This is a genomic window from Cupriavidus sp. 2TAF22 (assembly GCF_052115045.1).
Lineage (GTDB): Bacteria > Pseudomonadota > Gammaproteobacteria > Burkholderiales > Burkholderiaceae > Cupriavidus.
Genome location: NZ_JBFRFX010000014.1, coordinates 55758 through 165711, shown reverse-complemented (window position 1 = coordinate 165711; position 109954 = coordinate 55758). Strand labels below are relative to the sequence as shown.

Here is a 109954-nt window from a genome sequence, read left to right as displayed (position 1 = left end):
CAGCGCCGCGGCCAAGGCCGTATCCGTCGCCGGATAAGCGAGCGCCGCTTGTGATGCGGCGTGCTCCCGGCTTGCCGCAGGATAGCTGCGGCGCACCTGCATGCCGCCCCGCCGCGCCAAAGTTTGCCGCTTTGGCACAAGGCCGGCTACGATGCCGCCTCTGCACAGACCGGCGACACCGCCTTCGTCACGCCGGCACAGGAGACAACCCCCAAAATGGATTCACATATCGCCATCGGCGCGGCCCACTGGGTCTACCTCGCCGGCGTGTTCGCCATCGTGCTCACCATGGTGTTCCGCGCCAACGTGGTGGTGCCCTCGATCATCGCCACCTTCCTGGTGACCCTGGCCTGGACCCATAGCCCGGTCAGCGCGCTGGCCAGCATCTTCAACGCCAGCTTCGTGGCGGCGCGCGAACTGTTCAACATCTTCCTGGTGATCGCGCTGATGACAGCGCTGCTCAACGCGCTCAAGGCCCTGCGTTCCGACGTGCGCATGGTGGAGCCCTTCCGTTCGGTGATGAAGAACGGCCACACGGCTTACTTCATGCTGGCCGCCATCACCTATGCCATCTCGCTGTTCTTCTGGCCCACCCCGGCGATCCCGCTGGTGTCCGCCATCCTGCTGCCGGCCGCCATCGCCGCCGGGCTGCCGCCGCTGGCCGGCGCCATGGCCATTGCCATCGCAGGCCAGGGCACCGCGCTGTCGTCCGACTACGTGATCGGCGTGGCGCCGGGCATCAGCGCCAAGGCGGCCGGCGCCGCGGTCAGCGCCGCCATGGTGGCGGACCGCGCGCTGGTGCTGTCGCTGATCACCGGCGGCATCGCGCTGACGCTGGCCTATCTTTCCATCCGCGGCCATATCCGCCCCGCCAGCACCAGCCTGCTGGAGCGCTGGCAGGGCCGCGCGGAAACCGGGATGGACCCCGCCGGTGGCGCCGGCAGCTTCGACAAGAGCGAACTGGCGCGCGGCACCGCGCATGGCGAGCCGCTGGGCACCGACGCCAATATCGCGCGCAGCCTGTCGATGGTGGAGCAGCGCCGCATCAAGTGGTCCAAGGCATTTGCCGTGCTCACGCCGCTGGCCTTCGCGGCGGTGATCGCGCTGATGGTCTCGCCCAAGCTCGGCCTCGGCGTGGCCGAGCTCAAGGGGGGCGAAGCCGCGGCCATGGTGGGGGGCACCGCGGCGCTGCTGATGATCCTTTGCACGCTGGCTGCCGAAGGGCCGCGCAAGATGCTGGACATGAGCGCAGAGCACATCACCGACGGCTTCGTCTTTGCCTTCAAGGCCATGGGCTCCGTGCTGCCGATCGCGGGATTCTTCTTTATCGGCGCGAGCGACACGGCCGGCGCCATCCTGCACGTTGGCACCGGCCACGCGCCCAGCCTGCTGTTCGAGCTGATCCAGGGCGCCGAGCAATGGATTCCAAACAATCACGTACTGGTGGCCTTCGGCGTACTGCTGGTGGGCATGATCACCGGCATCGACGGCTCCGGCTTTGCCGGCCTGCCGCTGACCGGCACGCTGGCCGGCGCGCTGGGGCCCACGGTCGGGCTGGACGCGGCCACGCTGTGCGCGGTGGGCCAGATGGGCGCGGTATGGACCGGCGGCGGGACGCTGATCGCGTGGTCGTCGCTGGTGGCCATTACCGGCTTTGCGCGCGTGCCGGTGCTCGATGCCGTGCGCGCGCTGCTGGTGCCGGTGCTGGCGGGCCTGACCGTCTCGACGATGTGCGCCGTGGTCCTGTGGCGCTGAAACACCGAACCTCAAACCCCTGACAAGCAAGGAGCGACCCGCATGACAACCGCAACCCCGGCCGAAGGCGTGCGCGCCGCGCACTGCATGGTCGCCACCGGCCACCCGCTCGCCGCGCAGGCAGCGCTGCGGGTATTGCGCGAAGGCGGCAGCGCTGTCGACGCGGCGCTCGCGGCCGACGCTATCCTGGGCGTGGTGGAGCCGATGGCCACCGGCATCGGCGGCGACATGCTGGCCATGATCGTCGAGCCCGACGGGCATGCGGTCAGCTACAACGGCACCGGCCGCGCGCCTGCGGCCTTTCCGATGGCGGCACTGGCGGGCCTCCCCGGGCAGCGCATCCCCGAGCGCCACGCGCTTTCGCTGACCACGCCCGGCGCGGTGCGCGGCTGGGAGGATCTGCACCGCCGCTATGGCCGCATGGAGTGGAAGCAATTGTTCGCCCCGGCGATCGCGCTGGCGCGCGACGGCTTCCCGGTCGCACCGGTAGCCGCGCGCGAATGGGCCGTGTTCGATCGCGTGCTGCACCAGGACCCGGTCTGCGCCGCGCTCTATCGCGCCGGCCGCCCGCCGGTCGCCGGCGAGACCTTCAGCAATCCGGAACTGGCGAAGGTGCTGGGCGCCATCGCGGCGGAAGGCGCCGATGCCTATTACCTGGGCGCCCCCGCGCAGGCGGCCGCGACAGCCAGCCGCAATGCCGGCGGCGCGCTGGCGGCCGCGGATTTCGCCGCCCATCGCGGGAATTTCTGCACGCCGGTTTCCACGACCTTCCGCGGCCTGACCGTGCTCGAGTGCCCGCCCAATACGCATGGCGTGGCGATCCTGCACGCGCTGGACGAACTGGGCCGGCTCGACCCTGCCCTGCTGGCGCAGGACGATCCCGCCGCCGTGCTGCGCACCGTGCAAGCCATGGGCCGCGCCATGCAATACGCCAAGCAAACCGTGGCGGACCCGGCCGGCAACACAGTCTGCACCGTGGTGGTGGATCGCGACGGGCTGGCCGTCACGCTGATGACCAGCATCTTCAAGCGCTTCGGCTCCGGCATAGCGGTGCCGGGTTGCGGCTTCGTGCTGCAGAACCGCGGCTTCGGCTTTGCCGGCCCCGGCCATATCAACAGCCCCGCGCCCGGCAAGCGGCCGTACCACACGGTCGTGCCCGGCGCGGCGCTGCGCGACGGCCGCTTCCATGCGGGCTTCGGCGTGGTCGGCGGCCTTATGCAGCCGCAAGGACAATTGCAGTTGCTGGTGCGGCTGGCGGCCTGGCAGCAGCCGCTGCAAGCCGCGCTCGATGCGCCGCGCTGGCGGCTGGAGTCCGACACCGCGCTCGCCATCGAAGCCGGCATGCCGCCGGCCATCGCGCAAGCCCTGCGCGACGCCGGCTACACCGACCCCGCCGGCCTTGGCGAGCTGGGCGACCGCAGCGATTTCGGCGGCGCGCAGATCGTCATGCGCGATGCCTCAGGCGGCCTGCTGGGCGCATCGGACAAACGCAAGGACGGCATCGCGCTGGGCGATTGAAGCGCGCCCCGATTGCCGACACCCATTTCCAACCGCCGGAACCCCACCCGTGACCCTGAAGATCTACGGCATCGCCGCCTCGCGCGCCATCCGCCCCCTGTGGGCGGCGGAAGAACTTGGCCTGGCCTACGAGAACATCCCGCTGCACTACGCCTCGGCGCAAGCCAAGGCACCCGCCTACCTGGCGATCAACCCCAACGGCACCGTGCCCGCCATCGACGACGATGGCCTGGTCATCTATGAGTCGCTGGCCATCACGCTCTACCTGGCGCGCAAGCATGCGGGCCAGGTGCTGTGCGACGGCACCGCCGGACAGGACGCCGGGATCCTGCAATGGACGCTGTGGGCCGCCACCATGGTCGAGCCGCACCTGACGCAGTGGAGCCAGCACACCCGGCTGTTGCCACAGGCGCAACGCGACCCCGCCCAGGCCGCCGCGGCGCTGGCGGCGCTGGCGGCGCTGCGCAAGCCGCTGGCCGTGCTGGACGCGCATTGCGCGCGCCAGCCCTACTTGCTGGGCGACACCTTCACCGTGGCGGATCTGAACGTGGCATCGGTGCTGCACCGTCTGGCCGACATCGATGCCTGCGCCTTCACCAGCTTGACTGCCTGGCACCAGCGCTGCGTGACGCGGCCGGCGGCGCAGCGGGCCTTCGCCTTGCGCCAGCAGGCGGCCTGAGCCAGCGCCACCAGCAGGCCGATGCACGCATCGGCCGCCGCCTGCCCCTGGCGGCAAGGACGCCGCGACGCACCGCAAGGCGGCATGCGGCTAGCGCTTGCCGCCCGCCAGCTTGACGGCATCCGGGTGCCGCCGCAGCCGCCACATGGCGACGCAGCCCAGCGCCGGCCCGATGGCCAGCATGCCGAAGCCCCCGCGCCAGCCGAGATACGCCACGACATCCGGCACCAGGTGGATGCTGACCAGCGTCAGCAGGAAGCCCGCGCAGGTCTGCGCCGTCAGCAGCGTGCCCACCGAGGACGGATCGGCCAGCTCGGTCACGCTGGCGGAGAACTGCGCGGAGTCCGCGATCACGGACAGACCCCACAGCAAGGCCACGGCCACCAGCAGCGCCATCGGCGCGGTGGACAGCCAGCCCATCAGCGCCGCGCACGAGGCGCTGATGCCCATGGCACCGATGGTCACGGCGGTGCGGCCCACGCGGTCGGCCAGCCAGCCGCCCAGCCACGCGCCGAGCGCGCCCACGGCCACCACCACGAAGGTCATCCATTCGGCCCGCGAGCGCGCTTCGGCCACGCCGCGCGCGACCAGCGTCTGCTGCAGGAACAGCGCCAGCCAGGCCCACATCGCGTACAGCTCCCACATATGGCCGAGATAGCCCAGGTTGGCCAGGCGCACTGCCGGGCTGCGCCAGGCCTGCGCCACCTTGCCGATATCGATGCGCGTGGCGCGCCTGATGTTGGGACCGACGCTGGCGAAGCCGATCAGCACCGCCGCTGCCGCGGCACAGGCCGCGGCCACGCCGTAGATGGTGCGCCAGTCCAGCCCGCCGGTGGCGGCCAGCAGGTGCGGGCTGGCCGAGCCGAGCGTGAGCGCGCCCACCAGCAGGCCGATCAGCAGGCCCAGGTCGCGCTGCGCCCAGGTGGCGGCCATCCGCATGCCCACGGGATAGACTCCCGCCATGCACATGCCGGTGACAAAGCGCAGCAGCACCACCACGCCGCCGGTGGGCGGCAGGAACGCCAGCGCGCCGGTGGCCAGCGCCGCCACCAGCGCGGAACCCATGAACAGGCGCCGCAGATCGTAGCGGTCCGGCAGCGACAGCAAGGCCGAGGTAATGGTGCCGGCGACAAAGCCGAACTGCACCGCGCTGGTCAGCAGGGCTTCGTCGAAGGCCGCGATCGCGTGCGCCTGCTTGATAACGGCGATCACCGTGCTCGACGAGAACCACACGCCCATCGCCGCCACCTGTGACAACAGCAGGATGACTAGCGAGGCGGTCTTGCCGGGCAGGTGGGCGGCGGCGGGCATTGCGGGCGTGGAGGACATGACGGGCGCGGCCTGGGCGCGAGCCATCGCGTCAGGTCCCGGCGTCGGCTGGCGCCGCCGCGCCGACCCGGTGGAAATCGCGGCCGAAATAGATCAGCCCGTCGCGGTCGTCCTGCGCGCGCGCGGCCCGGACCGCGCAGAAGAACACCGTGTGCGTGCCGACCTCGGTCACCGATTCGATCTCGCAATCGAGCGCGCTGACCGCGCCGCGCAGCACCGGCGCGCCGGTCTCCATGCGCTCCCACTCTGCACTGGCAAAGCGCTCGCCGATCGAGACGTCCTTGCTGGAAAAGCGCATCGCCACGTCGCGCTGTTCCGCGCTGAGCACATTGACGCACAGCCGGCCGTTCTCGCGCATGGCGGCATTGTTGCGGCTGGCGCGGTTGATGCACACCAGCAGCATGGGCGGCTCGTCGGTCACGCCGCATACGGCGGAAGCGGTGCAGCCGGCCAGGCCCGCCACGCCGTCGGTGGTGATGACGTTGACGGCGGCGCCCAGCCCTGCCATCGCGTCTCGGAAAGTCGTCTTGTCTACCATGCCCTTGTCCGGTGCCTGCGCAGAATGATGATCTCAGGCCTGCGCGCCTGCAACCGCGGCGGCGCCGCGGTAACGGGCGGCAGCGTGCGTGGCCGGCAGGCGGGCGTGGCCGAACAGCTTGTCGCGGTAGGTGCCGTCGCGGTACGCGGTCTTGTAGACGCCGCGCTCCTGCAGGATCGGCACCAGCAGCCCGATCACATCGTCGAAGCACTCCGGCATCACGGTGCGCGAGAGATTGAAGCCGTCCACGCCGGTGTCCTGGCTCCAGCCCTGCATCAGGTCCGCGATGCGCCCGGCGCTGCCCACCCAAGGCGCCTGTCGGCTGCCCAGCACCATCTGCTCGAGCAGCTTGCGGCGGGTCCATTGCGGGCCGGCGCTGCGCGTCATGGCCTCCACATTGGATACGATGGCCTGGCTCTTGCTGGCCTGGATGGGCTCGTCGATGTCATAGCGCGCGAAGTCGATGCCCATCGACGCGGCCGCGTGCACCAGTGCCGCCTCGGAACTGACATAGCGGCGGTATTCCTCGTACTTTTCCTGCGCCTCGGCATCGGTCCTGCCGGTGACGATGGTGGCGCCCATGAACACCTTGACGTCTTCCGCGCGGCGGCCCTGCCGCACCGCCTGGGCGCGGATGTCGCCGACGATCTCCTGCACCCCCTCCTTCTTCTGCCCGTTCACGAACACGCATTCGGCGTGCGTGGCCGCGAACCGGCGCCCGCGCGCGGACGATCCCGCCTGGTACAGCACCGGGGTGCGCTGCGGCGACGGCGCGCACAGGTGCACGGCGTCGACCTTGTACTGCGGGCCGCGATGGTGGACGGCGCGCACCTTGGACGGATCGGCATAGACGCCGCCGGCGCGGTCGTGGACCACGGCGTCGTCGTCCCAGCTGCCTTCCCAGAGCTTGTAGACCAGCGCCATGTATTCGTCGGCGAGGTCGTAGCGGTCGTCGTGCGCCGCCTGCCCTTCGATGCCGATGGCGCGTGCCGCACTGTCGAGATAGCCGGTCACGATATTCCAGCCGATGCGCCCGCCGGTCAGGTGGTCGAGCGTGGACATGCGGCGCGCGAACAGGAACGGCTGCTCGTAGGTCAGGTTGCAGGTCACGCCGAAGCCGAGATGGCGCGTGACCGCCGCCATGGCCGGGATGATCAGCGTCGGGTCGTTCACCGGCACCTGCACCGCGCCGCGCAGCGCGGCGTCCGGACTGCCGCCGTAGACGTCGTACACGCCCACCACGTCGGCGAGGAAGATGCCGTCGAACAGGCCGGCTTCGAGCGTCTTCGCGTAGTCGGTCCAGTACTGCAATTCGCCGAAGCGACTGGATTGATCGCGCGGGTGGGTCCACAGCCCCTGCTGGATGTGGCCCACGCAGTTCATGTCAAAGGCGTTCAGACGAATTTCACGGGGCATGCCGGCTCCAGGTCAGCCATTGGTCCGCCGGGGCCGCTGCTTCGCCGCAAACCGGCCAATGTCTGCCACCCCGCTCATTGCGTTTAATATAGTGGACGGATGACTACCGATAAAAGCGAAATTCGATAAGGGTTAACGCGAGCATGTGAGGCAGCCCGGCGCAATGCCAGATGCCAGATGCCAGATGCCAGATGCCAGATGCGGGAAGCGGGGAAGCGGGAAACAGCGCCGACGCCGGCGCCCGTCAGATGGCCGCCGCCACCGGGCGGTTCGCCTGGCGGCCACGGCGACGCAAGTCAGTCCTCGCCGTCGACCTGGCAAAGTATCCGGTGGGCCAGGCGCAGATGCGGCCGGTCGATCATCGTGTCCCCGAGGCGCACCACGCCGGACGCGCCCACGGTAGAGAACGCGGCCACCACCTGCCTTGCCCAGACCACTTCTTCCTCATTGGGAAGGAAGGCCTGGTTGATCGCGGCGATATGTGCCGGATGCCCCGCCGCCTTGGCTACGAATCCATCGCGGCGCGCCTGCAAGGCCTCTGCCACGATCTGCGCTTCGTCGCCGAGTTTGGTGCTGACGGCATCGATCGCGTCGACGCCCGCCTGGGCGGCCGCAAGCAGGCACATGGTCCGCGCCACGGAGAAGGGCGATGTGAGCTCCCGGCCGGCATGCGACGAGAAAGCGCCCAGATCCGCGGCCAGATCGTCGACGCCCCACATCAGCGCGCGCAGACGCATGGGGGCGTTGCGGTACGACGAGAGACCGAACACGCCCTCCGACGTCTCCGTCGCCATGGCGATGATGCCGGTCTGCTGCTTGCCGCCGAGCAGGATGTGCTCGAACGCGGAAAGAAAATCGCCTAGCCGGTGCACATCGTCGACACTCCGGCATTTTGGTAACACGATGGCATCGGGACGGTGACGCACGACGGTTGCGAGGTCTTCAAGGACGTGCGCCGTGGACAGGCCATTGATCCGCACGAAGAAGCAGGCGGGCATCGATTCCCGGTGCACATCGAGGAAGGCCGAAAGCCGCTTCCTCGCCTCGCCCTTCCCTTCCTCGGGCACGGCATCCTCGAGGTCGAAAACCAGCGCATCGGCGCCGGACCGCAAGGATGCTTCGAGCTTCCTGTCGCTGTCGGCGGGTACGAAAAGCAGAGAGCGCAGATGGCCCGGCGTTCCAATACTCATGGTCTTCTCCTGCCTTGCGGCCATCCAGGCCTGCGATTCCGGTACGCGAGACTCGCGCCCGGGTTCCCGGCGTCCCTGTTGYGACAGGATTCGTCCTGAACCACCGGGTCATTGTCCTGCACGATGCCTGCACCGGGCAACTTCGTCAAACCGCATTCCCGGAAGACCCCTTTAGCCAATTTCGAATACACTGGCCCGGCCACGCCGGCGATACGCGATACGCAATACGCATCGGCATGGGCGGCCGGGAAAAACATGCAGATATCGTCATAGATGGAATGGCCGGCGATGCTCGGGCCGATGGACCGCAAGGACCCCGGCTACAGGCGGCAGGCGCGGGGCGGCACCAGGACGGCGCCTCGTATAATGCGGCGACCATCGCCACGGCCCCGCGCCCGGATTCCAGTCCCATGCAAAACCAGCCTTCCGCCGATCCTACCGTCGCCATCTCCGCCCGCATCAGGACCGAGCGCGAATCGCGCGGCTGGTCGCTGTCGGACCTGGCCGATCGCTCGGGGGTGTCCAAAGCCATGATCAGCAAGATCGAGCGCGGCGAGGCCAGCCCCACCGCCACCGTGCTCGGTCGCCTGTCCGGCGCGTTCGGCCTGCAGCTGTCGATGCTGCTGGCGCTGGCCGAACAGGCTGGCGAGCGCCTCAGCCGGCATGACGACCAGGCGGTCTGGCAGGATCCGGAAACCGGCTACACGCGCCGCGCGGTCTCGCCGCGCAACGGCGGCATGCTGGAATTGCTCGAAGTCATGCTGCCGGCCGGGACCCGCGTCTCCTATCCGCCCGCCGCGTTCACCTTCCAGCACCAGCAGATCTGGATGCGCGAAGGCACGCTGGTCTTCGAGGAAGGCGATCTGGTGCACACGCTGAACGCCGGAGACTGCCTCCAGCTCGGCCCCCCGGTGGCCTGCACGTTCTTCAATCCCGGCGATACGCCGTGCGTGTACGCGATTGCGCTGGTACGCCGCTGACAGGAGCGGGAGCGCCCGGGCCTTGCAACCCGGCCGCGCCACCCGGCGCAGCTAGGCTGCGCAGCTAGGCGGCAGCGGCCTTGCGTTCTTCCTTGCGCCGCCCCCACCAGCCGCCGATCACCAGCAGCAGTGCCACCGCGACGATATCGCCGCCCAGCGCGATGGGCCGCGACGGCCGCCCACCGGCGATGCCATAGGTAAAGCCCTCGATCACCACCGACACCACCGCGCCGAAGACAAAGCAGAACAGGCTATGGCGGCCGATCTGCACCACCGGCCCCATCACCGAGGCCAGCCGCGCCACCCAGCCCGCGCGCACCGCCAGGTAGGCCAGCCATGCCAGGCCCAGGAAGCTCGCCACGCGCAGCGCCGCCAGGCTCTTCTTGGGCAGCGGGAACACCATGGTCGGCAGCCACGCCGGCAGCCACGGCTCATAGACGTGCGGACGCATCCACAGGTAGGCCAGCAACACGCCGGCCAGCGTCATCGCCACCGCCAGCACCGTCACCACCCAGCGCACCAGTTGCTGGCGCGGCAGGATCACGTCAGGCCGCAGGCGCGCCATCAGCCCCAGGCCGAACATCAGTTGCCAGGCAAAGGGATTGAAACTCCAGCCATTGCCGTCGCTGCTCGGCAGCAGCGGCGTGAGCATCGGCGCCATCAGCCACAGCAGCGCGCTGGCGCCGACGAAGGTCAACGGCCGCGCGCGCGCCATGCGGATGCCCAGCGGCGCGAACAGGATGAACACCGCATACATCGGCAGCACGTCCGAGACGAAGGGCTGGCGCGCCACGCTGAACACCTCGACCAGCGTGCTGAACGGATGCGCCATGAAGATCGGCGCCTCGGTGGATACCACCGCCGGTGCCGGCACGCGTGCCAGCGCCAGCAGCAGACCGAACACCAGCATCAGCACGCCGGTCAGCACGAACGCCTTGTAGATCTCCCAGCTGCGCCGCACCAGGCGGCTCTGCGCGGCAGCCGCGCCGTGGCGCGCCTCCATGGCCAGGAAGGCCGAGCTGGCCGAATAGCCGGCCAGGAAGACAAAGATCTCCGCCGCGTCGAAGAACGCGAAATTGCGGATCGTATAGTCAGCCAGCACGCTGCCATTCACGTGGTCGACCACGATGAAGATCAGCGCGACGCCGCGAATCAGGTCAACCTCAGTTCTGCGCTGGGTTTCGTTTGTTGCCAAAAGCATCTCCTGCATTACCCGGCACCGGACGCCCCGACAAAGCGCCCGCGTGCCCCCGGGATCTCCTCGAGCGGAGAACCCGTACCTGTTCAATGTGTAAAAACCAGCACGTTGGACAGGACAGATGCGCAAATGTGCCGCGCCCGAGACGCAACCATGCCCTGGCGACGAACGCGCAGGGCGAGATGATACGGCATACTGGGGATTACCCTAGGATCCTGGGGCGGAGTCTTGCCAGAGGGCGGAAAACAAGAAGGCCGGCGAGCACGGCAAGGAGGCCGAGCCCGCCGGCCCGTGCCGGTTCAGGGGATGTCTTCGCAGCCTTAAGACTGCAATGGCTGGATCTTCGCGCGATGCACGATCGCGCGCCATTTCAGCGTTTCGGCGGAGATCGTCCGTGCGAATGCCTCCGGCGTGCTCGCCACCGGCTCGAGCCCAAGCCCCAGCATCTTCTCGCGCACCTCCGGCTGGCGCAACACCGCGGCCGCATCCGCCTGCCACTTGCGCACCACCGCGTCCGGCGTCCCCTTCGGCGCCACCAGCCCGTACCACGAGGTCACGTCGAAGCCCGGATAGCCCGACTCCGCTACCGTCGGCACGCCCGGCAACTGCGCCAGGCGCTGCGGCCCGGCCACGGCAATCGCCACCAGCTTGCCTGAACGGATATGCTGCAGCACGGTCGACACGCCTGCGAACACCATCTGTACCTGCCCGCCAAGCACATCATTGAGCGCGCTCGCGGTGCCGTTGTAAGGTACGTGCACGGTCTGGATGCCCGCCTCCAGGTTCAGCAGCTCGCCCGCCAGGTGCGCCCCGCTGCCGCTGCCCGGCGAGGCAAAATTCAGTTCACCCGGATGGGCGCGCGCGTAGGCCACCAGCGCCTTGAGCGAATGCGCGGGAAAGCCCGGGCTGACCACCAGCACGTTGGGCGACCTCGCCAGCATCGTCACGGGGACCAGGTCGCGCGTGTCGAAGCCAAGCTTCGGGAAAAGAATCGGGTTCACCGTGAGGTTGCCTGCCGGCGCCAGCGCCAGCGTATAGCCGTCCGCGGGTGCCCGCGCCGCGGCCTCCATGCCGATATTGCCTGCCGCGCCGGGCTTGTTGTCGATCACCACGGCACGGCCCCACTGCTCTGCCAGCTTCTGCCCCACCAGTCGCGGCAAGGCATCGGACACGCCGCCCGGCGCGAACGGCACGATCACCCTCACCGGCTTTGCCGGGAAACCCTCGCCTGCGGCGGGGCCGGCAGCGAACGACGGCAGGCTTGCGCAGGCCAGCACGGCTGCCCCCGCAAAGCGAACGACAGTGGAACTGGCAAGCTGGCGGACAAGACGATTCACCTCGGACTCCGAAAAACGTGGAAAGACAACAAGCGCGCCGGGCATGCGCGCGCTTGTTGTTCAGATCGATGTTATCGAGCCGCCGGTTACTTGTATAGACAACTTTTCAGCTATGGAAAGGCAGTTTTTGCATATGGAACAGGCGCCATATGGGACAGGCGCCGCCGGCCTGGGGCGAAACGGATCTCGACTACCCAATCACCTCACCCGCCAGTTCGCTCTCCAGCCAGGCGCGGAACTGCCGCACGCCGGGCCGCTCCACGCTTGACGTGACGATCTGGTAGGTCAGCCCGTCGGCGGTGTACTCCGGCACCACCACCTGCAACTGGCCGCTCTTGAGCATCGGCAGCACCATGGGCGTGCGCCCGATGGCAATGCCCGCCTGCTGGACGGCGGCGTTGAGCACGTGCGCGTATTGCGAGAAATACAGGCAGGCCTGCTTGGGCGAGCGCAGCAAGCCCAGGCGCTGGTACCACTGCGTCCACGACATCCAGGCAAAGCGGGCGCCGGGGTCGTGGAAGACCAGCAGGGGCGCATCGAGTATGTGGCGCGGCTCGGTGATGCGCGCGGCGATGGCGGGGGCGGCCACCAGCATCAGGCGTTCCTGCAGCAGCGGGCGGGGACCGCCGGGACCGGGGGCTTGCGCATTGAGGCGGATGGCCAGGTCGATGCCTTCGCGCTCGAGATTGAGCATGGGTTCGGAGGCATCGATGCGGACGTCGATGCCGGGTTCGGCGGCCTGGAAGCGGGCAAGCTTGGGCACCAGCCAGAGGGCGGCGAAGGATGGCGTGGTGGTGACGGCGATGGAAACGCGGTCCACGGCGAGCAGGCGGTCGATGGCGGCGCCGAGCTGGCCGATGGCTTCGCGCGCGGCTTCATAGAGCTGGCGGCCTTCCGGGGTCAAGCTCAGGCCTTTGCCGCCGCGCCGGAACAGCGCGACGCCGAGCACGTCTTCCAGGCTCTTGACCTGCTTGCTGATGGCGGACTGGGTGAGGCAGAGCTCTTCGGCGGCTGCCGTGAAGCTGAGATGGCGCGCGGCGGATTCGAAGCCGCGCAGGGCCTCGAGCGACATGGTGCGCAGCGCGCTGGTGGAGGCTCGGCTCAGGATCGTCATGACGCCCAGGCATACCGCTGATGAAAATCCTTCCGGCCGCTGCGGCCGGTTCCCGGCAAGAATGCAGTCAAGGTTCCCGGCGCCCATCTGGCGCTATCCGACGCTCACCCGATGCATTCGGACGCAAGCCCATGCGGCGGATACAGGGGAAGCGCTTTGCCCGGAGGCTGACATGCGCGCGACGACCACGACCCAGAGCGTTAATCCATCGGCCACGCCAGCTGCCGCGCAAGGCCTCTGGCTGCTCGGCCCGGCCGCGCTGCGGATCCCGCTTGGCTCTGGATCTTACCTGATCTGCACGCAGGGCATGGCATGGCTCACCCAGCAATCGGCCGCGCTCGACGCCGCGCGCCGCGACACCGTGCTGGCCTGCGGCGAGCGCTTCGTCGCGGCCGAGGAGACCGTGGTGTTTGTCTCCGGCTTTCGGGGGCGGCCGGCGTGCATTGCCGTGCGGGACCCCGCCTGAAGAACGCCAGGAAAAAACGTCACGACAAAGGAGAACGACCATGAACGATGCACTCCACGGGCACGCTGCGCAGGACGACGGACACGGCGCCCCCGCCGGTCAAGCCGGTCACGCCAATCAAGCCGATCAAGCCGATATGCTCGTGCAATATGAAGCGCTGGGCGCGCACGCGCTGCTGGTACTGAACCGTCCGGCCAAGCTCAATGCGCTGAGCTATGCGCTGATCGATGCCTTGATGGCAAGGCTGGATGCCATCGAGGCGGATCCGGCCGTGCGCTGCGTGATCCTGACCGGCAGCGGCACGCGCGCGTTCAGCGCGGGCGCAGACATCGCCGGCTTCGCGCCGGATATCGCGGCGTCGCCGGAGCAGGCGCTGCGCCGCTTCCTGCAGCGCGGGCAGGCCATGACGCGGCGCATCGAGTCGTTTCCCAAGCCGGTCATCGCGGCGGTCAACGGCCTGGCCTACGGCGGCGGATGCGAGACCGTGGAAGCATGCAGCCTGGCCATCGCGGCAAGCCATGCCACCTTTGCCAAGCCGGAGATCAAGCTGGGCTTTCCGCCCACCTTCGGCGGCACGCAGCGGCTGCCGCGCCACGTCGGGCGAAAGCGCGCCAACCAGATGATCCTCACCGGCGAGCCGATCGACGCGGCCGGCGCGCTGCGCTTCGGGCTGGTCAACGAGGTGGTGCAGGCGCAAGACCTGATTCCCGCGTGCGTGCGACTGGCCGACAGCATCGCCCGCCATTCCGCGGTGGCGGTAGCGGCCTCGCTGCGCGCGGTGACGCGTGGCATCAACCTGCCGATCGACGAGGGCCTGCCGGTGGAGGCCATGCAGTTCATGGTGGCGGCGGGCTCGCACGATGCGCGTGAAGGCACGCGCGCTTTCGTGGAGAAACGCCCCGCCGTGTTCCGCCACGCCTGAGCCGGCGGCATGGCCGCGCCGGCGCATGGGCGGCGTGTGCGAGTCCCGCGGGCGCCTTCCACGCAGAACTGGCGCTGGCGACTTGCACGGCATATATTGACCTCCACACGCGTGACCGGCACACGCGCGGCCGCCGGGCCGGTCTCTTGCGGGAGGGCGGCGGATGCGCCGCACGCGGTGCCCAAGGAGACTGGCGATGCAAGCGCAAATGGCGGGGACGGCCCTACCCGGGTCCTCGAAGCTCGGTGCCGTACTTCGTGTCACCAGCGGCAATTTCCTCGAGCAGTTCGATTTCTTCCTGTTCGGCTTCTACGCCACCTATATCGCCCAGACATTCTTCCCGGCCAACAGTGAATTCGCCTCGCTGATGCTGACCTTCGCCGTGTTCGGCGCGGGCTTCCTGATGCGCCCCCTGGGCGCCATCATGCTGGGCGCGTATATCGACAAGGTGGGACGGCGCAAGGGCCTGATCGTGACGCTCGCGCTGATGGCCAGCGGCACCATCCTGATCGCCCTGGTGCCAGGCTATGCCACCATCGGCCTGCTGGCCCCCCTGCTGGTGCTGGTCGGCCGCCTGCTACAGGGCTTCTCGGCCGGCGCCGAGCTCGGCGGGGTATCGGTCTATCTGTCGGAAATGGCCACGCCGGGCCACAAGGGCTTCTATACGGCGTGGCAGTCGGCCAGCCAGCAGATCGCCATCGTGGTGGCGGCGGGCCTGGGCTTCGCGCTGAACCAGTGGCTGACGGCCGACGCGCTGCACAGCTGGGGCTGGCGCATCCCGTTCTTCATCGGCTGCCTGATCGTGCCTTTCCTGTTTGTCCTGCGCCGTTCACTACAGGAAACCGAAGCGTTCCGCACGCGGCGCCACCATCCGAGCACGCGCGAGGTGTTCGACTCCATGCTGCGCAACTGGCGCACCGTGCTGGCCGGCATGCTGCTGGTGGCCATGACCACCACCACCTTCTACCTGATCACCGTCTATACCCCCACCTTCGGCAAGACCGTGCTCAAGCTGAGTACGGCCGACAGCCTGGGGGTGACGCTGTGCGTGGGCATCTCGAACTTTATCTGGCTGCCCATCGGCGGCGCGCTGTCCGACCGCATCGGCCGCCGCCCCATCCTGCTGGCGATCTCGCTGATTGCACTGGTCACCGCCTACCCCGCCCTGTCGTGGCTGGCGGCTGCGCCCAGTTTCGAGCGCATGCTGCTGGTGCTGCTGTGGCTGTCCTACCTGTTCGGCATGTACAACGGCGCCATGGTGGTGGCCCTGACCGAGGTGATGCCGGTCGAGGTGCGGGTGGCGGGCTTCTCGCTGGCATACAGCCTGGCTACCGCGCTCTTCGGCGGCTTTACGCCAGCCATTTCCACGTATCTGATCGAGGCCACCAAGGACAAGGCCGCGCCGGGATACTGGATGGCCTTCGCCGCCGCATGCGGGCTGATCGCCACACTCATCCTCTACCGCAAGAACCGCGTCGAGGCGACCGCGTAGCCTGCGCCCGGCCGGCCTGGCAGTGCCGGTGCGGAGGGCATCACAAGCCTCGCTGGGCGCCCGGGCCTGGCTCCCGGGGTGCCCGTGCGCATTTGTGCAACGCACAAAACCTTCCCGCAAGGCTCACTTTCAAAATTCCAAATTGTCGAACCGGCCGGCACGCGCGACACTTTGTCCACTGCGGCTGGCGCCCCCCGGCGCCCCGGACAAAGCATTCCATACAAGTTCGTTGCGGCCCCAATGACAGCTACCGAATTCATTCCCCTTGCCGCCCTGGTCGATGCGCACGGCACACAGCGGCCGCACCATCCCGCCGTGGTGCTGGATGACCGCAGCATCGATTACGCCGGGCTGAACCGGCTGGCCGACCGCGTCGCGGCGGCGCTGCAGCGCGACGGTGTGCCGGCGCAAGGCACGGTCGCCATCTGCGCAGCCACGTCCATCGAATACGTCGCCGCCTTCCTTGGCAGCCTGCGCGCAGGGGTGGCGGTGGCGCCGCTGTCGCCGGCACTGAATCCGGCAACGCTGCGGGGGATGGTGCAGGATTCAGGCGCGTGCCGCTTGTTCATCGACGCCACCACGCGCGAAGCGCTGTCCGGCCTGGGGACGGATCCGGGCGTGCCATGCATCGCGCTGGACGACAGCCATGCCGGGCAGCCGTTCAGCCAGTGGCTGGCCGCCGGGAACGCGCGGCCGGCACCGCCCGCGATCGGGCCGGACTGGGCCTTCAACCTGATCTATTCGTCCGGCACCACCGGTGTGCCCAAGGGCATCATCCAGCCGTTCGGCATGCGCGCCTCGCACGTGCAGCGCGCCGCGCAGGGCGGCTACGGCCCGGACAGCGTCACGCTGCTGTCTACCCCGCTGTATTCCAACACCACGCTGGTCAGCCTGTTCCCCACCCTGGCACTGGGCGGCACCGTGGTGCTGATGCGCAAGTTCGATGCCGGCCAGTACCTGGCGCTGGCCGCCCGCCACCGCGCCACCCATACCATCCTGGTGCCGGTGCAGTACCAGCGCATCCTGGCCCACGCGGACTTCGACGCCACCGACCTGTCCTCCTTCCGCGTCAAGTTCTGCACCAGCGCACCGTTCTCCGCCGCGCTCAAGGCCGAAGCGCTGCAACGCTGGCCGGGCATGCTGATCGAGTACTACGGCATGACCGAAGGCGGCGGGCGCTGCGAACTGCGCGCGCATGAGCATCCCGACAAGCTGCACACGGTGGGACGCCCGTCGGCGGACACCGACATGCGCCTGCTCGACAACCACGGCCGCGAGCTGCCGCCCGACGCGCCGCCCGGCACCCCGGGCGAGATCGTGGGGCATTCGTCGGGGATGATGTCCGGCTACCACAACCAGCCGGCCAAGACCGCCGAGGTGGAGTGGTTCGACGCCGGCGGCAAGCGTTTTATCCGCACCGGCGATGTCGGCTACTTCGACGCCGATGGTTTCCTGGTCCTGATGGACCGCAAGAAGGACATGGTGATTTCCGGCGGCTTCAATCTCTACCCGAGCGATATCGAAGCCGTGCTGATGACGCACGCCGACGTTGCCGACGCGGCCGTGGTGGGCGTGCCGTCCGAGCGCTGGGGCGAGACGCCGGTGGCCTATGTGGTGCTGCGCGCGGGCGCCGCGGCGGGCACGCAAGCATTGCTGGACTGGGCCAACGGCCGGCTGGAGAAGATGCAGCGCCTGGCCGCGCTCGAGTTCACGGACGAACTGCCGCGCAACGCCATCGGCAAGGTGCTCAAGCGCGACCTGCGCGAGCGCTTCGGCCGCGCGCCGTGAGACCGGGGCTCGATCCGGGCACGATCCGGGCGACGCAAGAGCAAGCAATAGACAGGCACATGCAGCCTGCGCGGCCGCAGACAGTACAACTGGTACTTGCCGTGGCCGCGCAACGACACCAGGGTCTTTTGAAACGCCCTCTTAGAGACAGATCCATTCATTCCACGACAAGTACCCGGGACAAACAGGGAGACCTATGAGCATCAACGGCAAGGCATATATCGTCGGGGCCTACGAGCACCCGACCCGCAAGGCTCCGGACAAGAGCGTCGCGCAACTGCACGCGGAGTGCGCACGTGGCGCGCTGGAAGACGCCGGACTCAGCCTGCAGGACGTCGACGGCTACTTCTGCGCGGGTGACGCGCCCGGCCTCGGCATGATCAACATGGTGGACTACCTTGGCCTCAAGGTGCGTCATGTGGACTCCACCGACACCGGCGGCTCGGCCTATATCGCCCACGTCTCGCACGCCGCGCAGGCCATCGCCGCCGGCAAGTGCAACGTGGCGCTGATCACGCTGGCGGGCCGTCCGCGCTCGGAAGGCTCGAGCGGCACGCAGGCGCGCAACTGGGGCGCCAACCTGCCCGACCAGCCCTTCGAGGCGCCCTACAGCGCCGTCACGGTGAACCTGTACGCCATGGTCGCGATGCGGCATATGTTCCAGTACGGCACCACCAGCGAGCAGCTCGCCTGGATCAAGGTGGCGGCCTCGCACCACGCCCAGCACAACCCCAACGCCATGCTGCGCGAGGTGGTGACCGTGGACGACGTGCTGAATTCCCCCATGATCTCCGACCCGCTGCACAAGCTGGACTGCTGCGTGGTCAGCGACGGCGGCGGCGCGCTGATCGTGGCGCGCCCGGAAATCGCGGCCCGGCTCAAGCGCCCCAAGGTCAAGATCATCGGCGCCGGCGAAGCGGTCAAGGGCCAGCTCGGCGGCGAAGTGGACCTGAGCTGGTCCGGCGCGGCCATCTCGGGCCCGATCGCCTTCGAGGAAGCGCGCATCCGCCCGTCCGACATCAAGTACGCCTCGATCTACGACAGCTTCACCATCACGGTGCTGATGCAGCTCGAAGACCTGGGCTTCTGCAAGAAGGGCGAAGGCGGCCGGTTCGTGGCCGACGGCAACCTGATCTCCGGCGTGGGCAAGCTGCCCTTCAATACCGACGGCGGCGGCCTGTGCAACAACCACCCGGCCAATCGCGGCGGCATCACCAAGGTGATCGAGGCGGTGCGCCAGCTGCGCGGCGAAGCGCATCCCGCCGTGCAGGTCAAGAACTGCGACCTGGCCCTGGCCCAGGGCACGGGCGGCTATCTCGGCTCGCGCCACGGCAGCGCCACTGTGATTCTGGAACGGGAGTAACAAGATGAGCACACCTTACACGGCCACGCCGCTCAAGTCGCCGCAGGTGGCACCGGACAACACCGAGTTCTGGGAAGCCGCGCGCGAAGGCCGCCTGCTGGTCAGGCACTGCAAGTCCTGCGGCAAGCCGCACTGGTATCCGCGCACGTTGTGCCCCTTCTGCATGGGCGACACGGAATGGAAGCAGGCTTCGGGCCGCGGCACCATCTATTCGTTCAGCGTCACGCGCCGCGCCGGCCCCACGCCGTTCTGCATCGCTTACGTGAAGCTGGAAGAAGGCGTGACCATGATGACCCATATCGTGGATTGCGACCTGGATACGGTGCGTATCGGGCAGGAAGTGAAGCTCACCTTCACGCCGACCGAGGACGGCCCGCCGGTGCCGACGTTCGCGCCGGTCGGCGCGGGCTGAGCTGACGAGGCAAGGGGGAAGCGGCGCGCCGGCGGCGCCCGCGGTACCCCGGGGGCTTTGCGCCCTTTCCCCTCATGGGGAGAGGGTCTGGGCAAGCGGGGACGACAGCCGGCAAGGCATGGCTGGCTGCGTCAGCCAACCAGATTGCGCAACGCCTCCCCGGCCACCCAGCGCCGCAGGTTGTCCAGGAAGATGCCCGCCACGCGCGCGGCATTGCCGTCGGAAAAACCCGCGCTGTGCGGCGTGGCGATGACGTTGGGCAGGCTCCACAGCGGCGAATCCGCCGGCAGTGGCTCATGCGCAAACACGTCCAGGTAGGCGCCGGCAAGGCGGCCGGACCTCAGCGCTTCGATCAGCGCGCCCTCTTCCACCACTTCGCCGCGCGCCACGTTGACGAGCCTGGCGCCGGCAGGCAGCAAGGCCAGCGCGGCGCCGTCCACCAGCCCGTGCGTCTGCGCGGTCAGCGGACATGCGAGCACCAGCCAGTCGGTACGCGGCAACACCCCGCTCACTGAGTCGAAGCTCACCGTCTCGTAGCCGGCGCCGGCCGGCAAGGCGCGCTGCCGCACCACGATCACGTTCATGCCCAGCGTCTGCAGCAGCTTGCCGAGCAACTGCCCGATCGGGCCCCAGCCCACGATGGTCGCAGTCTGCCCGGCAATGTCGCGCGGCAGGCCAGAGCCGATCAGCGGCGCCCACCGGCGCTCGCGCTGCGCTGCCACCATCTGCGGGAAATGCCGCGCCAGCGCCAGCAGCCCGGCCAGCGCGGTCTGCGCCACCACGCCTGCGTTGGCGCCCGACGAGGTGGTCACCGCCACGCCGCGCGCGCGCAGTTCGCCGAATACCGCGCGGTCCGCGCCGGCCGAATGCGTATGTGCCCAGCGCAGCGCGGTGCTGGCCAGCATGGCATCGTAGAAACGCCGCGTGGCCGGCAGGATCTCATGCTTGGTGGACAGCCCGGTGACGTCGCGCGAGACAAAGGCGATGTCGGCATCCAGCCCGGCAGGCAGGCCGCCCTCCCCGGCCGCCGGCACGACCGGCACGAAGCTGCCGCCCAGTGCGGCCCCGATCTGCGCACCGTACTGCCGTAGCGCCTGTTCCGACAACAGGATGCGCGGGCCCAGCCCGCCGGACGGATGATTCATTGCAGCCTGCATATCGTTCAATCCACCGAAGCGCCCGAATCGCGCACCACCACTTTCCACTTGTCGTACTCCTTGTGCGTGAACTTGCCGAACTGCTCCGGCGAGCCGCCCACCGGATCGGCGCCTTCGCGCACCATCTGCGCCTGCAGCGACGGCAGCGCCTCGTTGATCGCCTGGTTCAGCTTGTCGATGACCGGCTTGGGCGTGCCCCTGGGCGCAAACACGCCGAACCAGGAGCCGGCCTCGAAACCGGGAAAGCCCTTCTCCGCCACCGTCGGCACCTCGGGCAGCGACTGCGAGCGGTGCGCGCTGCTCACTGCAAGCGCCCGCAGCTTGCCGGCCTTGATATGGGCGATGACCGACGGGATGGTGGCAAACATGAACTGTACCCGGCCCGAGAGCAGATCGTTGAGCGCGTCGGCACCCTTGTACGGAATATGGGTGGCCTCGGTGCCGACGCGCTGCGTCAGCATGAAGCTCGACAGCTGGGAGGACGTGCCCACCCCGGTGGAACTGTAGTTGAGCTTGCCCGGATTGGCCTTGGCGTAGGCCACGAACTCCTCGAAGCTCTTCGCCGGCAGCGAGGGATGCACCACCAGCACATTGGGCACGTCGGCGATCTGCACCACCGGCACCAGGTCGGCCAGCGGATCGTAGTTCAGCCGTTTGTACAGCGTCTGGTTGATGGAAATGGGCCCGACCGAATCGACCAGCAGCGTATAGCCGTCCGCCGGTGCGCGCACCACCGCCTCGGTGCCGATATTGCCCCCGGCCCCGGGCCGGTTGTCCACCACGAAGGACTGCCTGAAGCGCTGGGCCAGTACCTGGCTGACGCTGCGCGCCAGGATATCGGTGGTGCCGCCGGCGGTGAAGGCCACCACCACGCGCACCGGCCGGGCCGGGTAGTCGTCGCCGGCGGCGTGGGCGGGGGCCCCGCCGGCGCAGGCCAGCCCGAAGGCAAGGGCGGCCAGCGCCCGGCGCGGCGCATGCATGGGGTGGAACGAGGATAAAGCGGGGGCGAACTTCGGCATGACGGTCTCCTTGGGACGGCCGGCATCGGAACGCGCCCGCGTCCGCCGTTCCCTGTCTGTTTTATGTTCTGGTGTTCGTCGGTGCGGCTTGCGGTACTGCGGCGGGGCTTTCGGGCGCCCGCGCGAGCGCGCCCGGATGTTCGCGCTCCCGGGGCGCCGCGCTCAGTCGCGGAAACCCGGGTCCAGGCGGTCGAGCTTGCGCAGCAGCGCCGGCCACTCCATCACGCCATAGGGCCTGCGCGTGCCGGGCTGGTAGTTGTTCCAGGTCTCCTGCAGCACCTCGGCGCCCACCTCGCGCAGCGGCGTGTTGCAGGACATCGCGCCGATCTGGGCGCGGCAGGCCAGCTCCAGCCGGTGCATCCAGTTGAAGGCCTCACCCACGGTATTGCCCACCGTAAGCGCGCCATGGTTGCGCAGGATCAGCGCCTCGCCGCGGCCCAGGTCTTCGATCAGCGAGGCCTGCTCGGCAGTGTCCAGCACCACGCCCTGGTAGTCGTGGTAGCCGATCTTGAGAAAGCGCATGGCGGTCTGCGTAAGCGGCAGCAGCCCGCAGTCCAGCGACGATACCGCCATCGAGGCCCAGCTATGCGTATGGATCACGCAGGCCACTTCGGGGCGCGCTTCGTGCACGGCGCTGTGGATCACGTAGCCGGCCTTGTTGATGCCGTAGTTGAGCGCGCCGAAATCCGGCTTGGAGAGGAGATTGCCGGCATGGTCCACCTTGATCAGGCTGGAGGCGGTGATTTCCTCGTACATCATGCCGTAGGCATTGATGAGGAAGGCGCCATCCTCGTCCGGCACGCGCGCCGAGATATGGTTGGCCATCATGTCCGCCATGCCGTACAGCTCCACCAGGCGGTAGCAGGCGGCCAGGTCCACGCGCGCCTGCCACTCGGCTTCGCTGCACTGGTCCCGCATCGAGGAAATGGCGAGCACGCCGGGCTTGGTCATGTGGAGTCTCCTTGGGTACGGTGTTCTTGTTCGGGTGTCTGCGGGACCGGTTGCCGCTCAGTCCGAGCCGAGCGCCAGGCCGGCGGGCCGGCGTTTCTCGATATTCCACTTCAGCAGTGCCGCGCTGCGATAGATGCCGTGCGCGAACTTGCCGTAAGGCAGGGTCAGGAACAGCGCCATCACCACGCCCAGGTGCAGGGCCAGCAGCAATGCCATGGCGGCGGAATCGCGCCAGGCCAGCAGCGCCAGGCCGCTCAGGCTGGTGAGGAACAGCAGCGCGATAAAGCCGCGGTCCATCGGCTTCTGGGCGGCGTCGCCCGTGCGCGGGTCACGCTTGAGGTTAAGCCAGAACAGCCCCGCGGTGCCGATCAGCAGCCCGATGCCGCCCGCCGTGCCCAGCAGGACAGGCAGGCTGCCCAGCGCATAGGGCGCGTGCAGATCCAGCAGGTAGTGATACAGGGTGGCAACCGCCGTGGCGGCGAAGCACAACATGAAGCCATAGAACGTGAAATGGTGGAAGCGGCGGCGCCACAGCGTGAAGGCGTCGTCGGCATTGTTGCAGCCCTGGCCGTGGCCGCCGTCGAGGTAGCGCAGGCGTAGCGCATCGTGCGCCGCGCCACCGATGGCCGGGCCTCGGGCCTCGCCTGCCAGCTCGCCCGGGGTGACCTTGCGCCAGAAGCGCATCACGCCCACGCCCAGCGCCACGATGGCAAGGCCGAATACCAGCCCGAACATCGCCGCCAGCAGGTTGTGCGGGAAGATGGCGTAGAAGTTGCCGGCCAGCGGCGCATGCAGCAGGCTGCCCTGCATGGCCAGCGCCATCACCAGGAACAGCGCCAGGCCGCCCGCCAGCGCCAGCGCGGTGGCCAGGCCGGCGCGGCGGTAGAGGCCGCCGAACGCGGCCGGCCAGGCGTAGTCCGAATAGGTTTGCGCCCGTACCTTGGCCATGGCCTGCGGCACGTTCACCGCGAACTCGTGCGGCGGCGCGTACTGGCAGGCGTGGTAGCAGGCGCCGCAGTTGTGGCACAGGTTGGCCAGGTAGTGGATATCTGCCTTGCCGAATTCCAGCCGGCGCGTCATGGCCGGGAACACGGCGCAGAAGCCTTCGCAATAGCGGCAGGCGTTGCAGATCTGCATGACGCGGCCGACCTCGGCCTCGTCGCCGGTCAGCGGCAGCACGCCCTGGGCCAGCGCCGCCGCTTCGCGCGTCAGCGCTTCAAGATGTTGCATGCTGCTCTTCCTGGAGTTCGTTGTGACGGGTCCGCCCGAACGCGGCGGCGGCGGCCCGCGTGCCGGCGATGCGGCCGAAGGCGGTGCCGATGGCCATGCCCACGCCCGCGGTGTAGCCCTTGCCCAGCACGTTGCCGGCCATCATCTCGCCGGCCACGAACAGGTTGGCGCTGGGCTTGCCGCCGAAGTGCACGGCGGCGTGCTCGTCCACCTTCAGGCCGAGATAGGTGAAGGTGATGCCGGGCCGCAGCGCATAGCCGTAGAACGGCGCGGTATCGAGCGGGCGCGCCCAGTGGGTCTTGGCCGGCGCGATGCCTTCGGTATGGCAGTCGTCCAGCACGGTGTGGTCGAAGGTGCCGACGCGGCAGGCCGCGTTGTAGTCCTCGATGGTGCGCACGAAGGTGGCTTCGTCCAGCCCGAGCTGGCGCGCCAGTTCCGGCAGCGTATCGGCGCGCACGCCGGGGAACACCGGCGGCATGAAGCGCCCGACCGCCTTGGCGTCGATGATCGAGTAACCGATCTGCCCAGGCTGCTGGGCCACCAGGCGGCCCCAGATGGCGTAGCGTTTGGGCCAGAAATCCTCGCCTTCGTCATAGAAGCGCTCGGCATTGCGGTTGAGCATCACGCCCAGCGAGACGCAGTCCACGCGGGTGCAGATGCCACCGTCGTACAGCGGCGCGCGCGCGTCGATGGCCACGCAGTGCGATTGCGACGGGTCGCCGATGGCGTCAGCCCCGGCCTCGATCATGTGCTTGAGCAGCACGCCCATATTAAAGCGCGTGCCGCGGATCAGGAAGTTGTCGGCCGGCCATTCGCCGTCGGCGTTCTGGCCCCAGGCCTCGCGCAGCCACTCGCGGTTGGACTCGAAGCCGCCGGCGGCCAGCACGCAGCTGCGCGCCTCGATGCGCTCGCTGCCGATGCGGGCGGCCACGAAGCGGTCGCCGTCGAGCTCGATGGCGTCCACCGGCGCGTCGTAGCGCACCTGCACGCCGAGCGCCTCGGCGCTGCGGAAGTAGGCATTGACCAGGGCCTTGCCGCCGCCCATGAAGAAGGCATTGGTGCGCGCCACGTGCAGCGCGCCGGACAGCGGCGGCTGGAAGTGCACGCCGTGCTTGCGCATCCAGTCGCGGCAGGTGGACGAAGCGCGGATCACCAGGCGGGCCAGGCGTTCGTCGGTCAGGCCGCCGGTGACCTTGAGCAGGTCCTGCCAGTACTCTTCTTCGGGGTAGGCCTCGACCAGCACGTCCTGCGGGGCGTCGTGCATGCAGCGCAGGTTGCGGGTGTGCTGGGAGTTGCCGCCGCGCCACTCGCGCGGTGCCGCTTCGAGCAGCAGCACGCTGGCGCCGGCTTCACGCGCCATCAGGGCGGCGCACAGGGCGGCGTTGCCGCCGCCGATGACCAGGACGTCGATCATGGGCGGGCGCCTCCGGCGAGGCGGTGGGGAGTCGGCGCGAGGCGCTCCCGGATTGGATTGATGAGGAACACGATGCGGCTTCCGGTGGGGTAGACCGCACTGTAGCGGGCTGGCGCCCTCCTGCTAAGCCCGCGGATCGCATGGGGGCATCACGAATCGTGATGCCCCCCCGGGGCGCCTGTCTTCTAGTCGACCAGCAGGCGCGCGCCGCGCCATGCGCCGGAACGTACCAGCTCGCGCGCGCAATCGGCCAGCACCACGCGCAGGGCCAGCGCCGCCGGGGACAATTCGTCGTCGGACAGGCTGCACAGGACATTCTGGCGCCGCACCTTGGGGTCGGCAATCTCGGCCAGGTGGAAGCGCTCCTGCGCGTCCGCATAGCGCCCCACCGCCGCCCACGGCTGCAACGTGGCGCCGAAACCCAGGTCCACGGCGTCCATCAGCATGGCCAGCGAGTCCACCTCCTGCACCACCTGCGGCACGATCTTGACCCGCGCGAAGGCCGCATCGAGCGTGCTGCGCAGGCCGTGCAGGCCGGTCGGCATGATCAGCGGCACGTCCTGCAACTGCGCCATGCGCAGGCGCGCGGGCGCGCCCGCCTCCGAGCCGGCCGGCAGGCTCTTGCGCGAACGGATCAGGAACAGGGTTTCCTCGAGCAGCGGCGTGACGCTCCAGCGGCGCGCCACGTGGGTGTCGAACAGCACCGCCAGGTCGAGCTGGCGCGCGTTGAGCATGGCGCCCAGATGGCCGGACAGGCTTTCCACCATATGCAGGCGCACGTCGGGATAGCGCTCGCGCATGGCGCGCATCAGCGGCACGCCGATCACCGATGCGGTGGTCGGCGCCAGCCCCACGCTGACCGTGCCGGACAGCCGCGCATGCTGGGCTGCGCGCTTGGCCTGCTCGGCATGGCGCAGCGCCAGCTGGGCTTCGCGGAAGAAGGCCAGGCCGGCCTCGGTCGGGGTGACGCCGCGCGTGGTCCGGCGCAGCAGGCGGGTGGACAGCTCGCTCTCCAGCCGGCTGATCTGCTGGCTCATGGCCGACTGCACCATGTCCAGGTCGAGCGCGGCGCGGCTCATGCTGCCGAGCTCGACCACCCGCACGAAGTATTGAAGCTGGCGCAGTTCCATCTGGCTCCCCCGACGCCCGGAAAATTGTCTGGGTTGCTTATACCAGAATCGCGGGCGCCCCCTCCCCAACTGCTGGCAGGGGGCCGCCCGGCGGTTGAAACGCGCGCTCAGGCTTCGTCGAAGCCGCTGTACCAGTCCACGGCCTGGTCGGAGTAGGCCAGGCCCTTCGCCGCGAGCGCCTCGCGCATGCGGTACATGTCCAGGCCCAGCACGCCCGAGGCCAGCGTGGCCCGCTTGGCCAGCTCCGCGGCTTCGCGCTCGGCGGCGAGCCGCGCGGTCTCGGCGGCCCGCGGCCGCGGCACCACCACCACGCCGTCGCCATCGGCCACGATCACGTCGCCGGGGCGCACCTGGGCGCCGGCGCACACCACCGGCACATTGACCGCGCCCACGGTTTCCTTGACCGCGCCCTGCGCGCTGACCGCCCGCGACCAGACCGGGAAGGCCATGGCGTTCAGCGTGGCAACGTCGCGCACGCCGGCGTCGATGACCAGGCCGCGCGCGCCGCGCGCCTTGAGCGACGTGGCCAGCAGGTCGCCGAACAGGCCGTCGGTGCAGTCGCTGACCAGCGCCACCACCAGCACGTCGCCGGGCTGCACCATCTCCACGGCGACGTGGATCATCCAGTTGTCGCCGGGATGCATCAGCACCGTCACCGCGCTGCCGGCAATGGCGGCGCCGGACTGGATCGGCCGCAGATAAGGCTTCATCAGCCCGGTGCGGCGCTGCGCCTCATGCACCGTGGCCACGCCGGCCGCGCCGAGCGCATCGATGGCGGCGGCGTCGGCACGCAGGATGTTGCGATAGGCGATGGTCTTCATGCCAGGCTCTCCACTACTTGCGGGAACACGCGCGCATAGCCTTCGCCGTGCCTGACCTTGCGCTCCGAGTTGCGCGTGGCCTGGGCGCCGCGCTGCAGCGCCACGCGCGTGTAGTACTCCCACAGGTGCTCCTGCGCCGCCATGGTGGCGAAGGCACGCTGCTTCTTTTCCCACACGGACGAAATATCGAGCAGCACGTCGGGCTTCCAGTTGCATTGCTCGGGCTGGTGCGGCTCGAACAGGAACACCGGCGGCGCGCCGATCACCGGCACCTCGGGCTTGTAGCCGTGCGCCTGGGCGATGACGCGCGCTTCCTGCGCCACGTGGGTGGCAAGCGGGTGGTCGAAGTTGTAGATGTCCTCGCGCGAATGGCTCAGGACCAGTTCGGGGCGCAGTTCGCGGTAGATGTCGGCCAGGCGCAGCAGCGCCTCGTCGCTCACCCGCAGGGGATAGTCGCCCAGGTCGAAGCACTCGAGCGTGGCACCGAGGATATCGGCGGCCTGCTGCGCTTCCTCGCGCCGCGCGGCCTTGACCCGCTCCATCGTCATGCCCGGCTGGCGCCACATCTTGGCAGACTCGCCGCGCTCGCCGAACGACAGGCAGACGATCTTCACGTTGTAGCCGCGCTCGGCGTACAGCGCAATGGCGCCGCCGGCGCGCCAGACGAAGTCGGCTGCGTGCGCGCTGACCACCAGCATGGCAGGACGGTCGGTTGCGGCTTGTGCCCCGCTGGGGGCCTGGGCTTGGATTTCGGTCATGGGTGTTACCGTGTGAGATCGATGGCATGGCCACGCCGTGCCGGGCCCCGGGCCCCGCGCGGCGCGGCACGGAAGTCAGTCGGCGGTGATGCCCGCCTTGCGGATCACGCCGTTCCAGGTCGTGGTTTCATTGCGCACGAACTGGCCGAAGGCCTCGGGCGTGCCCGGCAGGATCGTCACGCCCAGCTGGGCGAGCTGCTTGCGCACATCGGCATCGGCAAGCGCGGCGTTGGCGGCGGCGTTGAGTTCGTGGATCACCGCCGGCGGCGTCCTGGCCGGCGCGATCAGGCCCCACCACACCGAGGCGGTAAAGCCAGGCACGCCCTCTTCGCGCGAGGTCGGTACCGCGGGCAGCAGCGGCGTGCGCTGGTCGCTCGCCACCGCGATGGCGCGCAGGGTACCGGCACGGATATGCGTGATGACTTCGAGCGGATTGATCGGCATGTAGGAAATGCGCTCGCCCAGCAGGTCGGTGATGGCCGGTGCGCCACCCTTGTAGGGCACGTGCAGCACATCGATATGCGCCGCTTCCTTGAACAGCTCGCCGGCGAGGTGGCCGGAGCTGCCGTTGCCGGCAGAGGCGTAGCTGAGCTTGCCGGGCTGGGCCTGGGCCTGGGAGATCAGCCCCTTGAGCGAGGTCACGCTGGATTTCGCCGGTACCACCAGCACCAGCGAGGCCTGCCCGATGCGGGCCACCGGCGCGAAGTCCCGGGCCGGGTCGAAGGGCAGCTTGGCGAACAGCGCGGCATTGGTGGCCAGGCTGTTGGAGGCCATCATGATGGTGTAGCCGTCGGGCGCGGCCTTGGCCACGGTGTCCATGCCGATGTTGGTGCTGGCGCCCGGGCGGTTGTCGACGATGACCGGCTGCTTGAGCTGCACGCTCATGCGCTGGCCGACCGCGCGCGCCACGATATCTACGGCGCCGCCCGCCGCGTAAGGCACGACCAGCCGGATCGGCCTGGCCGGATAGGGCTCGGCCCCGCCCGCCGCGGCAACCACGCCCAGTGACAAGGTGGCCGCCAGCAAGGCGGCAAGGTGGGATCGACGCAGCATTCTTGTCTCCGGACAGGTTATCGGTTGTATCGTTTGCGTGCATTCTGCGCAGCGGCCGTGATACTGTCCAATATGTTTTAGACCAGCTTGTTATCTCTGATTGCTATAACCAAACCAGAGCCAAAGCCCCTCACCCTCACCGCAAGCCCATGGATTTCCGGCAACTCCGCTATTTCGTCGCCGTGGCCGAAGCACTGAGCTTCAGCGAAGCCGCGCGCAAGCTGCATATCAGCCAGCCTCCGCTGAGCACCCAGATCAAGGCCCTGGAAGACGAACTCGGCAGCCCCCTGCTCGACCGCTCGCGCCACCACGTGGCGCTGACCCCGGCCGGCAGCCTGTTCCTGGACAAGGCCCGGGCGGCCCTGGGCAACCTGGAGCAGGCCCGCGAAGTGGTCAGGCAGGTCGCCGCGGGCGAGGCCGGCGAGATCCGGGTGGGCTTCACCGCCTCGGTGCCGATGCAGGACGTCTTTCCGCGCGCAGTGCAGCAGTTCCGTCTTGGCCACCGCCGCGCGATGCTGGAGCTGGTGCACATGTCCACCGGCCAGCAATTGCAGGCGCTGGAAAAAAGCGAGATCGACATCGGTTTCCTGCGGCCCTCGCCGCAGTTCCACCCGCCCGCCAGCATCACGGTGCATGAAGTGCTCGCCGACCGGCTGGTCGCCGTGCTGCCGGCCACGCATGCACTGGCCGGGCCGGAGGACGGGGGCACCGCCACGACAGGCGCGCCGCCGCTCGAGATCGGCGCGCTCTCCGGCCAGCCTTTCCTGCTGTTCCCGCGCGGCCTGGGCTGCGGCCTGTTCGACCACGTGACCACGCTCTGCAACCGGGCTGGCTTTGCCCCGCGCATTGCCCAGGAGGCACGCGAGGCCACCACCATCATCGGACTGGTGGCAAGCGGCGCGGGCGTCTCGGTGCTGCCGGAGATCTATGCGCGCACCGGCATCCCCGGCGTGGCCTACCGGCCGCTGGCGGGCCCGGACGCGGCCAGCCGCGTGCTGGTGGCGCATCGCACGGGCGCGCTCTCGCCCATCATGCGCAGGTTCCTGGGGTTTTTCGATGCCGGCGAGGCGGCGACGCTGGCCTGACGAGCACTCGGCCTGCGCGGCCCGCCATGAACGATGGCCTCGTTGATGCGTCAAAAGACGCACATTGCAGTGCATCGCGCACAATGGAGGCTCGCAACGACTCGCGACGACCCGCAACGGCAGAGACTCAGGAGGATTCCACCGCATGACCGTATTCCAGGGGACCGGCGCCCTTTTCACCCTCATCGCCATCTTCGGCGTCATCAACTACCGCTTCATCAAGCTGCCCGACACGCTGGGCATCACCGCCGTGGGCCTGGTGACCTGCCTGAGCGTATCCGTGCTCGGCTTCAATCACCCTGAAATGGTGGCCCAGGCCCGCAAGCTGGTGGCCCAGATCGATTTCTCCGACCTGGTCTTCCACGGCCTGCTCAGCCTGCTGCTGTTCGCCGGCGCGCTGCACGTGGACCTGTCGCGCATGCGTCGCCAGCGGCGCGCCGTGTTGCTGCTCGCCACGGTCGGCGTGGTGATCTCCACGGCCGCGGTGGGCCTCGGTTTCTTCTACGTGGCGCAATGGCTGGGCCATCCCGTCAGCCTGCTGTGGTGCCTGGTGTTCGGCGCACTGATCTCGCCGACCGATCCCATCGCGGTACTCAGCGTGCTCAAGAACGCCGGTGCGCCAGAAAGCCTGGAAACCAAGATCGCCGGCGAATCGCTGTTCAACGACGGCACCGCCGTGGTGGCCTTCCTCACGCTGGTCGGCCTGGCCACCGGCGCCACCGAGTTCTCGGCTTCGCACGTGGCCATGGCGCTGGTGCGCGAGGTACTGGGCGCGCTGGTGCTGGGCGCGGTGCTGGGCTACGGTGCGTCGCTGCTGTTGCGCGGCATCGAGAGCTATCCGGTGGAGATCCTCATCACGCTGGCGCTGGCCACGGGTGGCTACAGCCTGGCCGAACTGGTGCATGTCTCGGCGCCACTGTCGGTGGTCATCATGGGGCTGGTGATCGGCAACCACGGCGCGGCCACTTCGATGTCAGAGAAGACGCGCGAGCATCTGTTCAATTTCTGGGGCTTGCTCGACGAACTGCTCAACCTGGTGCTGTTCGGCCTGATCGGGCTGGAGATCATCGCGCTGTCGCTGCACCTGCATATCGTGTGGCTGGGGCTGGCGGCGATTCCCGTGGTGCTGCTGGCGCGCTGCATCAGCGTGGCGATCCCGCTGCTGGCGCTGCAGAACTTCCGCCGGCTCAACCCGCACTCGGCCACCATCATGACCTGGGGCGGGCTGCGCGGCGGCATTTCGATCGCGCTGGCGCTGTCGCTGCCGGAGTTCCACGGGCGCGAGATGCTGATCGGCGTGACCTACCTGGTGGTGGTGTTCAGCCTGCTGATCCAGGCCACCACGCTGGGACGGCTGGTCAGGCACCTGAACGGGCGCAACGGGCTGAACGCCACGCGCTGATCCCGATAGCAGAAAGGCCCGGAAGCGCTACGCCACCGGGCCTCGCCGGAAACCGGCAGCGGGAGGGCATGCGCGCCCTCCCGCCCTGCTCACGCCACCTTCGGGAAATCCACCACCGTATCGTTGACGCGGTTGACCATATTGGTGAACAGGATCGCGCTGACGGCCTGGATGCTCTCAATGATCTGGCGGTCGCTGTAGCCGGCTTCGCGCACATCGGCCACGGCGCTGGCGGGCAGCGTGCCGCTGGTCTTGACGAGGGTCAGCGCAAAGCGGACCAGCGCGTCGATCTTGCCGTCCTCGGCGTAGGCGCCGGCGCGCAGCGCGCGGGTCTGCTCGGTGCTGTAGCCGGCCATCTTGCCGGTCATGGTGTGCGCGGCCACGCAATAGTCACAACCCGAGGCTTCGCTGACGGCGAGGTTGATGGCTTCGACTTCGCGCGCGCTCAGCGTGGAATTCTTCTGCAGCAGCGCACCAGTCTGCAGCGCGTTGGCCAGCACGGCCGGGGCATTGCTGCCGATGGTCAGGTAGGCGTTGGGTACCTTGCCGATGGCCTTCTTGATGGCGCCGAACAATTCGGCGGTCTGGCCAGTGGCTTCGTCGAGGGCGATGGTGTGAAGACGGGACATGACGGACTCCTTTGCGTTGGTTGATGGACCGCGCGGTGTTTGTTGCGCGGCTTCCATGGACTGAAGTCTAGGCGCCCAAACTGCGCGTTACCGCATATAATGATCGCAATATCTTGCCCAAACGTCTCAAGCAAGCTCACCTCGCCCGGACCCTCTACCCTCCCGAAGCCATGGACAGCCTGACCGAACTCGTCCGCATGCTGGCGCCCGCCGGAACCGTCGACCTGCATTGCCACTTTGCCGGCGTCTGGCGGGTGGACCATGTGCTGGCGCCGCCGGGACACCTGCCCTATCACATCATCCTCGAAGGGCAGGCGATCGCCGAGGCCGGAAAGAAGGAAATGACGCTGGATGCCGGCGATGTGCTGCTGTTTCCGCACGGCAGCGCGCATACGCTGCGCAGCCTGCGGGCCAATACCGGCAAGGGCGGGGACCAGGCCGCCCCGGGCGAGCGGCAGACACACTTCAACGGCATGCTGACCGAGGTGAGGATCCCGGGCGAAGGGCCTGAGCTGGACCTGCTGTGCGGCACCTTCGTGCTGGGCCTGCCGGGCACCATGCTGCTGCGCCACCTGCCGCCGGTGCTGCGCATATCCACCGCGGGGCGCGCCGACTGCGCGTGGCTGGATGCCATGATCGGCATGATGCGCAACGAGGCGCAGGCACCCGAGCCGGGCGGCACCGCGGTGATCGGGCAGCTCTCCACGGCGCTGCTGACCTTGCTGCTGCGCGCCCTGATCGCGCAGGGCGGCGTGACCCACAGCGTGCTGGCGCTGATGGCGGACGCGCGCATGGCGCGGGCCGTGGACGCGGTGCTGAAGGCGCCAGCCGAGCCGTGGTCGGTGGAATCGCTGGCACAGGTGTGCAATGTGTCGCGCGCCACGTTCGCACGGCGCTTCACGCAGCTCAGCGGCGAGACGCCGCTGCAGTTCGTCACCACCTTGCGCATGGAATTGGCGGCCCGCCTGCTGACCCAGGACCGCGAGTCCGCGGCCAATATCGGCGAACAATGCGGCTACGCTTCCGAGGCGGCCTTCGGGCGCGCCTTCAAGGCGTATTTCGGCGTGGGCCCGGGCGCGTTCAGGCTGGCCGCGCGCGAGCGGCGCAGCGCCGCCGTCGCGCAGGCGGCGGCTGCAGCGGGATAGCGGCGCCTCAGGCGGCGGCGTGGGGGGCCTGCCGGGCCTCGTAGACCTGCAGGTGGGCGTAGGCAGTGCGCACCAGCGGCACGGCGTGCCCGAAGCGCTCGGCGCGGCTGGCCATGTCGCCAACGATGTCGCGCGCTTCCAGGCGCGGCGCACCCTGGGCGATATCGCGCATCATCGAGGCCGCCCACGGCGAGTTGGCGTCCAGCAGCCGCTCGACCATCGCCTTGTGCACCGGCTCGGGCAGCGCATGGCCCGACAGCCGCGCCACTGTGGCGCATTCGTCCATGGCCTGCTGCATCAGTGCGCGGCCGTCGTCGGTCTTCACGATCTCGCCCACCGTGCCGCGCATCAGGCAGGTCATCAGCGCGCCCGACGCGATCATCACCCACTTGTTCCACAGCGCCTGGTCGACGTTGGCCGACAGCTCGCGCGTGCCGGGCGTGGCCGCGGCCAGTTCATGGAAAGCGCGGGCCAGGGGCTGCGCGGCCTCGGCGCGCGCGCCCACCACCAGTCTGTCGCCGGCGCCCTGGTGCACCACCGCGCCCCCAGCTTCGAGCGTGGTGGCGATGTAGGAAACGCCGCCCAGCACGCGTTCGCGGCCATAGCGCGCGTCCAGCGTTTCGTAGGCGCGCAGGCCGTTGACCAGCGGCAGTATGGCCGTGCCGTTGCCGCGCTCGTCCAGCGCCGGACCGAGCGCCTGCATGGCGCTTTCGAGGTCGTAGGTCTTGCAGGCCAGCAGCACCAGGTCGTAGTCCGGGCCCACATCGCCGGCCTGCACCGTCTTCACGGCGGTGCGGATATCGCCTAGCTCGCTGCGCACCACCAGGCCATCGCGGGCCAGCACCTCGGCGCGCCGCGGCCGCACCAGGAATGTGACATCCGCGCCAGCCTGCTGCAGGCGGCCGCCGTAATAACCGCCCATGGCGCCCGCGCCCAGGACCAGAATCTTCATGACGTTCCCCGCTTCGATGAAATGAATGAAACAAACGGATGCGGAGGCCCGCGCGGGCACGGTGCGCGGCAGCCGCGCGGCCTGCTAGACCTCCCCTGCAACTTCGTCCGGCGCCTGCTCGGCGCCGGACAAAAAATCCTGCGCGGCGGCGAGCCGCCTGCGCATCCCCTCTTGCGCGGCCGGCCCCGGCACCAGCGCATGTCGCGCAAAGCTCAGGGGCTCGCCGGTGCCGCGGTCCACCAGCACTGGCTCGACCGCCTTGCCGGTGTCCTTGTCGACCAGCTCCACGCTCGGCCCTTCCGGCGCGAAGTGCTTGTTGCCCCAGGCCAGCATGGCCAGCAGCACCGGCAGGAAATCGTGCCCGACCGGGGTCAGCACGTATTCGTAGCGCGGCGGCTTTTCCGAGTACTGGCGCCGCTCGAGCAGCCCCTCGTCCACCAACGCCGTCAGCCGGCGCGTGAGCATATTGGGGGCGATCTCCAGGTTCCTCTGGAAGTCGTCGAAACGCCGCGAGCCGTAGAACGCCTCGCGCATCAGCAGCATGCTCCACCACTCGCCGACCCGTTCCAGGCCACGGGCGATGGGGCATTGCATATCCCTGAAGGTCTTTCTCTGCATGGTCGACGGCTCCGCTGGCATCACGATACTTTCACCATGATAGCCAAAATGGCGGCCGCCTACGGTTTCAGGAAGCCGGCCGGTCGCGCGCCGCCCCCGGCCTGGGCGGCGGCGCGCCGGGCCGGGGCGGCACGCGGCAGTACATATTGTCGGCACGGCTGCAGGCGATGCTGCCGCTTTGCGGCCGGTCCCCGCCGGCGCGCGCCGGGGCCAGGCCGCCGGCAAGCAGCGCCACGCCGGCGAGTGCAATCAGATGGCGTTTGAGCATGGTTGTTGTCCCTTGCATGGATGACGTTGCGCCTGGCCGCGTTCAGTGCGCATCGGCCGACGGCGCCTTGGGCGGCGCCACCTTGTGCATCAGCGGCACCATGGCTGTGGCGATGACGAAGCACACCAGGATGACGATGAAGATATCGGCGAAGGTCTGCGTCTGCGCCTCGCGGTAGGCCAGCGCCCACAACTGCCTGATGGCGGCGGACTGCGCCCCTTGCGCGTCGAAGCCCCACGCAGCCATATTGCTGCTGGCCGACTGCAGCAGCGCGGCCATGGCCTCGTTGCCGGCGTTGAGGTGCTCGGCCAGCCGCAGGAAATGCAGGTTGGTGCGGTCGTTGAGGATGGTGGCGCAGACCGCGATGCCGATCGCGCCGCCCAGGTTGCGCATCAGGTTGAACAGCCCCGAGGCCAGCTTGAGCCGGTCCGGCGGCAGCGCGCCCAGCGTCAGCGTGACCACCGGCGCCACCGCGAACTGCTGCGCCATGCCGCGGAAGGCCTGCGGCAGCAGCAATTGTTCGGCACCCCAGTCGCTGGTGATCGGCGCGAACTGCCACATCGAGAAGGCAAAGCAGGCCAGCCCGACCATCAGCAGCCAGCGCAGGTCCACGCGGTTGGCGAAGAAGGCATAGACCGGGATCGACATGACCTGGAAGACGCCGGTGGAGAACACCGCCAGCCCGATCTGCAGCGCGCTGAAGCCGCGCACGTGCCCCAGGAACAGCGGCGTCAGGTAGATGGTGGCGAAGATGCCCACGCCGGCGATGAAGGAGAAGAAGCAGCCCAGCGCGAAGTTGCGGTCCTTGAGCGCGCGCAGGTCCACCACCGGGTTCGCGTAGGTCAGGCTGCGCCACACGAAGCCGACGCTGGCCAGCGCGGCGATCCACGCCGTGGCGCGGACGGTGTCGTCGCCGAACCAGTCCCAGCGCGGGCCCTCTTCCAGCGTGTACTCCAGGCAGCCGAGGAACAGCGCCATCAGCGTCATGCCGAGGTAGTCGGCGCCGCGCACCAGCGACCAGTTGGGCCGGTCCACGCGCACGAACATCGGCACCGCGATCATGACGAAGATGCCCGGCACGAGGTTGATGAAGAACAGCCAGTGCCAGGAGAAGTGGTCCGTGATCCAGCCGCCCACGGTGGGCCCGAGCGTGGGCGCCAGCGAGGCCAGGCCGCCGATGGTGGCCGCGGCGATCACGCGCTGCTTGCCGGTGAAGAACATGAAGGCGGTGGTGAACACCAGCGGGATCATCGAGCCGCCCAGGAAGCCCTGCATGGCGCGGAAGGCGATCATGCTCTGGATGTTCCAGGCGATGCCGCACAGCAGGCTTGCCACCGTGAAGCCGGCGGCCGACGCCGCGAACAGCCAGCGCGTGGACATCACGCGCGCCAGCCAGCCCGACAGCGGGATGACGATGATCTCCGCGATCAGGTAGCTGGTCTGCACCCACACGGTTTCATCGGTGCCTGCCGACAGCCCGCCGCCAATGTCGCGCAGCGAGGCCGAGACGATCTGGATGTCCAGCAGCGCGATGAACATGCCCACGCACATGGTGGCGAAGGCGAACACCTTGGCGCCGGTGGTCATCGACGCCGGCGAGAAGTCCGGCAACCCTGCGGGCGGGCGGACCGGCGCGGATTGCCCGGCGGCGGCGCCGGGCTGCGCGTCCGCCAGCGCGGCGCCGCTCATTGCTGCACCTGTGCGTCGGCGCGGGAATCGACCTCCGCCACCACGGACAGGCCGGGACGCAGCATGGCCAGCTTGGTGTCGGTCTCGTCGAGCATGATGCGCACCGGCACGCGCTGCACGATCTTGGTGAAGTTGCCGGTGGCGTTTTCCGGGGGCAGCACGCTGAACTGCGCGCCGGTGGCGGGCGCCAGGCTGGTCACGCGGCCATGGAACACCTGCCCGGGCAGCACGTCCGCCTCCACCGTGGCCCGCATGCCCGGGCGCAGCCGGGCCAGCTGGCCTTCCTTGAAGTTGGCATCGACCCACAGGCCGCGCGCCGGCACCAGCGACAGCAGTTGCGTGCCGCTGGCGGCATAGGCGCCGACGCGCGCGCGCCGGTTGCCCACGGTGCCGTCGATGGGCGCGCGCAGCTCGGTGTATCCGAGGTTCAGGCGTGCGATATCGCGCTCGGCAATGGCCTGCGCCAGCGCCGCCTGGGCCTGCTGCTTCTGCGTGGCGATCACGTCCACCTGGCGCTGCGCGGCCAGCAGGCTGGCCTGCGCCTTCTGCGTATTGGCCAGCGACTGCTTGAAATCCGAATCCGCTTTCTGCGAGCTCTGCAACGACACCGCCGACTTGGCCGCCAGGCTCTGGTAGCGCGCCTGGTCCTCGCGGGCGCGCACGGTATCGGCATCCACCGCCGTCACCGCGGCGCGGGCCTGCCCGATCACGGCCTCCTGCAGGGCGCGCGTGGCATCCAGGTTGGCCAGCAGCGCCTGCTGCGCGGCCACCGCGCCTTCGGCCTTGGCCAGCGCGGCGCGGTAGTCGCGGTCGTCGATGCGGGCCAGCAGGTCGCCGGCATGCACCTGCTGGTTGTCCGTCACGCGCACTTCGGCCAGGTAGCCCGCCACCTTGGGCGCGACCACGGTGACCTCGCCGCCGATATAAGCGTCGTCCGTGCTCTGCAGGAAACGCCCCTCGGTCCACCAGTGCTGGCCGTAGACGGCCAGGCCGACACCGGCCGCGACGAGCACGCCGGTCACGACAGCTCGCTTGCGGCTGATGCGGGGTTTCGAGACGGAAACGGGATCCGAGCCGGCACGGTCGGCGGCGATTTCGCTGGTCATGACACTTCCTCTTGCTTGCACGTTCAGATGACGCCCGCGGTCTGCGGGTCGCCGGGGATGGTTGCGGCGCCGGTGGCGGTGCCGGGGCAGGCGGCGGCGCGCGCGCCATCCGACCTCGCCAGGCGGAAGCGCAGGCGCTCGCTCGCGGCCGGTCCGGCCGTGACGAAATGGTCTGCTTCCGTAATGGGGCGCCCGTTGGCGGCGTCCACCAGGATCGGCGTGACGGTGGCGCCGCTGTGGCGGTCCACCAGCACCACGGTCTCGCCTTCGGGCGCGTAGTGACGGTTGCCCCAGTTCAGCAGCGCCAGCAGCACGGGCCAGAATTCGCGGCCGCGCGGCGTCAGCAGGTATTCGAAGCGCGGCGGCCGCTCGCAATACTGGCGCCGCTCCAGCAGGCCTTCGGCCACCAGCGACTCGAGCCGCCGGGACAGCATGTTGGGCGCGATGCCCAGCTGCACCTGGAAATCGTCGAAGCGGCGGGTGCCGTAGAAGGCCTCGCGCAGGATCAGGATGCTCCACGACTCACCCACCCGCGCCAGGCTGCGGGAAATGGGACAAGGGGCGGTATCGAGCGGTGTTTTCCGCATATTCTCGGCCTCCGAAAATCATGTTGCTATCAAGATGAAAGTTAGTATAGAGTGGTAGATATCATCATGCAAGTAACTTGTTGATCAAAGTTTGCGAGGCGCCGAAGACGCCGCGCTGCAGATTCGCAGAAGGAGATGGATATGGATCGAACCTCGCCCCGCCCCGGGCTCAAGTCACCCCGGACACCGGCGTTCGGCTACGCCAGGCTGGCAGCGGCCGCCCTGGCCGCTGCAGGTCTCGCGGCCTGCGCCGCGGTGGGGCCGGACTACCGGCAGCCCGCCGTTCCCACCACGGCGGGCTATGCGCAGGCAGACGCGCTCGCCGCGCGTGAAACCAGGCTGCCGGCACCGGCGCTGGATAGCTGGTGGACCGGCTTCGACGATCCCGTGCTGACCCGCATCGTGCAGCGCGCGCTCGACCAGAACCTGGACCTGGCCGCCTCGCTGGCGCGCGTGCAGCAGGCCCGCGCGGCGGCGGCCGAAGCCGGTGCGCAGTTGCTGCCGCAAGGCAGCCTGTCGGCCCAGGCCGTAAAGGAGCGCCAGTCGCTGGAAAGCCCGCTTGGCAAGATCGCCAGTCAGTTCCCCGGCTACAACCGCAATCCCACGCTCTATGACGTCGGTGCCGGCGCGAGCTGGGAGATCGACCTGTTCGGCGGCCTGCGGCGCGGCGCCGAAGCGGCCGACGCCGAAGCCCAGGCCGCGCAGGCGGAGCAACTCGGCGTGCGCGTCTCGGTTGCCGCCGAAGCCGCCGATGCCTATTTCCGCGTGCGCGGCGCGCAGCAGCGCATCGCCATCGCGCAGGAACAAGTCGATACCAACGGCAAGCTGCTCGAACTGGTGCGCCTGCGCCTGAACGACGGCCTGTCCTCCAGCCGCGAAGTCGCGCAGGCCGAAGCGCTAGTGGCGCAGGCGCGCGTCACCATCCCGCCGCTGCGCATCGAGCTGCAGACCCAGCTCAACCGGCTGGATGTGCTGATGGGCGCGCAGCCCGGCACCTACGCCGCGGAACTGGCCGGCCCCGGAGGAAAAGCCAGCCTGGCCGTGCCCGCCATCTCGGTGGCGCAAGGCCCCGCGGACCTGCTGCGCCGCCGTCCCGACGTGATTGCCGCCGAACGCCGGCTGGCGGCCAGCAGCGCGCGCATCGGCGCGGCCACCGCGGAGTACTACCCCAAGCTGTCGCTGTCCGCCCTGCTCGGTTTCGAGAGCCTCAGCACCGGCAAGCTGTTCTCCGCCGCGGCCTTCCAGCCAGCGGCGGTGGCCGGCCTGCGCTGGCGCCTGTTCGATTTCGGGCGGGTCGATGCCGAAGTGGCGCAGGCCAGGGGCGCCAACGCCGAGGCGCTGGTCAACTATCGCAAGGCCATGCTGCGCGCCACCGAAGACGTGGAAAACGCCGTCGTCACGCTCACCGAGCTGGAATCGCAGGGCAAGGAGCTCACCACCGAGATCGACGCCCACGTGCGCGCGCGCGGCGCCTCCGAGGATGCCTACAAGGGCGGCGCGGTGAGCCTGTTCGAAGTGCTGGACGAGGAGCGCCAGCTGCTGGCTGCGCGCGACCAGCAGGCACGCGTGCATGCCGACAATGCGCGTGCCGCGGTGGCCACCTTCCGGGCGCTGGGCGGCGGCTGGTAGGACCTGGCCGCCGCGGGCGCGGGCGCACCATCGGCGTGCACCGCGCCCGCCGATGCATCCCCCGCTGCGCCCGACTGGTGCGCGGCCACATGCAGCGCATGCCATGTTTGCGTACAAAACATGCGCACGGCGCTTGTATATCAGGCTGGCATACCTATTGCATGACAGCCTGGCATGACCTTCTCCACGCCAGTTCTCGACCACGACTCCGCCCTGCCGTCCGCGCTTCGCGGCGGCGGTGGCGATGCGGCCCGCACCGCGTCTTCGGCCGAGATCGCCGAGCGCATCACCCAATCGATCCTGGCCCAGCGCCTGGCACCCGGCACGCGGCTCGGCGAGCAAGCGCTGGCCGGCCTGTTCGGTGTGAGCCGCACGCTGGTGCGTGAAGCGCTCACGCGGCTGGCCGCGCGCGGCATCGTCACGGTGTCGGCCCGGCGCGGCTGGTTCGTGATCGAGCCCTCGCGGCAGGAAGCCCGGCAGGCCTTTGCCGCGCGGCGCGCCATCGAACTCGGCCTGCTGCGCTACGCCCCGCCGCTGACCGCGCAAGCCATCCGCCGCCTGCAGGAACACGTGGCGCAGGAAGAGCGCGCACTGCGCGCCGACGACGCAGCCCTGCGCAGCTACCTGCTGGGCGACTTCCATGTCTGCCTGGGCGAATGCGCGGGCAATGTGCTGCTGGCCGATACGCTGCGCGACCTGACCGCGCGCACCACCCTGATCGCCATGCGCTACCAGTCCAGCCACCAGGCCCATGCCTCGTGCGCGGACCATGCGCAGATCGTGGCGGCACTGGCCCGCGGCGACACCGAACAAGCCATCGCCCTGATGGACGCGCACCTCGGCCACGTGGAGGCCGGGCTGAGCGCGGCCACGCCGGACGACCGGCCCGATCCGCTGCGCCAGGCGCTGCGCCCGCTCGGGCATGGCGCGTGAGCGCCCGCCCTCCGACCGATTTCCGATTTCCTCTTCACCCAACCCAAACGGCAAGCTAGCAAGGACACGCAATGAAGCTCTCCAGAATCCTCCTCGGCCTTGGCGCCACCGCCCTCGCGTTCACCATGCGCGCCGCCAGCGCCGAAGCGCTCGACGACGTGGTCAAGGCCGGCGTGCTCAAGGTTGCGGTGCCGCAGGACTTCCCGCCCTTCGGTTCGGTCAGCGCCGACATGAAGCCGCAAGGCCTGGACATCGACGTGGCCGCGCTGATCGCCAGGAAGATGGGCGTCAAGCTGGAACTGGTACCGGTGACCAGCACCAACCGCGTGCCTTACCTGCAGACCAGGAAGGTGGACCTGGTGATCTCCAGCATGGGCAAGAACCCCGAGCGCGAGAAGGCCATCGACTTCAGCGAGGCCTACGCCCCCTTCTACAACGGCGTGTTCGGCCCGGCCGACCAGAAGGTCGCCAGCGCAGCCGAACTCGCCGGCAAGACCGTGGGCGTGACGCGCGGCGCGGTGGAAGACCTGGAGCTGAGCAAGGTGGCACCGCCCACCGCCACCATCAAACGCTACGAAGACAACAACGGCACCATCAGCGCCTTCCTCTCGGGCCAGGTGCAGCTGGTGGCCACCGGCAACGTGGTGGCCGCCGCCATCCTTGCCAGGAATCCGCCCAAGAAGCCCGAGCCCAAGTTCCTGATCAAGAACTCGCCGTGTTTCATCGGCCTGAACAAGGGCGAGCCGAAGCTGCAGGCCAGGGTCAACGCCATCCTGGGCGAAGCCAAGAAGGACGGCGAGCTCAACACCCTGACCGTGAAGTGGCTCGGCATGCCGCTGCCGGCCACGCTTTGATGTCCTGAAGTCGTGAAACCCTGAAGCCCTGGCGCTCCGGATCCACCGGGGCGCCAGCCAAGCAAGGCCCGCGCTCACGCGCGCCTCCTGGCGGCGCGCCCAACTACGGCATCGCATGTCCTATCAATTCGACTTTCTCTCGGCCTTCGACTACGCCGGCGTGTTCGCGCACGGCGTCGCCGTCACGGCCGAACTCACCGCCGTGGGCGGCCTGCTCGGGGTAGCCCTGGGCATCGGCTGCGCGTGGGCGCGCACCCAGGGACCGGCCTGGCTGGCGGCGATCGCCGGCGGCTATGTGGAACTGATCCGCAACACGCCGTTCCTGATCCAGCTCTTCTTTATCTTCTTCGGCCTGCCCAGCGCCGGCATCCACCTGGGAGAAATGACCTCGGCCATCCTGGCCATGGTGATCAACCTCGGCGCATACAGCGCGGAGATCGTGCGCGCAGGCATTGCCGCCGTGCCGCGCGGGCAGTTCGAAGCCGGCGCCAGCCTTGCCATGGCCCCCTTCCAGGTGTTCCGCCACGTGGTGCTGCTACCCGCCTTGCGCAAGATCTGGCCCGCGCTGTCGAGCCAGGTGGTGATCGTGATGCTCGGCTCCGCGGTCTGCTCCCAGATCGCCGCCGAGGACCTCACCTTCGCCGCCAACTTCGTCCAGGGCCGCAACTTCCGCGCCTTCGAGGTCTACCTGCTGACCACCGGCATCTACCTGCTGCTGGCCATCGGCCTGCGCCAGGTGCTGCGCGGCATCGGCGGCGCGCTGTTCCGGAGAGCCCGATGACCGATTTTTCAACGTGGGACATCCTGCGCAACCTGCTGCTGGCGGCGCGCTGGACCGTGGTGCTGTCGCTGGCGGCCTTTGCCGGCGGCGCCGTGACCGGCCTGCTGGTGCTGCTCATGCGCATCAGCCGGCGCGCGCCGTTGCGCCGCGCCGCCTGGGGCTTCATCGAGGTCTTCCAGGGCACGCCGCTGCTGATGCAGCTCTTCCTCGCCTTCTTCGGGCTGGCGCTGTTCGGCGTGGAGATTCCCGCCTGGCTCGCTGCCGGCCTGGCGCTCTCGCTGTGGTCCGGCGCCTACCTGGCCGAGATCTGGCGCGGCTGCGTCGAAGCCATCCCCAAGGGCCAGTGGGAAGCCGCCGGCTGCCTCTCGCTGGGACATCTGCAGCAGATGCGCTACGTGATCCTGCCGCAGGCGCTGCGCATCGCCATTGCGCCCACCGTCGGCTTCGTCGTGCAGATCGTCAAGGGCACCGCGCTGGCCTCCATCATCGGCTTTGTCGAGCTGTCCAAGGCCGGCACCGTGATCACCAACGCCACCTTCAGCCCCTTCACCGTCTACGCGCTGGTCGCACTGATCTATTTCGCGCTGTGCTGGCCCCTGTCCCGCTACAGCCGTCACCTGGAAAGGAAGCTCAATGTCGCTCATCGCCATTGAAAACGTGAAAAAGCGCTTCGGCGCCAACGAAGTGCTCAAGGGCATCGATCTCAAGATCGATCCGGGCGAGGTCATCGCCATCATCGGCAAGAGCGGCTCGGGCAAAAGCACGCTGCTACGCTGCATCAACGGCCTGGAAAGCATCGACGAAGGCAATATCTCCGTGGCCGGCGCCAAGCTCGGCACGAGCGAGCTCGAGCTGCGCGTGCTGCGCCGCAAGGTCGGCATGATCTTCCAGCAGTTCAACCTGTTCCCGCATCTGAGCGCCGGGCGCAACGTCATGCTGGCCCCCACCGTGGCCGGCGGCGCCAGCGAGTCAGAAGCCCTCGCCCGCGCGCGCGAATGCCTGGCCAAGGTGGCGCTGGCGGAGAAATTCGACAGCTACCCCGACCAGCTCTCCGGCGGACAGCAACAGCGCGTGGCCATCGCGCGCGCGCTGGCGATGCAGCCGCGCGCGCTGCTGTGCGACGAAATCACCTCGGCGCTGGATCCCGAGCTGGTGGTGGAAGTGCTGAACGTGGTGCGGCAACTGGCGCGCGAAGGCATGACGCTGGTGATGGTGACGCACGAGATGCGCTTCGCGCGCGAAGTCTGCAACCGGGTCGTGTTCATGCACCAGGGCCGCGTGCATGAGGCGGGTCCGCCCGAGGAACTCTTCGCCAGGCCGGCCACGCCGGAGCTGCAGCAGTTCCTCGGGATGGCGGCCTGAAACATGCAGGCCGGCCGGCGCCCGGATGCCGGGTTCCGTGTTCGCCATCGTACCGACTGCGCACCGGATCGGTGTCAGTGTCGTTTTGTGAAGCATCGCCAGGACCGTTCGCGGATCCGCGCGGTTTCCCGGCCGGGCTTCTCAATCGCGCCGGCGGGCCATGAGATGCCGGCATGATCGCGCCCGCTGCCGGCTCGCCTTCGATCCGGTGCAAACCAGCTTGCCTGCGAGGTAAAGAATCATGCGCACCGTACTGTACTTCCGGCTTCGCGACGCCGTGGCCGCAAGGAAGATTCAAGCGGGCCTTTGCGAATTGCCCCTTTCCCCCTCGCTCATCAAAGGCCCATGGTTCATCCAGCGTGACGACCAGGCGCTCGAAGGACTGCAGAAAGCCGACGCCACCCAGACCACATACCGCGGCGAATGGGAGATTGCGGGCATCCTGGCCGGCGCCGCGCTGGCGATCTACGGGACCTTGCGCCTGGGGACTTCCGCCGGCACGCTGGCCACCGTGCTGGCCTGCGTGGCGGCAGGCGCCATGGGCGCCCTGGCCGGCTGGTGGCTGGGACGATGGCTGGGCGGGCTGATCCGCCGTGGCGGGATCGCCCGGCAACGCGCCAGCCTGGCGCCAGGCGAGATGCTGCTGGTCACCAGTTGCGCCAGGGCGACCAAGGACACCGTCAAGCGGATGGTCGGTGAACTGGGCGGCGAGAGCATCGAGGAGCGCAATGAGGTCTTGCCGGGCTTGCGCTGGGCCTAGCGTGGCCGCCCCGCCGGGGCGCCGCGAGCGCAGCGGGCCGCGCAAAGGTGCCTGCACGCAGTACCGCCCTTCCGGGCGCCTGAGCCCCCGGCCACCGCGCCGGGGGCTTGCCATCTGATGCCAGCGATTGCCAGCGATTTTTCCGCCTGGCGGGCGCGCTTTGTCCGGCCCCCGATCGGCAAAGTGTTCGCGGCGGCGCCCCGCGCCGGCGCAGGTCAGCTACCCCACCTTCGGCGCGAACGCGCCATCATTGCCAATGCGCTGACATATGTCCCGTCTATATTCCTAGAGGGGGCATGTGTCCGACGTGCCCGCCAGACGATCCGGAGGCCTGCCGCAAGCACACCGGCAGGCCCCGTCCAGCCGGCTTTGGAGGCCTGACATGAGTGCCCAGCACGACCCGAAGGCCAACCGCCTGCTTGCGGTGCTTCCCGAAGCAGACTGGTTGCGCATCGCACCGCACCTCGTGCTGACCGAACTGCCCCTGGGCTATGTCGTCTACGAGTCGGGCGACCAGCTCGGGAATGTGTACTTTCCCACCACGGCGATCGTATCGTTGCTCTATGTGATGGAAGATGGCGCATCTGCCGAGATCGCCATCGTCGGCAATGAGGGTATCGTCGGGATCGCGCTGTTCATGGGCGGCGAAACCACGCCGAGCCGGGCCATCGTGCAAAGCGCGGGTATCGGGTACAAGTTGAATGCAAAGCTGCTGAAGCAGGAATTCGCGCGTGGCGGCCCCGTACAACGCCTGCTGTTGCGCTACACGCAGGCACTGATCACGCAGATGGCCCAGACCGCGGTCTGCAACCGGCATCACTCGATCGAGCAGCAACTCTGCCGCTGGCTGCTGCTCAGCATTGACCGCCTGCCGACCAACGAGCTGACGATGACGCAGGAACTGATCTCCAACATGCTCGGTGTCAGGCGCTCCGGCGTCACCGAGGCGGCGCTCAAGCTGCAGAACGCCGGCCTGATCCGCTACAGCCATGGACATATCGCGGTAATCGACCGGCCGGCGCTCGAAAGACATGCGTGCGAATGCTACGCCGTGGTGAGGAGGGAATTCGATCGCCTGCTGCCGGACTTGCCAGCCGTCTGAGCAACGGTGGCCGGCGCGCCGGGATGTATTCCCGCGCTGCCGGCGCGCCATGGAAGAGATGAGTGCCAGCGGCGGGCGCGTGCCTGTCCGCCATCGTACCGACAACCCGGCCGGAACCCGGCAGCATTCGCCAACAGGTGGGCGAAATGCCCACCGGGCACCGTGCTCCCGACACTTGCATGCGCAGGGCGCGCTTGCGAACACGCCGAGCCCGCAGGAGGACGAGACATGCTACGCAGCATCGAGGAACTGGAAAGCTACCCCGTTCGCGCGACAGACGCCGATATCGGCGCGGTGAAAGACCTCCTCTTCGACGAACAGGCATGGGTGGTCCGCTATCTGCGCGTGGAAGCCGGCAGCAAGCGCTCCAGCCAGCCGGTCATGGTCGCGTCCAAGGCCATCGCACGCTCGGACTGGATGGATGACGTCATCCACCTGACGCTCGCAAGATCGCAGGTGCTGGAGCACAAGCAGGGGGAAGCCGCCGACGCCTCCCTGCGCAGCGCGCAGGCGATGTCGCACTACGGGGTTCACGCCCGGGACGGCGATATCGGCCACATGGACAGCCTGCTCGTCGACGTACACACCTGGGCAATGCGCTACATCATCGCCAGCATCAGTAACTGGCTGCTGGGCGACCGGGTCATCATTCCCGTGAAGGCCATCCAGGGCGTGAACTGGCCGGACGCGATGGTGTCGCTCGACCTCACCCGCGAGACCCTGAAGGGCGCGCCGCGCTATGACGACGAAGTCCGCCTGGACCGCCGACAGGAAGCGGGCATTCACCAGTACTACGGGCACCCCGGCTATTGGCTCGATCCGCCCGCCCACGACGACGCCTCAGCGCGCCGGCACTAGTCGCCGGCGGGGTGATGCGCGAGTGCAGGCGGCACCGGTGCGCGCCGTTGATGTCGTCGCCTGCACACACCGTCGAGTAACACAGTTTGGGGTGGGCCAGCACAAGAGCCTATGATGCAAGCGTGACATAACCACAAGCTCGATTATCGAAAAGGTATCCATGAAGTATGTCTCAGTACCGCCAGCCCCGGCGCGCCCCCCGCACACAGCGGGAAAACGCCGGCCTGAGCAACCCGATGAAGCCCGCCGGACCGCGCAGCCCGGTCAGTTTGATCCGCAAAGCAGACAGATAGCGGATCTTGGCGACGGCAGCTTCAAGCAATAACTTCATCACGCGCCGGCACCAAGGGTGCTTGCGCGCGTGCAGACGGCCCAGGGACGGAACCGCATTCGCCACACCGTCATGGCCTTGCCCCTGCGGGCATCTCGTTCTCCCTGGCCCCTTGGGCGACAAACCTCCGGGCACGCACGTGCCTGGTCAGCCGAGGTGCAATATGGCACTCAGTTTTCCCAACCCGAGCCGCAGCTACGATGCCGCCAAGCATTGTGTGTGGTTCTGGGGCTACGACAACGCACGCGAGATCACATTCCTGGTGGGCGATGCCATGCTCGCCAGCCTGGATCCCGCGATGGGCCAGGCCGAGCGCGAAGTGCTCGCGGCCTTCGACCGGCACCGCGAGCAGATCCTGGAGCTGGCCAGGACCCAGTACGCTGGCGGGCGCCAGAACAGGTACCTGCTCAGCTGAACAATCTCGGCTGAACAAGCTCACCTGGCATCGCTGACATAGCTGCGCACCGGCGTCAGGAACTCAAGCGTGCGCGCGGCCTTCAGCAAGCGCGGCAGCGCCGCCTCATAGGCCTGGCGATAAGGCCGGCTCAGGTGATGCGACTTGAAATAGTGCTCGCTGCAAGCCCATGTCTCGTACAGGACCAGCGTATCCGGATCCTCCACCGAGCGGTGGAGATAGGTATTGATGAAGTCCGGCTCCTTCGACATCTCTTCGAGCACGTGCAGCAGCTTTTCCTCGATTTCTTCGCGGTGCTCTGGCTTGCCCGGCAGATGGACGATGAATGCGGTGACGTCGCTCATGTTTGTCTCGCGTAGGACCGAACCGCGCGCCATGCGCGGCTCGTGCAAGGGATGCGCTCAGGTGAAGACGCTCAGGCGTTGAAGCCGCCGTCGATGGTCAGGCTCGCGCCGGTCACGAAGCCGGCTTCAGGGCTTGCCACGTAAGCCACCATGCCCGCGATTTCGTCGGCGCTGGCGTGGCGTTGCAGCGCCATCAACCCGTGCAGCGCGGCGGCGAAATCGCCGGACTCGGGATTCATGTCGGTGTTGGTCGGGCCCGGCTGCACATTGTTGACCGTGATGCCTTTCGGGCCCAGGTCGCGCGCCAGGCCCTGCACCAGTCCCCGCAATGCCGACTTGCTCATCGCGTAGGCGCTGCCGCCGGCAAACGGCATGCGCTCGGCGTTGCAGCTGCCGATATTGATGATGCGCCCGCCGTCGCCCATATGCGGCAGCACGGCCTTGGCGGCGACGAAGACGGCGCGGACGTTCACATTCAGCGTCTTGTCGAAGTCGTCCAGCGAGAAGCTGTCGAGCGTGCCCATCAGCAGCACGCCGGCGTTGTTCACTAGGATATCGATCTTGCCCAGGCGATGCGCTGCGTCGTTGATGGCGCCGCTCAGCGATGCCGGGTCGGCAACGTCGGCTCTGATCGCGAGCGCGCGGCCGCCCGCGGCTTCGATGCTCGCAACCAGTTCACTCGCGGCGGCCGCCGAGCTTTGATAGGTGAAGGCCACGGTGGCGCCATCGCGCGCCAGGCGGCGCACGACTGCCGCGCCGATGCCGCGCGCACCGCCGGTGACGAAGGCAACCTTGCCGGAGAGGGAAGACGTCATGATTTCTGTTCCGATTCGAAAGTGGGTGTGCAGCAAGTATGGTCACTTTGGCCACCACCTCGGTAGACGGCAATCGGGATCATCACCTTCAACCGTTGGTATGAGCTGACGGCATGGAAGCGCTCAACCTCCTCGAGTCATTCATCCATAGCGCCGAAACCGGCAGTTTCTCCGCTGCGGCACGCCGGCTCGGTGTCGCTGTACTACCCGAACAAGAAGGCACCAGCCCTGCAAGCTATGTGCGCCAGCACACTGAGCGAAGCGCCGAAGCCGTCGATAAAGTACAGGCTCGGGCTGCATGTGACCCATTGCAGCCAGGTGCGTCCGCGCCGGCACCGCGCAGGAGCCGGCTACGCGCCCGGGCCATGTGACGAATGAGCAACCCCTCCCAGGAGCCAAGACACCGTGAGCCGCACCCGTACCTGGCTTCGACGCGGCGGTATTGCTGTGGTCGCATTGGCGATGCTCGCCGGTGTCATCGTGTTCGCCGGCGACTGGCTCGCCGCCCGCAAGATGCAGCGCAGCATCGATGATATTGTGGTCCAGCCGCTGGCTTACCGCGATGACGCGGCAGCCATCGAGCGCGGCCGCTACCTCTACGCTTCGCGCGGCTGCGCCGACTGCCACGGCGCGCAAGGCAACGGGCGCATGTTCGTAAACGACGGCAGGGGCCTGCGCATAGCCGGCCCGAATATCAGCCCCGGCCCCGGCAACGTGGTGTCGCACTACATAGCCGCCGACTGGGTTCTCGCCATCCGCCACGGCGTGAATCCGCAACTCCGCCCGCTCATGGTCATGCCGAGCGAGGACTTCAATCGCCTGACCGACGAAGATCTCGCCGCAGTGATCGCCTATGTCCGTCACATGCCGCCTGCCCCGGGCGGTGCCGCGGTGCTTGAGCTGCCGCTGCCGGTGCGTGTGCTCTATGGCTTCGGGCTGATGCAGGACGCCGCGGCAAAGATCGACCACACGCTCCCGCCCGGACAGCCCGTGCCCGATGGCGTCACGGTCGAACATGGCGCATACGTGGCCAATATGTGCATAGGCTGCCACCGCGCGACGCTGGCTGGCGGCAAGATTCCCGGTGCCCCGCCGGAGTGGCCGGCCGCCCCCAGGCTCGCGCCCGGCGACGGCTCGGTCATGCCCCGCTATCCCGACGCCGGCACCTTCGAACGCATGCTGAGGAGCGGCCAGCGGCCCGATGGCGCAGCCCTGCAGGTCATGCCCTTCGCGTCGCTGCGCCAGCTGAACGACACCGACGTGCGCGCGCTGTATCTCTATCTGACAAGCCTGAAGGGAGAGCGCAAGGGCTGAGCCGTCACGGAACCGGTCACCCGGGACCCGCCCGTCCGCATCCACGGAACGCGGCTTGTCACTTCAGGGAGAAGACCACAAGCTGCGCTGCGTGGGTGGCTACGCGTTCTGGTCCGTTGCCGCGGGTGCGGTCTTGAAATAGTCCGGGAAAGGCCATTCTTCTTTCAATTCGTCTGCCGTGCCGGCATAGCAGTCCCGATCGATGGCATCCATGCCGGGAAACGCGTGAGGAGGTGGCCCCGCATTGCCGTCGGTATATTGCCAGAGGATGAACCGTGGCCACGTATCGATTGGAATCCCGACCGGCAAGTCCTTGTAGCGCGCATACCAGAGGGGGCAGTTCTTGAGGATAGCGTCGGCGCCATGCGCCTGCACGGCATCCCGCAGCATATTGCCGCCATAGATCATCGGCCAGCGGCCCGTCTTCTCCTTGACCCTGGTCACGAAGGCATGGGCTTGCTCCAGCGTCATGTCAGGACCGCTCGAACTGGGCTCGAAGTCGAGGCAGAAAAGCGTCCTGCTGTTGTCTACCGCCGGATCGCCCCACTGCACGGCACCGAGGAAATTGTCCGCCTGCTTGATTGCGGGGCGGGAGCTGGAGAAGTGATAAGCGCCCCACAGCAGCCCTGCCGCCAAGGCCTGGTCGCGGCGCTTCCTGTACTTTGGATCCTGGAAGGTTTCACCCTCGCTAGCCTTGTGAATGACGGCCCTGACGCCGGCATTGAATGCCGTGAGCGCGTCAAAGGGATTGTCGTGGTTGATGTCGACGATGACGTCGATCGTACCCGCGAAGGTTTCCGGCATGGAAGTCTCCAGATTGGAAGGTTCCCGGGAGCGTCGACGAACCCGACTTCAGTGCACGGCAGGCATGGGCAATGCGATGTTGGTGGCGGCGCGTGTGCTGCCAGATCAGCCTGTGCGGCGGCTCTCTTCGGACATGACAGCATCAGCATAGGCATGCGGCACGTGAAGGGATCTCATCCAGAAGTTGGAAATGGCTTTCGAATTATTTACGACAGCTGTTCACAAATTTCACTGGAGCCAGCCGGAAGGCAGGCTGCGGCGGTTGTCGCCTGTCGGGCTGCGGGTTCCGGCCGTCAGGGCTTGCGTAGCGGCCTGAGTCGCGGCCTGAGTCGCTGCCTGAGTCGCTGCCTGAGTCGCGGCTTGAATGATCCTTGACGGCACCAGCGCCTGGCGCACCGATCTGTCAGTCGGCGCGCCGTGACGCCCACTCGCTGAAGCCAGGTCCGCCATGAATGGTCTTGTGTCTCGCCCACTCCACCTCGGCGGCGGTGGCGTATGTGACACCAGGCTCCCACCAGAGCGCGGCTTCCTGCTCAAAGGATGGCCGCTTCTCCATTCGCGCAACCAGCGAGGCGAGCTTTGGGCGATCTGGCGCGCGCCAGGACAGCCGCAACGGGCGGGTCTCGATGAACTGGCAAATACAGGTGAGGAGGATATCCTGCGCAGAGGTCACGCCAGGGACAAAGCCGTCGGCAGCGCCGGCTATCTGCGCCTCGAACCAGTCGAGAAGATGCTGGTTGCGAATGGCGCACCGGGCGGCGTGGCCATTTTCTTCGTGCCGGATGCCGGACCACTGCAATTGCGACACCGTCGTCGTCGACACGCCGAAGGTTTGCAGCGTGGCGAGAACGAGCTTGTCGTGCCATTCCTGCGCCGGGCGCACGTAGTCGGTCGCCAGGGGAGGCATGCCTGCCGGCGCGGCCGCACCCGGATAGCGAGACATGAGGTAGTCAATGATCACGGCCGAGTCCCACAACGTGAGTCCGCCGTCGACAAAGGTGGGAACCTGGAGGGTTGGCGTGATCTTCGCACGCTCCTCCACGCTGGGCGTCGTGAAGGTCTCCACCCGTTCAAAATCCAGGCCCTTTTCCACCAGCACGATGCGCACGGCACGAGCGAAGGGCGATCCCGTGGTGAAAAACAGCTTGCGCATTCCGGCCTCCAAGAACGACAGCGCGCCGCGCGAACCGGCGTTGCGAAGACAAGTGCATCGCCGGTCCTGACATGAACGCACCCTTGCCTTCGCGCTCGCGCATCTGTCGCCGCCTGCTCACGACGCCACGCCGCCACGTCGGCGCCGGGACGTCTAGCTCAGCCCCAGCGTGAACGGCAGCAGCAGGACATTCACGATCAGCAAGCCATAGAAGATCGCCATGGCCGCGGAGATGGCCGGACGCTGTTCGCGCTCTGGCGAGGCACGTCGATCCCGCCTGCGTTTCCACAGGAAACCCGCGCCCATGCTGAAGGCGGCAAAGCCGGTCAGCAAGGCCGGCGAAACCACGGCGGACAAAGCAGGCTTCGGCGCGGCATTCTCCGTTGCCGCCGCCGCCGAGGTCTCGGAGGAAGCGGCTGCCGGCAGCACGGGCACGGCCGGCTCGGCCGGCTTGGCCGGCTGCAGGCTCTCCTGCATGACAGGCGGCCGGGCGGGCGTCTCCCGATCCACCGCCGGCGGTGTCGGCTCCCGCTTTGGCGGCACGGGCACGGGCGCGGCAGCGCTTATGCTTGGCGGGGCCAACGGTTGCGCCGGCTTGCTGCGGGGGCTATCCCGCCACCGCCACCATTGGTGGTAAAGGCTTTCAAGACAAGACGTGGAGTCGCAGGCATCCCGTTTGATGCGCCATGCGTTGACGTCGGCATCGTTGATGACGCCGGTCCGCAGCAGCTTCTGCTGCTCGGCGTACATGCGCTCATAGCGCGTCGCGAGCTGCGCGTTGTCGCAGAGCAGCTGCTGGCTGCGCCGGCGCTCGCCGCTCGCCAGCGCACACCGCGTCCCTTTGCCGTTTTGATCTTCGCAGCGGACCGATCCGCCGCCCGGCGCTGACTTACAGTCGATGTCGGAAGCCTGCGCCACTTCGAAGGCAGACAGGCCCAAGGCAACGAGCACGGCCAGGCGTCCTATGACCCTGTTCATCATCGGCCCCCACGGAAGCGGGCACATCGGCCCAGGGAGTTAACGTAGCCGATGGTCGCATGGGTCCGCAAGCGCGCAGTAGGAAACGGATGTGGTAGTGCACTTTCTCTGGCATCGCAAAACCGAAATGCGCGCGCTCCTTCTCCTGCGCTTCGATATGCGCGCCGCCGGGTGTGCGCTTGCGGCCACGAGGGATCTCGCCCCTCCAGTTTCCATTGCCGCGCGATAAGGTCGATCGGCCTGCGCCTGGTCTTCGGCCGGCGTTATTGCTATCGGGCGGCATGCCCCGCACATGCGTCCCGGCGGTCAAGGCGGACGATGAATCCRCCGGGTATATTGCACACCCTGCATCTGGCAGCGGCCCTTGCCGGATGCAAGGCCGAGCCTATCAGGCGGCGGCGCCGCACCAGCCGGAGTGGCGCGCTTGCTGGCCAGCCCGGCAGTGCGGATACAGCCGCCTCACCTCAACGCGACAACACGCTCCGGATGGTTTCCGCGAGGTCCTTGGCCAGGAACTTAGACACATACGCATCCGCCCCGACCTTGCGCACATGGTCCTCGCTCGCGGTACCCGACAGCGAGGAGTGAATCACCACCGGGATCGACTTGAAGCGGGCGTCGCCCTTGATCTTGCGGGTCAGCGTGAAGCCGTCCATCTCGGGCATTTCCAGGTCGGTCAGCACCAGGGCGATTTCGTCCTGCACGGTGCGGCCGTTGGCGCTGGCGTGCTCGGCGATCTCGCCGAGCTGTTGCCAGGCTTCTTCGCCGGTCTTGGTCATCAGCACGGGCACGCCCATGGCCTTGAGGCCTTGTTCGATCAGGCTGCGGGCAAAAGCGGAGTCATCGGCGGCGAGGATCTTGGTGCCGGGGCGCAGGTTGAGTTGCGGGCCGACAGTCTTGGGGTCGACTTCGGGCTGGCGGGTCGGCAGCACGTCGCGCAGGATCTGTTCGACGTCGAGCACCTGCACCAGGCGCGGGTTGTCGCTGTCGGCTTCGAGCTTGGCGATGCTGGTGACCAGGTCGCCCTTGACGCTGGTTTCGGCGGAGACGACCTGGTTCCATTCGAGCCGCACGATCTCTTCCACGGCTTCGACAGCGAAGCCCTGGGTGGAGCGGGCGTATTCGGTCACCAGCAGGATGTTGAGGCCGCTCTTGGGGCTGCAGCCAACCAGCTTGGGCAGGTCGATGACCGGAATGACCTGGCCGCGGATGTCGGCCATGCCGAGCATGGCGGGACCGCCGCCGACCACGGTGGTGACCTTGGGCATGACCAGGATCTCGCGGACCTTGAAGACGTTGATGCCGAACAGTTCGCTGTGCGCGGACTGGTCGGATTCGCCCAGGCGGAACAACAACAACTCGAACTGGTTGTTATTGGTCAGGTTGGTCCGTTCGTCGATGTCTCTCATCGCGCTGCTCATACGCTTCCTTTGTCCGGCCAAGGCGCGGGCAAGTGCCGCGCGGTGTTGATCGTGTCCCTGGACCCGCCGCAGCGCGGCTCCGGCGGCGCTTTTGGCGCCGGTGCGGAGCGACGACGCTGCAATGACGGGCCACTGTCTTGGCTAACGGCGGCGGCGGCCAGAAATTTAGGGGCGCGAGGCGCACGGACTGGCACCCCGACGCGGGATGTGCCGGATCAGGCTGGCGCAGCCATCGGGCCAGCCCTGTGCCAGCTGCGGCCGTCGCGCGCGAGCAGCGCATCCGCGCAGCGCGGGCCGTCGCTGCCGGCCCGGTACCCTTGCACCTCGGTGGCGCCCTTCCCGGCGTCTTGCCAGGCATCGAGGAAGGGCTGCACGGCGCGCCAGCCGTTTTCGATGTTGTCGGCGCGCTGGAACAGGGTCTGGTCGCCGATCAGGCAATCGTAGATCAGCGTCTCGTAGCCGGTCGACGGCCGCATATTGAAGAAGGTGGAATAGGCAAAGCCCATCTGCACGTTGTCGATCTCCACCGCGGGGCCCGGGCGCTTGGCCTGGAAGTCGAACCACATGCCCTCGTCGGGCTGGATCTGGATGGTGAGGAAGTTGGGCTTGAGGCGGTCCACGCGGGTATCGCGGAACAGCGAGGATGGCGCCTGTTTGAAGCAGATGGCGATCTCGGTGTCGCGCACGGCCATGCGCTTGCCGGTGCGCAGGTAGAACGGCACGCCGTCCCAGCGCCAGTTGTCCACCATCAGCTTGAGCGCGACATAGGTCTCGGTGCGGCTGTCGCGCGACACATCGGGCTCGCTGCGGTAAGCGGGCACCTTGTGCCCCGCCACCGTGCCGCCGCGGTACTGGCCTCGCACGGAACTGGCCAGCGCTTCCTGGCGCGTCTGCGGGCGGATGGCGCCGATCAGCTTGGCCTTCTCGGCGCGCACGGCATCGGCGCCGAAGGCCGCGGGCGGCTCCATGGCGACCAGCCCCATCAGCTGGAACAGGTGGTTGGGCACCATGTCGCGCAGCGCGCCGGTGTGCTCGTAGAAATTCCCGCGCTGCTCCACACCCACGGTTTCCGCGGCGGTGATCTGCACGTGGTCCACGTAATGGTTGTTCCAGAAGGCTTCGAACAGCCCGTTGGYGAAGCGGCTGACCAGGATGTTCTGCACGGTCTCCTTGCCGAGGAAATGGTCGATGCGGTAGACCTGCTCCTCGCGCATGGCGCGCAGCACGCGCGCGTTGAGCGCCTGCGCCGACCTGAGATCGGTGCCGAACGGCTTTTCGATCACCACGCGCCGGAAGGCGCTGGCCGACTCCTTGAGCAGGCCGGCGGCCGCGAGCCGGTCCACCACTTCGCCGAAGAAGCGTGGCGAGGTGGCCAGGTAGAACACCGCGTTGCCCGTGGCGGCGGCCTTGATGCGCGCGGCGATGGCGGCGTAGGTGCGGTCGTCGAGGAAATCGCCTTGCAGGTAGCTGATGCGGCGGGCCTGCGGGTTCCACATCCCGGCGTCAAAGACCTTGGCCGCTGCGCCGCCCTTGTCCTTGTCTTGTGGCCCCCCTTCGCCGCCGGGACGGGCGCGGGCACGGATGCCCTGCGCCAGCCGCGCGCGGAAGGCGGCATCGGTCATGGGATTGTGGTCCACGCCGACCAGGTCCAGGCCATCGCACAGCAAGCCGTCGCGGCGCAGGTTGTAGAGCGCAGGCACCAGCAGGCGTTGCACCAGGTCGCCGCGCGCGCCGAACAGGAACAGCGTGGCCGGCGGCGGCTTGGGGACCTTCTGCATGCCACGCCGGGCGCCGGCGCGGGGCTTCCCGGCGGCCTCCTTCGCGGCGGCCGCCATCACGTCTTCTCCGCGTCGCCGCCGCTGACGTATTCCACGTGGCCGCCGAAGCCGAAGCGCATGGCCGAGAGCAGCTTCTCGCCGTAGGTATGGTCCTGTCGCGAGCGGAAGCGCGCGAACAGCGCGCTGGACAGCACGGGCACCGGCACGGCTTGCTCGACCGCGGCGTCGATGGTCCAGCGGCCCTCGCCGCTGTCGGCCACCTCGCCGGGAAAGCGCGACAGCGCCACGTCGCCGGCAAGCGCCTGCGCGGTCAGGTCGAGCAGCCAGGAGGACACCACGCTGCCGCGCCGCCAGACCTCGGCCACGTCGGCTAGGTCGATCTGGAAGCGCTCGGCTTCGGGCAGGCTCCCGGAGGACCGGGTCTTGAGGATGTCGAAGCCCTCGGCATAGGCCTGCATCAGGCCGTACTCGATGCCGTTGTGGACCATCTTGACGAAATGCCCGGCGCCGGCCGGGCCGGCATGGATATAACCGCGCTCGGCACGGCTCCTGGCCGGATCGCGCCCCGGCGTGCGGGGAATGGTGCCGTAGCCGGGGGCCAGGGCATCGAACAGCGGATCGAGCCGCTCCACCACCTCGGCCGGGCCGCCGATCATCAGGCAGTAGCCCCGCTCCAGCCCCCACACGCCGCCGGAGGTGCCCACATCCATGTAGTGAAGCTGGCGCCCGGCGAGTTCGCCGGCACGCCGGATGTCGTCCTTGTAGAAGGTATTGCCGCCGTCGATGATCACATCGCCGGGCGCCAGCAAGCCGGCCAGCGACGCGATCATCTGCTCGGTGGGCTCGCCGGCCGGCAGCATGACCCAGACGGCGCGCGGCGCCTCGAGCTTGCCGACCAGGTCTTCGATGCTGGAAACGCCGCGGGCGCCCTCGCTCACCAGTTCCTGCACCTTGTCCGCGCTGCGGTTGTACACCACGACCTCGTGCTGCCCGCGCAGCAGCCGCCTTGCGATGTTCGCGCCCATGCGCCCAAGCCCCACGATTCCGAGTTGCATGATCGGTCCTTTCATTGGGTCAGCCATCCACGGAGAAGACACCTTGCACAGCCAGCGGCCATTGTCCGCCTCCCGCGACCTACGTGCACGGGCCGCCGCAATGCGCGCCAGGCAAGAAAAAGATGCTCATGGATAACTTTTTCACCGGACCGGCTCGGGTTCGAGCATGGATGCAACGGTAAATCCCGTTGCCGATTTACACGAACTAAACAGACGCTTAAAATCGCGATACCAGCCCGGCGCGATCGCACATGACCGGGCGGATTCTTTTCACCGGCCCGCATCTGGGGACAAGCGCCGGCCAACCGCCCGCCCTGCCATGTCCTTGCCAGTCCTGAAGCCGCGCCGCCCCCGCCTTGCCGCGTCCACCGCGCGACGCGAGTAGCCGCCGGCAAGCCCAAGCCGCCTTCCCCGCCACAGCCCGTTGCCCGGCCGCCGCCGCGCGATGGACCCGCCTGTGCCGACCCCGTTGTTCCGTCATATCGCCATTCCGCCCCGCATCGCATGTCCGCAAACAGTCCGACGCTCGCCGCCCCGTCCGGGGAACACCGTCAAGGCAGCATCAGCCGGCGCATCGTCGCCATCGTCTTCTTCAACTTCATCGCCTATCTGACCGTCGGGCTGCCGCTGGCGGTGGTGCCCGGCTTCGTGCACGGCGACCTGGGCTACGGCACGGTGGTCGCCGGCCTCGCGGTCAGCATCCAGTACCTGGCCACGCTGCTCAGCCGGGCCTGGGCCGGCAACCTGTGCGACCTGCAAGGCCCGAAGAAATCCGTCACGCTCGGGCTCGCGCTGTGCGCCGGCAGCGGCCTGCTGGTCATGCTGTCCAGCACATTCGCAGGCACGCCATGGCTTAGCCTGGCGTGGCTGTTCGCCGGGCGGCTGGTGCTGGGCGCGGGCGAGAGCCTGGTCACCACCGGCACCATCGCCTGGGGCATCGGCGACGTGGGTCCGCGCTTCACCGGCAAGGTGATCTCGTGGAACGGCATGACCACCTACGGGGCGCTGGGGCTGGGCGCGCCGCTGGGCGTGCTGCTCGACAAACACTGGGGCTTCGCCACGCTGGGCCTGGCCACCACCGCGCTGGCGGCGGCCGCGTTCGCGCTGGCGCGCCGCAAGACGGCGGTGCCCACCGTCAAGGGCGCGCGCATGCCCTTCCGCACCGTGTTCCGCCACATGACGCCGTTCGGCCTGTGCCTGGCGCTGGGCTCGGTGGGCTTCGGCACCATCACGGCCTTCGTCACGCTGTACTACGCCAGCCATGGCTGGGACCATGCCGCGCTTGCGCTGACCAGCCTTGGCGTGAGCTTCATCGTCGCGCGGCTGTTGCTGGCCGACAGCATCGGCCGCTTTGGCGGCTACCGGGTGGCGCTGTGCTCGTTCGCGGTGGAAGCGCTCGGGCTGGCGCTGATCTGGATGGCGGACTCCCCGGCCATGGCGCTGGCCGGCGCGGCCGTTACCGGATTCGGCTTTGCGCTGGTGTTTCCTTCGCTGGGCATGGAAGCGGTCAAGCTGGTGCCGGCCAGCAACCGCGGTTCGGCGCTGGGTGCTTATGCGCTGTTTCTGGATTTGTCGCTGGGGGTGACAGGGCCGGTGGCCGGGGTGATTGCCAGCCATGCGGGTTATAGCTCGGTGTTTTTGTTTTCGGCCTTGTCGGCCGTGGCTGGGCTGGGGCTGAGTCAGGTGTTGGCGGGGCGGGCGCGGGGATAGTGTTTAAGATGGGATGATTGGTGCCTAGGTTTGGGTATTCTGGTGAGTGTCATTTCGTTTTTTCGCGTTGGATTTAAAGGCTTAAATTCAAAGACAAAGTCAAAGGCTAATTCAAAGCCAAAGGCTCATTCAAAGTAAAAGGCTAATTCAAAGTCAAAGGCTAATTCAAAGTCAAATTCAAAGGCTTTCGCTCCCCCGGAGCGACCTACTTTCTTTTCCCCGAAAAGAAAGTAGGCAAAGAAAGCGGGCTGCCTGGCCGGCAGGGGCAGAAACCTTGGGGTTTCTCGTGTTGCTGGTTTCGTCGTGGGGTTCTTGGTTCTGCTTGCATCCTGCCGTTACCGGGGCGGGCGGCCGCGATCTTGCGGGCGACAGTGGTTTCGGGGTCAGACCTATGATGGCGGGCGCACTGCTTGTTCGGCCATCTGCCGTTACCGGCTTAAGCGACCACGACATAGCACCCTCTTGGTTTCGTGGTGGGCGCGGTGGACCGGTGCGCGGGTGTACCGGGTGTACCGGGTGTACCGGGTGTACCGGGTGTACCGGGTGGCGACATGTTATGCCCCAAACACAAAATTTCTGACAGGTCCGAGCTATGAGGCACCGAGCTCAAACAGGGGTCACCGCGCCCACCACGAATCGAGCGCCGTTCCTATGACGCGCCCATCCACCCCGGTCGCGGCAGCAGCCTGAACTACCTGGGCCAACGCCATCATGCAGCGCCACCACGAATCGAACGCCACCCGCGATGCCGCAGGCGAGCAAACCGGTAGCGCCAGCAGCCCAGCCAAAGCCATGAGACCCACCACGAAACCACCACCACCCATAAAATCTGAGCGCCCAGCCTTCTGCAAGAATCGCTTTCTTTTGGTTACTTTTCTTTTCGAGAAAAGAAAAGTGACACTTACATGTGTGCGAACGGGCTACCAAGCCCGCGCCGCTAGGCCCAGAGACGCAAAGCACACCCTCATACGCATAAACGCCAAATGAGACTCAAGCCGCCAAGCCCAAAAAAGCCAAAAAAAAGCAAAAACTACCGCATACCATCAATATCCCGAGCCTCGACAACCCCCCGAGGAAACCCCCTCCGCACCACAATCAGCATGGCACGCCCCACCTGCTCGGTAGTAGTGAGATAAGCCGGAAACAAGCGCCGCAGCAAAGGCAGCACCGGCGCCGCAATCATGTAGGGAATCCGGTAGGCCGCCGTCTTGGAACGGATGCCGTGCAACGGCTGGATACCGCCCGGGCGGAACATATACGCTGCCTTGAACGGCAATTTCAGCAACGCGTTCTCGGTACGCCCTTTCACCCGCGCCCACATCGAGCGCCCTTTCTCCGTGCTGTCGGTCCCCGCGCCGGAAACATAGACAAAGGTCATCTGCGGGTTGAGCCGGGCCAGCACCTGCGCGGCGGCCAGCGTGATGTCGTAGCTCACGCGCGTGTACTCGGCTTCGGACATGCCGCCCGAGGACACGCCCAGGCAGAAGAAGCACGCGTCGAAACCTGTCAGCGCCGGCTCGATCCCGTCGTAGTGCAGCAGGTCCGCATGCACCAGTTCGGTCAGCCTGGGATGCTGCTGGCCGGTCGGCGTGCGGCCTACCGTCTGCACGCGCGCCACGTCTTCGGCCAGCAGGCATTCGCGCAGCACGCCCAGTCCGACCATGCCGGTCGCGCCGAATATCAGTACGTTCATTCGTGTGTTCCCGTTCGATGAAAGCGGCCGCGCCATTGTGACGGGATGGTGGAGATTACCGCATGAACGGGAACGGCGCCGGCACGCCGGCACCCCGAAATAGACAGCCCCCGCCCGGGGTCACCCCGGACGCGGGCTGCCCCGTTGTCACACCTTGATGTCGATGTTCTGGCCCAGATGCGGGGGGTTGCTGGCGGGCACGCCGACCGGCGCCGCCGATGCCATCAGCGTGGCCACGCTGTTGGCCTGCAGGTCAAGCGATTTGCGCAGCATCAGCAAGCTGACCGGGTCGGTCCCGGGGTTGCTCGCCGCGCTGACGATGGAGGTATCCATGGATGAATTGTCCTGTTCCAGGTTGCGGTTGGGTGGGCGGGTGGCGAGGATGCCGGCAGTCCGGCCGGAAAAGCCGCGGCACCACCCGGGGATATTCCTGCCCGTTAATTGTCGGCTGGCAGCCACAAAGCTTTAGCGCGGCGGGCGGAACGTTTATGATAGGCAGCCCCGGCCAGATCGCCTGCAGCGTCTGCAAAGCAGGCCGGGAAAGACCGGACAGCCCGGGCAGCGGCTGAATCCGGCAAGAAAACAGTCACCAACAACAACATCATGGGTCGGGCGAAAAAAATCGCGGGTTACGTCGCAATTTCGTGTTTGACTGCCGGCATCCCCCTCTCCGGCCTTGCGCTGGATTCGGCGGAATTGTATGAACGGGAGTCGCCAAGCATCTGGGTGGTCACGGTGTTCGACGCGCAGGGCGGCACGATCGGCCTGGGCAGTTCGGTGGTCACCGGCCCGGAAGAACTGGTCACCAACTGCCATGTCCTCAAGAATGGCAAGTCCATCGGCATCCGGCGCGAGAACACCATGCACGTCGCGCGCCTGGTGCATGCCGATGTGGAGCGCGACCTGTGCGTGCTGCAGGCGAAGGGGCTGGGCGCGCCGCCCGTGAAGATCGCCCCGCTCGCGTCGCTCAAGGTGGGCCAGAAAGTCTATGCCATCGGTGCGCCGCGCGGCTTTGAGCTGACGCTCAGCGACGGCCTGCTCTCCTCCCTGAACAAGGACGCCAACGGCCGCGTGGTGCGTATCCAGACCACCGCGCCGATCTCGCCCGGGTCCAGCGGCGGCGGCCTGTTCAATGCCGACGGCCAGCTGATCGGCATCACCTACCTGATGCGCACCGACGCGCAGAACCTCAACTTCGCCGTGCCCGCGCAATGGATCGGCGAGGTGCCGGCCAGGTCGGCATTGGCGCTGCAGCGCTTTCGCAGCGAGACAGCGCCCCCGGCGCCCGCCGCGCAAGCACGGCCTCCGGCGCCGCAGCCGGCGGCCGGCGCGCAAGACCGGCAGCTCACCGGCGCCGAGCTGGCCGCGCACTTCGCGCATCTCGGCCGCATCAACGCCACCGCGCCTTCGGGTGTCACGCTGTGGATGGATATCCGCGAAGGCGGCAGCCTCGATGTCACCAACTCGGTCAGCCGCGGCACTTCGCCCGGCCGCTACCGCATCGAGCAGGAGGCCGGTCAGGTCTGCATCGAAATGGGCGACCCCAGGTTCAGCAGCATGCAAACCTGCTACCGGCTGACCGAAGGCAACGGGCGCTACGTGATGCGGTCCGTCTCCAGCCCCTACTACTTTTCCTATGTGAAGTAACGACGAGCATGAACCACACATACCGTATTGGCACCGCTGCCGCCGCTGCCGTCCTGTTGCTGCTGGGCGGGTGCGCGCCGGCGACCGTCGCCGTCTCTACCCGCGCCACCGACTATAACGGCAAGCCCGCCCGCATGTATGTGGTGGGCACGACGGGCATGGGCTGGAACAACGATTTCTCGCTGGCGTTCGCCGCCAAGTTCCGCGAGCTGGCCAAGCAGTGTGGCGTGGAAGCGGCCTATGACGAGCTATCGGGCCTGGAGCTGGACTCGTCCGCCCTCACGAACAAGATGCGCGGCTTCCGGGCGGATTCCATCCTGACCATCGCCAATGGCGGGGGTGTGATCGGCGCCTACGGCAACCGCATGTCGATCAACTACGGCACCACGCTGACCGATGCCATGCAGAACCGCGCGGTGTGGAAGGGCAAGTACTCGTTCAGCCGCGGCGCCCAGGCGATCCCCATCGAGGAACGCGCGGCGGTGCTTGCCATCGACATCACCAACAGCCTGAAGAAGGACGGCTTCCTGAGCGGTTGCGGCCAGGTCGCGCTGGGCCAGAACGGCCGGCTGGACCCGTCGGCGGTGCCGGTCATCGCGCACGGCACGCCGGTCAGCGCCGCCAGTCCCGCGGCGGCACCTGCCCCGGCCGCCAGCCAGGGCGCCGGCCCGCTCGCCGCCGTACCGGGCGTGCCCAGCGGGGGCGCGACGCTGCGAGACCTGCAGGWCCTGCTGCCGAAGTGAGCCTCAGCCGGCCAGCCCGGCCTCGGCCAGGTCGGCGCACAGGATGGAGCCGGTTTCCGATTCGGTGACGAACACCTTATGGGTGCCGGGCTGGAAGGCCAGGTTGGTGGTGGTGGCGCCCGCCGTGCTGGCGAGGATGGCCTCGGGCTCGCCGCGCTTGCCGAGCACCCACACGCAGCCCAGGCTGGCATGCGCCACGAACAGCCGGTCGCGGCCGTCGATGGCCATGCCGTCCGGCCCGCTGGTGCCGTAGAAGGTGAAGAACTGCCCCACCTTGGACACGCTGCCGTCCGCTTGCAGCGGCGCGCGCCACACGCAGTTGCCACGCGTGGCCGCCACGAACAGCACCTTCTCGTCGCACGACAGCGCCAGCCCGTTGGGGCTGGGCACATTGCCCAGCAGCAGGTCGAGCTGTCCGCCGGCGCGCAGGCGGTAGACGCGCCCGGTGGGGTCGTGCAGGCCAGTCTGGCCCTGGTCGGTGAAATACAGGTCGCCGTTGCGGGCGATCACCAGGTCGTTTACGCCCTTGAACTGCTCGGCGTTGCGCCGTCCCAGCAGCGTCGTCACCTCGCCCGTCTCGACCTGCACGCGCAGCAGGCCGTTGCGGTAGTCCGCCACCACCAGCTCGCGCGCATTCAGGAACTTCATGCCGTTGGGCTCGCCCTTGTATTCGGCCACCAATGACCACGCGCCCGCCGGGGAAATACGGAAGATCCGGCCAAACGGGATATCGGTCACGTAAAGGTTGCCGGCTGCATCGAACACCGGCCCCTCCAGGAAACTGTCGATGCAGGCCCCGCCCTTGTTGGCATCGGCCCACTCGGAGCGCACGCCGGCCTTGCGGAAATGGGCGGGCATGGACGAGAAGACCTGCAGCGGGATCTCCCTGGGCACGGTTCTGAAATACATGGTCGTTCCTTATCGGGTTCTTGTCGGGTTCCTGTCGCGACCTGGCCGCCATCTGGCCGCCATCTGGCCGCCATCTGGCCGCAATCTGGTCGCCATCTGGCCGCGTTCCGCCTACTCCGCCTTCACGTCGGCGGCCTTCGCCACCCGGGTCCACAGGGCCGTGTCGTCCTTGATGCGGCGCGCGAAATCGGCCGGTGAGATACCGCCCGGCTGCGCGCCCAGGCTGGCCAGGCGCTCCTTCACCTCGGCGCTGTTGACGCTCTTGCTCACCTCCGCCTGCAGCTTTGCCACCAGCGCGGGCGGCGTGCCCTTGGGCGCCGCCAGGCCGAACCAGTTGATCACCTTGTAGTCCTTCAGGCCGGCTTCGGCAAAGGTTGGCACGTCCGGCAGCGCGGGCACGCGCGTCGCCCCGGTCACGGCCAGCGCGCGCGCCTTGCCGCCCTTGATCTGCGGCACGGCGGTCGGCGTGGCGGTGATCAGGATATCCAGGTTATTGGCGATCAGGTCCATCAGCGCATTGCCCGCGCCCTTGTACGGGATATGGGTGATCGACACCTTGGCCTCCTTCTTGAAGACCTCGGCCGAGAGATGCGTGGAACTGCCGTTACCGCCGGAGCCGAAGTTCAGCTTGCCGGGATTCTGCCGGGCGAAGTCGATCAGCTCCTGCAATGTCTTGAAACGGGAGTTGGCCGGCACGATCAGGATCACCGGCGTCTGCGCGATGGTGGTCACGGGCACCAGGTCGTTGTTGTAGTCCCATGGCAGCGTCTTGAACAGCGACGGCAGCATGGTGTACGTGGTGTCGTTGGCCAGCAGCGTGTACCCGTCGGGGGCCGCGCGCGCCACTTGCAGCGTGCCGATGGTGCCGCTGGCGCCGGGCTTGTTCTCGACAAAGAAGGACTTGCCGGTGCTCTCGGTGAGCTTCTGCGCCACCTGGCGCGCGACGAAATCGGTGGTGCCGCCGGCCGAGTACGGCACCACGATGCGCACCGGCTTGTCGGGCCAGGTGTCGGCACGGGAGGCAATGCTGACGGTGCCCGTGAGGGCGGCCAGCGCGATGCCGGCGAGAAGGCGGGCGGGTGAGCGGGTGTGCATCAAGGTCTCCGGGGATGATCCGCGCCGCGCATTGCGTTGCGCGGCGTCTTGGCTGTCCTGTTTTCATCACAATATTCTATTAGACAGAACATCGTTCCGAAATAGTGTACGCACGCCCGGAACTGGCTGTCAATCCTGCGCGGCAAGGCACGGATGGGCGCACCCCGTCGGGCGTCCGGCATTTGCCATTGGCGCCAATGTGGGTGTTCGGTGTGGCGGCGCTGCCTGCGTTACCATGGCACGGCTCGTTCCGCCGTGCGCCCGCGGCCCGCGCCCTTCGCCGCGCGCGCCATGCGCAGCCTCCCCCGCGCCGCCGCCGCCTTCGCCACCGCCCTTCGCCATTGCTATTGCTGCCATCGCCATGACTTCTGCCCTTCTGCTTGAAAACATCCACGACACCGCCGTAGAACGCTTCAAGGAGGCGCTCGTCACCGTGGAGCGCCGCAGCGGCGCGCTCGCCGGCGAGGAACTGCACCAAGCGCCGCAAGCGCACCAGATCCTCGGCATCCGCTCCGCAACGCACCTCGGCGCGCCGGAGATCGAGGCGGCCAGGCACCTGCTGGCCATCGGCTGCTTCTGCATCGGCACCTCGCAGGTCGACCTGGATGCCGCCGCGCGCGCGGGCATGCCGGTCTTCAACGCGCCGTTCTCCAATACGCGTTCGGTGGCCGAACTGGTGATCGCCGAGGCCATCCTGCTGCTGCGCCGCGTGCCGGAGAAGAACACGCTGGCGCATGCCGGCAAATGGGCCAAGGGCGCCACGGGCTCGTTCGAGGCGCGCGGCAAGACCATCGCCATCATCGGCTACGGCAATATCGGTTCGCAGGTCGGGGTGCTGGCCGAAGCCATGGGCATGCGCGTGGTGTACTACGACGTGCAGGCCAGGCTGTCGCTCGGCTCGGCGCGCGCGGCGCGCTCGCTGGCGGATGCGGTGTCACATGCGGATATCGTGACGCTGCACGTGCCGGCCACGGCCCAGACCAGGAAGATGATCGACGCCGTGGTGCTGCGCCAGTTCAAGCGCGGCGCGATCCTGATCAACGCCTCGCGCGGCACGGTGGTGGATATTGAGGCGCTGCGCGCGGCCTGCGACGACAACCATATCGCCGGCCTGGCCATCGACGTCTTCCCGCAAGAACCCAAGACCAACGCGGACCGCTTCGACAGCCCGCTGCAGGGCGTGCCCAATGCCATCCTGACGCCGCATATCGGCGGCAGCACGGAGGAAGCCCAGGAGAATATCGGCACCGAGGTCGCCACCAAGCTGATCGCCTTCCTGCGCACCGGCGACACCATCGGCGCGGTCAACTTCCCCGAGGTGAGCCCGGGTCCGCTGACCTCGCCGGCGCGGCTGCTCAACGTGCACGGCAACGCGCCCGGCGCGCTCGCAACGCTCAACACGCTGCTGGCGCGCGACGGCGTCAACATCGTGGCGCAGCACCTGCAGACGAGCGGGGAAATGGGCTATGTGGTGACCGACCTGGACAAGGCGCCGTCGGACGAACTGGTCGCCGCACTCGGCAAGGAAAGCGCCTTTATCCGCTGCCGCGTGCTGCTCAACGAGCAAGCCTGAGCGGCGCGGGCAGACGGGGCACCGGACTGCCGGCGCCCCGTCTGCCCTCAGCCCACGCGGAAATGCTCGACCGACTGGCCGGCATTGACCGCGCGCAGCAGCCACGAGGGCATCGCGCCCTCGCCGTCCCAGACCTGCCCTTCGGCGTTGCGGTAGCGGCGCGGGCCGGAGGGAGCCGCCGGGGCCGCAGCAGGGGTGACGACGGGCGCGGTCTCGGCCTTTGGCTCGGCTTTTGGCTCGGCTTTTGGCTCGGCTTTTGGCTCGGCTTTTGGCTCGGCTTTTGGCTCGGCTTTCGGTTCGGCTTCTGGCTCCGCCACAGTTTTCGGCAAACCCGCAGCTGACGCCGCGGCTTCCGGCGCTACTGCCAGTGCCGATCCGGGCGAGGCGACATCGGCCGCATTGCGCTGGCCACGCCTCCTCTTGCGCCGCGGCCGCGGCGCCACCATCGGCGGCGCCGTGACAGGTGCCGCTGGCAACAGCCCCTGAACCGGGCCGGCCGGCTCCGCGATGACGTCGGCTTCCGCCTCGGGTTCGGCGACCGCTTCAACTTCCGCTTCAACTTCCGCCTCAACCTCCGCTTCAACGTCCGCCTCCACTAGCGGCTCAACTTCCGCCGCCACTTCCGTGTCCAGGGCGGCAGCAATCTTCGCGGCAGGCTCCGCGAGCGGCGCGGCAAGCAGTTCCGCCACCGGCAGGATTTGCTGCCCGCCGCCGGGTTCGGCCACAGGTTCAGCCTTCGGCGCCGCGGCTGCCTGCGCCGCCTCGATGTCATCGGCGGTGATGCCCAGCCGCTCCATCTGGACCCGTATCCAGACAATGGCGGCTACTCGTTTGACGTCGGCGGAAAGAACAGCGGGAATAGCGGAAGACACGATAGAAACCAGTAAAGGATGCGGGACAGGGGGTTCTCCATGCGGCGCTCACCGCACACCCATATCCCCGAAGCTCGCACATGATAGCCGAGCGCGGAAACCGCCTCTTGCGAGAGCCAAAAACGCGGCAGATCGCCCAGTAATACGGCCTCCGGCAGCAAGCACATAACAGGCCAGCCAGCACCGGGAATCCGCCCGGATCCACACAACTCAAATGAGAACGATTATCATATGCGACCAACAGGGCCATCAGGCGTCGCCTGCGGCCGGCCTCTTGCGCGGCGGGCCGCCTGCCGCGCAATACGGCCCTCTTCCATAGGACATATAGCCAATGCATCGACTCATTTCCACTGCCCCGCTACGGATTGTTGTGCCCGGCCGGGCTGCCCGGGAGGCGCGGACATGGGCTTGAGCCGGAACGGCCGCTACCGCCTGGATGTTGCCTCGCGCGTGGTGGCCGCGATCGGTGGCGGCTATGTGCTGGCAGCCCTGGCCACCGGCCTGCTGGCGGTGGTGCTGCCGATGCCGCCGTCCGAGGCGGTGACGACCGCCACGCTGCTGTCGTTCTCGCTGTACGCGTGCGCGGTGCTATGGGTGTTCGCCGCCGGCAGCGCGTTGCGCGCGTGGGCCGGACTGGCGATTCCCGCCGCGGTCATGGCGGCCGTGCTGGCCGCGGCGCGGAGCGCGGCATGAAGGCCGGCCTGCGGCAGTCGATGGCCTGGCTGCGCGCGGCCAGCCTGAGTGGCGCGCTGAGCGGCGCGCTGGGTGGCTGCGGGCTCCTGGCACTGCGCGCGCTGCCCTGAGCCGCCGCCGCTAGCGCGCGCACTTCTTGTACGGCGCATACTGCGCGCCGTTCCAGCGCCAGACCGGAAAGCAATTGCCCGGCCCGCCGATCTCGATGTCCGGATAGCCGAGGTGCTTCGTCTTGAGCACCGTGGCCTGCCCCGGAAAGCCGAACTGCGGCTGCCAGCGCCCGCTGCCATCCTTCACGTACAACTGCATCGAGACGCCGGCCATGCCGCCCACGCAAGTGCCGTAGAAATTGGTGAAAACCTCGGGCTGGCCATCGCCGTTCAGGTCGACGACGGCGGCATCGTAGTCCACCGACTCATTGCATGACTTGTCGAAGACCTTGCCCTTGAGCGCCTTGAGCTGGCCTTGCGTGGCCTCGGCGACGAGTTTCGCATCGGCACCCGGCGCGGCGCCGGCAGGCATGGCCAGGGCCACGGCAAAGCCGCCGGCGACGGCCGGCGCAAACGCTGCGGCCAGGACAGATGGACGGCGGGGCATGGCGGTCTCCCTGAAGGCAAGGCAGCCCGGCACGGCATCGTGGCGCAAGCCGAAGGCTGCCCTTCGATGATATGAAGAACGGTTCGCCGCCGCCAGCTATCATGTCGGCCATTCCATTCGATTGCCGACCGCTGCAAGCCATGTCCGACAAGACCCCCGCAAACCAGCCCTATGCGCTGGAGAACCCCTTCCTCGAATCCCTCAACGTCACCATCGTGGAGTGGCAGCCGGACCTGGTACGCATGGCGCTGGTGCCCCAGCCCGCGCATCTCAACAACACCGGCGTGGTCCAGGGCGGCATCCTGGCCACGTTGCTGGACGCCGCCGGCGGCTATGCCGGCCTGTTCCCGGAAGGTGGCGTGCGGCGCGCCGCCACCACCATCTCGCTCAACGTCAACTATGTCTCGTCGGGGCAACTCGAACCGCTGGTGGTGACAGGCCGGCGCGTGGGCGGCGGACGGCGCGTGTTCTTCTCCAATGCAGAAGTCACCGACAGCCAGGGCCGGGTGATCGCCACCGCGCAGGCGGCATTCCGGCGCAAGGATCCGGTGCCCTCGGCCTGATCTTCCCGGCCATGGCGTTGCGCGACTGGCATGGGCGCCGATGCATGCCGCCCCCGGCACTTCACCTGCTGGGGCGGAAGTCGGAAATCAAGATCACGGCCAGCCTATGAGGCGCCGGATCTCAGGCCCCGTCCAGGAAGCGGCTGCGCAGGCCCAGGCGCGTGCCCAGCGTGGGGCCCAGCCAGCGCGAACGGTCCATGTAGGCCAGCTGCGCATTCTGGCTCTGGTCCATGTAGGGCTCTTGCGTGGGGGCCAGGTCGGTGCGCACGGGCTGGCTGGCGCCCTGCGTGTAAGGGTCGAACTTGTCCGGCGCGCGGGCACCGGCGTAGGGGTCGGTCAGGCCGGCGCCGCTATTGGACATGCCGCCCTGCGAATACGGACTGCGGGGCTCCTGCACGCCCACGCCCTGGGCCAGCGCGCAAACCGAAGCCATGGCGGCGCCTGCCATCAGCAGGGCCTTGGCGAATGAATGCTTCATAGGTACCTCCTCGGAGAGGAAAAGAGAGGAAAAGGGTCGCTCGCATGCGGAGCGCCTGGTCTCTTCCCAAGCCAGACATGTGCCAGTCAGACGCCGTCCGACAAGCATGCGGGCCGCTCGGGGGGGAGTGCTCGCGCGGGGCGGGCGGCATGCGTTGGCAGCGCTTGCCTGGCGGCCTCCCGGCGGCCTGCGCCGGGCGCGATGCGGACGAACACGCATGGGTTCACGTGGCCGGAAACAAAGGCGCACGATGGTAATCGTTACCTGCGCGCGCCGACTGCTCCGCCCGTGTCACAGGTGCATGTCACAGGTGCATGTCACGCGCGCAGATCATTGCGCGTGTGATGTGCATCAGCGCGCCTTATGCCATGCCGTGGCACGCGYCCGCGCACAGCTTGCAGGCAATCGCGCAGACCTGGCAGTGCCGCACGGCATGTCGTCCGCACTCGCTGGCGCAGGCCTCGCAGGCCTTGCTGCACAAGCGGCATATCTCCGCTGCATAGGGGCTGCCGCGCGCCATCGCGGCGGCGGCAAGCTGGCACAAGGCGGCGCACTCCATGTCCAGCCGGATGCATTCCGTCATGTCCGCGGCCTGCCCTTCCTGCAGGCACGACGCCGCGCAGTGGTTGCACGCCGCGGCGCAGGCATTGCACGCGTCGATGCAGGCTTGATAGTCATCCATCGTCATGGTGGCTCCTGGTCGGCTGGGAACGGGCGAGCTTCACGCGCAAATCGTGCCAGCTTGCCCTGCGCATGGCCGGGGCTGACAGCGCGCCCGGCGATGCGCGCCTTGCATGCAGCACGGGCAGAGTACAGGGGCGGCATGCCCGGGCCTGGCGCTATTCCCGCGTCGCTTGCGCCGGGTCCGCGGACAGCGGCGGCGCGATGTCTTCCAGCGGGCGCATCTCTGCGTTGACCGCGTAGCGCAAGGCAAACAGGCCCGCGGCGATCACCAGCAGCGCCCCGATGCCGTAGCCGGTAGCCACCGCCACGCGGCTGCCGCTTTCTATCAACGCGCCGAACAGCAGCGGGCCGATAAATCCGCCGCTCCCTGTTCCTACAGCGTAGAACACCGAGATCGCCAGCGCGCGCGTTTCCAGCGGAAACACCTCGCTGACCGTGAGATACGCCGAACTGGCCGCGGCCGACGCCAGGAAGAAAACCACCGACCAGCACAGGGCCTGGCTGCGCGCGTCGAGCCAGCCTTGCACGAAGGCCCAGCCGGTCAGCGCCAGGCCCACGCCGGACAGCACATAGGTCAGCCCGATCATGCGGCGCCGGCCGACTCTGTCGAACAGCGGGCCCAGCAGCAGCGGCCCGAGCACATTGCCCAGCGCGAACGGAAACATATACAGCCCCACGCGGTTGTCCGGCACGCCGTGAAAACGCGTCAGCACCAGCGCATAGGTGAAGAAGATCGCGTTGTAGAAAAATGCCTGCGACACCATCAGCGCCAGCGCCACCGCGCTGCGCATGCGCTAGCGCCGGAACAGCACGCCGGCGACCTCGCGCAGCGCGGGCGTGGCGCGGCGCACGAAGGTGATCGTGCCCGCCGCGGGCGGCAATGCGCCGTATTGCGCGATCACCTGCGACTCGATGTCCGCCACGATGCGGCCCGCCTCCGCCTCGCGCCCGTGCGACAGCAGCCAGCGCGGGCTCTCGGGCACATCGCGCCGTACCAGCAGGATGGCCAGCGCCAGCACGGCGCCGAGTGCGAACGCGGCGCGCCAGCCCAGCGCCGGGCCCAGTACGCGCGGATCCAGCAGGAGCAGGCTCAGCCCGGCGCCCAGTGCCGCGCCGAGCCAAAAGCTGCCGTTGATGGCCAGGTTGACGCGGCCGCGCACGCGGGCCGGGATCAGCTCATCGATGGCCGAATTGATCGCCGCGTATTCGCCGCCGATGCCGAGCCCGGTCAGGAAGCGGCACACCGCGAAGAACACGAAGCCCGTGGAGAATGCCGTGGCGAGCGTGGCGGCCATGTACACGGCCAGCGTCGCCAGGAACAAGGTCTTGCGTCCGAGGCGGTCCGCCAGCCGTCCGAACACCAGCGCGCCCGCCACCGCGCCCGCGACGTACAGGGAGCCGAGCCAGCCCACCTGCGCCGCATCCAGGCCGAGGCCGTCGGGACGCTCCAGCACGCCGCCGAGCGAGCCGACCAGCGTCACCTCCAGTCCGTCGAGCACCCATGCCACGCCCAGCGCGATGACCACGCGCCAGTGCCAGCGCGACCACGGCAAGCGGTCAAGGCGGGCCGGGATATCGCTGCGCGCGACCGGCGCGGCAGCCATGTCCGGCCCCTTTGGGCGCCCTGGCATATCTGACACTGGTGGCACGGGTTGCACGACGGGCATGGGCAGGTTCCGGCTGGCGGTGGCAGGCAGCGGGCTTCTGGCCCGGGCCTTGCGTGGAGCAGTGTCTTCTACGACAAACTCATCATAGGCAGATTCCATGCGGCGTCCCTGTCAAACCATCCTCGTGGTCGACGATGAACCCGGCGTGGCAGATGCGCTGGCGTGCGCGCTTGAGGACGCCGGCTATATCGTGGAGCGCGCCGCCGACGGATTCAGCGCTTATTTCATGGCGCAACGCGTGCATCCCAGCGTGGTAGTGACCGACTGGATCATGCCGCATGGCGACGGCGCGGTGCTGTGCGGCATGCTGCTGCACGACCACGCGCTCTGTGCCACGCCGCTGGTAATCTCGACCAGCATGCGCCCTGTGCCCACCATCGCCAACCCTAGCGTGCGCTACTGCCCCAAGCCTTGCCACCCCGACGAAGTAGTCCGGCTCGTACGCGAGCTCGCCGGCGAATCCGGCGAGTCCGGCGCATGCGGTCCGGCGCGGCCTTGAAACTCTTGCCATGCGCACCATGCCGTGCGCCGCCCGGGTGGCCTCGTTCCGGGTGCCGGGATCACATGGCAAATGAGCTGGGCAAATGGCAAGGCGAGGAACCTGCGCCGGCAAGCCAGGAGAGCGGTCCACGCACAGCGCAATGCATAGCCCATGCAGCACCTGGATCGGGCCGACACCGGCTCCGCTGCCATCGCTGTCGCATTTATTTTTTGATGCGTGTCAAGTGAGTGACGAAGCACAAACCCCCCGGTATTGGGGCAGCCGATCGACGCTCATGGTGAGACACTATGCGCGGGCGGGAAACCAAAGCGCTCGCCCATCTCACTTCGTCAATGCCCTCCGGACCAGACCGGCGGGCATTTTTTTACCTGTCGCGCGCGGGATGACCACCGCACGGGGCCATGCGACTTTTTTACATGAGCAGGAAAGTTCGGGATACCCCGCGGCCGGCATTCGTGCACCGGCGACCCCTCAGGCTGCCGCGCGCCGACCGCGCAGAGACCGGCCACCCGCGGACACCCGGCATCGCCTGCGCCCGGGCGAATTGTCCTGGCGCGAGTGGCACGATTCCTGCCAGTTCAGCATCGCATGACGGGAAGCCATTTGTCACATGGCTGGGGCTTGCGGGGACGCGGGCCGAGTGCCGCGTCCCCATTTTTTCCGCCCGGCATGCGCGCCCGGCCGCGCAGGGAATCCGCCATGCGCCGAACGCCGCAGCCGCGTCAATAGTTCTTCGCGCCTACACCAACAAGGGGGCAGCGCACCGGTGCCGCGCCGGCGCAAAATGCGGCCAGGCCGCACGTGGCGGCGCCATGCCCTGCCGGTGACGGCAGCCCCAGGACCCAACACCTTTGCCCACATGTTCCATGACCCGAAACCAATGACCGATGCGGCCAGCCGCCCGGATGGCGCGGCGCAGGTGGGTGCATTGCCCGCCCAGCCCCCGTCATCGTGCGAGCCCACGCTGCAGCAGATAGCCGAGCGCCGTACGCGCGCGCTTGCCGATGCGCTGGAAGAGGCCATCCGCTCGTCACCGGCAAGCTCGAGCCGCGCTACCGTGCGCGCGCGCACGCAGGCGGCGGCCAAGGCGTCCGGATAGGTCCCGCGGCCCGACAACCCGGCCGGCCGGGCGGATGCTTTCCCGCCTGGCGGAGACACCGGCTAATCCGCCAGCGGGAATCCGAACACATCCTGCGCGAGGTCGCGTTCGAAGACGGCCGTCCACGCACCCTGGACACCGTCGCGGTATTCCCTGGCTTCACCCCCGGTCACGCGGGCCACGGTGATGCTGCGGGACGCGTGCCCAGGAGCGCCGTCCCGCCCATCCTGCGCGCTGACCTCGAAGTCCTCAAGGGCAAAACCGTGCAGCGCGCAGGCGGACGCGAAGTCGTCGCGCTCCTGCGCCGGCAGTTCGTGGAACCGCAATTGCGCCATGGCCGTCTCCCGGGGCCGCCGCGGATGCCGGCGGTATCTCGTCTCTGATGAGAACCGCAGTATCGCAGCAAGGGGATTCGGCGGGCAACAAGGCTGCCCGGGAGAGAGACCAGGCCCCGCGGCCAGCGGATGCGCTCCCTGCGCGATGCCGTCGCCTCGCGTTTTCCGCGCCAGCGAGCCACCGCCGCCAACGCCTTCCGAAGGCTTCCGATTACCTCCCCGGTAATTGGCCCGCCGCGCGCCAGCGCCGACACTGAGCTTGCCTGGAACCGCCAGGCAAGCTCAACCGGAGCCGACCGCCATGCCCGCAGCCAGCCTTGCCCGCCTCGAACCCGCTTATCCTGCTTCTCCCGCTTCTCCCGCTTCTCCCGCCGCCACGTCTACCACGTCTACCACCGCCCCACTCCTCCCGATGGACTACGTGCAAACCCGCGACGGCGTTTCGCTGTTCGTGCGCGACTGGCACGACGGCAGCGCCGCCGGGGTGGTGCTGTTCGTTGCCAGCTGGGCCCTGTACTCGGATTCCTGGGGTGCCCAGATGGTGGCGCTGCGCGCCGCCGGCCTGCGCTGCATTGCCTACGACCGGCGCGGCCACGGGCGCTCGGGCGATCCGGGCCGCGGCTATGACTTCGATACGCTGGCCGACGACCTCGCCGATGTGATCGAGGCCCTGGACCTGCGGCGCGTCACGCTGGTGGGGCATTCGATGGCTGCCGGCGAGATCGTGCGCTATCTCTCGCGCCATGGCGCCAGCCGCGTCGCCGGCATGGTGCTGGTGGGCTGCACCACGCCGTGCCTGGCGCAGAGCGCGGACAACCCCGACGGCATCGCCCCCGCCCTGCTCGAGCAGGTCGCAGGCGAACTGGCCGGCGATTTCCCGCTGTGGGTGGAGAATAACCTCGCGCCCTTCGGCGGCGGGCTGTGCTCTGCGCCACGGCTGGAATGGGTGCGCGCGATGGCGTTGCAGACTTCGCTGCCGGCGCTGCTCGGCTGCAACCATGCCAACGCGTATGCGGATTTCCGCGCCGAGCTGCCGGCGATCCGCGTGCCGGCGCTGCTGGTGCACGGCGACAACGACGTGTCCTGCCCCCTGCCGCTCACCGCGCAGCGCACGGCTGCGCTGCTGCCCGATGCGCGCCTCGCCGTGTACGCAGGCGCACCGCACGGCCTGCCCTACACGCACGGGGCGCGGCTGTCTGCCGACATCCTCGGCTTCGTGCGCGGACTTGACTGACGATCCGCCGACGCCTGCCTGTCGCCTGCCTGTCGCCTGCCTGTTCCCTGCCTGATGGATCCCGACCGGAACCCCGCCATGTCCTCGCCCAGCCCCGAGCCAGCCGTAGCGCTGCCCTCGCTCGCCTCGCCGCGCGCCGCGCCGGCTTCGCATCCGCCCGCCACCGCCCCTGCGACCAGTTCTGCCATCACGCGCACCCGCGAGCGCCTGGCGATGCTGGTCATGCTGAGCGGCACCTTCATGGTGGTGATGGACTTCTTTATCGTCAACGTGGCGCTGCCGGCCATCCGGCATGACCTGCACGCCAGCGCCGGTGCGCTGCAGCTGGTGGTGGCCGGCTACGGCGTGGCCAACGCGGCCGGCCTGATCACCGGCGGGCGCCTGGGCGACATGCTCGGGCGCCGTCGCATGTTCATGCTGGGCCTGGCGCTGTTCGGGCTGGCTTCCGCCGCGTGCGGACTGGCGCCGGACGCCCGCGCGCTGGTGGCGGCGCGCGTGGCGCAGGGCCTGGGCGGCGCCTTGCTGCAGCCGCAGGTGCTGGCCATGCTGTCGCTGGCCTACACCGGGCCGGCACGCGCGCGCGCCTTTGCCGCCTACGGGCTCACGCTCGGGCTTGCCGCGCTGCTCGGCCAGCTGCTCGGCGGCGCGCTGATCCGTGCCGACCCGGGCGGCCTGGGCTGGCGCGCCTGCTTCCTGATCAACGTGCCGGTGGCCGCGGCGGCGCTGCTGCTGGCGCCGCGCGTGCTGCGCGCCGCGCCGCGGGTCCCGGGCAGCAAGCCGGACCTGCGCGGCATGGCCTTGCTTGCCACGGCCCTGTGCGCGCTGGTGTGGCCGTTGGTGGAGGGCCGCCAGCAAGGCTGGCCGCCAGCAACGCTGCTGGCGCTGGCCTTGGCCCCGCCGCTGCTGGCGCTGTTCGCATGGCAGCAGCGCCGGCTGCAGGCCCGTGGCGGCCAGCCGCTGGTCAGCCCCGCGCTGTTCGCCACGCCGGGCTTCGCGCGCGGGCTGGCGGTGACGCTGGCCTTCTATGCCGGCAATGCATCGTTCTATTTCGTGCTCGCGCTGTACCTGCAGGACGGACTCGGCCTGAGCCCGCTGCAAGGCGGCGGGGCCTTCACCATGCTGGCACTGGGCTTCTTCGGCGCCTCGCTGGCGGCGCCGCGCATTGCCGCGCGGCTGGGTCGCTCGTCCATCGCCTACGGCGCGCTGCTGCTGGCCGCAGGCCACTGGCTGCAACTGGCCAATGCGCTCTTGCCGTGGCATGCGCATGCCACCGCGCCGGTGGCGGCGATGCTCGGGCTTCTGGCGGTGCAAGGCGCCGGTATCGGCATGGTAATGGCGCCGCTGGCATCCGCAGTGCTGGCGGGCATGCCAGAGCGGCACGCAGGCGTCGCCTCCGGCGTCCTGGCTACCGTGCAACAGGTCGGCAACTCGGTCGGGGTGGCGCTGATCGGCAATGTCTTCTACGGCGTGCTGGAAGCCAGTGCCATGCCCCCGGACTGGCCTGGCTATACCCATGCCTACGCCTGGAGCCTGGCCTGCCTGCTCGGGCTGGCGCTGGCCGTCACCCACTTGTGCCGCGCCCGCCGGCAGGTGCCGGCGCCGTAGGCCCCGCCGCCTGCGTGGCGGGCCACCGTGGCATGGGTGGCGCCGCGCGGCGTCAGGGCCGGAATGCGACGCCGTGCCGACGCCGCCGCCCGCCTACTCCGAAGCCAGCACCCCATACGGCCGCACCCGGATCTGGTTGATCACCTCGGTGACGCCGTACACATCGTCGGCCACCTCTTCGATTTCGTATTTGATGTGCCGCTGGGTGACCGTGCCCTCCAGCGTGACCATGCCCCCGCTTACCGAAACCGTGACTTCGCTCACGTCGAGCGTGTGGTCGCAGGCAAGCCGCTCGCATACTTCCTCGCGCAGGCTCTCGTCCGAGCGGCGGTAGCCCTTCGGACCCATGCGCCGGCCGCGTTCGTACCCGCTCCGCTCATACCCGGCCCCCTGGTATTCATCCGGGCCGGCCATCCCCGCGCCCGGCCCCGCCGTGGCGACGCCGGGCGTCGCGCGTGCCCGCTGCGCGGCGCGGTAGCCGTCCGCATAACCGCTGGCGTAACCGCTGACGTAGCCCCGCCCGCCGGGGGCGCCATCCGGTGCGGCCGTGCCCTGGGTGCTGGCATAGCCATCGCCGTCCGGGCGGCGCGACGCGGGCGATACGAGCGCCTCATCGCGGCCGCGGTCCCAACGGCCCTGCCCCCAGGGCTGGCGCTCGCCACCGCCCATGCCGGCAATGGCGCTCGCCGGCCGGCGGAACCGGGCCTGCGGATAGCGCGATTCGTAGCGCGCGATTTCGTCTTCGCCGAGACGCCAGCTATCGTCGTTGCGATCGCCGGAATACCACGCGTGCCGCTGCGCGCGCCTTGTCGCACGCGCTCCGTCGTCGTTGCCGGGCGCATCCGCGCCGCCCGGCGCATACCGTTGCCGGCCGTATTCGTCTGTCCACGTACCCATGGCTATCCCCAATGTCGTTCCGGAGGGGACCAACGCCCCTCCACCATGGTTGATCGGGGCAAAATCCGTACCGGGTCCAGGCCGGCGGCCATGGCCCCGCCACGGCGGGCGCAGGCGGGCGGCCCATGCCGACAGCGAGCAGCAAGCGGCACGTGCGCCATGCGCTTCCCGCGTGTGCGCTTTACCCGGCGTTGTAATACGCACCCTCGCCTGCAGGCGGGGCCCGGCTGGATTTCGACCGGCCCGGCATCTAGAGTTAGCTAGCATCCTCCCCACCGCCGTGCCCACCGTGATGAGGTGACCTATGCAAAACGAAGCCGACACCCAGCGTGCGCCGGCAGACGCAGGGGCAGCGCTTTCGCCCCAGCACCTGCTGCAGCTCGGCATGGGATTCTGGGCCGCCAAGGCCATGCTGAGCGCCGTGGAACTTGGCGTGTTCACCCAACTGGCGCGGCAGCCGCTCGATGCCGGCGCGCTGGGCGCGGCGCTAGGCCTGCATCCGCGCGGCGCCGCGGATTTCCTCGATGCGCTGGTTGCGCTGCGCGTGCTCGACCGCGAGGACGGCGGGCAAGGCGGCGGACAGGAAGGCGGTGGACAAGGCGGCGCCGGCAGGTACCGCAACACGCCGGAAGCGGACCATTTTCTCGACAAGGCGAAATCCACCTATGTCGGCGGCCTGCTGGAGATGGCCAACGCACGCCTCTACCCCGCCTGGGGGGCGCTCACCGACTCGCTGCGCACCGGCAAGCCGCAGGGCGATGCCGCCGAGGGCACCGACCCGTTCGCCACGCTCTATCGCGACGAAGCGGGGCTGCGCGGGTTCCTGCGGGCGATGACCGGGGTCAGCCTGGCCGCCGCGCAAGCCATGGCGCAGCGCTTTCCATGGCAGGAATGCAAGACCGTCATCGATATCGGCGCCGCCCAGGGTGCGCTGCCGGTACAGCTTGCGCTGGCCCATCCACACCTGCGCGGCGGCGGCTTCGACCTGCCCGCGGTCGGGCCGGTGTTCGACGCCTACGTCGCCGAGCATGGCCTGCAGGACCGGCTGCGCTTCTACCCCGGCGATTTCTTCAACGATCCCTGCCCGCAGGCCGACGTGCTGGTGATGGGCCATATCCTCCATGACTGGGACCTGGAGCAGAAGCTGCATCTGCTGCGGCAGTGCCACGCGGCGCTGCCCTCGGGCGGTCGCCTGATCGTCTACGACGCCATGATCGACGACGCGCGCCGGCAGAACGCGTTCGGCCTGCTGATGAGCCTGAACATGCTGATCGAGACACCGGGCGGATTCGACTACACCGGCACGCAATGCTGCGACTGGGCCAGGCAGGCCGGCTTCGCGCAGGCGCGCGTGGAACCGCTCAGCGGTGCGGATTCGATGATGATCGCGACCAAGGCATAGCATCGCCACGGCATCGCGCGGCGGGACGTAGCCAACCGGAGACACAGCCATGGCTGAAATGAACAACGAGGACAAGGCAAAGATCGTCACCGTGCTGAACGGGATCCTCGAGGCCGAACTGGCCGGCGTGGTCCGCTACACGCACTACTCGCTGCTGGTGTTCGGCTTCGGCCGCATTCCCATCGTGTCGTGGCTGCGCGACCAGGCCAACGAATCGCTGCTGCATGCGCAGCAGGCCGGGGAATGGATCACCACGCTGGGCGCCTATCCGTCCCTGGCCATCGGCAAGCTGCTCGACAGCCACACCTTCGACACCGCCGCCATCCTGCGCGAATCGCTCGACGCCGAGATGGCCGCCCTCAAGCTCTACCGCGAACTCCTGGCGCTGGTCGAAGACCGCTCGGTGGCGCTCGAAGAATACGCGCGCCAGATGATCCAGCTCGAAGAACTCCATGCCGGCGAGGTGGACAAGATGCTGCGCAAGCCCGGCAGCACCGCGGCGTTCGCGCCGTCTGCGTGAGATCCCGGGCTAAGGCCCGGCCCCCCTTGGATTGCCGCCCGGACTTGCCTGCGTCCGCCACGCCATGCGTACGCTGCCCGGCCGCCAGCGCGGCTCGACCCGGGACACTAGCGTCGCGCGGACGGCCGCCGCAGCACCTCGCCCAGGTCTGCCCGCGCCAGGCGCTGCGCGGCCGCGCGGCTGTTGCCGGTCCAGTAGCTCTGGTCGGCGTGGGCAATGCGGTCCGCCGTGTTCTTCATATGCAGGAAGGCGGCCTTGCGCGCGGCCTCGGGATCGCGCGCCTCGATGGCGGCGCACATGGCTTCGTGCTCCGCGCGTACCTGCGCGGCCAGATCGGCGCGCTTCGCTTCGTTGCCGCGCGTGAGGCGGATGGCGTCCTGCAGCGCGCGCGTCAGCAGGCCCAGCAGTTCGGTGTAGTGCGGGTTGCCGGTGGCGCGCGACACGGCCATGTGGAAGGCCAGGTCCTCCTCCACGCCATCGCCGCCGGCCGCCGCCGCACGGTCGATGGCCTTGAGCGCGCGGCGGATCCGCGCCATCCCGGCCTCGCTGCGGCGCTCCGCCGCCAGCGCCGCCATCTCGGCTTCGATGCCGCGCCGCAGCTCGATGATGCGCACCACGCCCAGCGCGGGGTTATCGTCGTTGCGGCCGAGGCGGAAGGCCTCGCTGGCCTTGGGGTCGAGCACCACGGTGCCGCTGCCCTGGCGGGTTTCCACCAGTCCCTCCGACTTGAGCCGCGAAATGGCCTCGCGCACCACGGTGCGGCTCACGCCGTATTCCTCGGTCATGAACTTCTCGGTGGGCAGGCGCGCATTGACCGGATAGGTGCCCTTGCGGATCTGGCTTGCCAGCAGCTCGGTGATGCGGTCGGCCAGCGTCATCTCGCCGGGCGGCTTGCGCGGCGAGGCCGTGGCGTTCAGGGTGTCGGTGCGCATGCGGGCTCCGTCTCGGACTGGCTGGGTGCGGCTATCGGTATCGGCTTCGCTATCGGGCGGCATCCGTGGCTTCTCGTGCTTCTCGTGCTTCTCGTGCTTCTTGTTCTTCTTGCCGGCGCGGTTGCCCGCGCTGGCCATCGTTCCGTGCCGATGATAGCACCGGGAACAAAGTGGTTGACAAACTCATCATATAAATTTGTAATACAAATTACTGACCAGCGCGACCGCGTCCCCGCCTCGGGACCGGCGTCTCCGAACGCCCGCAGAGGCGCCATCGCCAGTCACCGCACAGGAGACACCAAGCCATCGACGGCCTTGCGGCCCTGCAGCGCGGCGAACGGCCCGGCAACCTGCTGGCATCAGGCGGCACGAGCAGCGCCCTCACCCTCCCCCTCTCACTGTTCCTTTCCATCGATGCGGCCAATGCCCGCCCGGAGCGCCTGACCATGAAGATCACCCGTCCTTCGCTGTTTCGCCAGCAATGCCATGTCGGCGGTCGCTGGGTAGACGCCACCGGCCGCGAGACGCTGTCGGTCACCAACCCCGCCACCGGCGCCGTGATCGGCACGGTGCCGCGCATGACCGGCGCTGACGTGCAGGCCGCCATCGCTGCGGCCGGCCAGGCCTTGCCGGCATGGCGCGCCACCAGCGCCAAGGAGCGTGCCAGGATGCTGCGCCGCTGGTACGAGCTGTGCATGCAGCACCAGGAGGATCTCGCCACCATCCTCACCACCGAGCAAGGCAAGCCGATGCGCGAGTCGCGCGGCGAGATCGCTTACGGCTCGGGCTTTATCGAGTGGTTCTCCGAAGAGGCCAAGCGCATCTACGGCGACATCATCCCCGCCCCCGCCAGCGACCGCCGCATCGTGGTGATCAAGCAGCCGATCGGCGTGGTGGCCGCCATCACGCCGTGGAACTTCCCCAACGCCATGATCACGCGCAAGGCGGGGGCCGCGCTGGCCGCCGGCTGCACCATCGTGGTCAAGCCCGCCTCGGCCACGCCCTACTCGGCGCTGGCCCTGGCCGAACTGGCCAGCGAGGCCGGCATCCCGCCCGGCGTGTTCAACGTGGTGACCGGCTCCGCCGGCGTGGTCGGCCGCGAGCTGACCGGCAGCCCGGTGGTGCGCAAGCTCTCGTTCACGGGCTCCACCGAAGTCGGCAAGGAACTGATGGCGCAGTGCGCGGGCACGGTCAAGAAAGTCTCGATGGAACTGGGCGGCAACGCGCCCTTCATCGTCTTCGACGACGCCGACCTCGACGCCGCGGTGCTGGGCGTGATGGCCTCCAAGTTCCGCAATGCCGGCCAGACCTGCGTCTGCGCCAACCGCATCTTCGTGCAGGACGGCATCTACGACGCCTTCGCGGCAAAGCTCAGGACCGCGGTGGAAGCACAGGTGGTGGGCGACGGCCTGGACGACGGCGTGGACCTCGGCCCGCTGATCGACGACGCCGCGGTGCGCAAGGTCAAGGAGCATATCGAGGACGCGGTCGGGCTCGGCGCCAGGGTGCTCACGGGTGGCCAGCCGCACCCGCTGGGCGGGCACTTCTTCACGCCGACCATCCTCACCGAGGTCTCGCCCAAGGCCAGGCTGATGAACGAGGAAACCTTCGGCCCGGTGGCGCCGCTGATCCGCTTCTCCTCGGACGAGGAAGTCATCGCCATGGCCAACGACACCCCGTTCGGGCTGGCCGCCTACTTCTACACCGGCAGCTACGAGCGTTCCTGGCGCGTGGCCGAAGCGCTGGAGGTCGGCATCGTCGGCCTGAACGAAGGCATCATCTCCACCGAGGTCGCGCCCTTCGGCGGCGTGAAAGAATCCGGCGTGGGCCGCGAAGGCTCGAAATACGGCATCGAGGACTACGTCGAGATCAAGTACATCTGCGCCGGCGGCCTCGGCGGCAAGCGCGCCTGAAGCGCGCGCGGCCATCGGAAAACCGCCAGCCCGGCATCGAAACGGAGACAACATGAAGACAATCGGCATGATCGGCATCGGCATGATGGGCCACGGCATCGCCACCAATATCGCGAAGCACGGCCACCCGCTGGTGCTGCTCGACCATCCGGGCAACCAGCCGCTGGACAAGCTGCTGGCCGCGGGCGCCACCACCGCCGCCACTCCCGCCGAAGTGACGCGCGCCGCCGACGCCGTGATCCTCTGCGTCACCGGCACGCCGGAAGTCGAAGACGTCCTGTTCCGCCCCGATGGCGTGCTCGCCGGGCTGCGCCCGGGCACGGTGGTGATCGACTGCTCCACCGCCATCCCCTCGTCCACCGTGCGCATCGCGGACGCCGTGACCAGGGCCGGCGGCCGCTTTCTCGATGCGCCGATGACGCGCACGCCCAGGGAAGCCGCCGAAGGGCGTCTCAATCTCATCGTCGGCGGCGAGCGCGAACTGTTCGAGCAATACCGGCCGCTGCTGGCCTGCTTTGCCGAGAATATCGTCCATGCCGGCCCCGTCGGCTCCGGCCACCGGCTCAAGCTGCTGCACAACTACGTCTCGCTCGGCTTCTCCGCCGTGCTGGCCGAGGCCGCCGCGTGCGCCGAACGCGCCGACGTGGACCCGGCGGTGCTGCTCGAAGTGCTCTCCAAGGGCGGTGGCGACGGCGTCGTGCTCAACCGCCTGCGCCCCTATATCGAAGCACAGGACAACTCGGGCTTCCGCTTCTCGCTCGCCAACGCGCTCAAGGACATGGGCTACTACACCACCATGGCCGCGGAACTTGGCGCCGCGCGCGCCACTGCCGAAGCGGTACGGGACACCTATGAGCAGGCCAGCCACAGCGAGCGCGCGCAAGGCACGGTGCCGGAATTGATCTCGATTCTGGGGGACAGGCAGGCGGGATGAGTGCAACGCAGGCCGAAAGTGAGCGGCATGGCGCTCTTCGGCAAGCCGGATGCGGCGCAGGCGCCGCATCCGTCAGGATGGTTCTTCTTCTATATGTCGTCTAGATGCCGAGAATCTTCTTTGCCTCGCCAAGTGACTTCATGGACTCATCGTGCTTGCCAGCCTTGTGATAGGCCTCGCCGTCGGCGCGCAGCTTGGTCACCTTGGCGGCGTCTTCCGCCGACAGCGCCGGCTTGGTGGCAAGCTTGGCATCGATCGCCTTCATCTCGTTCGGGCAGTTGTGGGCCAGGGCCAGACCGCTTGCGCCGAGCAGGAACAGCGAAGCGGCAATGGGAATATATCTACGCACATCGGCCTCCATCGGGTATTGAGCGGATATTCAGCTTAGACCATCGGAGCTGAAGCAGCGCTATCGCTGGCGGGTCCGGCGCCGCGGCGCCCGGCGCGGTAAGCCCGCCGGGGCCGGTGCTATGATTCTGCCGCTCCATCCCAGCGCACGCGAGCCGATGACGCCAGACTCCGGGCAAGCCAAGCCCACGCCACCCGAAGCCAGACCGGAAACCACTCCCGGAGCCAGCCCCGACGCCACCTCCGCCCCCGCGGCGGCGCGCGCCAGAACCGATATCCGCCGCCTGGGCGCCCGCTTCGTCGCCATCTCCTGGCGCGACCTGGCGGTGTCCTTCGGCCCCGCCGTGGTGTTCTGCATCGCGGCCGCCTGGCTGGCGGTCTGGCTGATCCAGCCGGCGCCGCCCAATGCCATCACCATCAGCRCCGGGCCGAAGGACAGTTCGTTCTGGAACGCCGCCGAGAAGTACCGCGCGATCCTCGCGCGCAACGGCATCACGCTCACTGTGCTGCCGTCCGAGGGTTCGCTGCAGAACGTCGGGCGGCTGGCCGATCCCAAGCAGTCCGTCGACGTGGCCCTGGTCCAGGGCGGCGTCTCCGGCGAGGTGAACAAGGAGGGACTGGTCTCGCTCGGCAGCATGTTCTACGCGCCCATCAGCGTGCTGTACCGCGGCAAGGAAAAGCACAAGCTGTCGGATTTCCGCACGGCGCGCATCGCCATCGGCCGCGAAGGCAGCGGCAGCCGCGCGCTGGCGCTGACGCTGCTCAAGGCCAATGGCATCGAGCCCGGCGGCAGCGCCACGCTGCTCGCCCATGACGGCGACGAGGCGGCGCAGGCGCTGCTCGACGGCAAGATCGACGTGGCCATGCTGACCGGCGACTCCGCCACCGGCCCCACCATGCGCAAGCTGTTCCGCATGCCGGGCATCCGCCTGCTGGACTTCGCCCAGGCCGACGCGTACACGCGGCGCTTCCTCTACCTGCAGCAGCTGGTCCTGCCGGCCGGCGTGCTGGACCTGGGCAAGAACCTGCCCGTCCACCCGATCCACCTGATCAGCCCCACGGTGGAACTGGTGGCGCGCGACAACCTGCACCCCGCGCTGTCCGACCTGCTGATCGAGGCCGCGCGCGAAGTCCACGGCAAGCCCGGCTTGCTGCAGGGCGCGGGGCAATTCCCCTCGGCCACCGTGCACGAGTTCCCGCTCAGCGACGACGCCACGCGCTACTACGCCTCGGGCAAAGGCTTCCTGTACCGGCACCTGCCATTCTGGCTGGCCAGCCTGCTCGACCGCGCGCTGCTGGTGGTGGTGCCCATCCTGGTGCTGCTGATCCCCGCCTTCAAGGTGGTGCCCTCGCTCTATAGCTGGCGCGTCAAGTCGCGGATCTACCGCTGGTACGGCTCGCTGATCGAGATCGAACGCGTGGCGCTGGTCGATCCCACCGAGGAAGAGAAAGCCACCCTGATCGCCCGGCTGGACCACATCGAGGACGCCGTCAACCGGCTCAGGATGCCGCTGGCCTACGCCGACCAGTTCTATGTGCTGCGCGAGCATATCGCCTTTGTCCGACGGCGCCTGACCGGCGCGCCATAGCCCGGGCGGCGCGGCTCGCCGCCGGGTGCTATGATGGCCGCCGCCATCCGCCACAGAGCGGGTGCAAGGGTCAGACAGGGCGAGCCATGAGTAGAAGATTCTGGGTATCGAAGCGGACGGGAAACGGCACGCGGGTGGGGATCGGTGCGTCGTCCGGACGGGGCGGGAGCAACGATGCCCGGGTCTACGCCTCGCAGGACATCGGCAACGGCGTCAGGATCGGCGCCAGCATGCCGGCCGGCAGACTGCTGACGCTATGGGCCACGGGCGCCCTGGTGATCGGCATCGCGGTCGTGGTCATGCACTACGGCTTCGGCTGGTTCCCGGATGCCTGCAAGCCCGGCGACACGGCCTGCCTGGCGGCAGAGAACGCCAGGTACCAGGCGAGCATCCGGGAGCGCGTGGAAACACTCTACCGGACCCTCCACGATCCCGGAGCCGACGCCGCCGAACGGGAGAACGCAGCCTACTCCCTGGCGCGCTTCAAGGCCGACGGCCACGTCCCCATGGCCGAGCGCGCCGCCTACGCACACGAAAAGCGGGAAGAGGCCGAGCGCCAGGAACAGAAGCTGTTCGAGCAGGAGTCCCGCCATCTCGCCAGGATCCGCAATGCCATGATGCAACGCGGTTGGTATCCCAGTGAAGCCGACCGCCGCTTCCTCGATCAATCCGAAGAACTGGACCGCCAGGACCCCGGCCGCATTCAACGCCGCGAGAAGCTGGAGCCCGCCCAGCAGCGCGACGCTACCGGCATCGCGCGCGAGAGCGCCCGCCTCTACCAGCAGCGGCAGGCCGAAGACGCGCAGCGCCGCCAGCGCTTGCTGGCCGTGCAAGAGCGCCAGCAGGAGATCCTGAGCCGCGAGCAGAAGCCTGCCTTGCCGCAGGAGCAGCGCGAGCAAGCGCCGGCGCCGGCCGCAATCCAGGCACCCGCGCAGGGCGCGGACCGGAGCATGTACATGGGCGGGTGAGTGGCAAAGGGGCCGATCACCGCGGCCCTGCCCCTTCGGCCAGCGCGAAGCTCGCTGGCCTGGCCGCGCTCGCGATGCGTCTCGCCGGCCATGACGTGGCCGCGATCGTCGTGGACGACAACAAGCCCGAGGCAGGTTCCGATACGGACCTGATGCGGCAGATCCGCCTGGCGCCGGCCGAGCGCGCCGGCCTCAATTGCCCGCCGGCACGCCGAGCAGGCCCAGCGCCCGCGCCAGCACCGGCGACTGGTTGCCGGGATGCCAGATCACCGAATACTCGGCCTGCGCCTGCGCAGCCGTGCCCGCCAGCGGCTTGAGCACCACGCCGGGCAGCGCCGCCCGGCCCAGCGTGCGCGGCACCAGCGAAACGCCCCGCCCCAGCGCCACCAGGCTCACCACCGAAAGCAGGTGCCGCACGTAGTGCCGGATGTTCGGGCTGAAGCCGGATTGCAGGCAGGTGGAGACGATGAGATCGAAGTAGCCCGGCGCACTCTCGCGCGGAATCACGATGAAGGTCTCATCCTCCAGCTCGGCGGGGTCGATGCGCCGGCGCTGCGCCAGCCGGTGCGTGGCGGGCAGCGCGGCTACCAGCGGCGTGCGAGCGACCAGGTGCGTGGCCATCTCGCCGGCGCCGGCCTGCACCTGGGCAAAGCCGAGATCGATGCGGTCATGGCGCAGCGCTTCCACCTGCTCGGACGAGCCCATCTCCTCCCACACGGTCTCCACGCCGGCCAGGTCCCGCTCCAGCCGCGCGAACAGCTTCTCGATGCCGATATAGATCACGGCTGCCACAAAGCCGATGCGCAGGGTGCCGGTCTCGCCATGCTCGGCGCGGCGCACCACCTGCATGGCAATCTCGGCCTGGCTGAGAATGCGGCGCGCCTCCTGCACCAGCGCGCTACCCGCGGGCGTGAGCCGCACGCTGCGCTTGTTGCGGTCGAACAGCATCACGCCGAGCTGCGCCTCGAGCTGCTGGATGTGCTTGGTCAGCGGTGGCTGCGAAATGCGCAGGCGCTCGGCGGCGCGGCCAAAATGCAGCTCTTCGGCCAGGGCCAGGAACATTCGCAGGTCTCGCATTTCCATGCATCGTCTCGCATCGGATCAGGGTTCGGTAATTCTAATTTGGAATTAGTCTGTTCCAAAAAATATATTGGACGATGCCAGGCTCCGCTCCGCACAATGCAGCCAGCATCGCAAATGCAGCGCACCTGCGACCAGCACAGCGGCGCGATCCGTGCGCGACAGAACAGCAGCACAACAGAACGATACGGAGACAAGCCATTCCCGCGCGCGCCGCACCGGCAGCGTGGCGGCATGCCGTACCTCCGCCCAACGACCGAAGAAAGCCGCCATGACCCGACTCGCCCCGCTTGCCCCCGCCGACATGACCCCAGAGCAACGCGCCGTGCACGACACCATCGTCGCCGGCCCGCGCGGGCAGGTGCGCGGCCCGCTCGCCGTGTGGCTGCACCGCCCCAAGCTGGCCGCGACCGCGCAGGCGCTGGGCCAGTATTGCCGCTATGACTCTTCGCTGCCGGCGCGCCTGTCGGAGCTGGCCATCCTGGTGATGGGGCAGTTCTGGGGCGCCGAGTTCGAATGGTGGGCGCACAAGCCGCTGGCACTGAAGGCCGGCATCAGCGCCGAGGTGGTCGAAGCCATCCGCACCGGCCAGGCGCCGCGGTGCGATCGCGAGGACGAGGCCGTGGTGATCGCGGTGATGCACAGCCTGACGCGCGAGCGCAGGATCCCTGCGGCGCTCTACCAGCAGGCCGTGGACGTGCTGGGCCAGGACAACGTGATCGACCTGGTCGGGCTGGCCGGCTACTACACGCTGATTTCCATGACGATCAACGCCTTCGAGGTGATGCCGCCCGAAGGCACGGCGCCGGAACTCGGCGACGCCCGTGGCGGCTGAATAGACATCCCCGCGCCATCCCTGGCACCGCCTCTCCAATGAACACGCAAGCACGCAAGGAAGCACAGATCATGTCGAAGAGACTGCAGGGCAAGGTCGTCATCGTCACCGGCGCAGGATGCGTCGGCCCCGGATGGGGCAACGGGCGCGCCGTCGCGGTGCGCTTCGCCGAAGAAGGCGCCAGGGTATTCGCCGTGGACAAGAGCGCGGCGGCCATGGAAGAAACGCTGGAGCGCGTGCGCGCCGTGCAGGGCGAGGTCGAGCCCCATACCTGCGACATGACCAGCGCCGCCGGGGTGCAGGCCATGGTCGAGGCCTGCGTGGCCCGTTTCGGACGCGTGGACATCCTCGTCAACAACGTGGGCGGCTCCGCCCGCGGCGGCCCGGTGGATCTCAGCGAGGAAAGCTGGGATGCGCAGATCGATTTCAACCTGAAGAGCGTCTTCCTGGCCTGCAAGCAGGTGCTGCCGCTGATGGTGGCGCAGGGCGGCGGCGCCATCGTCAATACCGCCTCCACCTCGGGCATCCGCTGGACCGGCGCGGCCCAGGTCGGCTATGCCTCGGCCAAGGCCGCGGTGATCCAGTTCTCGCGCGTGGTGGCGGTGGAGTACGCCAGGCAGAATGTCCGCGTCAACACCGTCATCCCCGGGCAGATGCATACGCCCATGGTGGAAGCACGCCTGGCCGGCCAGCGCGCCGGCGGCGACGTGGACGCCCTGCTTGCGCAGCGCGTGGCGCGCATCCCGCTGGGCTTCATGGGCGACGGGCGCGATACGGCCAACGCCGCGCTGTTCCTGGCCTCGGACGAGGCGCGCTTCGTCACGGGCGCGGAGCTCGTGGTGGACGGCGGCATGAGCGTGCGCTGCGACTGAGCGGACGAACCCGACAAGAAAACCAGGAGACAAACCACAGATGGCATCGCGCAATCGTCCTTGCCCCACCCGCCGCACCGTGCTCAACGCCCTGCTGGGCGCAGCCGTGGCCGCCGGCATGCTTTCGGGGGCCACGCAGGCCAGCGCCGCGGGCTACCCGGACAAGCCCGTGCGCATGGTGGTCGCCTTCTCGCCTGGCGGCCCCACCGACATCATCGCGCGCGTGATCGCGCGCAAGCTGGGCGAGCGCCTCGGCCAGCAGGTGCTGGTTGACAATCGCCCCGGGGCCGGCGGCAATATCGCCTCGGAGCAGGTCGCGAAGGCGCCGGCGGACGGCTACACGCTGCTCTACAACAGCTCCTCCATCGCCATTTCGCCAGCGCTGTTCCACAAGCCTGGCCTGAACCCGGCGGAGATCTTCACGCCGGTGGCCTATGTCGCCACGGTGCCGCTGGTGGTGATCGTCAATGCCGCCACGCCGGTCAAGACACCGCAGGACTTCCTCAAGCTGCTCAAGGCCCAGCCGGGCAAGCTCAACTTCGGTTCGTCCGGCAACGGCACCATCGACCACCTGACCAGCGTGCTGTTCGCCGCGAAGACCGGCACCACGTTCAACCATATCCCATACAAGGGCAACGCCGCTGCGCTGCCCGACCTGCTCTCGGGCCGGCTCGATTTCATGATGTCCGGCAGCCTGAACGCCGTCATGCCCTTCATCAAGGACGGCAAGCTGCGCGCGATTGCCGCCACCACCAGCCGCCGCGTGTCGATCCTGCCCGACACGCCCACACTGGCGGAGACCATCACGCCCGGCTTCGACTCGGGCACATGGCAGGGCATCGTGGCGCCGGCCGGCCTGCCCGCGGCCATCGCCGCGCGGCTGAACCGCGAAGTCGCGGCGGTGCTGGCCGACCCCGAGACCATTGCCGCCCTGCATGCCCAGGGCGCCGAGCCCATCGGCGGCAGCGCCGCCAGATACGGCGAACTGATCAAGACCGAGTACGCACGATGGACGCGCGTGGTCAAGGAAACCGGCGCGAGCTCGGACTAGGCGTCCGGACCAAGCGCCCGGACCAGGCACAGCCCGGCCCCGCCCGTCTCCGATCAATTCGCAGCCAGGAGAACAAGACCCATCATGACCCAGCCTGACGCCGGTGCCGCCACGCGCGGCACCTGGGATTGCCACACCCATATCTTTGGCCCCTACGATGCGCATCCGCTGCCGTCGGACGCCATCTACAGCCCGCCCGCGGCACCCTTCGCCGAGCTGCGCGCGCTGCACGCGGCGCTCGGCATCGTCCACGGCGTGCTGGTGCAGGGCGCCTGCTACGGCGACGATCACAGCGCCCTGCTGGCGGCGCTGGATGCCAGCGCCGGCACCTACCGCGGCGTGGCGCTGATCGATCCCGAGATCGACGAGGCGCGCCTGGCGGACATGCATGCGCGCGGCGTGCGCGGCATCCGGCTTGGCCTGATGTCGCACCTGGGCGGCGCCATCGATCCGGGCCGCATGCGGGCCATGCTCGATCGCATCCGTCCCTATGGCTGGCATGCGCTGCTGCACGGCCAGCTGACGGACGTGACCGGAGCGCTGGAGACACTCGAGGCGCACGGCGTCAAGCTGGTCGTGGACCACATGGCGCGCGTCGAGGCGGCGCGCGGCGTGGACTACGCGGAATTCACCGCGCTGGAGCGGCTGCTGGCGCTGCCCAATGTGTGGATCAAGCTGTCGGGCCCGGACCGCATCACCAGCGGCACGGCGCCCTTCGCCGCCGCCGTGCCGGTGGCCCGCCGCCTGCTGGAGATCGCACCCGCGCGCGCCATCTGGGGCAGCGACTGGCCCCATCCCAATATCGCCTACGCGCGCCCGGACGAAGCGCAGCTGCTGGCGTGGATCCACGCCGTCTGTGGCGGCGCGGCCGGCGCCGATGCCGTGCTGGTCCGCAACCCTGCCCGCCTGTACGCCTGACCCCACCCGGAGATCCCATGACCAGCCTTGCCCCCGCTCCAATGCCGCTGATCCGCTACCCGGACCCCGCCGTGCAGGTGCTCAGCCCCGCCTTCGAGAAATACCGGCTGGTGCTGGCCGCGGTGGAGCGCATCGCCGGCGGCAGCCGCTGGGCCGAAGGCCCGGTATGGTTCGGCGACGGCCGCTACCTGCTGTGGAGCGACATCCCCGGCAACCGCATCCTCAAATGGGAGGAAGCCACCGGCGCCATCAGCGAGTTCCGCGCCCCTTCCGGCCACGCCAACGGCAACACGCGCGATCGCCAGGGCCGGCTGGTGAGCTGCGAGCATGGCGGCAGGCGCGTCACGCGCACCGAGTACGACGGCAGCATCACCGTGCTGATGGACCGCTTCGAGGGCAAGCGCCTGAACTCGCCGAACGACGTGGTGGTGAAGTCCGACGGCTCGATCTGGTTCACCGACCCGCCCTTCGGCATCGCCGGCTACTACCAGGGCGAACAGGCCGAAGCCGAGCTGCCCGAGCGGCTGTACCGGCTCGACCCCGTGACCGGCGCCGCCAGCGTGGTGGCCGACGACATCAGCGGCCCCAATGGCCTGGCCTTCTCCCCGGATGAACGCATCCTGTACGTGATCGAATCGCGCGCCCGCCCGCGCCGTATCCGCGCGTTCGACGTGGAGGCCGGCGGCGCCCGGCTCGGCGCCAGCCGGGTGCTGGTGGACGCCGGGCCCGGCACGCCGGACGGCTTCCGCGTGGATGTGGACGGCAACCTCTGGTGCGGCTGGGGCATGGGCACGCCGGAGCTCGATGGCGTGCGCGTGTTCTCGCCGCAAGGCGAGCCGATCGGCCATATCGCGCTGCCCGAGCGCTGCGCCAACCTCTGCTTTGGCGGGCGCCAGCGCAACCGGCTCTTCATGGCGTCGTGCACCTCGATCTACGCGCTTTACGTAAATACGCAAGGCGCGGCGGGCGGGTAAGCGCCTGGTGCGCCCACACCCCGGCTAGCGCCACGCATGCGAACGACAGGACAGGAGACCTAGATGCAACCACGCACCACACGCCGCGCGCTCGGCACCGCACTGCTGGCGAGCCTGCTCGCGCCGCTGCTGGCCTTGCCCGGCACCGCGCAGGCCGCACCCATCACCCGCCTGGTGGTGGCCTTCCCCGCGGGCGGCCCGGCCGACTCCCTGGCGCGCGTGATCTCGCGCCAGCTGGAGACCGAACTGAAGCAGACCGTGGTCATCGACAACCGGCCGGGCGCCAACGGCGCCATCGCCGCCGGCTTTGTCGCCAAGTCGCCGCCGGACGGCTCCGTGCTGTTCCTCACCAGCGCCGGCGCCATCGTCATCAACCCGGCCCTGTACGCAAACCTGCCCTACAACCCGCAGAAGGACCTGGCGCCGATCTCGATGGTGGTCAACACGCCCGAGGTGCTGGTGGTCAAGCCCGATGCCAGCGCCGCCACCGCCGCCGCCTTCGTCAAGCAGTCGCAGCAGGCCGCCAAGCCGCCCAGCCTCGCCTCCACCGGCGTCGGCAGCATGCCGCACATGGCGATCGAGCTGTTCAAGGCGGCCACCAGCGTCAACTTCCTGCACGTGGCCTATAAAGGCGCCGCCCCGGCCATCACCGACACCCTCGGCGGCCAGGTGGATGCCTTCTTCGGCGACGCCTCCGGCCTGATGCCCTTCATCACCAGCAAGCGTCTCAGGCCCATCGGCGTGGCCGCGCCCCGGCGCCTGCCTTTCCTGCCCGAAGTGCCCACGCTGGCCGAGCTCGGCATCGCCAATGTCGAGGCCAGCAACTGGTACGGCATGATGGCGCCGGCCGGCACGCCGCCTGCCGTGGTCAACCGCATCAATGAAGCGCTGCGCCACACGCTGGCCGCGCCGGAGGTCCGCAAGAGCCTGGACCAGCTAGGCCTGGTGCCGGCGCCGGGCAGCGCGGCGGAATTCGCCGCCATCATCCGCGCGGACGCCGCCAAATGGGCCCGCGTCATCAAAGACCGCAATATCCACGGAGAATAAGCCGATGCAGCCCGATGCCCAGTCGCTGTCGCCCTCCGCCACCCCGCTGCCCGGCCGCCTCAACCTGTTCTGGTCGCCGCGCTCGCCTTTCGTGCGCCGCGTCATGGTGGCCGCGCACGAACTCGGGCTGGCACAGGCCATCCACCGCATCGATGCCGTGGTGTCCATGACCACCTGCCACGCCGGGCTGATGCGCATCAACCCGCTCAGCAAGATCCCCACGCTGGTGACCGAAGACGGCGCCGCCCTGTTCGACACGGTGCTGATCTGCGAGTACCTCGACAGCGTGGCCTGCGTGCCCTCGCTGTTTCCCCCGGCGGGCGAGGCGCGCCTGCAGGCCATGCGCTGGCACGCGCTCGGCCACGGCCTCACCGACCTGCTGGTGCTGTGGCGCAATGAGCGCAACCGCCCGGCGGCGCAGCAGTCGGGCGACACCATGCGCGCCTGGGATGCCAAGCTGCGCGCCACGCTCGCCACGTTGCAGGCCGAGGCGGCGGCCCTGCAAGCCGCGCCGCTGTCCATCGGCCAGATCGCCGTGGCGTGCGCGCTGGGATACCTGGATTTCCGCTTCGCCGAGATGGCATGGCGTGCCGGCGTGCCCGCGCTCGGCGCGTGGTTCGACGCTTTCAGCCGGCGCGAGTCGATGCAGGCGACGCTGCCGTCGCAGGGGTAGCGCGGGCGCGGGTCCGGGGCAAGGTCAGTGCGCCGCGCAGAGCGCGCCGGCGGCAACCATGCCCGCCACCTCATCCGCACCGAATGCCAGCTCTTCCAGGATCTCGCGATTGTGTTCCCCGAGCGACGGCGCACGCGTGTGCGGCAACGCATTCTCGACGGCACTGTTGATCGGGAATCCCGGCATCCGTATCTCGCCATGCGCGCCGCCTTCCATGCTGGCGATCATGCGGTTGGCCAGCACTTGCGGGTGGCGGGTGGCATCCTCGTAGCTGGCGACTTTCGCGCACAGGATGTCGGCGTCCTTCAGGACCCGCAGCCAGTGCGCGGCGGCGCGGGTGCGGAACACCGCGCCCAGCTCCGCCTTCATGGCGGCGCGGTGCTCGACCCGCCGGGCCGACGAGGAGAAGCGCGGCTCCTGTGCGATGTGCGCGAGCCCCAGCACCCCGCACAGGGTGGGCCAGCGGCTGCCGTTGTAGGCGGCCACCATGATCCAGCCGTCGGCGCACTGGAACGCCTCGTTGGGCGCGGAGTACGGCGCGGCGCTGCCGATGCGCTCGGGCAGGACGCCGTCGGCCAGGTAACTGGTCAGCGAGGCCTGCTGCAGGGCCAGCGCGGCGTTCAGCAGGTTGACGTCCAGGTGCCCGCCCTGCCCGTCGCGCTCGCGGGCGTTGAGCTTGGCCAGCACGCCCACGCAAGCGACATAGCCCGTCATCATGTCCACCACCGGCGCCTGCACCTTGCACGGCTCGGCCCCGGGCACGCCGACCAGGCTCATCAGCCCGGAATCCGCCTGCAGGATGCCGTCGACGCCCGCCTCGTGCGCGTACGGGCCGCCCTGGCCGTAGGCCGATACGGAGCAGTAGACCAGTCGCGGATTGTCCGCGGCCACCTGCTCGTAGGCCAGCCCCAGCCTTGCCATCACGCCCGGGCGCATGCTCTCGATCACCACGTCGGCCCGGGCCACCAGCCGCCTGGCCACGGCCAGGCCCTCCGCTGTCTTCAGGTCCAGGCAGATGCCCCGCTTGTTGCGGTTGAAGCCGTGATACAGGGCGCTGTCCTCGCCGATCCAGCCCGGGCCGAGCTGGCGGCCGAGGTCGCCGTCCGGGCCTTCGACCTTGGTGACGCTCGCGCCCATGTCGGCCAGCAGCATCGCGCACAGCGGCCCCGCCGCGATCTGCGCGAACTCGACCACCTTCAACCCCTCCAGTGCCTTACGCAGCATGATGCTCTCCCTGCCTACAGTTCGACCTTCAGGCCCGTGGCTTTGACCAGGTTGGCCCAGCGCGTGGCGTCCCTGGCCAGGATGGCCTTGAGCTCGTCCGGCGTCGACGACGTCGGCTCGAAGCCCTGCTTCGCAAGGGAGCCGTCCGCCCGCAGGCTCTTGACGGTCTGCACCAGCGCCGCGCTGAGCTTGTCGACATTGGCGCGCGGCATGCCGGCCGGTGCCAGCATGCAGTACCAGAGCGCGGCATCGTAGTTCTTCAGCCCCGCTTCCTCGAAGGTCGGCAGGTCCGGCAGGCCGGGCGCGCGCTGCTTGCCGGCGATGCCGAGCGGGCGCAGCTTCTTTGCCTGGATGAAGGTCAGCACCGAGGCCATGGTGGCGAACGAGGTAGGCACCTGCCCGGCGACCACGTCGCTGATCGCCGGCGACGTGCCCTTGTACGGCGCGTGCAGCAGATCGGTCTTGGTCAGGAAAGTGAACAGCTCGCCGGCCAGGTGCTGGGGCGTGCCGACGCCCGGCGTGCTGTAGGAGAGCTTGCCCGGGTGTGTCCTGGCGTATTGCAGGAACTCCTGCAGCGTCTTGTACGGCTCGTTCGGATTGACCACCAGAAGGATGGGTACCGAGGCGATCATGCCGACCGGCGCGAAGTCGCGCTCCACGTTGAACGGCGTCTTGTTGCCGATGGCCGGGTTGATGGTGATCTGGTTCGAGGCAAGCACCAGCGTGTGGCCATCGGTGGCGCGCGCCGCCAGCTCGGTGCCGAGGTTGCCCCCCGCGCCGGGGCGATTGTCCACGATCACCTGCTGGCCGAGGAGCTTCGACATGCCCGGCGCGATCGCGCGCGCCAGGATATCGTTGCCGCCGCCGGGCGCGAATGGCACGATCAGGCGGATGGTCTGCGAGGGGAACCTGGCGGCGTCCGCCGCGGCCGCGGCGCCGGCCATGCCGGCAAGGCCGGCCAGCGACAGCATCGCGGTGGCGATGCGCTTGGACAGGGTTGGGTGGTACATGGTGTGGTCTCCTGGCTTGTCTTCGTCTTGGGTGATTGAAACGCAGCGGGACTTCGGGATTCAGCGGCCGGCGTAGCGCGGATCCCGCTTCTCGGCAAACGCCTGACGGCCCTCCACGCGGTCCTGCGTGTCCCGCAGCGCGCCCCAGTAAAGCTCGGTGAGCTGCTGCGCGTCGGTATCGCTGAGGTGCGCCGTCTGGCGCGCCAGGCGCTTGATGGCCTGTAGCGCAAGCGGGCCGTTGCGGGCAATGCGCCTGGCGATCTCCATCGCGCCGGGGATCAGCGCGTCCGGCGCGAACACGTCGGAAACCAGCCCCATGCCGAGCGCCTGCTGCGCGTCGATATGGCTTGCCGTCAGCGCCATCTTCATGGCATGCGCGCCCGGCACGGCCCGCAGCAGCCTGTGCAGGCCCGATACCGCGGGAATCGAGGCCACCGCCGCCTCGGGCAGGCCGAAGCGTGCCGTGCTCGATGCCACGCGGATATCGCATTGCAGCGCCAGCTCCAGCCCGCCGCCCAGGCAGTAGCCGTTCACGGCGGCAATCACCGGCTTCCAGAGATCCAGGCCCGCGAGGTCCATCAGGCGGATATAGAGGCCGCGCTCGGCGGCCGTGCCGGTTTCACGGAACATGGCTTCCGGGTAGCTGGCGGCAGACACGGCCGTGCCCTTGAGGTCCGCGCCCGCGCAGAAGGCCTTGCCGCCCTCGCCGGTCACGATGCACACGCGCAGGTCGTCGCGGTCGCGAAAATCGGCAAGGTGCCCGCGCAACGCCTTCAGCGTGGCGAGATCGAGCGTGTTCAGCGCCTGCGGCCTGGCAATGGTGAGGATGGCAACGTTGCCGTCGACCTGTAGGTTCGCGCTCATGGCTTGACTCCTCTCAGACGCTGGGGCTGGCCAGGCTGCGGCCGCCGCAGACATAAAGCAACTGGCCGGTGATATACGAGGCAGCCGGCGAGAGGAAGAACTCCACCGCATGGGCAATATCCTCCGGCGTGCCGATGCGCTGCACCGGCACCGATGCCTGCAGGCGCGCCTGCACTTCGGGCTTGAACTCGCGGAACAGCGGCGTGTCCACGATGCCCGGCGCGATGGCATTGACCGTGATCCCTTCTCGCGCGAACTCCAGCGCCAGGCTGCGCGTCAGGCTGACCACGCCGCCCTTGGCCGCCGAGTAGTTGGCCTGGCCGAAGCCGCCCAGCCAGGCGCGCGAAGAGATATTCACGACGCGCCCGAAGCCGCGCTCCACCATGCCCGGCAGCACCGCCTGGCACGCCAGGAACTGCGAGCGCAGGTTGGTCGAGATGACGAGGTCCCAGTCCTCCTCGGTCATCTTGAGGAAGCGCTTGTCGCGCACGGCACCGGCGTTGTTGACCAGATAGTCGATGCGGCCCGCCCACTCCGCGGCGTGCGCCACCGCGCCGGCGACTTCCTTGCCGTTGGTGAGGTCGACCACCACGCCGTGGGCCTTGTGCCCCGCTTCCTGGATCGACTTCACCGCGCCGGCCAGCGCCTGCGCGTCGCGGTCGAGGATCACCACCGCCACGCCCTGCCGGGCCAGCCGGCTGGCGATGCCGAAGCCGATGCCCCGCGCCGCGCCCGTCACCACCGCCACGTGGCCTTGTTCCAATTGGTCGCTCATTTCAGACTCCCAGCAAGTGAACCGAAGACGCCGCGTGATCCACGCCGGCAATGCCGCCGCCCGTGCACTGCGCCAGCCCGATCACGGGCATGCCCGCCTGGCGAGCCCCGGCCCTGCCCTGCAGTTGCCAGGTCAGCTCCACCATCTGCGCCACGCCGGTGGCGCCGAGCGGGTGCCCCTTGGCCAGCAGGCCGCCACTGGGGTTGACCGGCACCCTGCCGCCCAGCCGCGTGGCGCCAGAACGCAGCAGGTCCACCGCGTGGCCCGGCCGGGCCAGGCCCAGCGCCTCGTAATAGATCAGCTCGGCGATGGTGAACGCATCGTGCAGCTCGACCACGCCCACATCTTCCGGCGCGACGCCGGCCGCCTCATACGCCAGCCGGGCGGCGCGCGCGGTGATCTCGGCGTCGAGAATGTCGTCGTGTGCCTCCTCGCGCATGCCGGACTGCACGATCGAAGCAAGCACCTTCACGGGCTTGTTGCCGGCCGGCACATCGGTGCCCAGCACCAGGGCCGCCGCGCCGTCCACCTGCGAGGGGCAGCACTGCAGCAAGGTCAGCGGATCCGCCACCATGCGCGATGCCAGCACGGCTTCGATCGTGGTCTCGCTGCGCTGCTGGGCATATTCGTTCAGCGTGCCGTGGTGGCGGTTCTTGACGGCGATGGCGGCGAGGTCTTCGCGGGCGGCATCGCGTTCGTGCAGGAAGCGCGTGGCGCGCATGGCATAGACCGCCGGCAGGACCATCCCGGCCTTGGCATACAGATTGGTCTTTTCATCGTTGAGCTGCATCGGAATCGTGCCGCCGCCCAGCTGCGTGAGCTGCTCGATGCCGAACACCAGTACCTTGCGGTACTGCCCGGCCAGCAGGGCATGGCGCGCCAGGTGCACGGCGGTGGCACCGCTGGCGCAGGCGTTCTCGACGTTGTAGACCGGGATGCCGCTGAAACCGAGATCACGGGCGATCACCTGGCCGAGGATCATGCCGCCGAACACGTTGGCGCAATAGATGGCCTCGATCTCCCGCACCGCAGCACCGGCATCGTCGAGCGCCGCCAGGATGGCGCGGTGCGCCAGTTCCGGTGCCATGGTGTCCTGGTGCCGTCCGAACGCCGTCATGGCGACGCCGGCGATGTAGATATTGCTCATGCTGCTTCTCCTTGCGCGCGGGCACTGAAGACATAACCAAGCGCCTGGTCCGGCTCGGCGCGGCAAAGCGCGCCGATCGACGGCGGCAGCGCACCATTGACCCGTCCGAAGATGCGCACCGGCTGGTCGCGCATATCGACATAGCCCACCGCATACGGCGCCTGCCCGCTCTTGGGGTTGGGATGGATCACCGTGAAGCTGTACAGCGTGCCGAACAGGCCGACGTCCACGTCGTCATGGCCGGCCGCGAGCACGGCGGCGGGCGCGAACGCCGGGAAAACCAGCTCGCCGGTTGCGCGTTCGCGCGATGCGAGCAGAGATGCCCCGGATTGGCTCCACAAGCGTTGATGGATTGCTTCCATTTGCAGTTCCTCTGGTATGCCCTGGCGCGATGCGCTGGCCGGGCCGTTGGATGACGAGTTCATGATGGTTCATGGCAATGCCGCCGACAAACGAGATTTCTGGCCGTCTCGCTTGAGTTTTTATCAAGCGAGCGGCACCATGGGCGCATCGGTCCGCGCCCCGGTTGACAAAGCGCGCCGCACTCCTTACAACCATCGTCATGGACCGACTGCCACCCCTCAACGCCATCCGCGCCTTCGAAGCCACGGCCCGCCATCTGAGCATGACGCAAGCCGCCAGCGAGCTGAGCGTGACCCCCGGCGCCGTCAGCCGGCAGATCCGCACGCTGGAGAGCTTTCTCGGCATGCCGCTGCTCTACCGCGGGCATCGCGAGATCACGCTCACGCGCGAAGGCGCGGAGTACTTCAAGGCCATGAGCAAGGTGGTGGAGCAGATCCGCGACGCCACCCGGCGCGTGCGCGGCACCAGCGAGCGCAAGCAGCTCAAGGTGCGCGCCTACACCACCTTCGCCATGCGCTGGCTGATCCCGCGCCTGTCGAGCTTTCACGGCAAGCACCCGAAGATCGAGGTCTTGCTGACGGCCTCGCTGGAGCCCGTGGACTTCCGCAAGGAAGACCTGGACTTCGCCATCCGCCTTGGCGACGGACGCTGGCCGGACGTCGACTGCGAGCGGCTGGTGGCCAATATCCTGGTGCCGGTCTGCAGCCCCGCGCTGCTGGAGAAGTCCGCCAGCAAGCTCAAGAAGCCGGCGGACCTGGCTGCGTTCGTGCTGCTGCACTCCATCGCCCGCCCCGACGACTGGCAGGTCTGGCTGCAGAAGGCGCGCGCCGCGGGCAAGGTAGACGCGCATTCCGGCCTCACCTACCAGAGTTCGGCCATGGCCTATTCCGCCGCGCTCGAAGGCCACGGCGTGGCCATCGCCCAGCAGTTCCTGGTGGAAGACGACCTGGCGGCCGGCAAGCTGGTCAGGCCCTTCGCGCAGTCGGTGGACATGGGCGACTACACCTACTACCTGCTCCAGCCGGCCCACCGCAAGCAGAGCGCGCACGCCAGGGCGTTCCGCAACTGGCTGCTCGCCGCCTTTGCCGGCGGCGAGGCGTAGCTTTCCTTCCCGGCCACGATCCCGGCGGCGATCCCGACCGCGGACTCAGCCGCGCACGTCGTCGTGGTCGGTGGACATGGCCACCTCTTCCCACTGCGCCAGTTCCGCTTCGACCGACTGGTTGATCTCGCGGATCTTGGCCACCGTATCGGAGCCCAGCGGCAGGCGCAGCGGCGGCTCGGCGCTGTCGGCCAGCTGCAGGATCGCCGTGGACAGCTTGCGCGGATCGCCGGGTTGCTTGTGGTTGGCCGCGGCCATCATGGTGCGCATGGCGCCCACCGTCTGCTCGTAGGCGTCGATCCGGCTGGCCGTCGGCACCATCGAGCTGGACTCCAGGAAATCCGTGCGGAAGAACCCGGGCTCGACCACGGTAGCGTGGATGCCGAGCGGGGCCAGCTCGACGCGCAGCGCTTCCGTGATGCCCTCCAGCGCGAACTTGGTGGCGCCGTACACGCCCCAGCCCGGGTACGCGACATAGCCCCCGATCGACGAGATATTGATCACGTGGCCGCTGGACTGCGCGCGCATCGTGGGCAATACCGCACGCGTGACGCTCAGCACGCCGAACACGTTGGTGTCGAACTGCCGGCGCACTTCCGCGTCGCTGGCCTCCTCCACCGCGCCGAGCAGGCCATAGCCGGCGTTGTTCACCAGCACATCGATACGCCCGAAGCGCGCCACGGCCTGCTTCGTGACGTCGATCGCATCGGCCTCGCTGGTGACATCGAGCCTGGCGGCCAGCAGGTTGGGATGCTCGCCCAGCGCGGCGATGATGGCTTCGGGATTGCGCGCGGTGGCGACAACGCGGTCGCCGCGGTCCAGTGCATCCTGCGCGATCAGCACGCCGAAACCGCGCGACGCGCCGGTGATGAACCACACCTTGGCGGTGGCCGGGATAGTCTGAATTGCCTGGGTGGTCTGGGTAGCCTGGGCGGTCTGGGTGATGGACTGGGACATGATCGATCTCCTTGAGGTTGGAATCCGCCGTGGCGCTGCGTTGCTGGCTCACTGCGGCTTGGGAGTCTTCATGGTAGGACGCACCCCATTCACAAACTAGATGGAATCCTTTTGTTTTATTCACAACCAATCGTTACCAATAACGAAGGACGGCAAGGCATCTCCTGTGGGTTCCGCAGCCCGTCGCGCATGCGTATGCTTGCGCCCGCCAGCACCAGGGTGATGAATGGCGATTCTGTTGACGCCGGGAGTTGCCAATCAGCTGTGGCACCGCCACGCCTGCACGCTCCGGTGCAAGGCACGACGCCCGTCGCATTCTGGTTCAAACCCTGTCGCATTCCGGTTTGGCGTGGCTAACGCCGGCCAATACAGTGAAGGCGTTCATTCAAAGGGGAACGCCATGGCGTCAAGCATGCGAATACGCTACCGGGCTTCGGCCTGTCTCATCGCTGTCCTGTCCTGCGGCACGGCCTGCGCGCAAGTCTGGCCGTCGAAGCCGGTCACGCTCGTCGTGCCGTTTCCGGCCGGCGGCGGCACCGATCTCGTGGTGCGCTCTGTGCAGCAGAAACTGCAGGCCGAACTCGGGCAGCCGGTGGTTGTCGACAACCGCAGCGGGGCCGGCGGCACGATCGGCTCCACCTTCGTCGCGCGCGCCGCGCCGGACGGCTATGTGATCGGCGTTGCCACCACCAGCACGCATGCGGTGAGCGTCAGCGTCTACCCCAGGCTGCCCTACCAGCCGGCCAGCGATTTTGCGTATGCGGGCTTTATCGGCACCTCGCCCTATGTGCTGGCGGTCAACCGCGCGCTGCAGGCGGGCAGCACCAGAGACCTGATCGAGAAGCTGCGCCACGACAAGGGCCAGAACAGCTTCGCCTCGGTCGGCGTCGGCACGGTCTCGCACCTGATCGGCGAGCAGTTCCGCAAGCTCGCCAATGTGCCCATGACGCACGTCCCCTATCGGGGCGCGGCGCCGGCCTATACCGACCTGATGGGTGGACAGGTGCAGATCATGTTCGACAACCCTGTGGGGCTTGCGCCGTATATCAAGGCGCACAAGCTGACCGCGCTTGCCACCACCGCGCCCACGCCGTTGCTCGGCAACGTGCCCACCTTTGCCAGCCAGGGCATCCCGGACTTCTCGCAACAACTCTGGTACGGGCTGGCCTTCCCCAAAGGCACGCCCGCCGCGATCGTCGAGCGCCTGAACCGCGCGCTGAACAAGGTGCTCAACGACAAGGATGTCGTGAAGGACCTCGCGGAGAAAGGCGTCACGGCCCGCCCCGGCACGCCCGCGGAGATGCAGGCAGCGGTGGTGCACGACATTCCGTACTGGGGCGCCATCGCCAAATCCGTGGGAGCGACCATTGAATAAGACAGCCTGGATCCCCGCACCCGCACCGGGCGAAGTCGCCATGATCAACGTGTTCGTCGGCGGCGATAGTGGCGATGGCGTCAGCGCCGGCGGCGGCAACCCCGTGCCCCTGGTGGCCGACGCCCGCGGCATGACTTCGGCGGCGATGCAGTCGGTCGCGGCGGCATACGGCCACGAGTCCGCCTTCGTCCTGCCGGCCACCGCGCCGGGCTTCGACCTGCGGCTGCGCTTCTTCGTGCCGCAGCACGAGATGGAAATGTGCGGCCACGCGACGGTCGGCTCGCTGTGGGCCTTGCGCCAATGGCAGCAGTGGACGGCCCCGACCGCGCGCATCGAAACGCTCAGCGGCGCCGTCGATGCGCGGTGGGACGACGCCGGGCAACGCGTATGGATCTCGCAGCCGCCCGTGCAGACGCGCGTGCTGACCGTGCAGGAACGCCACCGGGTCGCGGCGGTCCTCGGGCTTGCTACCGAAGCGGCCGGCTACGCCATGACCAACGCATCGACCAGCCGGGTCAAGACCCTCATTGCGCTACCGGACCTGGACACGCTGCATGCCCTGCGCCCCGATTTCGCGGCAATGGAGTCGTTGTGCGCAGCGATCGGCTCCACGGGGCTCTATCCGTACGTCCTCACCTCCCTGCCGCAGACCACCGGCGGCTACGCCGTGGCACACGCCCGCCAGTTCCCGAAGTCTTCCGGCTATCCGGAAGACGCGGCCACCGGCATCGCCGCCGCCGCGCTGTGGGGACATCTGGTGGCGTCCGGCGCGCTCGGCGCCGCGGGCGGCGAACCACCCGCCGTGTCCGTGCGCCAGGGCGAAAGCATGGGCCGGCCGTCGGAAATCCTGGTCGCGCCGCGCGCGTCGGAGACAGGCGCGCCGCAGGGGTGCTGGCTCAGCGGAAACGTGGCATGGGCAAGCGCATGACAACACTGACGCCGGAAGCACGACTAGCCGCTGCGGGCCATGTACTGCCGCCGGCGCCGCAGCCGCGCGGTGCCTATGCGCCATTCAACGTAGCCGGAGACTGGATCGGGATCAGCGGACAGACCTCAAGGCGCGACGGCGTGGCCATGGCCGGCATGTGCCGGGCAGACGCCGATGTGGAGCCGGCAAGACAAGCGGCGCAAGTCGCCATGCTGAACGCGCTGGCCGCGCTGAGGGCCGCGTGTGGCGGAGGGCTGGAGCGCGTGGTCCAGGTCACGCGCCTGCGCGGATTCATCCGCAGCGGCACGGACTTCACGCGGCACACCGCCGTGCTGGACGCGGCATCGGATGTCCTCAGCCATGCCTTCCCCGAGCACGCCCTGCCCGCGCGCACGGCGGTAGGCGTGGCGAGCCTGCCCGACCAGGCCTGGATCGAGATCGAACTGGAGGCGCGCCTGTCGCCGGCAGCCAGTCATTCGCCATCGTCCGAGCCGCGCAGCAGCCGCGTCAGATGACCACTGCTGGCAAAGCCCAGCTGCTCGCTCACCCTGGCTAGCGGCCGGCCCTCCGCCAGCAGCGTGCGCGCATGCGCCGCCAGCACCCGCCGCCGCACGGCGACCGGGCTGGCGCCCAGTTCCAGCTGGCAGGCACGCTGCAGTTGCCGCATCGATACGCCCAGGCCCGCGGCCACCACTTCGATCGAAGGCAGCGCGGCGTCCCGCTCCAGCGCTGCCGTAAAGCGCCCCACCATCCGCAGCGCGACCGAGGCCGGCTCGGCCGGCACCGCCAGCGGCCTGCCTGCCATCAGCTGCGCCACGATCGCCCGCACCAGCAGCGCCGCGCTGGCCGGCGCGAGCATCGGCGACAGCAGCGCCTCCAGCATCGCGATGGTCGCCGCGTCCAGGTGCACCGCGCCGAAATGACTCAGCGCGCGCAGATGCTCGGGCGCCAGGTAGAGTTCGCCGTGCTGCTGCCGCCCGGCCTCGGCGACGGTCAGGTGCGTGGTTCCCGCCGGCAACAGCACGGCATCGCCGCGAACCAGCCGCGTGGACACCGCGCGCGCATCGTCCGGGCGGTCCGCGCGCGCCTCCCACATGCTCTTCAGCCGCCCCATGCGCGGCCACAGCAACATGCCGCAGTCATGGGTATGCCACTCGCGGCGGAAATCCGCCTGCCGGCTGTCATGCAGGGCAAAGCCATGCTCGGCGACCAGATGCAGCTTCGGGGAGAAATGGATGGGTGAGGCCATGGCGTAGAAGTCACCGCCGGGGATGGGCCGGGGCTCTGCCGGACATGATACGCCGGCCGGGACCGGGTGACCTGTTCGCCGCGCAATGCACCGCACTGGTGCTCGCAAGAAACGCGCCGTGCGCCAGGCATTTTCTCGCTTGCCGCGCTCACCCGGCCGTTGCGCGATAGACTCACTTCACGCGCGCCTGCCAGCGCACAGACGTATCTGTGCGGCGTCCCACAAATCGAAGCGACTCTTCCTTGTACGCTGCCATGTGCTGCGCATGGCGCGCCGCCGCGCAAGGATGCCGCGCGGACGCTCAATCCCGCGATGCGACCCCCGAACAGGAGCAGGGCATGTTGCGAAAGGTGATGGACCGGGCGAGACAGCTCCGGCGCAGTGAGCGGTTCAAGCATTCCGTGGCCACGCTGAGCCGCATATCCCTGCATGCGAAGCAACGGCTGAACCGTGGGGTGTTCGCCATCGACATCCACGAGAATTCCGGGTTCTTCTCCGTGCTGCAGATGGTCCTTTTCATCCTGATGTATTGCGAGGAGAAAGGGCTGGTTCCCTGCATCTCCGCGCGCGGCCGCATCTACGGCGATCCCGAAGGCAGGACAGACTGGTTCTCGACCTTCTTCGAATCCGTGCAGCGCCCGTCGCAAGCACCGTCGTCACGAAAGGTGCGGACCTCGATCGTCCACGACCTGGTTCAACTGGGATTCCGCGAGCGCTACGAGTCCAAGCTCGAACTCAAGAGTGCCAGCGCGCTGTTCTACGCGCACTACCGGCCCGCCGCGCATATCGTCGAAGAGGTCGATGCGCTCTGCGAGGCGCTCGGCATCGGCGGGTCGACACTCGGCGTGCATTACAGGGGCACCGACAAACGGCACGAGGCAGAGTCGATCTCCTGGGAAGCGTTCTGCAAGGTCGTCGAGTCAACCTTGTCGGAGAATCCCCGCCTGACCAGCATCTTCGTCTCCAGCGATGAAAGGGCGTTTCTCGACTTCTTCGTCGCCTGGCCGTTCGACAGGCCGGTCGGCGTGGCACCCTCGAGACTGCTCGCCAACGGCAGCATGCCGATCCATTTCGGTGGCTATTCGGGCCTGGAGATCGGCCGTGAAGCGCTGGTCTCCTGCCTGCTGCTGTCCAGGTGCGGCTTCCTGGTGAAAACGCCGTCTTACTTGTCTGCCTGGTCGAAGATCTTCAATCCGTCGCTGCCGGTGCGGCTCGCGTCGCCGCCCCGGGCGGATGCGTTCTGGTTTCCGGATAGTCAGCTGTGGGTTGAGAATGACCTGGCGCAAGCTGGCCAGGAGAAATGGGCGGCGGCGCCGGAAACACTGTCGCCACGCTAGGCGTAGCGAGCGGAGAAGGAAATGTGAGTGCAGAATGCGAGGCCTCCGCGTGAATATCGGCAATCATGAATCCGCACCGTCTCGACCTGGTCTCCCTTTCCCTGTTCAACCTGGTGGTCCGCTCCGGCAGCATCAGCAAGGGCGCGACGCTGGCCCACGTGGCGGTGGGCGCGGCCAGCAAGCGAATCTCCGACCTGGAGGCGGCGGTGGGCTCGAGCCTGCTGGAGCGACATTCGCGGGGCGTTTCCCTGACTGTCGCCGGGCAGGCGCTGTACCGCCACGCCCAACGCATTCTCGACGATGTCGACCTGCTGGTCGCCGACCTCTCCGACTACGCGTCGGGGATCGTCGGGGTGGTGCGCCTGTGGGTCAACACGTCGGCCGTCACCCAGTTCCTGCCCAGCGAGCTTGCCACTTTCGTGCAGGCAAATCCCGGCATACGGATCGAGCTCGAGGAGCAGAACAGTAGCGAGGTGGTGCAGGCGGTGCTGGACGGCCGGGCGGATATTGGCATCTTTGCCGATCGGACGCCCGCGCCGGGCCTGCACCAGGTGAAATACCGGGAAGACCGCCTGGGCCTGGTGGTGCCGCGCAGCCACGCGCTCGCGGGACGGCGCACGGTGAATTTTGAAGAAGCACTGGACTTCGACTTCGTCAGCCTGTCGGAGGGCACCTCCCTGGCCAAGCGCCTGCAGGCGGAGACCGAAGCGCTGGGACGCCGCCTGAAGCTGCGCATCCAGGTCCGCAGCTTCGATGCCATGTGCCAGATGGTGGCGGCCGGCATGGGCGTCGCCGTGCTGCCGTCCCATGCCGTTCACGCCCTTGTCCGGCCGCTGAACCTGCGCCAGATCCCGCTCAAGGACACCTGGGCCCGGCGCCAGCTTCTCATCGGCCTGCGCGATCCGAACGCCCTCCCGCGCCATGTGCGCACGCTCGTCGATCATCTCTGCGAGGCGCCCGCGGCCTAGCCTGCGCCTGGCGCGGGACCGGGCCAGCCAGCCCCTTCCAGCTTTCGCGTTTCGGGAAAGCTGCGTTCTCGCCTTCGTTCTTCTCCGGCTGAGTGCGGTCATCCAGAATGCCGCCATGCGTCACCAAGAGCGCCAACCACTCAGCAATTGCCAGACTCTCTGCGTCGCCGGTGCGACCGCGGGCAAGAGCAGCAAGCAAAGGAGACCAAGATGACCCAGGCTCAATCCCTGCCCATTGGCGCGCGCCCGCTGGCGCCGCCTGACGAATCGCGCACCGTGCGCAAGGTGGCATGGCGAATCATGCCCCTGATCATGGTGTGCTACCTGTTCGCGTTCTTCGATCGCATCAACATCAGCTTTGCCAAGTTCGCCCTGCAGAGCGACCTCGGCCTGAGCGACACGGCGTACGGCCTGGGTGCGGGCCTCTTCGTCGTGGGCTATGTGCTGTTCGAGGTGCCTAGCAACCTCATGCTCTACAAGGTCGGGGCGCGGCGCTGGATTGCCCGCATCATGGTGTCATGGGGCATCGCCACCGCCCTGATGGCCTTTGTCCAGACCGAATGGCAGTTCTACTCCCTGCGCTTCCTGATCGGCGCCATGGAAGCCGGGTTCGCGCCCGGCGTGCTGTTCTACCTGACCCTGTGGTTTCCGCTCGCTTATCGCGGCCGCATCACTTCCATGCTGTTCCTGGCCTCGGCCTTTGCCGGCCTGGTCGGCGCGCCTGCCGCGGGCCTCGTCCTGTCGCACATGGAGGGCTTCCTGTCGATGCGAGGCTGGCACTGGCTGTTCCTCGTGGGGGGCGTGCCCTGCGTGGTGCTCGGCTACCTTGTCTTCAGGCTGTTGAATGACCGCATCCAGGATGCCGCCTGGCTCACGCCGGACGAACAGGCCCTGCTCTCGAGCCGCATCGCGGAGCAGAACAAAGGCGTTGGTGGCCACTCCCTGCTCGACGCGCTGAAGGCGCCCGGCTTCCTGACCCTGGGCCTGGCCTACTTCCTCATCCAGATCAGCTCCTACGGCCTCAATTTCTGGGCTCCTCACCTGATCCGCGCCTCGGGCATCGCCAATCCCACTACCATCGGCCTTCTCACCGCGGTTCCATATCTCTTCGGTGCGATCGCCATGGTAGTGGTGGGGCGCCTCTCGGATGCGACCGGCGAGCGCAGCAAGTTCGTGGCGGGGCTGATGGTGATGGCCGCCATCGGCTTCTTCAGCGCGGGCGTGTTCGACAAGCAGGCCGGCTTGCTCGTGGCCGCGCTGGCGATCATGGGCGCGGGCGTTATCGCTTCGATCCCCGCCTTCTGGGCGCTGCCGCCGAAGCTGGTGAGCGGGGTCGGCGCCGCGGGCGGCATCGCACTGATCAATACCCTGGGCCAGCTCGGCGGCATCGTCAGCCCCGTCATGGTGGGTCGCATCAAGGACTTGACGGGCAGCACCACGCCAGCCTTGTACGTGATCGGATGCCTGGCCCTGATCTGCGCCGCGATCCTCCTGTTCGGGCTCCCCGCGAAGCTGCGCGCAAAGGAAGACAAGCGCCCCGCCCACTGAGAACCGGGCCAGCGCAGCGCATTGCTCCGCCGCAACGCTGCGCCGAGTCCCGCCTCAGGGAATCTCGCCTCAGGGGAGCCTCCCTTGCACATGGCGATTGATGGCGTCTTCTAGAATCAACCGACAACCGACACACGAGAACGAGGTCGATCATGAACAAGGACATTCCAGTTGCCGCGCTGCAGGGCGTGCGCGTCATCGAGATGGGGCAGCTGATCGCCGGCCCCTTCGCCGGCAAGACGCTGGGCGAATTCGGCGCCGACGTCATCAAGATCGAGCCCCCGGGCAGCGGCGACCCGTTGCGCAACTGGCGCCTGATCAAGGAAGGCACCTCCGTGTGGTGGCAGGTGCAATCGCGCAACAAGCGCTCCATCGCCCTGGACCTGCGCAGCAGCGAGGGCCAGGACATCGCCAGAAAGCTCATCGCCGAAGCCGATGTGCTGATCGAGAATTTCCGGCCCGGCACGCTGGAGAGCTGGGGCATGGGCTGGGACGTGCTGTCCGCGCTCAATCCGGGGCTCGTGATGCTGCGCATCTCCGGCTATGGCCAGACCGGCCCTTACCGGGACCTGCCGGGCTTCGGCGCCATCGGCGAGGCCATGGGCGGCTTGCGCCATCTCACCGGGGAGCCGGGCCGGGTACCGGTGCGCTGCGGCATCTCGATCGGCGACACCCTTGCGGCGCTCCATGGGACCATCGGCATCCTCACGGCGCTTTACCACCGCAAGGTCAACGGCGGCCACGGGCAAGTGATCGACGTGGCCCTGAACGAGGCGGTGTTCAACGTCATGGAGAGCCTGATTCCCGAGTACAGCGCCTTCGGCGCCGTCAGGGAAGCTGCCGGCAGCGCCCTGCCCGGGATCGCTCCCTCCAACGCCTACCGCTGCAGCGACGGCTTTGTGCTGATCGCCGGCAACGGCGACAGCATCTTCCGGCGCCTGATGCAGACCATCGGCCGGGACGACCTGGCCGCCGATCCCGCGCTGGAGAACAACGCGGGGCGCGTTGCGCGCGCGGCCGAGCTGGACAGCGCCATCGAGGCCTGGACGCTCACGCGGCCGGTGAGCCAGGTCGTGGAAATCCTGGGCTCGGCGCGGGTGCCGGCGGGCAAGGTCTACACCGCGAAGGACATCGCCGAGGATCCGCATTACCGGGCGCGTGACATGATTCTTTCCCAGACGACGCGGGACGGGTTCGATGTCGAGGTGCCCGGCGTGGTCCCCAAGCTGCTGGGCACGCCGGGCTCGGTCCGCACCT

108 protein-coding genes and 3 pseudogenes (2 of these 111 only partly in view) are annotated in these 109954 nt (G+C 68.5%); 57 read left to right on the top strand and 54 right to left on the bottom strand.

What is annotated here, in order from left to right; translation table 11 throughout:
* The 4 genes from AB4Z48_RS19335 to AB4Z48_RS19320 all read left to right on the top strand — a co-directional run.
* Positions 1 to 37, top strand: partial view of a 2Fe-2S iron-sulfur cluster-binding protein gene (locus tag AB4Z48_RS19335; protein ID WP_441616818.1) — the end only. The gene continues 287 nt to the left of window position 1, outside the view; the window shows 37 of its 324 coding nt (coding positions 288-324); the start codon falls outside the window, past its left edge; it ends in the stop codon at positions 35 to 37.
* A gap of 179 nt (positions 38 to 216) precedes the next feature.
* A complete protein-coding gene (locus AB4Z48_RS19330) occupies positions 217 to 1755 on the top strand; it encodes a hypothetical protein (RefSeq protein WP_441616816.1) in 1539 nt (512 codons plus the stop codon).
* A gap of 42 nt (positions 1756 to 1797) precedes the next feature.
* On the top strand, positions 1798 to 3273 hold the full coding sequence (locus AB4Z48_RS19325; RefSeq protein WP_441616814.1) for a gamma-glutamyltransferase family protein: 1476 nt from the start codon (positions 1798 to 1800) through the stop codon (positions 3271 to 3273).
* A 49-nt stretch (positions 3274 to 3322) separates the two neighbouring features.
* Positions 3323 to 3952, top strand: coding sequence for a glutathione S-transferase family protein (locus tag AB4Z48_RS19320; RefSeq protein WP_441616812.1), 630 nt, complete (start codon positions 3323 to 3325; stop codon positions 3950 to 3952).
* Between the two features lie 90 nt (positions 3953 to 4042).
* Here the strand turns inward: AB4Z48_RS19320 and AB4Z48_RS19315 are convergent, their stop codons facing one another.
* From AB4Z48_RS19315 to AB4Z48_RS19300, 4 genes are all read right to left on the bottom strand, one after another.
* Entirely contained in the window at positions 4043 to 5281 is a 1239-nt protein-coding gene (locus AB4Z48_RS19315; protein WP_441616810.1) for an MFS transporter, read from the bottom strand.
* Positions 5282 to 5312: 31 nt separating this feature from the next.
* Positions 5313 to 5819, bottom strand: coding sequence for a flavin reductase (locus tag AB4Z48_RS19310; protein WP_441616809.1), 507 nt, complete (start codon positions 5817 to 5819; stop codon positions 5313 to 5315).
* Positions 5820 to 5852: 33 nt separating this feature from the next.
* Positions 5853 to 7235, bottom strand: coding sequence for an LLM class flavin-dependent oxidoreductase (locus AB4Z48_RS19305; RefSeq protein ID WP_441616807.1), 1383 nt, complete (start codon positions 7233 to 7235; stop codon positions 5853 to 5855).
* A 296-nt stretch (positions 7236 to 7531) separates the two neighbouring features.
* Entirely contained in the window at positions 7532 to 8425 is an 894-nt protein-coding gene (locus AB4Z48_RS19300) for an HpcH/HpaI aldolase/citrate lyase family protein (RefSeq protein WP_441616805.1), read from the bottom strand.
* A 410-nt stretch (positions 8426 to 8835) separates the two neighbouring features.
* Here AB4Z48_RS19300 and AB4Z48_RS19295 point away from each other — a divergent pair, with 410 nt between their 5' ends.
* The gene (locus tag AB4Z48_RS19295; RefSeq protein ID WP_441616803.1) at positions 8836 to 9405 is read left to right on the top strand and encodes a helix-turn-helix domain-containing protein; all 570 of its coding nucleotides are present in this window, start codon (positions 8836 to 8838) and stop codon (positions 9403 to 9405) included.
* A gap of 64 nt (positions 9406 to 9469) precedes the next feature.
* Here AB4Z48_RS19295 and AB4Z48_RS19290 read toward each other — a convergent pair whose 3' ends face one another.
* The 3 genes from AB4Z48_RS19290 to AB4Z48_RS19280 form a co-directional block, all read right to left on the bottom strand.
* Positions 9470 to 10606, bottom strand: a complete 1137-nt coding sequence (locus tag AB4Z48_RS19290) for an OpgC domain-containing protein (protein ID WP_441616801.1) — start codon at positions 10604 to 10606, stop codon at positions 9470 to 9472.
* Between the two features lie 317 nt (positions 10607 to 10923).
* Entirely contained in the window at positions 10924 to 11940 is a 1017-nt protein-coding gene (locus tag AB4Z48_RS19285) for a Bug family tripartite tricarboxylate transporter substrate binding protein (protein ID WP_441616799.1), read from the bottom strand.
* A 190-nt stretch (positions 11941 to 12130) separates the two neighbouring features.
* Positions 12131 to 13054 (bottom strand): LysR substrate-binding domain-containing protein, encoded by a 924-nt coding sequence (locus tag AB4Z48_RS19280; RefSeq protein ID WP_441616797.1) that lies wholly within the window; start codon positions 13052 to 13054, stop codon positions 12131 to 12133.
* A gap of 172 nt (positions 13055 to 13226) precedes the next feature.
* On the opposite strand from AB4Z48_RS19280, the gene AB4Z48_RS19275 reads away from it, so the two are divergent.
* The 6 genes from AB4Z48_RS19275 to AB4Z48_RS19250 all read left to right on the top strand — a co-directional run bounded on the left by AB4Z48_RS19275 (position 13227) and on the right by AB4Z48_RS19250 (position 19497).
* On the top strand, positions 13227 to 13520 hold the full coding sequence (locus AB4Z48_RS19275; RefSeq protein ID WP_441616795.1) for a DUF2917 domain-containing protein: 294 nt from the start codon (positions 13227 to 13229) through the stop codon (positions 13518 to 13520).
* Positions 13521 to 13560: 40 nt separating this feature from the next.
* Positions 13561 to 14442 (top strand): crotonase/enoyl-CoA hydratase family protein, encoded by an 882-nt coding sequence (locus tag AB4Z48_RS19270; protein WP_441616793.1) that lies wholly within the window; start codon positions 13561 to 13563, stop codon positions 14440 to 14442.
* A gap of 196 nt (positions 14443 to 14638) precedes the next feature.
* Complete coding sequence (locus AB4Z48_RS19265) at positions 14639 to 15934, top strand: MFS transporter (protein ID WP_441616791.1); 1296 nt, start codon at positions 14639 to 14641, stop codon at positions 15932 to 15934.
* Between the two features lie 240 nt (positions 15935 to 16174).
* Entirely contained in the window at positions 16175 to 17722 is a 1548-nt protein-coding gene (locus AB4Z48_RS19260; protein ID WP_441616789.1) for a class I adenylate-forming enzyme family protein, read from the top strand.
* A 196-nt stretch (positions 17723 to 17918) separates the two neighbouring features.
* Positions 17919 to 19085, top strand: coding sequence for a thiolase domain-containing protein (locus tag AB4Z48_RS19255; RefSeq protein WP_441616787.1), 1167 nt, complete (start codon positions 17919 to 17921; stop codon positions 19083 to 19085).
* Positions 19086 to 19089: 4 nt separating this feature from the next.
* Positions 19090 to 19497, top strand: a complete 408-nt coding sequence (locus AB4Z48_RS19250; RefSeq protein ID WP_441616785.1) for a Zn-ribbon domain-containing OB-fold protein — start codon at positions 19090 to 19092, stop codon at positions 19495 to 19497.
* Positions 19498 to 19628: 131 nt separating this feature from the next.
* Here the strand turns inward: AB4Z48_RS19250 and AB4Z48_RS19245 are convergent, their stop codons facing one another.
* From AB4Z48_RS19245 to AB4Z48_RS19205, 9 genes are all read right to left on the bottom strand, one after another.
* Positions 19629 to 20642: a D-2-hydroxyacid dehydrogenase gene (locus AB4Z48_RS19245; protein WP_441616783.1), complete on the bottom strand. Its 1014-nt coding sequence runs from the start codon at positions 20640 to 20642 to the stop codon at positions 19629 to 19631.
* Positions 20643 to 20659: 17 nt separating this feature from the next.
* Complete coding sequence (locus tag AB4Z48_RS19240; RefSeq protein WP_441616781.1) at positions 20660 to 21673, bottom strand: Bug family tripartite tricarboxylate transporter substrate binding protein; 1014 nt, start codon at positions 21671 to 21673, stop codon at positions 20660 to 20662.
* A gap of 162 nt (positions 21674 to 21835) precedes the next feature.
* Entirely contained in the window at positions 21836 to 22624 is a 789-nt protein-coding gene (locus AB4Z48_RS19235) for a class II aldolase/adducin family protein (protein WP_441616779.1), read from the bottom strand.
* 57 nt (positions 22625 to 22681) lie between these two features.
* A complete protein-coding gene (gene tcuB / locus AB4Z48_RS19230; protein WP_441616777.1) occupies positions 22682 to 23854 on the bottom strand; it encodes a tricarballylate utilization 4Fe-4S protein TcuB in 1173 nt (390 codons plus the stop codon).
* The gene (gene tcuA, locus AB4Z48_RS19225) at positions 23841 to 25268 is read right to left on the bottom strand and encodes an FAD-dependent tricarballylate dehydrogenase TcuA (RefSeq protein WP_441616775.1); all 1428 of its coding nucleotides are present in this window, start codon (positions 25266 to 25268) and stop codon (positions 23841 to 23843) included. Before tcuA ends, tcuB begins: the two co-directional genes overlap by 14 nt.
* A gap of 185 nt (positions 25269 to 25453) precedes the next feature.
* A complete protein-coding gene (locus AB4Z48_RS19220) occupies positions 25454 to 26398 on the bottom strand; it encodes a LysR family transcriptional regulator (RefSeq protein WP_441616774.1) in 945 nt (314 codons plus the stop codon).
* 107 nt (positions 26399 to 26505) lie between these two features.
* Positions 26506 to 27219 carry a 4-carboxy-4-hydroxy-2-oxoadipate aldolase/oxaloacetate decarboxylase gene (locus tag AB4Z48_RS19215; RefSeq protein WP_441616772.1) on the bottom strand — a complete coding sequence of 238 codons (714 nt, stop codon included), beginning with the start codon at positions 27217 to 27219 and terminating at the stop codon, positions 26506 to 26508.
* Positions 27216 to 27977: a PIG-L deacetylase family protein gene (locus AB4Z48_RS19210; RefSeq protein ID WP_441616770.1), complete on the bottom strand. Its 762-nt coding sequence runs from the start codon at positions 27975 to 27977 to the stop codon at positions 27216 to 27218. The genes AB4Z48_RS19215 and AB4Z48_RS19210 overlap by 4 nt, the downstream gene beginning before the upstream one ends.
* Before the next feature lie 75 nt (positions 27978 to 28052).
* Positions 28053 to 29030: a tripartite tricarboxylate transporter substrate binding protein gene (locus tag AB4Z48_RS19205; protein ID WP_441616768.1), complete on the bottom strand. Its 978-nt coding sequence runs from the start codon at positions 29028 to 29030 to the stop codon at positions 28053 to 28055.
* 149 nt (positions 29031 to 29179) lie between these two features.
* Between AB4Z48_RS19205 and AB4Z48_RS19200 the strand changes: the two genes are divergently transcribed.
* Positions 29180 to 30115: a LysR family transcriptional regulator gene (locus AB4Z48_RS19200; RefSeq protein WP_441616766.1), complete on the top strand. Its 936-nt coding sequence runs from the start codon at positions 29180 to 29182 to the stop codon at positions 30113 to 30115.
* Between the two features lie 145 nt (positions 30116 to 30260).
* Positions 30261 to 31517, top strand: a complete 1257-nt coding sequence (locus AB4Z48_RS19195; protein ID WP_441616764.1) for a cation:proton antiporter — start codon at positions 30261 to 30263, stop codon at positions 31515 to 31517.
* A gap of 89 nt (positions 31518 to 31606) precedes the next feature.
* On the opposite strand, the gene AB4Z48_RS19190 is transcribed toward AB4Z48_RS19195, so the two are convergent.
* The gene (locus AB4Z48_RS19190) at positions 31607 to 32146 is read right to left on the bottom strand and encodes a carboxymuconolactone decarboxylase family protein (RefSeq protein WP_441616762.1); all 540 of its coding nucleotides are present in this window, start codon (positions 32144 to 32146) and stop codon (positions 31607 to 31609) included.
* Positions 32147 to 32259: 113 nt separating this feature from the next.
* On the opposite strand from AB4Z48_RS19190, the gene AB4Z48_RS19185 reads away from it, so the two are divergent.
* Positions 32260 to 33291 (top strand): cupin domain-containing protein, encoded by a 1032-nt coding sequence (locus AB4Z48_RS19185; RefSeq protein WP_441616760.1) that lies wholly within the window; start codon positions 32260 to 32262, stop codon positions 33289 to 33291.
* A gap of 7 nt (positions 33292 to 33298) precedes the next feature.
* Here AB4Z48_RS19185 and AB4Z48_RS19180 read toward each other — a convergent pair whose 3' ends face one another.
* The 6 genes from AB4Z48_RS19180 to AB4Z48_RS19155 form a co-directional block, all read right to left on the bottom strand.
* Positions 33299 to 34243 carry a 2-dehydropantoate 2-reductase gene (locus tag AB4Z48_RS19180; protein WP_441616758.1) on the bottom strand — a complete coding sequence of 315 codons (945 nt, stop codon included), beginning with the start codon at positions 34241 to 34243 and terminating at the stop codon, positions 33299 to 33301.
* Between the two features lie 84 nt (positions 34244 to 34327).
* The gene (locus AB4Z48_RS19175; protein ID WP_441616756.1) at positions 34328 to 34861 is read right to left on the bottom strand and encodes a winged helix-turn-helix transcriptional regulator; all 534 of its coding nucleotides are present in this window, start codon (positions 34859 to 34861) and stop codon (positions 34328 to 34330) included.
* A gap of 67 nt (positions 34862 to 34928) precedes the next feature.
* Positions 34929 to 35129 (bottom strand): hypothetical protein, encoded by a 201-nt coding sequence (locus tag AB4Z48_RS19170; protein WP_441616754.1) that lies wholly within the window; start codon positions 35127 to 35129, stop codon positions 34929 to 34931.
* Between the two features lie 42 nt (positions 35130 to 35171).
* Positions 35172 to 36716: a DHA2 family efflux MFS transporter permease subunit gene (locus tag AB4Z48_RS19165; protein ID WP_441616834.1), complete on the bottom strand. Its 1545-nt coding sequence runs from the start codon at positions 36714 to 36716 to the stop codon at positions 35172 to 35174.
* Positions 36717 to 36814: 98 nt separating this feature from the next.
* The gene (locus tag AB4Z48_RS19160; protein ID WP_441616752.1) at positions 36815 to 37924 is read right to left on the bottom strand and encodes an HlyD family secretion protein; all 1110 of its coding nucleotides are present in this window, start codon (positions 37922 to 37924) and stop codon (positions 36815 to 36817) included.
* Positions 37925 to 37947: 23 nt separating this feature from the next.
* Entirely contained in the window at positions 37948 to 38511 is a 564-nt protein-coding gene (locus AB4Z48_RS19155; RefSeq protein ID WP_441616750.1) for a winged helix-turn-helix transcriptional regulator, read from the bottom strand.
* Between the two features lie 141 nt (positions 38512 to 38652).
* Between AB4Z48_RS19155 and AB4Z48_RS19150 the strand changes: the two genes are divergently transcribed.
* The 9 genes from AB4Z48_RS19150 to AB4Z48_RS19110 all read left to right on the top strand — a co-directional run bounded on the left by AB4Z48_RS19150 (position 38653) and on the right by AB4Z48_RS19110 (position 46790).
* Positions 38653 to 40140 (top strand): efflux transporter outer membrane subunit, encoded by a 1488-nt coding sequence (locus AB4Z48_RS19150; RefSeq protein ID WP_441616748.1) that lies wholly within the window; start codon positions 38653 to 38655, stop codon positions 40138 to 40140.
* A gap of 174 nt (positions 40141 to 40314) precedes the next feature.
* Positions 40315 to 41073: a GntR family transcriptional regulator gene (locus tag AB4Z48_RS19145; RefSeq protein ID WP_441616746.1), complete on the top strand. Its 759-nt coding sequence runs from the start codon at positions 40315 to 40317 to the stop codon at positions 41071 to 41073.
* A 71-nt stretch (positions 41074 to 41144) separates the two neighbouring features.
* Positions 41145 to 41927, top strand: coding sequence for a transporter substrate-binding domain-containing protein (locus AB4Z48_RS19140; RefSeq protein ID WP_441616744.1), 783 nt, complete (start codon positions 41145 to 41147; stop codon positions 41925 to 41927).
* Positions 41928 to 42042: 115 nt separating this feature from the next.
* Positions 42043 to 42708 carry an amino acid ABC transporter permease gene (locus AB4Z48_RS19135; RefSeq protein ID WP_441616742.1) on the top strand — a complete coding sequence of 222 codons (666 nt, stop codon included), beginning with the start codon at positions 42043 to 42045 and terminating at the stop codon, positions 42706 to 42708.
* On the top strand, positions 42705 to 43361 hold the full coding sequence (locus AB4Z48_RS19130) for an amino acid ABC transporter permease (RefSeq protein WP_441616740.1): 657 nt from the start codon (positions 42705 to 42707) through the stop codon (positions 43359 to 43361). Before AB4Z48_RS19135 ends, AB4Z48_RS19130 begins: the two co-directional genes overlap by 4 nt.
* Positions 43342 to 44070, top strand: a complete 729-nt coding sequence (locus AB4Z48_RS19125; RefSeq protein ID WP_441616738.1) for an amino acid ABC transporter ATP-binding protein — start codon at positions 43342 to 43344, stop codon at positions 44068 to 44070. Before AB4Z48_RS19130 ends, AB4Z48_RS19125 begins: the two co-directional genes overlap by 20 nt.
* Positions 44071 to 44311: 241 nt before the next feature.
* Entirely contained in the window at positions 44312 to 44830 is a 519-nt protein-coding gene (locus AB4Z48_RS19120) for a hypothetical protein (protein ID WP_441616736.1), read from the top strand.
* Positions 44831 to 45212: 382 nt separating this feature from the next.
* The gene (locus tag AB4Z48_RS19115) at positions 45213 to 45932 is read left to right on the top strand and encodes a Crp/Fnr family transcriptional regulator (RefSeq protein WP_441616734.1); all 720 of its coding nucleotides are present in this window, start codon (positions 45213 to 45215) and stop codon (positions 45930 to 45932) included.
* 228 nt (positions 45933 to 46160) lie between these two features.
* Positions 46161 to 46790 (top strand): hypothetical protein, encoded by a 630-nt coding sequence (locus AB4Z48_RS19110; RefSeq protein WP_441616732.1) that lies wholly within the window; start codon positions 46161 to 46163, stop codon positions 46788 to 46790.
* A 172-nt stretch (positions 46791 to 46962) separates the two neighbouring features.
* Here AB4Z48_RS19110 and AB4Z48_RS19105 read toward each other — a convergent pair whose 3' ends face one another.
* A complete protein-coding gene (locus tag AB4Z48_RS19105) occupies positions 46963 to 47124 on the bottom strand; it encodes a hypothetical protein (protein WP_441616730.1) in 162 nt (53 codons plus the stop codon).
* A 160-nt stretch (positions 47125 to 47284) separates the two neighbouring features.
* On the opposite strand from AB4Z48_RS19105, the gene AB4Z48_RS19100 reads away from it, so the two are divergent.
* Positions 47285 to 47536, top strand: coding sequence for a DUF1488 domain-containing protein (locus AB4Z48_RS19100; RefSeq protein ID WP_441616728.1), 252 nt, complete (start codon positions 47285 to 47287; stop codon positions 47534 to 47536).
* A 20-nt stretch (positions 47537 to 47556) separates the two neighbouring features.
* On the opposite strand, the gene AB4Z48_RS19095 is transcribed toward AB4Z48_RS19100, so the two are convergent.
* Complete coding sequence (locus AB4Z48_RS19095) at positions 47557 to 47880, bottom strand: putative quinol monooxygenase (RefSeq protein ID WP_441616726.1); 324 nt, start codon at positions 47878 to 47880, stop codon at positions 47557 to 47559.
* A 71-nt stretch (positions 47881 to 47951) separates the two neighbouring features.
* Positions 47952 to 48695, bottom strand: a complete 744-nt coding sequence (locus tag AB4Z48_RS19090) for an SDR family oxidoreductase (protein WP_441616724.1) — start codon at positions 48693 to 48695, stop codon at positions 47952 to 47954.
* A gap of 113 nt (positions 48696 to 48808) precedes the next feature.
* On the opposite strand from AB4Z48_RS19090, the pseudogene AB4Z48_RS19085 reads away from it, so the two are divergent.
* Together AB4Z48_RS19085 and AB4Z48_RS19080 are read left to right on the top strand one after the other, a co-directional pair.
* Positions 48809 to 48892: pseudogene (locus AB4Z48_RS19085) on the top strand (helix-turn-helix domain-containing protein); the annotation flags it as partial.
* 208 nt (positions 48893 to 49100) lie between these two features.
* Positions 49101 to 50009 carry a c-type cytochrome gene (locus AB4Z48_RS19080; RefSeq protein WP_441616722.1) on the top strand — a complete coding sequence of 303 codons (909 nt, stop codon included), beginning with the start codon at positions 49101 to 49103 and terminating at the stop codon, positions 50007 to 50009.
* Positions 50010 to 50108: 99 nt separating this feature from the next.
* Here AB4Z48_RS19080 and AB4Z48_RS19075 read toward each other — a convergent pair whose 3' ends face one another.
* The 6 genes from AB4Z48_RS19075 to gnd all read right to left on the bottom strand — a co-directional run bounded on the left by AB4Z48_RS19075 (position 50109) and on the right by gnd (position 57300).
* Positions 50109 to 50813 (bottom strand): glycoside hydrolase family 25 protein, encoded by a 705-nt coding sequence (locus tag AB4Z48_RS19075; RefSeq protein ID WP_441616720.1) that lies wholly within the window; start codon positions 50811 to 50813, stop codon positions 50109 to 50111.
* Positions 50814 to 51216: 403 nt separating this feature from the next.
* A complete protein-coding gene (locus AB4Z48_RS19070; protein WP_441616718.1) occupies positions 51217 to 51966 on the bottom strand; it encodes a glutathione S-transferase family protein in 750 nt (249 codons plus the stop codon).
* A 153-nt stretch (positions 51967 to 52119) separates the two neighbouring features.
* The gene (locus tag AB4Z48_RS19065; RefSeq protein WP_441616716.1) at positions 52120 to 52947 is read right to left on the bottom strand and encodes a GntR family transcriptional regulator; all 828 of its coding nucleotides are present in this window, start codon (positions 52945 to 52947) and stop codon (positions 52120 to 52122) included.
* Between the two features lie 461 nt (positions 52948 to 53408).
* Positions 53409 to 54365 carry a chemotaxis protein gene (locus AB4Z48_RS19060; RefSeq protein WP_441616714.1) on the bottom strand — a complete coding sequence of 319 codons (957 nt, stop codon included), beginning with the start codon at positions 54363 to 54365 and terminating at the stop codon, positions 53409 to 53411.
* Between the two features lie 215 nt (positions 54366 to 54580).
* The gene (gene zwf, locus AB4Z48_RS19055) at positions 54581 to 56143 is read right to left on the bottom strand and encodes a glucose-6-phosphate dehydrogenase (protein ID WP_441616712.1); all 1563 of its coding nucleotides are present in this window, start codon (positions 56141 to 56143) and stop codon (positions 54581 to 54583) included.
* 56 nt (positions 56144 to 56199) lie between these two features.
* Positions 56200 to 57300, bottom strand: coding sequence for a phosphogluconate dehydrogenase (NAD(+)-dependent, decarboxylating) (gnd, locus tag AB4Z48_RS19050; RefSeq protein ID WP_441616832.1), 1101 nt, complete (start codon positions 57298 to 57300; stop codon positions 56200 to 56202).
* A gap of 402 nt (positions 57301 to 57702) precedes the next feature.
* On the opposite strand from gnd, the gene AB4Z48_RS19045 reads away from it, so the two are divergent.
* Positions 57703 to 58908, top strand: coding sequence for an MFS transporter (locus AB4Z48_RS19045; protein ID WP_441616710.1), 1206 nt, complete (start codon positions 57703 to 57705; stop codon positions 58906 to 58908).
* A 1030-nt stretch (positions 58909 to 59938) separates the two neighbouring features.
* On the opposite strand, the gene AB4Z48_RS19040 is transcribed toward AB4Z48_RS19045, so the two are convergent.
* The gene (locus AB4Z48_RS19040) at positions 59939 to 60601 is read right to left on the bottom strand and encodes an NAD(P)H-binding protein (protein WP_441616708.1); all 663 of its coding nucleotides are present in this window, start codon (positions 60599 to 60601) and stop codon (positions 59939 to 59941) included.
* A gap of 147 nt (positions 60602 to 60748) precedes the next feature.
* On the bottom strand, positions 60749 to 60934 hold the full coding sequence (locus tag AB4Z48_RS19035; RefSeq protein ID WP_441616706.1) for a YjfB family protein: 186 nt from the start codon (positions 60932 to 60934) through the stop codon (positions 60749 to 60751).
* Positions 60935 to 61297: 363 nt separating this feature from the next.
* Between AB4Z48_RS19035 and AB4Z48_RS19030 the strand changes: the two genes are divergently transcribed.
* Positions 61298 to 62248, top strand: coding sequence for a S1C family serine protease (locus tag AB4Z48_RS19030; RefSeq protein ID WP_441616704.1), 951 nt, complete (start codon positions 61298 to 61300; stop codon positions 62246 to 62248).
* Between the two features lie 8 nt (positions 62249 to 62256).
* Positions 62257 to 62991, top strand: a complete 735-nt coding sequence (locus tag AB4Z48_RS19025) for a hypothetical protein (protein WP_441616702.1) — start codon at positions 62257 to 62259, stop codon at positions 62989 to 62991.
* A gap of 3 nt (positions 62992 to 62994) precedes the next feature.
* Here the strand turns inward: AB4Z48_RS19025 and AB4Z48_RS19020 are convergent, their stop codons facing one another.
* A complete protein-coding gene (locus tag AB4Z48_RS19020; RefSeq protein ID WP_441616700.1) occupies positions 62995 to 63900 on the bottom strand; it encodes an SMP-30/gluconolactonase/LRE family protein in 906 nt (301 codons plus the stop codon).
* 111 nt (positions 63901 to 64011) lie between these two features.
* On the bottom strand, positions 64012 to 64995 hold the full coding sequence (locus AB4Z48_RS19015; protein ID WP_441616698.1) for a Bug family tripartite tricarboxylate transporter substrate binding protein: 984 nt from the start codon (positions 64993 to 64995) through the stop codon (positions 64012 to 64014).
* A gap of 361 nt (positions 64996 to 65356) precedes the next feature.
* Here AB4Z48_RS19015 and serA point away from each other — a divergent pair, with 361 nt between their 5' ends.
* The gene (gene serA / locus AB4Z48_RS19010; RefSeq protein WP_441616696.1) at positions 65357 to 66568 is read left to right on the top strand and encodes a phosphoglycerate dehydrogenase; all 1212 of its coding nucleotides are present in this window, start codon (positions 65357 to 65359) and stop codon (positions 66566 to 66568) included.
* A 47-nt stretch (positions 66569 to 66615) separates the two neighbouring features.
* Here the strand turns inward: serA and AB4Z48_RS19005 are convergent.
* A pseudogene (locus tag AB4Z48_RS19005) lies at positions 66616 to 66762 on the bottom strand (H-NS family nucleoid-associated regulatory protein); the annotation flags it as partial.
* A 1080-nt stretch (positions 66763 to 67842) separates the two neighbouring features.
* Between AB4Z48_RS19005 and AB4Z48_RS19000 the strand changes: the two are divergent.
* A complete protein-coding gene (locus AB4Z48_RS19000; protein WP_441616694.1) occupies positions 67843 to 68133 on the top strand; it encodes a DUF3649 domain-containing protein in 291 nt (96 codons plus the stop codon).
* A gap of 120 nt (positions 68134 to 68253) precedes the next feature.
* On the opposite strand, the gene AB4Z48_RS18995 is transcribed toward AB4Z48_RS19000, so the two are convergent.
* On the bottom strand, positions 68254 to 68730 hold the full coding sequence (locus tag AB4Z48_RS18995; RefSeq protein ID WP_441616692.1) for a hypothetical protein: 477 nt from the start codon (positions 68728 to 68730) through the stop codon (positions 68254 to 68256).
* 140 nt (positions 68731 to 68870) lie between these two features.
* On the opposite strand from AB4Z48_RS18995, the gene AB4Z48_RS18990 reads away from it, so the two are divergent.
* A complete protein-coding gene (locus tag AB4Z48_RS18990) occupies positions 68871 to 69293 on the top strand; it encodes a PaaI family thioesterase (protein ID WP_441616690.1) in 423 nt (140 codons plus the stop codon).
* 121 nt (positions 69294 to 69414) lie between these two features.
* On the opposite strand, the gene AB4Z48_RS18985 is transcribed toward AB4Z48_RS18990, so the two are convergent.
* The 3 genes and pseudogenes from AB4Z48_RS18985 to AB4Z48_RS18975 all read right to left on the bottom strand — a co-directional run bounded on the left by AB4Z48_RS18985 (position 69415) and on the right by AB4Z48_RS18975 (position 72086).
* A complete protein-coding gene (locus AB4Z48_RS18985) occupies positions 69415 to 69771 on the bottom strand; it encodes an endonuclease (protein ID WP_441616688.1) in 357 nt (118 codons plus the stop codon).
* Between the two features lie 361 nt (positions 69772 to 70132).
* The gene (locus AB4Z48_RS18980) at positions 70133 to 70459 is read right to left on the bottom strand and encodes a four-helix bundle copper-binding protein (protein WP_441616686.1); all 327 of its coding nucleotides are present in this window, start codon (positions 70457 to 70459) and stop codon (positions 70133 to 70135) included.
* 151 nt (positions 70460 to 70610) lie between these two features.
* Positions 70611 to 72086, bottom strand: a pseudogene (locus AB4Z48_RS18975) (MFS transporter).
* A 133-nt stretch (positions 72087 to 72219) separates the two neighbouring features.
* Between AB4Z48_RS18975 and AB4Z48_RS18970 the strand changes: the two are divergent.
* Together AB4Z48_RS18970 and AB4Z48_RS18965 are read left to right on the top strand one after the other, a co-directional pair.
* Positions 72220 to 72621: a response regulator transcription factor gene (locus AB4Z48_RS18970; RefSeq protein WP_441616684.1), complete on the top strand. Its 402-nt coding sequence runs from the start codon at positions 72220 to 72222 to the stop codon at positions 72619 to 72621.
* An 883-nt stretch (positions 72622 to 73504) separates the two neighbouring features.
* Positions 73505 to 73723, top strand: a complete 219-nt coding sequence (locus AB4Z48_RS18965) for a hypothetical protein (protein ID WP_441616682.1) — start codon at positions 73505 to 73507, stop codon at positions 73721 to 73723.
* Positions 73724 to 73785: 62 nt separating this feature from the next.
* Here the strand turns inward: AB4Z48_RS18965 and AB4Z48_RS18960 are convergent, their stop codons facing one another.
* Positions 73786 to 74058, bottom strand: coding sequence for a hypothetical protein (locus AB4Z48_RS18960; protein ID WP_441616680.1), 273 nt, complete (start codon positions 74056 to 74058; stop codon positions 73786 to 73788).
* A 412-nt stretch (positions 74059 to 74470) separates the two neighbouring features.
* On the opposite strand from AB4Z48_RS18960, the gene AB4Z48_RS18955 reads away from it, so the two are divergent.
* Positions 74471 to 75292, top strand: coding sequence for an alpha/beta fold hydrolase (locus AB4Z48_RS18955; protein ID WP_441616678.1), 822 nt, complete (start codon positions 74471 to 74473; stop codon positions 75290 to 75292).
* A 78-nt stretch (positions 75293 to 75370) separates the two neighbouring features.
* The gene (locus AB4Z48_RS18950; protein WP_441616676.1) at positions 75371 to 76897 is read left to right on the top strand and encodes an MFS transporter; all 1527 of its coding nucleotides are present in this window, start codon (positions 75371 to 75373) and stop codon (positions 76895 to 76897) included.
* A gap of 93 nt (positions 76898 to 76990) precedes the next feature.
* Here the strand turns inward: AB4Z48_RS18950 and AB4Z48_RS18945 are convergent, their stop codons facing one another.
* On the bottom strand, positions 76991 to 77794 hold the full coding sequence (locus AB4Z48_RS18945) for a BON domain-containing protein (protein WP_441616674.1): 804 nt from the start codon (positions 77792 to 77794) through the stop codon (positions 76991 to 76993).
* A 304-nt stretch (positions 77795 to 78098) separates the two neighbouring features.
* Here AB4Z48_RS18945 and AB4Z48_RS18940 point away from each other — a divergent pair, with 304 nt between their 5' ends.
* Entirely contained in the window at positions 78099 to 79196 is a 1098-nt protein-coding gene (locus tag AB4Z48_RS18940) for a methyltransferase (protein ID WP_441616672.1), read from the top strand.
* A 49-nt stretch (positions 79197 to 79245) separates the two neighbouring features.
* Positions 79246 to 79716, top strand: coding sequence for a ferritin-like domain-containing protein (locus tag AB4Z48_RS18935; RefSeq protein WP_441616671.1), 471 nt, complete (start codon positions 79246 to 79248; stop codon positions 79714 to 79716).
* Between the two features lie 107 nt (positions 79717 to 79823).
* Here the strand turns inward: AB4Z48_RS18935 and AB4Z48_RS18930 are convergent, their stop codons facing one another.
* Positions 79824 to 80786 (bottom strand): FadR/GntR family transcriptional regulator, encoded by a 963-nt coding sequence (locus AB4Z48_RS18930; protein WP_441616669.1) that lies wholly within the window; start codon positions 80784 to 80786, stop codon positions 79824 to 79826.
* A 308-nt stretch (positions 80787 to 81094) separates the two neighbouring features.
* On the opposite strand from AB4Z48_RS18930, the gene AB4Z48_RS18925 reads away from it, so the two are divergent.
* Both AB4Z48_RS18925 and AB4Z48_RS18920 read left to right on the top strand, forming a co-directional pair.
* Positions 81095 to 82561, top strand: a complete 1467-nt coding sequence (locus AB4Z48_RS18925; RefSeq protein ID WP_441616667.1) for an NAD-dependent succinate-semialdehyde dehydrogenase — start codon at positions 81095 to 81097, stop codon at positions 82559 to 82561.
* 52 nt (positions 82562 to 82613) lie between these two features.
* On the top strand, positions 82614 to 83495 hold the full coding sequence (locus tag AB4Z48_RS18920) for an NAD(P)-dependent oxidoreductase (RefSeq protein ID WP_441616665.1): 882 nt from the start codon (positions 82614 to 82616) through the stop codon (positions 83493 to 83495).
* Positions 83496 to 83595: 100 nt separating this feature from the next.
* On the opposite strand, the gene AB4Z48_RS18915 is transcribed toward AB4Z48_RS18920, so the two are convergent.
* Positions 83596 to 83856 carry a hypothetical protein gene (locus tag AB4Z48_RS18915; protein ID WP_441616663.1) on the bottom strand — a complete coding sequence of 87 codons (261 nt, stop codon included), beginning with the start codon at positions 83854 to 83856 and terminating at the stop codon, positions 83596 to 83598.
* A gap of 145 nt (positions 83857 to 84001) precedes the next feature.
* Between AB4Z48_RS18915 and AB4Z48_RS18910 the strand changes: the two genes are divergently transcribed.
* Positions 84002 to 85432: a TAXI family TRAP transporter solute-binding subunit gene (locus tag AB4Z48_RS18910; RefSeq protein ID WP_441616661.1), complete on the top strand. Its 1431-nt coding sequence runs from the start codon at positions 84002 to 84004 to the stop codon at positions 85430 to 85432.
* 86 nt (positions 85433 to 85518) lie between these two features.
* On the top strand, positions 85519 to 86400 hold the full coding sequence (locus AB4Z48_RS18905) for a hypothetical protein (protein WP_441616659.1): 882 nt from the start codon (positions 85519 to 85521) through the stop codon (positions 86398 to 86400).
* 192 nt (positions 86401 to 86592) lie between these two features.
* Here the strand turns inward: AB4Z48_RS18905 and AB4Z48_RS18900 are convergent, their stop codons facing one another.
* A complete protein-coding gene (locus AB4Z48_RS18900) occupies positions 86593 to 87483 on the bottom strand; it encodes a LysR substrate-binding domain-containing protein (RefSeq protein ID WP_441616657.1) in 891 nt (296 codons plus the stop codon).
* A gap of 268 nt (positions 87484 to 87751) precedes the next feature.
* Here AB4Z48_RS18900 and AB4Z48_RS18895 point away from each other — a divergent pair, with 268 nt between their 5' ends.
* The 7 genes from AB4Z48_RS18895 to AB4Z48_RS18865 all read left to right on the top strand — a co-directional run bounded on the left by AB4Z48_RS18895 (position 87752) and on the right by AB4Z48_RS18865 (position 93850).
* The gene (locus tag AB4Z48_RS18895; protein WP_441616655.1) at positions 87752 to 88315 is read left to right on the top strand and encodes a carboxymuconolactone decarboxylase family protein; all 564 of its coding nucleotides are present in this window, start codon (positions 87752 to 87754) and stop codon (positions 88313 to 88315) included.
* Between the two features lie 71 nt (positions 88316 to 88386).
* The gene (locus AB4Z48_RS18890; protein WP_441616653.1) at positions 88387 to 89187 is read left to right on the top strand and encodes an SDR family NAD(P)-dependent oxidoreductase; all 801 of its coding nucleotides are present in this window, start codon (positions 88387 to 88389) and stop codon (positions 89185 to 89187) included.
* Positions 89188 to 89227: 40 nt separating this feature from the next.
* Entirely contained in the window at positions 89228 to 90238 is a 1011-nt protein-coding gene (locus AB4Z48_RS18885; protein ID WP_441616651.1) for a Bug family tripartite tricarboxylate transporter substrate binding protein, read from the top strand.
* A gap of 84 nt (positions 90239 to 90322) precedes the next feature.
* Positions 90323 to 91156 carry an amidohydrolase family protein gene (locus AB4Z48_RS18880; protein ID WP_441616649.1) on the top strand — a complete coding sequence of 278 codons (834 nt, stop codon included), beginning with the start codon at positions 90323 to 90325 and terminating at the stop codon, positions 91154 to 91156.
* Between the two features lie 17 nt (positions 91157 to 91173).
* The gene (locus tag AB4Z48_RS18875) at positions 91174 to 92130 is read left to right on the top strand and encodes an SMP-30/gluconolactonase/LRE family protein (RefSeq protein WP_441616647.1); all 957 of its coding nucleotides are present in this window, start codon (positions 91174 to 91176) and stop codon (positions 92128 to 92130) included.
* Positions 92131 to 92193: 63 nt separating this feature from the next.
* Positions 92194 to 93177 (top strand): Bug family tripartite tricarboxylate transporter substrate binding protein, encoded by a 984-nt coding sequence (locus tag AB4Z48_RS18870; RefSeq protein ID WP_441616645.1) that lies wholly within the window; start codon positions 92194 to 92196, stop codon positions 93175 to 93177.
* 4 nt (positions 93178 to 93181) lie between these two features.
* A complete protein-coding gene (locus tag AB4Z48_RS18865) occupies positions 93182 to 93850 on the top strand; it encodes a glutathione S-transferase family protein (RefSeq protein ID WP_441616643.1) in 669 nt (222 codons plus the stop codon).
* Positions 93851 to 93874: 24 nt separating this feature from the next.
* On the opposite strand, the gene AB4Z48_RS18860 is transcribed toward AB4Z48_RS18865, so the two are convergent.
* From AB4Z48_RS18860 to AB4Z48_RS18835, 6 genes are read right to left on the bottom strand one after another with little or no spacing between them, the layout of a single operon-like run.
* Positions 93875 to 95074, bottom strand: coding sequence for a CaiB/BaiF CoA transferase family protein (locus tag AB4Z48_RS18860; protein WP_441616641.1), 1200 nt, complete (start codon positions 95072 to 95074; stop codon positions 93875 to 93877).
* 14 nt (positions 95075 to 95088) lie between these two features.
* A complete protein-coding gene (locus AB4Z48_RS18855; RefSeq protein ID WP_441616639.1) occupies positions 95089 to 96084 on the bottom strand; it encodes a tripartite tricarboxylate transporter substrate binding protein in 996 nt (331 codons plus the stop codon).
* Between the two features lie 60 nt (positions 96085 to 96144).
* Positions 96145 to 96948, bottom strand: a complete 804-nt coding sequence (locus AB4Z48_RS18850; protein ID WP_441616637.1) for an enoyl-CoA hydratase/isomerase family protein — start codon at positions 96946 to 96948, stop codon at positions 96145 to 96147.
* A gap of 13 nt (positions 96949 to 96961) precedes the next feature.
* Positions 96962 to 97723, bottom strand: a complete 762-nt coding sequence (locus tag AB4Z48_RS18845; protein ID WP_441616635.1) for an SDR family NAD(P)-dependent oxidoreductase — start codon at positions 97721 to 97723, stop codon at positions 96962 to 96964.
* A gap of 1 nt (position 97724) precedes the next feature.
* The gene (locus AB4Z48_RS18840; RefSeq protein WP_441616633.1) at positions 97725 to 98870 is read right to left on the bottom strand and encodes a thiolase family protein; all 1146 of its coding nucleotides are present in this window, start codon (positions 98868 to 98870) and stop codon (positions 97725 to 97727) included.
* The gene (locus AB4Z48_RS18835) at positions 98867 to 99232 is read right to left on the bottom strand and encodes a Zn-ribbon domain-containing OB-fold protein (RefSeq protein ID WP_441616631.1); all 366 of its coding nucleotides are present in this window, start codon (positions 99230 to 99232) and stop codon (positions 98867 to 98869) included. Before AB4Z48_RS18835 ends, AB4Z48_RS18840 begins: the two co-directional genes overlap by 4 nt.
* A 200-nt stretch (positions 99233 to 99432) precedes the next feature.
* Here AB4Z48_RS18835 and gcvA point away from each other — a divergent pair, with 200 nt between their 5' ends.
* Positions 99433 to 100335 (top strand): transcriptional regulator GcvA, encoded by a 903-nt coding sequence (gene gcvA / locus AB4Z48_RS18830; protein ID WP_441616629.1) that lies wholly within the window; start codon positions 99433 to 99435, stop codon positions 100333 to 100335.
* A 45-nt stretch (positions 100336 to 100380) separates the two neighbouring features.
* Here gcvA and AB4Z48_RS18825 read toward each other — a convergent pair whose 3' ends face one another.
* Positions 100381 to 101292, bottom strand: a complete 912-nt coding sequence (locus AB4Z48_RS18825; protein WP_441616627.1) for an oxidoreductase — start codon at positions 101290 to 101292, stop codon at positions 100381 to 100383.
* A gap of 412 nt (positions 101293 to 101704) precedes the next feature.
* On the opposite strand from AB4Z48_RS18825, the gene AB4Z48_RS18820 reads away from it, so the two are divergent.
* Genes AB4Z48_RS18820 through AB4Z48_RS18810 form a run of 3 tightly spaced genes read left to right on the top strand, consistent with a single transcriptional unit; the run spans position 101705 to position 104110 of the window.
* Positions 101705 to 102667 (top strand): Bug family tripartite tricarboxylate transporter substrate binding protein, encoded by a 963-nt coding sequence (locus AB4Z48_RS18820; protein WP_441616625.1) that lies wholly within the window; start codon positions 101705 to 101707, stop codon positions 102665 to 102667.
* 40 nt (positions 102668 to 102707) lie between these two features.
* A complete protein-coding gene (locus AB4Z48_RS18815) occupies positions 102708 to 103595 on the top strand; it encodes a PhzF family phenazine biosynthesis protein (protein ID WP_441616830.1) in 888 nt (295 codons plus the stop codon).
* Complete coding sequence (locus AB4Z48_RS18810) at positions 103592 to 104110, top strand: RidA family protein (protein WP_441616623.1); 519 nt, start codon at positions 103592 to 103594, stop codon at positions 104108 to 104110. Before AB4Z48_RS18815 ends, AB4Z48_RS18810 begins: the two co-directional genes overlap by 4 nt.
* Here the strand turns inward: AB4Z48_RS18810 and AB4Z48_RS18805 are convergent.
* Positions 104068 to 104844 carry a helix-turn-helix domain-containing protein gene (locus AB4Z48_RS18805; RefSeq protein WP_441616621.1) on the bottom strand — a complete coding sequence of 259 codons (777 nt, stop codon included), beginning with the start codon at positions 104842 to 104844 and terminating at the stop codon, positions 104068 to 104070. The two genes, AB4Z48_RS18810 and AB4Z48_RS18805, sit on opposite strands and share 43 nt — an antisense overlap.
* Before the next feature lie 338 nt (positions 104845 to 105182).
* On the opposite strand from AB4Z48_RS18805, the gene AB4Z48_RS18800 reads away from it, so the two are divergent.
* The 4 genes from AB4Z48_RS18800 to AB4Z48_RS18785 form a co-directional block, all read left to right on the top strand.
* Complete coding sequence (locus AB4Z48_RS18800; RefSeq protein ID WP_441616619.1) at positions 105183 to 106181, top strand: hypothetical protein; 999 nt, start codon at positions 105183 to 105185, stop codon at positions 106179 to 106181.
* A gap of 65 nt (positions 106182 to 106246) precedes the next feature.
* The gene (locus tag AB4Z48_RS18795; RefSeq protein ID WP_441616617.1) at positions 106247 to 107149 is read left to right on the top strand and encodes a LysR family transcriptional regulator; all 903 of its coding nucleotides are present in this window, start codon (positions 106247 to 106249) and stop codon (positions 107147 to 107149) included.
* A gap of 210 nt (positions 107150 to 107359) precedes the next feature.
* Positions 107360 to 108697, top strand: a complete 1338-nt coding sequence (locus AB4Z48_RS18790; RefSeq protein WP_441616615.1) for an MFS transporter — start codon at positions 107360 to 107362, stop codon at positions 108695 to 108697.
* A 152-nt stretch (positions 108698 to 108849) separates the two neighbouring features.
* A protein-coding gene (locus AB4Z48_RS18785) for a CaiB/BaiF CoA transferase family protein (protein WP_441616613.1) crosses the window boundary here: on the top strand, positions 108850 to 109954 show its 5' portion. The gene runs 101 nt beyond the window's last position; only the first 1105 of its 1206 coding nucleotides appear in the window; its start codon is at positions 108850 to 108852; its stop codon lies off the right edge, out of view.

Coding starts and splice junctions, on each gene's coding strand:
- AB4Z48_RS19330 (WP_441616816.1), top strand. CDS start 217: ATGGATTCACATATCGCCATCGGCGCGGCCCACTGGGTCTACCTCGCC.
- AB4Z48_RS19325 (WP_441616814.1), top strand. CDS start 1,798: ATGACAACCGCAACCCCGGCCGAAGGCGTGCGCGCCGCGCACTGCATG.
- AB4Z48_RS19315 (WP_441616810.1), bottom strand. CDS start 5,281: ATGTCCTCCACGCCCGCAATGCCCGCCGCCGCCCACCTGCCCGGCAAG.
- AB4Z48_RS19310 (WP_441616809.1), bottom strand. CDS start 5,819: ATGGTAGACAAGACGACTTTCCGAGACGCGATGGCAGGGCTGGGCGCC.
- AB4Z48_RS19305 (WP_441616807.1), bottom strand. CDS start 7,235: ATGCCCCGTGAAATTCGTCTGAACGCCTTTGACATGAACTGCGTGGGC.
- AB4Z48_RS19300 (WP_441616805.1), bottom strand. CDS start 8,425: ATGAGTATTGGAACGCCGGGCCATCTGCGCTCTCTGCTTTTCGTACCC.
- AB4Z48_RS19295 (WP_441616803.1), top strand. CDS start 8,836: ATGCAAAACCAGCCTTCCGCCGATCCTACCGTCGCCATCTCCGCCCGC.
- AB4Z48_RS19290 (WP_441616801.1), bottom strand. CDS start 10,606: ATGCTTTTGGCAACAAACGAAACCCAGCGCAGAACTGAGGTTGACCTG.
- AB4Z48_RS19280 (WP_441616797.1), bottom strand. CDS start 13,054: ATGACGATCCTGAGCCGAGCCTCCACCAGCGCGCTGCGCACCATGTCG.
- AB4Z48_RS19275 (WP_441616795.1), top strand. CDS start 13,227: ATGCGCGCGACGACCACGACCCAGAGCGTTAATCCATCGGCCACGCCA.
- AB4Z48_RS19270 (WP_441616793.1), top strand. CDS start 13,561: ATGAACGATGCACTCCACGGGCACGCTGCGCAGGACGACGGACACGGC.
- AB4Z48_RS19265 (WP_441616791.1), top strand. CDS start 14,639: ATGCAAGCGCAAATGGCGGGGACGGCCCTACCCGGGTCCTCGAAGCTC.
- AB4Z48_RS19260 (WP_441616789.1), top strand. CDS start 16,175: ATGACAGCTACCGAATTCATTCCCCTTGCCGCCCTGGTCGATGCGCAC.
- AB4Z48_RS19255 (WP_441616787.1), top strand. CDS start 17,919: ATGAGCATCAACGGCAAGGCATATATCGTCGGGGCCTACGAGCACCCG.
- AB4Z48_RS19250 (WP_441616785.1), top strand. CDS start 19,090: ATGAGCACACCTTACACGGCCACGCCGCTCAAGTCGCCGCAGGTGGCA.
- AB4Z48_RS19245 (WP_441616783.1), bottom strand. CDS start 20,642: ATGAATCATCCGTCCGGCGGGCTGGGCCCGCGCATCCTGTTGTCGGAA.
- AB4Z48_RS19240 (WP_441616781.1), bottom strand. CDS start 21,673: ATGCCGAAGTTCGCCCCCGCTTTATCCTCGTTCCACCCCATGCATGCG.
- AB4Z48_RS19235 (WP_441616779.1), bottom strand. CDS start 22,624: ATGACCAAGCCCGGCGTGCTCGCCATTTCCTCGATGCGGGACCAGTGC.
- tcuB (WP_441616777.1), bottom strand. CDS start 23,854: ATGCAACATCTTGAAGCGCTGACGCGCGAAGCGGCGGCGCTGGCCCAG.
- tcuA (WP_441616775.1), bottom strand. CDS start 25,268: ATGATCGACGTCCTGGTCATCGGCGGCGGCAACGCCGCCCTGTGCGCC.
- AB4Z48_RS19220 (WP_441616774.1), bottom strand. CDS start 26,398: ATGGAACTGCGCCAGCTTCAATACTTCGTGCGGGTGGTCGAGCTCGGC.
- AB4Z48_RS19215 (WP_441616772.1), bottom strand. CDS start 27,219: ATGAAGACCATCGCCTATCGCAACATCCTGCGTGCCGACGCCGCCGCC.
- AB4Z48_RS19210 (WP_441616770.1), bottom strand. CDS start 27,977: ATGACCGAAATCCAAGCCCAGGCCCCCAGCGGGGCACAAGCCGCAACC.
- AB4Z48_RS19205 (WP_441616768.1), bottom strand. CDS start 29,030: ATGCTGCGTCGATCCCACCTTGCCGCCTTGCTGGCGGCCACCTTGTCA.
- AB4Z48_RS19200 (WP_441616766.1), top strand. CDS start 29,180: ATGGATTTCCGGCAACTCCGCTATTTCGTCGCCGTGGCCGAAGCACTG.
- AB4Z48_RS19195 (WP_441616764.1), top strand. CDS start 30,261: ATGACCGTATTCCAGGGGACCGGCGCCCTTTTCACCCTCATCGCCATC.
- AB4Z48_RS19190 (WP_441616762.1), bottom strand. CDS start 32,146: ATGTCCCGTCTTCACACCATCGCCCTCGACGAAGCCACTGGCCAGACC.
- AB4Z48_RS19180 (WP_441616758.1), bottom strand. CDS start 34,243: ATGAAGATTCTGGTCCTGGGCGCGGGCGCCATGGGCGGTTATTACGGC.
- AB4Z48_RS19175 (WP_441616756.1), bottom strand. CDS start 34,861: ATGCAGAGAAAGACCTTCAGGGATATGCAATGCCCCATCGCCCGTGGC.
- AB4Z48_RS19170 (WP_441616754.1), bottom strand. CDS start 35,129: ATGCTCAAACGCCATCTGATTGCACTCGCCGGCGTGGCGCTGCTTGCC.
- AB4Z48_RS19165 (WP_441616834.1), bottom strand. CDS start 36,716: ATGACCACCGGCGCCAAGGTGTTCGCCTTCGCCACCATGTGCGTGGGC.
- AB4Z48_RS19160 (WP_441616752.1), bottom strand. CDS start 37,924: ATGACCAGCGAAATCGCCGCCGACCGTGCCGGCTCGGATCCCGTTTCC.
- AB4Z48_RS19155 (WP_441616750.1), bottom strand. CDS start 38,511: ATGCGGAAAACACCGCTCGATACCGCCCCTTGTCCCATTTCCCGCAGC.
- AB4Z48_RS19150 (WP_441616748.1), top strand. CDS start 38,653: ATGGATCGAACCTCGCCCCGCCCCGGGCTCAAGTCACCCCGGACACCG.
- AB4Z48_RS19145 (WP_441616746.1), top strand. CDS start 40,315: ATGACCTTCTCCACGCCAGTTCTCGACCACGACTCCGCCCTGCCGTCC.
- AB4Z48_RS19140 (WP_441616744.1), top strand. CDS start 41,145: ATGAAGCTCTCCAGAATCCTCCTCGGCCTTGGCGCCACCGCCCTCGCG.
- AB4Z48_RS19135 (WP_441616742.1), top strand. CDS start 42,043: ATGTCCTATCAATTCGACTTTCTCTCGGCCTTCGACTACGCCGGCGTG.
- AB4Z48_RS19130 (WP_441616740.1), top strand. CDS start 42,705: ATGACCGATTTTTCAACGTGGGACATCCTGCGCAACCTGCTGCTGGCG.
- AB4Z48_RS19125 (WP_441616738.1), top strand. CDS start 43,342: ATGTCGCTCATCGCCATTGAAAACGTGAAAAAGCGCTTCGGCGCCAAC.
- AB4Z48_RS19120 (WP_441616736.1), top strand. CDS start 44,312: ATGCGCACCGTACTGTACTTCCGGCTTCGCGACGCCGTGGCCGCAAGG.
- AB4Z48_RS19115 (WP_441616734.1), top strand. CDS start 45,213: ATGAGTGCCCAGCACGACCCGAAGGCCAACCGCCTGCTTGCGGTGCTT.
- AB4Z48_RS19110 (WP_441616732.1), top strand. CDS start 46,161: ATGCTACGCAGCATCGAGGAACTGGAAAGCTACCCCGTTCGCGCGACA.
- AB4Z48_RS19100 (WP_441616728.1), top strand. CDS start 47,285: ATGGCACTCAGTTTTCCCAACCCGAGCCGCAGCTACGATGCCGCCAAG.
- AB4Z48_RS19095 (WP_441616726.1), bottom strand. CDS start 47,880: ATGAGCGACGTCACCGCATTCATCGTCCATCTGCCGGGCAAGCCAGAG.
- AB4Z48_RS19090 (WP_441616724.1), bottom strand. CDS start 48,695: ATGACGTCTTCCCTCTCCGGCAAGGTTGCCTTCGTCACCGGCGGTGCG.
- AB4Z48_RS19075 (WP_441616720.1), bottom strand. CDS start 50,813: ATGCCGGAAACCTTCGCGGGTACGATCGACGTCATCGTCGACATCAAC.
- AB4Z48_RS19070 (WP_441616718.1), bottom strand. CDS start 51,966: ATGCGCAAGCTGTTTTTCACCACGGGATCGCCCTTCGCTCGTGCCGTG.
- AB4Z48_RS19065 (WP_441616716.1), bottom strand. CDS start 52,947: ATGATGAACAGGGTCATAGGACGCCTGGCCGTGCTCGTTGCCTTGGGC.
- AB4Z48_RS19060 (WP_441616714.1), bottom strand. CDS start 54,365: ATGAGCAGCGCGATGAGAGACATCGACGAACGGACCAACCTGACCAAT.
- AB4Z48_RS19045 (WP_441616710.1), top strand. CDS start 57,703: ATGTCCGCAAACAGTCCGACGCTCGCCGCCCCGTCCGGGGAACACCGT.
- AB4Z48_RS19040 (WP_441616708.1), bottom strand. CDS start 60,601: ATGAACGTACTGATATTCGGCGCGACCGGCATGGTCGGACTGGGCGTG.
- AB4Z48_RS19035 (WP_441616706.1), bottom strand. CDS start 60,934: ATGGATACCTCCATCGTCAGCGCGGCGAGCAACCCCGGGACCGACCCG.
- AB4Z48_RS19020 (WP_441616700.1), bottom strand. CDS start 63,900: ATGTATTTCAGAACCGTGCCCAGGGAGATCCCGCTGCAGGTCTTCTCG.
- AB4Z48_RS19015 (WP_441616698.1), bottom strand. CDS start 64,995: ATGCACACCCGCTCACCCGCCCGCCTTCTCGCCGGCATCGCGCTGGCC.
- serA (WP_441616696.1), top strand. CDS start 65,357: ATGACTTCTGCCCTTCTGCTTGAAAACATCCACGACACCGCCGTAGAA.
- AB4Z48_RS19000 (WP_441616694.1), top strand. CDS start 67,843: ATGGGCTTGAGCCGGAACGGCCGCTACCGCCTGGATGTTGCCTCGCGC.
- AB4Z48_RS18995 (WP_441616692.1), bottom strand. CDS start 68,730: ATGCCCCGCCGTCCATCTGTCCTGGCCGCAGCGTTTGCGCCGGCCGTC.
- AB4Z48_RS18990 (WP_441616690.1), top strand. CDS start 68,871: ATGTCCGACAAGACCCCCGCAAACCAGCCCTATGCGCTGGAGAACCCC.
- AB4Z48_RS18985 (WP_441616688.1), bottom strand. CDS start 69,771: ATGAAGCATTCATTCGCCAAGGCCCTGCTGATGGCAGGCGCCGCCATG.
- AB4Z48_RS18970 (WP_441616684.1), top strand. CDS start 72,220: ATGCGGCGTCCCTGTCAAACCATCCTCGTGGTCGACGATGAACCCGGC.
- AB4Z48_RS18965 (WP_441616682.1), top strand. CDS start 73,505: ATGACCGATGCGGCCAGCCGCCCGGATGGCGCGGCGCAGGTGGGTGCA.
- AB4Z48_RS18960 (WP_441616680.1), bottom strand. CDS start 74,058: ATGGCGCAATTGCGGTTCCACGAACTGCCGGCGCAGGAGCGCGACGAC.
- AB4Z48_RS18955 (WP_441616678.1), top strand. CDS start 74,471: ATGGACTACGTGCAAACCCGCGACGGCGTTTCGCTGTTCGTGCGCGAC.
- AB4Z48_RS18950 (WP_441616676.1), top strand. CDS start 75,371: ATGTCCTCGCCCAGCCCCGAGCCAGCCGTAGCGCTGCCCTCGCTCGCC.
- AB4Z48_RS18945 (WP_441616674.1), bottom strand. CDS start 77,794: ATGGGTACGTGGACAGACGAATACGGCCGGCAACGGTATGCGCCGGGC.
- AB4Z48_RS18940 (WP_441616672.1), top strand. CDS start 78,099: ATGCAAAACGAAGCCGACACCCAGCGTGCGCCGGCAGACGCAGGGGCA.
- AB4Z48_RS18935 (WP_441616671.1), top strand. CDS start 79,246: ATGGCTGAAATGAACAACGAGGACAAGGCAAAGATCGTCACCGTGCTG.
- AB4Z48_RS18930 (WP_441616669.1), bottom strand. CDS start 80,786: ATGGCCAGCGCGGGCAACCGCGCCGGCAAGAAGAACAAGAAGCACGAG.
- AB4Z48_RS18925 (WP_441616667.1), top strand. CDS start 81,095: ATGAAGATCACCCGTCCTTCGCTGTTTCGCCAGCAATGCCATGTCGGC.
- AB4Z48_RS18920 (WP_441616665.1), top strand. CDS start 82,614: ATGAAGACAATCGGCATGATCGGCATCGGCATGATGGGCCACGGCATC.
- AB4Z48_RS18915 (WP_441616663.1), bottom strand. CDS start 83,856: ATGGAGGCCGATGTGCGTAGATATATTCCCATTGCCGCTTCGCTGTTC.
- AB4Z48_RS18905 (WP_441616659.1), top strand. CDS start 85,519: ATGAGTAGAAGATTCTGGGTATCGAAGCGGACGGGAAACGGCACGCGG.
- AB4Z48_RS18900 (WP_441616657.1), bottom strand. CDS start 87,483: ATGGAAATGCGAGACCTGCGAATGTTCCTGGCCCTGGCCGAAGAGCTG.
- AB4Z48_RS18895 (WP_441616655.1), top strand. CDS start 87,752: ATGACCCGACTCGCCCCGCTTGCCCCCGCCGACATGACCCCAGAGCAA.
- AB4Z48_RS18890 (WP_441616653.1), top strand. CDS start 88,387: ATGTCGAAGAGACTGCAGGGCAAGGTCGTCATCGTCACCGGCGCAGGA.
- AB4Z48_RS18885 (WP_441616651.1), top strand. CDS start 89,228: ATGGCATCGCGCAATCGTCCTTGCCCCACCCGCCGCACCGTGCTCAAC.
- AB4Z48_RS18880 (WP_441616649.1), top strand. CDS start 90,323: ATGACCCAGCCTGACGCCGGTGCCGCCACGCGCGGCACCTGGGATTGC.
- AB4Z48_RS18875 (WP_441616647.1), top strand. CDS start 91,174: ATGACCAGCCTTGCCCCCGCTCCAATGCCGCTGATCCGCTACCCGGAC.
- AB4Z48_RS18870 (WP_441616645.1), top strand. CDS start 92,194: ATGCAACCACGCACCACACGCCGCGCGCTCGGCACCGCACTGCTGGCG.
- AB4Z48_RS18865 (WP_441616643.1), top strand. CDS start 93,182: ATGCAGCCCGATGCCCAGTCGCTGTCGCCCTCCGCCACCCCGCTGCCC.
- AB4Z48_RS18860 (WP_441616641.1), bottom strand. CDS start 95,074: ATGCTGCGTAAGGCACTGGAGGGGTTGAAGGTGGTCGAGTTCGCGCAG.
- AB4Z48_RS18855 (WP_441616639.1), bottom strand. CDS start 96,084: ATGTACCACCCAACCCTGTCCAAGCGCATCGCCACCGCGATGCTGTCG.
- AB4Z48_RS18850 (WP_441616637.1), bottom strand. CDS start 96,948: ATGAGCGCGAACCTACAGGTCGACGGCAACGTTGCCATCCTCACCATT.
- AB4Z48_RS18845 (WP_441616635.1), bottom strand. CDS start 97,723: ATGAGCGACCAATTGGAACAAGGCCACGTGGCGGTGGTGACGGGCGCG.
- AB4Z48_RS18840 (WP_441616633.1), bottom strand. CDS start 98,870: ATGAGCAATATCTACATCGCCGGCGTCGCCATGACGGCGTTCGGACGG.
- AB4Z48_RS18835 (WP_441616631.1), bottom strand. CDS start 99,232: ATGGAAGCAATCCATCAACGCTTGTGGAGCCAATCCGGGGCATCTCTG.
- gcvA (WP_441616629.1), top strand. CDS start 99,433: ATGGACCGACTGCCACCCCTCAACGCCATCCGCGCCTTCGAAGCCACG.
- AB4Z48_RS18825 (WP_441616627.1), bottom strand. CDS start 101,292: ATGTCCCAGTCCATCACCCAGACCGCCCAGGCTACCCAGACCACCCAG.
- AB4Z48_RS18820 (WP_441616625.1), top strand. CDS start 101,705: ATGCGAATACGCTACCGGGCTTCGGCCTGTCTCATCGCTGTCCTGTCC.
- AB4Z48_RS18815 (WP_441616830.1), top strand. CDS start 102,708: ATGATCAACGTGTTCGTCGGCGGCGATAGTGGCGATGGCGTCAGCGCC.
- AB4Z48_RS18810 (WP_441616623.1), top strand. CDS start 103,592: ATGACAACACTGACGCCGGAAGCACGACTAGCCGCTGCGGGCCATGTA.
- AB4Z48_RS18805 (WP_441616621.1), bottom strand. CDS start 104,844: ATGGCCTCACCCATCCATTTCTCCCCGAAGCTGCATCTGGTCGCCGAG.
- AB4Z48_RS18800 (WP_441616619.1), top strand. CDS start 105,183: ATGTTGCGAAAGGTGATGGACCGGGCGAGACAGCTCCGGCGCAGTGAG.
- AB4Z48_RS18795 (WP_441616617.1), top strand. CDS start 106,247: ATGAATCCGCACCGTCTCGACCTGGTCTCCCTTTCCCTGTTCAACCTG.
- AB4Z48_RS18790 (WP_441616615.1), top strand. CDS start 107,360: ATGACCCAGGCTCAATCCCTGCCCATTGGCGCGCGCCCGCTGGCGCCG.